At 65.2% G+C, this 113,868-nt stretch carries 109 protein-coding genes and 1 pseudogene (1 of these 110 only partly in view); 41 read left to right on the top strand and 69 right to left on the bottom strand.

Features of this window, described 5'->3' with window-relative positions; all coding sequences use genetic code 11:
- Positions 1-60: the start of an SMP-30/gluconolactonase/LRE family protein gene (locus ACFI9K_RS14700; protein WP_462664174.1), read on the bottom strand. Its footprint begins 885 nt before the window's first position; the window shows 60 of its 945 coding nt (coding positions 1-60); the start codon lies at positions 58-60; its stop codon lies off the left edge, out of view.
- A 45-nt stretch (positions 61-105) separates the two neighbouring features.
- Complete coding sequence (locus tag ACFI9K_RS14695; RefSeq protein WP_462664173.1) at positions 106-249, bottom strand: hypothetical protein; 144 nt, start codon at positions 247-249, stop codon at positions 106-108.
- Between the two features lie 182 nt (positions 250-431).
- Here ACFI9K_RS14695 and dapD point away from each other — a divergent pair, with 182 nt between their 5' ends.
- Complete coding sequence (gene dapD / locus ACFI9K_RS14690) at positions 432-1,385, top strand: 2,3,4,5-tetrahydropyridine-2,6-dicarboxylate N-succinyltransferase (RefSeq protein WP_462664172.1); 954 nt, start codon at positions 432-434, stop codon at positions 1,383-1,385.
- An 83-nt stretch (positions 1,386-1,468) separates the two neighbouring features.
- Here the strand turns inward: dapD and ACFI9K_RS14685 are convergent, their stop codons facing one another.
- The 4 genes from ACFI9K_RS14685 to ACFI9K_RS14670 all read right to left on the bottom strand — a co-directional run bounded on the left by ACFI9K_RS14685 (position 1,469) and on the right by ACFI9K_RS14670 (position 4,282).
- Positions 1,469-2,788, bottom strand: a complete 1,320-nt coding sequence (locus ACFI9K_RS14685; protein ID WP_462664171.1) for an HNH endonuclease signature motif containing protein — start codon at positions 2,786-2,788, stop codon at positions 1,469-1,471.
- 129 nt (positions 2,789-2,917) lie between these two features.
- Positions 2,918-3,343 (bottom strand): nuclear transport factor 2 family protein, encoded by a 426-nt coding sequence (locus tag ACFI9K_RS14680; RefSeq protein WP_462664170.1) that lies wholly within the window; start codon positions 3,341-3,343, stop codon positions 2,918-2,920.
- Between the two features lie 18 nt (positions 3,344-3,361).
- Entirely contained in the window at positions 3,362-3,814 is a 453-nt protein-coding gene (locus tag ACFI9K_RS14675; protein WP_462664169.1) for a 6,7-dimethyl-8-ribityllumazine synthase, read from the bottom strand.
- A gap of 9 nt (positions 3,815-3,823) precedes the next feature.
- A complete protein-coding gene (locus ACFI9K_RS14670) occupies positions 3,824-4,282 on the bottom strand; it encodes a DUF1810 domain-containing protein (RefSeq protein WP_462664279.1) in 459 nt (152 codons plus the stop codon).
- A 79-nt stretch (positions 4,283-4,361) separates the two neighbouring features.
- Here ACFI9K_RS14670 and ACFI9K_RS14665 point away from each other — a divergent pair, with 79 nt between their 5' ends.
- Positions 4,362-5,123, top strand: coding sequence for an SDR family NAD(P)-dependent oxidoreductase (locus ACFI9K_RS14665; RefSeq protein ID WP_462664168.1), 762 nt, complete (start codon positions 4,362-4,364; stop codon positions 5,121-5,123).
- On the opposite strand, the gene ACFI9K_RS14660 is transcribed toward ACFI9K_RS14665, so the two are convergent.
- Positions 5,098-5,538, bottom strand: coding sequence for a MarR family winged helix-turn-helix transcriptional regulator (locus tag ACFI9K_RS14660; RefSeq protein WP_462664167.1), 441 nt, complete (start codon positions 5,536-5,538; stop codon positions 5,098-5,100). The two genes, ACFI9K_RS14665 and ACFI9K_RS14660, sit on opposite strands and share 26 nt — an antisense overlap.
- 60 nt (positions 5,539-5,598) lie before the next feature.
- Here ACFI9K_RS14660 and ACFI9K_RS14655 point away from each other — a divergent pair, with 60 nt between their 5' ends.
- Positions 5,599-6,300, top strand: a complete 702-nt coding sequence (locus ACFI9K_RS14655) for an SDR family oxidoreductase (RefSeq protein ID WP_462664166.1) — start codon at positions 5,599-5,601, stop codon at positions 6,298-6,300.
- A gap of 7 nt (positions 6,301-6,307) precedes the next feature.
- On the opposite strand, the gene ACFI9K_RS14650 is transcribed toward ACFI9K_RS14655, so the two are convergent.
- From ACFI9K_RS14650 to ACFI9K_RS14630, 5 genes are all read right to left on the bottom strand, one after another.
- Positions 6,308-6,793 carry a CoA-binding protein gene (locus tag ACFI9K_RS14650; RefSeq protein ID WP_462664165.1) on the bottom strand — a complete coding sequence of 162 codons (486 nt, stop codon included), beginning with the start codon at positions 6,791-6,793 and terminating at the stop codon, positions 6,308-6,310.
- Entirely contained in the window at positions 6,790-8,088 is a 1,299-nt protein-coding gene (locus ACFI9K_RS14645; protein ID WP_462664164.1) for an O-acetylhomoserine aminocarboxypropyltransferase/cysteine synthase family protein, read from the bottom strand. Before ACFI9K_RS14645 ends, ACFI9K_RS14650 begins: the two co-directional genes overlap by 4 nt.
- Before the next feature lie 4 nt (positions 8,089-8,092).
- Positions 8,093-8,605, bottom strand: a complete 513-nt coding sequence (locus tag ACFI9K_RS14640; protein ID WP_462664163.1) for an OsmC family protein — start codon at positions 8,603-8,605, stop codon at positions 8,093-8,095.
- A gap of 189 nt (positions 8,606-8,794) precedes the next feature.
- Entirely contained in the window at positions 8,795-9,457 is a 663-nt protein-coding gene (locus ACFI9K_RS14635; protein WP_462664162.1) for an SDR family NAD(P)-dependent oxidoreductase, read from the bottom strand.
- A gap of 39 nt (positions 9,458-9,496) precedes the next feature.
- Positions 9,497-10,912, bottom strand: coding sequence for an acyl-CoA synthetase (locus ACFI9K_RS14630; RefSeq protein WP_462664161.1), 1,416 nt, complete (start codon positions 10,910-10,912; stop codon positions 9,497-9,499).
- A 2-nt stretch (positions 10,913-10,914) separates the two neighbouring features.
- Here ACFI9K_RS14630 and ACFI9K_RS14625 point away from each other — a divergent pair, with 2 nt between their 5' ends.
- Positions 10,915-11,334 carry a hypothetical protein gene (locus ACFI9K_RS14625; RefSeq protein ID WP_462664160.1) on the top strand — a complete coding sequence of 140 codons (420 nt, stop codon included), beginning with the start codon at positions 10,915-10,917 and terminating at the stop codon, positions 11,332-11,334.
- A gap of 4 nt (positions 11,335-11,338) precedes the next feature.
- On the opposite strand, the gene ACFI9K_RS14620 is transcribed toward ACFI9K_RS14625, so the two are convergent.
- From ACFI9K_RS14620 to ACFI9K_RS14565, 12 genes are all read right to left on the bottom strand, one after another.
- Positions 11,339-11,956: a LysE family translocator gene (locus ACFI9K_RS14620; protein WP_222093658.1), complete on the bottom strand. Its 618-nt coding sequence runs from the start codon at positions 11,954-11,956 to the stop codon at positions 11,339-11,341.
- Positions 11,957-12,234: 278 nt separating this feature from the next.
- On the bottom strand, positions 12,235-13,323 hold the full coding sequence (gene dapC, locus ACFI9K_RS14615) for a succinyldiaminopimelate transaminase (protein ID WP_462664278.1): 1,089 nt from the start codon (positions 13,321-13,323) through the stop codon (positions 12,235-12,237).
- 19 nt (positions 13,324-13,342) lie between these two features.
- Positions 13,343-13,666, bottom strand: coding sequence for a ferredoxin (gene fdxA / locus ACFI9K_RS14610; RefSeq protein WP_008714223.1), 324 nt, complete (start codon positions 13,664-13,666; stop codon positions 13,343-13,345).
- Between the two features lie 114 nt (positions 13,667-13,780).
- Positions 13,781-14,539 (bottom strand): hypothetical protein, encoded by a 759-nt coding sequence (locus tag ACFI9K_RS14605; protein WP_462664159.1) that lies wholly within the window; start codon positions 14,537-14,539, stop codon positions 13,781-13,783.
- Between the two features lie 38 nt (positions 14,540-14,577).
- Positions 14,578-17,118 carry a bifunctional FO biosynthesis protein CofGH gene (locus ACFI9K_RS14600; protein ID WP_462664158.1) on the bottom strand — a complete coding sequence of 847 codons (2,541 nt, stop codon included), beginning with the start codon at positions 17,116-17,118 and terminating at the stop codon, positions 14,578-14,580.
- 112 nt (positions 17,119-17,230) lie between these two features.
- On the bottom strand, positions 17,231-18,532 hold the full coding sequence (locus tag ACFI9K_RS14595) for a C-glycoside deglycosidase beta subunit domain-containing protein (protein WP_462664157.1): 1,302 nt from the start codon (positions 18,530-18,532) through the stop codon (positions 17,231-17,233).
- A 2-nt stretch (positions 18,533-18,534) separates the two neighbouring features.
- On the bottom strand, positions 18,535-20,091 hold the full coding sequence (locus tag ACFI9K_RS14590) for a GMC oxidoreductase (RefSeq protein WP_462664156.1): 1,557 nt from the start codon (positions 20,089-20,091) through the stop codon (positions 18,535-18,537).
- Positions 20,092-20,158: 67 nt separating this feature from the next.
- Positions 20,159-21,238, bottom strand: coding sequence for a Gfo/Idh/MocA family protein (locus ACFI9K_RS14585; protein WP_462664155.1), 1,080 nt, complete (start codon positions 21,236-21,238; stop codon positions 20,159-20,161).
- A complete protein-coding gene (locus ACFI9K_RS14580) occupies positions 21,238-22,158 on the bottom strand; it encodes an ATP-binding cassette domain-containing protein (protein ID WP_462664154.1) in 921 nt (306 codons plus the stop codon). Before ACFI9K_RS14580 ends, ACFI9K_RS14585 begins: the two co-directional genes overlap by 1 nt.
- Positions 22,155-24,011 (bottom strand): ATP-binding cassette domain-containing protein, encoded by a 1,857-nt coding sequence (locus ACFI9K_RS14575; RefSeq protein WP_462664153.1) that lies wholly within the window; start codon positions 24,009-24,011, stop codon positions 22,155-22,157. Before ACFI9K_RS14575 ends, ACFI9K_RS14580 begins: the two co-directional genes overlap by 4 nt.
- Complete coding sequence (locus ACFI9K_RS14570; RefSeq protein ID WP_462664152.1) at positions 24,008-25,042, bottom strand: ABC transporter permease; 1,035 nt, start codon at positions 25,040-25,042, stop codon at positions 24,008-24,010. Before ACFI9K_RS14570 ends, ACFI9K_RS14575 begins: the two co-directional genes overlap by 4 nt.
- Positions 25,043-25,060: 18 nt before the next feature.
- Positions 25,061-26,590 carry an ABC transporter substrate-binding protein gene (locus ACFI9K_RS14565; RefSeq protein ID WP_462664151.1) on the bottom strand — a complete coding sequence of 510 codons (1,530 nt, stop codon included), beginning with the start codon at positions 26,588-26,590 and terminating at the stop codon, positions 25,061-25,063.
- A 254-nt stretch (positions 26,591-26,844) separates the two neighbouring features.
- Between ACFI9K_RS14565 and ACFI9K_RS14560 the strand changes: the two genes are divergently transcribed.
- Positions 26,845-28,101, top strand: coding sequence for an ROK family protein (locus ACFI9K_RS14560; protein WP_462664150.1), 1,257 nt, complete (start codon positions 26,845-26,847; stop codon positions 28,099-28,101).
- A 51-nt stretch (positions 28,102-28,152) separates the two neighbouring features.
- Here ACFI9K_RS14560 and ACFI9K_RS14555 read toward each other — a convergent pair whose 3' ends face one another.
- From ACFI9K_RS14555 to ACFI9K_RS14540, 4 genes are all read right to left on the bottom strand, one after another.
- Positions 28,153-29,160, bottom strand: coding sequence for a sugar phosphate isomerase/epimerase family protein (locus tag ACFI9K_RS14555; RefSeq protein ID WP_462664149.1), 1,008 nt, complete (start codon positions 29,158-29,160; stop codon positions 28,153-28,155).
- 83 nt (positions 29,161-29,243) lie between these two features.
- Complete coding sequence (locus ACFI9K_RS14550) at positions 29,244-30,875, bottom strand: GH35 family beta-galactosidase (RefSeq protein WP_462664148.1); 1,632 nt, start codon at positions 30,873-30,875, stop codon at positions 29,244-29,246.
- Positions 30,876-30,917: 42 nt separating this feature from the next.
- On the bottom strand, positions 30,918-32,387 hold the full coding sequence (locus ACFI9K_RS14545; protein ID WP_462664147.1) for a glycoside hydrolase family 43 protein: 1,470 nt from the start codon (positions 32,385-32,387) through the stop codon (positions 30,918-30,920).
- Between the two features lie 67 nt (positions 32,388-32,454).
- On the bottom strand, positions 32,455-32,892 hold the full coding sequence (locus ACFI9K_RS14540) for a MarR family winged helix-turn-helix transcriptional regulator (protein ID WP_462664146.1): 438 nt from the start codon (positions 32,890-32,892) through the stop codon (positions 32,455-32,457).
- A gap of 98 nt (positions 32,893-32,990) precedes the next feature.
- Between ACFI9K_RS14540 and ACFI9K_RS14535 the strand changes: the two genes are divergently transcribed.
- The 4 genes from ACFI9K_RS14535 to ACFI9K_RS14520 are packed head-to-tail and all read left to right on the top strand — an operon-like array spanning position 32,991 to position 37,191.
- Positions 32,991-34,445, top strand: a complete 1,455-nt coding sequence (locus ACFI9K_RS14535; protein WP_462664145.1) for an MFS transporter — start codon at positions 32,991-32,993, stop codon at positions 34,443-34,445.
- Between the two features lie 54 nt (positions 34,446-34,499).
- Positions 34,500-34,979: a PH domain-containing protein gene (locus tag ACFI9K_RS14530; protein ID WP_462664277.1), complete on the top strand. Its 480-nt coding sequence runs from the start codon at positions 34,500-34,502 to the stop codon at positions 34,977-34,979.
- A complete protein-coding gene (locus ACFI9K_RS14525) occupies positions 34,976-36,493 on the top strand; it encodes a PH domain-containing protein (protein ID WP_462664144.1) in 1,518 nt (505 codons plus the stop codon). Before ACFI9K_RS14530 ends, ACFI9K_RS14525 begins: the two co-directional genes overlap by 4 nt.
- Entirely contained in the window at positions 36,490-37,191 is a 702-nt protein-coding gene (locus ACFI9K_RS14520; protein WP_462664143.1) for a uracil-DNA glycosylase, read from the top strand. The genes ACFI9K_RS14525 and ACFI9K_RS14520 overlap by 4 nt, the downstream gene beginning before the upstream one ends.
- Here the strand turns inward: ACFI9K_RS14520 and ACFI9K_RS14515 are convergent.
- The 7 genes from ACFI9K_RS14515 to ACFI9K_RS14485 form a co-directional block, all read right to left on the bottom strand.
- Entirely contained in the window at positions 37,118-37,570 is a 453-nt protein-coding gene (locus ACFI9K_RS14515) for a hypothetical protein (RefSeq protein ID WP_462664142.1), read from the bottom strand. The genes ACFI9K_RS14520 and ACFI9K_RS14515 overlap by 74 nt on opposite strands.
- Positions 37,571-37,636: 66 nt before the next feature.
- A complete protein-coding gene (locus ACFI9K_RS14510; protein WP_462664141.1) occupies positions 37,637-37,795 on the bottom strand; it encodes a hypothetical protein in 159 nt (52 codons plus the stop codon).
- A gap of 44 nt (positions 37,796-37,839) precedes the next feature.
- Complete coding sequence (gene mshB / locus ACFI9K_RS14505; protein WP_462664276.1) at positions 37,840-38,748, bottom strand: N-acetyl-1-D-myo-inositol-2-amino-2-deoxy-alpha-D-glucopyranoside deacetylase; 909 nt, start codon at positions 38,746-38,748, stop codon at positions 37,840-37,842.
- Between the two features lie 97 nt (positions 38,749-38,845).
- The gene (locus ACFI9K_RS14500) at positions 38,846-39,526 is read right to left on the bottom strand and encodes a haloacid dehalogenase type II (protein WP_462664140.1); all 681 of its coding nucleotides are present in this window, start codon (positions 39,524-39,526) and stop codon (positions 38,846-38,848) included.
- A complete protein-coding gene (locus tag ACFI9K_RS14495; protein WP_462664275.1) occupies positions 39,523-41,361 on the bottom strand; it encodes an ABC transporter family substrate-binding protein in 1,839 nt (612 codons plus the stop codon). Before ACFI9K_RS14495 ends, ACFI9K_RS14500 begins: the two co-directional genes overlap by 4 nt.
- 103 nt (positions 41,362-41,464) lie before the next feature.
- Positions 41,465-43,402 carry a translational GTPase TypA gene (gene typA, locus ACFI9K_RS14490; RefSeq protein WP_462664139.1) on the bottom strand — a complete coding sequence of 646 codons (1,938 nt, stop codon included), beginning with the start codon at positions 43,400-43,402 and terminating at the stop codon, positions 41,465-41,467.
- A gap of 316 nt (positions 43,403-43,718) precedes the next feature.
- Complete coding sequence (locus tag ACFI9K_RS14485) at positions 43,719-44,144, bottom strand: (deoxy)nucleoside triphosphate pyrophosphohydrolase (protein ID WP_462664138.1); 426 nt, start codon at positions 44,142-44,144, stop codon at positions 43,719-43,721.
- A 14-nt stretch (positions 44,145-44,158) separates the two neighbouring features.
- On the opposite strand from ACFI9K_RS14485, the gene ACFI9K_RS14480 reads away from it, so the two are divergent.
- Positions 44,159-44,440 (top strand): 4a-hydroxytetrahydrobiopterin dehydratase, encoded by a 282-nt coding sequence (locus tag ACFI9K_RS14480; protein ID WP_462664137.1) that lies wholly within the window; start codon positions 44,159-44,161, stop codon positions 44,438-44,440.
- On the opposite strand, the gene ACFI9K_RS14475 is transcribed toward ACFI9K_RS14480, so the two are convergent.
- Complete coding sequence (locus tag ACFI9K_RS14475) at positions 44,385-45,701, bottom strand: mannosyltransferase (protein ID WP_462664136.1); 1,317 nt, start codon at positions 45,699-45,701, stop codon at positions 44,385-44,387. The two genes, ACFI9K_RS14480 and ACFI9K_RS14475, sit on opposite strands and share 56 nt — an antisense overlap.
- A 201-nt stretch (positions 45,702-45,902) precedes the next feature.
- Here ACFI9K_RS14475 and ACFI9K_RS14470 point away from each other — a divergent pair, with 201 nt between their 5' ends.
- Positions 45,903-46,763 (top strand): Rv1157c family protein, encoded by an 861-nt coding sequence (locus ACFI9K_RS14470; RefSeq protein ID WP_462664274.1) that lies wholly within the window; start codon positions 45,903-45,905, stop codon positions 46,761-46,763.
- Between the two features lie 149 nt (positions 46,764-46,912).
- On the opposite strand, the gene ACFI9K_RS14465 is transcribed toward ACFI9K_RS14470, so the two are convergent.
- On the bottom strand, positions 46,913-47,650 hold the full coding sequence (locus tag ACFI9K_RS14465) for a DUF1906 domain-containing protein (protein ID WP_462664135.1): 738 nt from the start codon (positions 47,648-47,650) through the stop codon (positions 46,913-46,915).
- 229 nt (positions 47,651-47,879) lie between these two features.
- On the opposite strand from ACFI9K_RS14465, the gene ACFI9K_RS14460 reads away from it, so the two are divergent.
- Complete coding sequence (locus tag ACFI9K_RS14460; protein WP_222093669.1) at positions 47,880-48,458, top strand: TerD family protein; 579 nt, start codon at positions 47,880-47,882, stop codon at positions 48,456-48,458.
- A gap of 124 nt (positions 48,459-48,582) precedes the next feature.
- Positions 48,583-49,380, top strand: coding sequence for a hypothetical protein (locus ACFI9K_RS14455; RefSeq protein ID WP_462664134.1), 798 nt, complete (start codon positions 48,583-48,585; stop codon positions 49,378-49,380).
- Positions 49,381-49,433: 53 nt separating this feature from the next.
- Here ACFI9K_RS14455 and ACFI9K_RS14450 read toward each other — a convergent pair whose 3' ends face one another.
- Complete coding sequence (locus tag ACFI9K_RS14450; RefSeq protein WP_462664133.1) at positions 49,434-50,786, bottom strand: sialidase family protein; 1,353 nt, start codon at positions 50,784-50,786, stop codon at positions 49,434-49,436.
- 194 nt (positions 50,787-50,980) lie between these two features.
- Between ACFI9K_RS14450 and ACFI9K_RS14445 the strand changes: the two genes are divergently transcribed.
- Positions 50,981-52,348 carry a WS/DGAT domain-containing protein gene (locus ACFI9K_RS14445; RefSeq protein WP_462664132.1) on the top strand — a complete coding sequence of 456 codons (1,368 nt, stop codon included), beginning with the start codon at positions 50,981-50,983 and terminating at the stop codon, positions 52,346-52,348.
- A 75-nt stretch (positions 52,349-52,423) separates the two neighbouring features.
- Positions 52,424-53,305 (top strand): PE-PPE domain-containing protein, encoded by an 882-nt coding sequence (locus ACFI9K_RS14440; protein WP_462664131.1) that lies wholly within the window; start codon positions 52,424-52,426, stop codon positions 53,303-53,305.
- Between the two features lie 6 nt (positions 53,306-53,311).
- Here the strand turns inward: ACFI9K_RS14440 and ACFI9K_RS14435 are convergent, their stop codons facing one another.
- The gene (locus tag ACFI9K_RS14435) at positions 53,312-53,671 is read right to left on the bottom strand and encodes a VOC family protein (RefSeq protein ID WP_462664130.1); all 360 of its coding nucleotides are present in this window, start codon (positions 53,669-53,671) and stop codon (positions 53,312-53,314) included.
- Between ACFI9K_RS14435 and ACFI9K_RS14430 the strand changes: the two genes are divergently transcribed.
- Complete coding sequence (locus tag ACFI9K_RS14430) at positions 53,670-54,602, top strand: glycosyltransferase family 2 protein (protein ID WP_462664129.1); 933 nt, start codon at positions 53,670-53,672, stop codon at positions 54,600-54,602. The two genes, ACFI9K_RS14435 and ACFI9K_RS14430, sit on opposite strands and share 2 nt — an antisense overlap.
- Here ACFI9K_RS14430 and ACFI9K_RS14425 read toward each other — a convergent pair.
- Entirely contained in the window at positions 54,589-55,545 is a 957-nt protein-coding gene (locus tag ACFI9K_RS14425) for an alpha/beta hydrolase (RefSeq protein WP_462664273.1), read from the bottom strand. The genes ACFI9K_RS14430 and ACFI9K_RS14425 overlap by 14 nt on opposite strands.
- A gap of 75 nt (positions 55,546-55,620) precedes the next feature.
- A complete protein-coding gene (locus tag ACFI9K_RS14420; protein WP_462664128.1) occupies positions 55,621-57,534 on the bottom strand; it encodes an alpha-amylase family protein in 1,914 nt (637 codons plus the stop codon).
- A gap of 71 nt (positions 57,535-57,605) precedes the next feature.
- Between ACFI9K_RS14420 and ACFI9K_RS14415 the strand changes: the two genes are divergently transcribed.
- Entirely contained in the window at positions 57,606-58,565 is a 960-nt protein-coding gene (locus tag ACFI9K_RS14415; RefSeq protein WP_462664127.1) for an SDR family NAD(P)-dependent oxidoreductase, read from the top strand.
- Between the two features lie 7 nt (positions 58,566-58,572).
- On the opposite strand, the gene ACFI9K_RS14410 is transcribed toward ACFI9K_RS14415, so the two are convergent.
- Both ACFI9K_RS14410 and ACFI9K_RS14405 read right to left on the bottom strand, forming a co-directional pair.
- Positions 58,573-59,112, bottom strand: coding sequence for a hypothetical protein (locus tag ACFI9K_RS14410; RefSeq protein WP_462664126.1), 540 nt, complete (start codon positions 59,110-59,112; stop codon positions 58,573-58,575).
- A gap of 31 nt (positions 59,113-59,143) precedes the next feature.
- The gene (locus ACFI9K_RS14405) at positions 59,144-60,913 is read right to left on the bottom strand and encodes a helix-turn-helix domain-containing protein (protein ID WP_462664125.1); all 1,770 of its coding nucleotides are present in this window, start codon (positions 60,911-60,913) and stop codon (positions 59,144-59,146) included.
- A 49-nt stretch (positions 60,914-60,962) separates the two neighbouring features.
- Here ACFI9K_RS14405 and ACFI9K_RS14400 point away from each other — a divergent pair, with 49 nt between their 5' ends.
- Positions 60,963-62,336 (top strand): FAD-binding oxidoreductase, encoded by a 1,374-nt coding sequence (locus ACFI9K_RS14400; RefSeq protein WP_462664124.1) that lies wholly within the window; start codon positions 60,963-60,965, stop codon positions 62,334-62,336.
- A gap of 5 nt (positions 62,337-62,341) precedes the next feature.
- Here the strand turns inward: ACFI9K_RS14400 and ACFI9K_RS14395 are convergent, their stop codons facing one another.
- Positions 62,342-62,617 carry a hypothetical protein gene (locus ACFI9K_RS14395; RefSeq protein WP_462664123.1) on the bottom strand — a complete coding sequence of 92 codons (276 nt, stop codon included), beginning with the start codon at positions 62,615-62,617 and terminating at the stop codon, positions 62,342-62,344.
- A gap of 109 nt (positions 62,618-62,726) precedes the next feature.
- On the opposite strand from ACFI9K_RS14395, the gene ACFI9K_RS14390 reads away from it, so the two are divergent.
- Entirely contained in the window at positions 62,727-63,287 is a 561-nt protein-coding gene (locus ACFI9K_RS14390; RefSeq protein WP_462664122.1) for a DUF2716 domain-containing protein, read from the top strand.
- A 123-nt stretch (positions 63,288-63,410) separates the two neighbouring features.
- Here the strand turns inward: ACFI9K_RS14390 and ACFI9K_RS14385 are convergent, their stop codons facing one another.
- Positions 63,411-64,307, bottom strand: a complete 897-nt coding sequence (locus tag ACFI9K_RS14385) for a TolB family protein (protein ID WP_462664121.1) — start codon at positions 64,305-64,307, stop codon at positions 63,411-63,413.
- A 97-nt stretch (positions 64,308-64,404) separates the two neighbouring features.
- Between ACFI9K_RS14385 and ACFI9K_RS14380 the strand changes: the two genes are divergently transcribed.
- Positions 64,405-65,577: a winged helix DNA-binding domain-containing protein gene (locus ACFI9K_RS14380; protein ID WP_462664120.1), complete on the top strand. Its 1,173-nt coding sequence runs from the start codon at positions 64,405-64,407 to the stop codon at positions 65,575-65,577.
- Positions 65,578-65,655: 78 nt separating this feature from the next.
- On the opposite strand, the gene ACFI9K_RS14375 is transcribed toward ACFI9K_RS14380, so the two are convergent.
- From ACFI9K_RS14375 to ACFI9K_RS14355, 5 genes are all read right to left on the bottom strand, one after another.
- The gene (locus ACFI9K_RS14375; RefSeq protein WP_462664119.1) at positions 65,656-66,273 is read right to left on the bottom strand and encodes a class I SAM-dependent methyltransferase; all 618 of its coding nucleotides are present in this window, start codon (positions 66,271-66,273) and stop codon (positions 65,656-65,658) included.
- Between the two features lie 116 nt (positions 66,274-66,389).
- Positions 66,390-67,385, bottom strand: coding sequence for an alpha/beta hydrolase (locus ACFI9K_RS14370; RefSeq protein WP_462664118.1), 996 nt, complete (start codon positions 67,383-67,385; stop codon positions 66,390-66,392).
- Positions 67,386-67,554: 169 nt separating this feature from the next.
- The gene (gene ychF, locus ACFI9K_RS14365) at positions 67,555-68,634 is read right to left on the bottom strand and encodes a redox-regulated ATPase YchF (protein ID WP_094612399.1); all 1,080 of its coding nucleotides are present in this window, start codon (positions 68,632-68,634) and stop codon (positions 67,555-67,557) included.
- Positions 68,635-68,646: 12 nt separating this feature from the next.
- Complete coding sequence (locus ACFI9K_RS14360; protein WP_462664117.1) at positions 68,647-69,441, bottom strand: TIGR03620 family F420-dependent LLM class oxidoreductase; 795 nt, start codon at positions 69,439-69,441, stop codon at positions 68,647-68,649.
- A gap of 34 nt (positions 69,442-69,475) precedes the next feature.
- Positions 69,476-70,312, bottom strand: coding sequence for a helix-turn-helix transcriptional regulator (locus tag ACFI9K_RS14355; RefSeq protein ID WP_462664116.1), 837 nt, complete (start codon positions 70,310-70,312; stop codon positions 69,476-69,478).
- Positions 70,313-70,414: 102 nt separating this feature from the next.
- Here ACFI9K_RS14355 and ACFI9K_RS14350 point away from each other — a divergent pair, with 102 nt between their 5' ends.
- Positions 70,415-71,203 (top strand): SDR family NAD(P)-dependent oxidoreductase, encoded by a 789-nt coding sequence (locus ACFI9K_RS14350; protein WP_462664115.1) that lies wholly within the window; start codon positions 70,415-70,417, stop codon positions 71,201-71,203.
- 22 nt (positions 71,204-71,225) lie between these two features.
- On the opposite strand, the gene ACFI9K_RS14345 is transcribed toward ACFI9K_RS14350, so the two are convergent.
- Positions 71,226-71,528, bottom strand: a complete 303-nt coding sequence (locus ACFI9K_RS14345) for a CD225/dispanin family protein (protein WP_462664114.1) — start codon at positions 71,526-71,528, stop codon at positions 71,226-71,228.
- A gap of 196 nt (positions 71,529-71,724) precedes the next feature.
- On the opposite strand from ACFI9K_RS14345, the gene ACFI9K_RS14340 reads away from it, so the two are divergent.
- The 5 genes from ACFI9K_RS14340 (at position 71,725) to ACFI9K_RS14320 (ending at position 77,538) form a co-directional block, all read left to right on the top strand.
- Positions 71,725-73,998 (top strand): carbon starvation CstA family protein, encoded by a 2,274-nt coding sequence (locus ACFI9K_RS14340; protein WP_462664113.1) that lies wholly within the window; start codon positions 71,725-71,727, stop codon positions 73,996-73,998.
- On the top strand, positions 73,999-74,169 hold the full coding sequence (locus ACFI9K_RS14335; RefSeq protein WP_072692145.1) for a YbdD/YjiX family protein: 171 nt from the start codon (positions 73,999-74,001) through the stop codon (positions 74,167-74,169).
- A gap of 57 nt (positions 74,170-74,226) precedes the next feature.
- Positions 74,227-75,693, top strand: a complete 1,467-nt coding sequence (locus ACFI9K_RS14330; RefSeq protein WP_462664112.1) for a DNA-3-methyladenine glycosylase 2 family protein — start codon at positions 74,227-74,229, stop codon at positions 75,691-75,693.
- Positions 75,690-76,187 (top strand): methylated-DNA--[protein]-cysteine S-methyltransferase, encoded by a 498-nt coding sequence (locus ACFI9K_RS14325; RefSeq protein WP_462664111.1) that lies wholly within the window; start codon positions 75,690-75,692, stop codon positions 76,185-76,187. Before ACFI9K_RS14330 ends, ACFI9K_RS14325 begins: the two co-directional genes overlap by 4 nt.
- A 97-nt stretch (positions 76,188-76,284) precedes the next feature.
- Complete coding sequence (locus ACFI9K_RS14320) at positions 76,285-77,538, top strand: AI-2E family transporter (protein WP_462664110.1); 1,254 nt, start codon at positions 76,285-76,287, stop codon at positions 77,536-77,538.
- Here the strand turns inward: ACFI9K_RS14320 and ACFI9K_RS14315 are convergent.
- Positions 77,520-80,528: an AAA family ATPase gene (locus tag ACFI9K_RS14315; RefSeq protein ID WP_462664109.1), complete on the bottom strand. Its 3,009-nt coding sequence runs from the start codon at positions 80,526-80,528 to the stop codon at positions 77,520-77,522. The two genes, ACFI9K_RS14320 and ACFI9K_RS14315, sit on opposite strands and share 19 nt — an antisense overlap.
- Positions 80,525-81,709, bottom strand: coding sequence for an exonuclease SbcCD subunit D (locus ACFI9K_RS14310; protein WP_462664108.1), 1,185 nt, complete (start codon positions 81,707-81,709; stop codon positions 80,525-80,527). The genes ACFI9K_RS14315 and ACFI9K_RS14310 overlap by 4 nt, the downstream gene beginning before the upstream one ends.
- A 123-nt stretch (positions 81,710-81,832) precedes the next feature.
- On the opposite strand from ACFI9K_RS14310, the gene ACFI9K_RS14305 reads away from it, so the two are divergent.
- Both ACFI9K_RS14305 and ACFI9K_RS14300 read left to right on the top strand, forming a co-directional pair.
- Entirely contained in the window at positions 81,833-82,999 is a 1,167-nt protein-coding gene (locus tag ACFI9K_RS14305; protein ID WP_462664107.1) for a DNA recombination protein RmuC, read from the top strand.
- Between the two features lie 20 nt (positions 83,000-83,019).
- Complete coding sequence (locus ACFI9K_RS14300; protein ID WP_462664106.1) at positions 83,020-84,219, top strand: DUF6542 domain-containing protein; 1,200 nt, start codon at positions 83,020-83,022, stop codon at positions 84,217-84,219.
- 38 nt (positions 84,220-84,257) lie between these two features.
- Here the strand turns inward: ACFI9K_RS14300 and ACFI9K_RS14295 are convergent, their stop codons facing one another.
- Entirely contained in the window at positions 84,258-85,265 is a 1,008-nt protein-coding gene (locus tag ACFI9K_RS14295) for a 4-hydroxy-3-methylbut-2-enyl diphosphate reductase (protein WP_222093699.1), read from the bottom strand.
- A gap of 128 nt (positions 85,266-85,393) precedes the next feature.
- Between ACFI9K_RS14295 and ACFI9K_RS14290 the strand changes: the two genes are divergently transcribed.
- From ACFI9K_RS14290 to ACFI9K_RS14280, 3 genes are all read left to right on the top strand, one after another.
- A complete protein-coding gene (locus tag ACFI9K_RS14290; protein WP_462664105.1) occupies positions 85,394-85,987 on the top strand; it encodes a lipid droplet-associated protein in 594 nt (197 codons plus the stop codon).
- 95 nt (positions 85,988-86,082) lie between these two features.
- Positions 86,083-87,276, top strand: a complete 1,194-nt coding sequence (gene xseA, locus ACFI9K_RS14285) for an exodeoxyribonuclease VII large subunit (protein WP_462664272.1) — start codon at positions 86,083-86,085, stop codon at positions 87,274-87,276.
- A gap of 57 nt (positions 87,277-87,333) precedes the next feature.
- Complete coding sequence (locus tag ACFI9K_RS14280; protein ID WP_222093701.1) at positions 87,334-87,558, top strand: exodeoxyribonuclease VII small subunit; 225 nt, start codon at positions 87,334-87,336, stop codon at positions 87,556-87,558.
- Here ACFI9K_RS14280 and ACFI9K_RS14275 read toward each other — a convergent pair.
- Complete coding sequence (locus ACFI9K_RS14275; RefSeq protein ID WP_462664104.1) at positions 87,555-88,127, bottom strand: DUF4245 domain-containing protein; 573 nt, start codon at positions 88,125-88,127, stop codon at positions 87,555-87,557. The two genes, ACFI9K_RS14280 and ACFI9K_RS14275, sit on opposite strands and share 4 nt — an antisense overlap.
- A 135-nt stretch (positions 88,128-88,262) precedes the next feature.
- On the opposite strand from ACFI9K_RS14275, the gene glpX reads away from it, so the two are divergent.
- Positions 88,263-89,303 (top strand): class II fructose-bisphosphatase, encoded by a 1,041-nt coding sequence (gene glpX / locus ACFI9K_RS14270; protein ID WP_222093703.1) that lies wholly within the window; start codon positions 88,263-88,265, stop codon positions 89,301-89,303.
- A 32-nt stretch (positions 89,304-89,335) separates the two neighbouring features.
- Positions 89,336-90,739, top strand: a complete 1,404-nt coding sequence (locus tag ACFI9K_RS14265) for a class II fumarate hydratase (protein ID WP_222093704.1) — start codon at positions 89,336-89,338, stop codon at positions 90,737-90,739.
- Between the two features lie 139 nt (positions 90,740-90,878).
- Here the strand turns inward: ACFI9K_RS14265 and ACFI9K_RS14260 are convergent, their stop codons facing one another.
- The gene (locus tag ACFI9K_RS14260) at positions 90,879-91,736 is read right to left on the bottom strand and encodes an acyl-ACP desaturase (RefSeq protein WP_462664103.1); all 858 of its coding nucleotides are present in this window, start codon (positions 91,734-91,736) and stop codon (positions 90,879-90,881) included.
- A gap of 221 nt (positions 91,737-91,957) precedes the next feature.
- Between ACFI9K_RS14260 and ACFI9K_RS14255 the strand changes: the two genes are divergently transcribed.
- On the top strand, positions 91,958-92,365 hold the full coding sequence (locus tag ACFI9K_RS14255) for a limonene-1,2-epoxide hydrolase family protein (protein ID WP_462664102.1): 408 nt from the start codon (positions 91,958-91,960) through the stop codon (positions 92,363-92,365).
- A gap of 48 nt (positions 92,366-92,413) precedes the next feature.
- On the opposite strand, the gene ACFI9K_RS14250 is transcribed toward ACFI9K_RS14255, so the two are convergent.
- The 3 genes from ACFI9K_RS14250 to ACFI9K_RS14240 all read right to left on the bottom strand — a co-directional run bounded on the left by ACFI9K_RS14250 (position 92,414) and on the right by ACFI9K_RS14240 (position 96,573).
- Positions 92,414-93,739, bottom strand: a complete 1,326-nt coding sequence (locus tag ACFI9K_RS14250; protein ID WP_170945933.1) for a PhoH family protein — start codon at positions 93,737-93,739, stop codon at positions 92,414-92,416.
- A 306-nt stretch (positions 93,740-94,045) separates the two neighbouring features.
- Positions 94,046-95,329 carry a serine hydroxymethyltransferase gene (glyA, locus tag ACFI9K_RS14245; protein WP_462664101.1) on the bottom strand — a complete coding sequence of 428 codons (1,284 nt, stop codon included), beginning with the start codon at positions 95,327-95,329 and terminating at the stop codon, positions 94,046-94,048.
- A gap of 47 nt (positions 95,330-95,376) precedes the next feature.
- A complete protein-coding gene (locus tag ACFI9K_RS14240; RefSeq protein ID WP_462664100.1) occupies positions 95,377-96,573 on the bottom strand; it encodes a DUF885 domain-containing protein in 1,197 nt (398 codons plus the stop codon).
- A 120-nt stretch (positions 96,574-96,693) separates the two neighbouring features.
- On the opposite strand from ACFI9K_RS14240, the gene coaA reads away from it, so the two are divergent.
- Entirely contained in the window at positions 96,694-97,632 is a 939-nt protein-coding gene (gene coaA / locus ACFI9K_RS14235; RefSeq protein ID WP_222094100.1) for a type I pantothenate kinase, read from the top strand.
- A 12-nt stretch (positions 97,633-97,644) separates the two neighbouring features.
- On the opposite strand, the gene ACFI9K_RS14230 is transcribed toward coaA, so the two are convergent.
- A complete protein-coding gene (locus tag ACFI9K_RS14230; RefSeq protein WP_222093708.1) occupies positions 97,645-98,427 on the bottom strand; it encodes an isoprenyl transferase in 783 nt (260 codons plus the stop codon).
- A gap of 147 nt (positions 98,428-98,574) precedes the next feature.
- On the opposite strand from ACFI9K_RS14230, the gene trhA reads away from it, so the two are divergent.
- A complete protein-coding gene (gene trhA, locus ACFI9K_RS14225; RefSeq protein WP_462664099.1) occupies positions 98,575-99,240 on the top strand; it encodes a PAQR family membrane homeostasis protein TrhA in 666 nt (221 codons plus the stop codon).
- A 7-nt stretch (positions 99,241-99,247) separates the two neighbouring features.
- Here trhA and ACFI9K_RS14220 read toward each other — a convergent pair whose 3' ends face one another.
- The 4 genes from ACFI9K_RS14220 to mca all read right to left on the bottom strand — a co-directional run bounded on the left by ACFI9K_RS14220 (position 99,248) and on the right by mca (position 103,461).
- Positions 99,248-100,198 (bottom strand): sensor domain-containing diguanylate cyclase, encoded by a 951-nt coding sequence (locus ACFI9K_RS14220; protein ID WP_462664098.1) that lies wholly within the window; start codon positions 100,196-100,198, stop codon positions 99,248-99,250.
- A 97-nt stretch (positions 100,199-100,295) separates the two neighbouring features.
- Positions 100,296-102,320 (bottom strand): thioredoxin domain-containing protein, encoded by a 2,025-nt coding sequence (locus ACFI9K_RS14215; RefSeq protein WP_462664097.1) that lies wholly within the window; start codon positions 102,318-102,320, stop codon positions 100,296-100,298.
- Complete coding sequence (locus ACFI9K_RS14210; protein WP_462664096.1) at positions 102,320-102,589, bottom strand: hypothetical protein; 270 nt, start codon at positions 102,587-102,589, stop codon at positions 102,320-102,322. Before ACFI9K_RS14210 ends, ACFI9K_RS14215 begins: the two co-directional genes overlap by 1 nt.
- Positions 102,586-103,461: a mycothiol conjugate amidase Mca gene (gene mca, locus ACFI9K_RS14205; RefSeq protein WP_462664271.1), complete on the bottom strand. Its 876-nt coding sequence runs from the start codon at positions 103,459-103,461 to the stop codon at positions 102,586-102,588. Before mca ends, ACFI9K_RS14210 begins: the two co-directional genes overlap by 4 nt.
- Positions 103,462-103,564: 103 nt before the next feature.
- Between mca and ACFI9K_RS14200 the strand changes: the two genes are divergently transcribed.
- Positions 103,565-104,002 carry a DUF4307 domain-containing protein gene (locus ACFI9K_RS14200; protein ID WP_462664095.1) on the top strand — a complete coding sequence of 146 codons (438 nt, stop codon included), beginning with the start codon at positions 103,565-103,567 and terminating at the stop codon, positions 104,000-104,002.
- 223 nt (positions 104,003-104,225) lie between these two features.
- On the top strand, positions 104,226-104,720 hold the full coding sequence (gene greA / locus ACFI9K_RS14195; RefSeq protein ID WP_222093714.1) for a transcription elongation factor GreA: 495 nt from the start codon (positions 104,226-104,228) through the stop codon (positions 104,718-104,720).
- Between the two features lie 62 nt (positions 104,721-104,782).
- On the opposite strand, the pseudogene ACFI9K_RS14190 reads toward greA, so the two are convergent.
- The 5 genes and pseudogenes from ACFI9K_RS14190 to ilvA form a co-directional block, all read right to left on the bottom strand.
- A pseudogene (locus ACFI9K_RS14190) lies at positions 104,783-105,535 on the bottom strand (endo alpha-1,4 polygalactosaminidase); the annotation flags it as partial.
- On the bottom strand, positions 105,535-106,329 hold the full coding sequence (locus tag ACFI9K_RS14185) for an ABC transporter permease (protein WP_222093716.1): 795 nt from the start codon (positions 106,327-106,329) through the stop codon (positions 105,535-105,537). The pseudogene ACFI9K_RS14190 and the gene ACFI9K_RS14185, both read right to left, overlap by 1 nt.
- Positions 106,326-107,294, bottom strand: coding sequence for an ATP-binding cassette domain-containing protein (locus ACFI9K_RS14180; protein WP_462664094.1), 969 nt, complete (start codon positions 107,292-107,294; stop codon positions 106,326-106,328). Before ACFI9K_RS14180 ends, ACFI9K_RS14185 begins: the two co-directional genes overlap by 4 nt.
- Positions 107,295-107,349: 55 nt before the next feature.
- On the bottom strand, positions 107,350-110,481 hold the full coding sequence (locus tag ACFI9K_RS14175) for an arabinosyltransferase domain-containing protein (protein WP_462664093.1): 3,132 nt from the start codon (positions 110,479-110,481) through the stop codon (positions 107,350-107,352).
- Positions 110,482-110,555: 74 nt separating this feature from the next.
- Positions 110,556-111,719 carry a threonine ammonia-lyase gene (ilvA, locus tag ACFI9K_RS14170; protein WP_462664270.1) on the bottom strand — a complete coding sequence of 388 codons (1,164 nt, stop codon included), beginning with the start codon at positions 111,717-111,719 and terminating at the stop codon, positions 110,556-110,558.
- A gap of 182 nt (positions 111,720-111,901) precedes the next feature.
- Between ilvA and ACFI9K_RS14165 the strand changes: the two genes are divergently transcribed.
- From ACFI9K_RS14165 to ACFI9K_RS14155, 3 genes are read left to right on the top strand one after another with little or no spacing between them, the layout of a single operon-like run.
- Positions 111,902-112,879, top strand: a complete 978-nt coding sequence (locus ACFI9K_RS14165; RefSeq protein WP_462664092.1) for an Asp23/Gls24 family envelope stress response protein — start codon at positions 111,902-111,904, stop codon at positions 112,877-112,879.
- On the top strand, positions 112,879-113,430 hold the full coding sequence (locus ACFI9K_RS14160) for a hypothetical protein (RefSeq protein WP_462664091.1): 552 nt from the start codon (positions 112,879-112,881) through the stop codon (positions 113,428-113,430). Before ACFI9K_RS14165 ends, ACFI9K_RS14160 begins: the two co-directional genes overlap by 1 nt.
- 20 nt (positions 113,431-113,450) lie before the next feature.
- Positions 113,451-113,831: a hypothetical protein gene (locus tag ACFI9K_RS14155; RefSeq protein ID WP_462664090.1), complete on the top strand. Its 381-nt coding sequence runs from the start codon at positions 113,451-113,453 to the stop codon at positions 113,829-113,831.
- Positions 113,832-113,868: the final 37 nt, after the last annotated feature.

The following is a 113,868-nucleotide window of genomic DNA, read 5'->3' as shown; positions in this document are numbered from 1 at the left end:
CAACGCCGCGGCGATGGCGGTTATTGCCGAACGTGCGCGCGTGGACTTACTCGAACCCATGACGTCCCCCAGACTCGGCGACCCCCTGTCAGCCGATGGGCATGTCTACCACGCGCCCGCGACAACCAAACCCAAGGCGATGCCGAGGACGATCGTCGTGGCCAGCGTTGTCACCAATCCGGTGAACGAGACGCCGTCCGCCATCACCGTGGCGGCTCCACGGCTGCGCGCGCCGATGCGGGTGGTCATCGGGAAAACTCTGTCAGCTCCCCCGCCTTCTGCTCGTCCGTCCGCATCCCGATGCGGTCACACTCGACAGTCGAATCGGTAACGAACCGACCCGGCATCGGAAACCTGGTACCGGAAACAATCCGCTCACCCGCGATGACGGGCGAACCCACGCGCGAAACCCACCGCGTATTCTTCCTGCCGTGAGCGCACAGGGAGCATCAGCAGTAGGTCTTGCCAACATCACCACGTCGGGCGTCGTTCTCGACACCTGGTTTCCGAGCCCCGAGCTCGGGTCGGGCTTCGAGACCGGCACCACGCGACTGGAGGGATCCGATATCCCGGAGGAGTTCGCTTCTCTCGTCGGACCGGACGACGCGCGCGGTGTGGAGGTCGTTGCGGTCCGCACCGGCATCGCCTCTCTCGACGACGCCCCGATCGACGCGCACGATGCGTACCTGCGTTTGCACCTGCTTTCGCATCGGCTGGTTCAGCCGCACGGGCAGAACCTCGACGGAGTGTTCGGCTTGCTCGCCAATGTCGTATGGACCAACTTCGGCCCCGCGGCGGTCGACGGCTTCGAGACGGTGCGCGCCAAGCTCCGCGCCCGCGGGCACGTGACGGTGTACGGAGTCGACAAGTTCCCACGTCTGGTCGACTACGTCGTCCCCACCGGAGTTCGCATCGCCGACGCCGACCGTGTACGCCTCGGTGCCCATCTGGCCAGTGGAACGACGGTCATGCACGAGGGCTTCGTCAACTTCAACGCCGGCACGCTCGGCAACTCGATGGTGGAGGGCCGCATCTCGGCCGGCGTCGTGGTGGGTGACGGTTCCGACGTCGGCGGTGGCGCGTCGATCATGGGGACGTTGTCCGGCGGCGGCAAGAACGTCATCTCGGTCGGTAAGAGCTGCCTGCTCGGTGCCAACTCCGGACTCGGTATCTCTCTCGGTGACGACTGCATCGTCGAGGCAGGGCTGTACATCACTGCGGGCACGAAGGTCAGTGGACCGGACGGAACCGTGGTCAAGGCGGCGACGCTGACCGGTAAGTCCAACCTTCTGTTCCGTCGTAACTCGCTCTCGGGCGCGGTAGAGGTGGTGCCGTGGAAGGGCACCGGCGTGGAGCTGAACGCGGCGTTGCACGCCAACGACTGACGTTCTCGAAACGGCTGTACTGCCAACCTCTTCCAGCCCCGCACCGTGTTCTCGGTGCGGGGCTGGGTTGTTTTCGCGTGGGTTCAGGCGATGTGGGGGCCGGCTCGGGCGTGGGATTGTCTCGGTTGTCGGGTGGGGTCGACAGTGGCAGGTGGCACGAACCATGGGTGCTGATCGGCTGCGATGAAGACTTCCCAGTCGGAGTGGTGGATGAGTCGGTGGTGGAACCCGCAGAGCAGGACCAGGTTGTTCATGTCGGTGGGGCCGCCGTCGGTCCAGTGCCAGATGTGGTGCCCTTCGGTCCAGGCGGCGGGTTTGCCGCAACCGGGGAACGCGCAGCCGTGATCGCGGGCGGTGAGGGCGCGTTTCTGTTTGGCGGTGACGGTGCGGACGGTACGGGCGAGGTTCAGCGGGTTGCCGTTCTCGTCCATGACGATCGCGGTGAGAAGGCAGTCGCAGGCCAGTTGACGCGAGCTGTTGCGGGACAGTGGTCCCATCCAGGGCAGCCACCCTACGGTGGTGCCGTCGCCGAACAGGTCGCGATATGCGCCACGATCCGCAGTCACTGAACTGGCCTCGTTGCCGGATTCTGCTGCAGCGCGTGTGGTTTCGTCGTCGGTGATGTCGTCACTGCTCTGGCCGGCCAGGCTCTGGAGGTCCTGCAACCGGATGTGCAGGTTGACGTGCGGCTTCTCGCCGCCTTCGGTGGGGCGGTTACTGGAGGCGAGGTAGCGGTCGAGGATGTGCCCGAAGGCGTCGGCGCGTCGCCGTGCGGGACTGCGTTCGTCTGGGGTGCCGTCGGCGGCGGGCCGGGGTTCGGTCAACGGCGACAGCGCGGTGAGCAGCTTTTCTCCGGTGATCGCATCGAAATCCATCTTCGCTACGAGACGTCCGTTGAGGGTTTTCGAGGCGAAGAGTTCGTTGCGGTCGGTGTCTTCCGGTGGTGGCTTGTTGCCGCCGAATCTGTCGGTGAGGTTGGTGATGGCTTCGCGAATGCGGTCGGTGCGGGCTTCGGGTCCGGTGGCGGCGGTGATCATCGCGGTGCGGGCCATATCTCGACCGGCTGGAGGGAGGAGTTTGGGTGGGGTTTCGGCGAAGGTGAGGATGAGGGCGGCGTGGTCGACGGTCATGACGCCGGTGCTGACGGCGTCGGCGATGTCGGGGAAGTTCTTCAACCCGCGAGCGAGGGCCACGATCTTGTTCGCTTTGCTCGGGGTGAGGAGGGTGGTGGAGGTCAGCCACCCTGCGGGTCCGGGAAAGCCGAGCTTCTCGCGGCTCACGCGGGTGTCTATCTCGGCGACGAGGGCGATGCGGCGTGCTTCCAACAACTGAATCTGGTGGGAGACCGCGGCAGCATCGGCGAGCAGTTCTGCTTCGCTCAGTTGCCAGATCTCGGTGGTCATGGAAGAAGTGTATCGAACATGCGTTCGATACACAACGATAGTCGAATCCAAAACTACTGCTGCGCACAAGGATTCGTGAATCGGAACCTGTCGGTGGCCTGTGGTAGCGGCCGAGTCATTAGTCCCGCATCACGACTCTTGCTCCGCGACGACGGTTCCCTGGTGAAAAAGGATCTTCCAATTACCGTCTCGCCGCTGCCACAGGGTGGTCCTGCGGGTGAGCCTGTCGTCGAGCAGCAATGTGTATGTCAGCAGATATGTATCCGGGGAAATTTCCCGTAGCACGAATTCGCTGGTCTCCCACTCGGCGTCGAGGAGGCCGCTGGGATCGGATGAGTACCGGCCTTCGAGGACCGACCAGACATGTTCGCGACTGTAGCGACGACCCGACGCTCCAATTTCCCAGAAACCCGCATCGGTGAGGCGCTCGAAGTCTTTGCGCGTGATGCCGTACTCGCGGCGATGGAAGATCGGTTCTCGCCGTTGAAGTTCCGCGAGTACGGCGTGGAGCCGAGAAGAAGAGTCGCCGTCGGAGGCGCACCCAGAATCGGCCACTGCGTCAGGCCCCCAGCGTCAGCCGATAGTTCCCAGCGATGCCAGAGTCTTGACCACGGCCCGCGCCGCCTCGGCACCCTTGGTTTCGAGGTGCGCTGTGAAGAAGGCGTTGTGATCGGCGTGTTCGTGGAAATGGTGCGGAGTGAGCACCACCGAGAACACCGGTACGTCGGTGTCGAGCTGAACCCGCATGAGGCCGTCGATGACTGCTGTCTCGACGAAATCGTGTCGGTAAATTCCGCCGTCGACAACCAGTGCGGCGGCGACGATCGCCGCGTACTTTCCTGTTCGGGCGAGCCGCTGCGCGTGCAGCGGGATCTCGAACGCACCGGGCACCTCGAAGACGTCGACCGCGGCGTCGTGGCCGAGCTGCTCGAGCTCGGCGGCGAATCCCACTCGCGCGCGGTCGACGATGTCCAGGTGCCAGCTGGCGTGAACGAAGGCAATGGATCCGTCGAGTGGAGTCGTCATGATGCGATGCTAGCGGTATCGCTCGTCGAGCAAGTCGAGAGTTCCGCCATCGGATTCTCCGTCGAAATACTTCTGCAACACTTCGTCGAAAACGGACGTGCCGTTGGTAGCTTCGGCGAAAAGGGTCATGGACGAGTGCAGCTTCAAATTGTCCGGCTTCAAATTGTCCGGATAGCCGAAAATCTCGTCGACCGTCCGCCCCTCGACAGCAGCCACCAGCCGAGCGGCCTTCTTCAGTCGCGGGCCCAGCACTTCGTGCGACAAATACAGTTCCGCCTCGGTCAGGTCCGCGATGCCGAAGTGCTGAGCGGTCGAGCTGCGCCCCAGCCCCGCCAATTGCGGGAACACGAACCACATCCAGTGCGTTTGCTTGCGTCCCGCTTTCAGTTCCATCGTCACTGCATTCCAGACGGGGTCTTGGGCGTCGACGAAGCGTTGCAGGTCGTAGTCGCTCATGCCATTCAACATAGTCAGGAGTGGGCGCAACATCGGATCGAGGCCGGGTACTCCGTACACCGAGTCCATCAACACTGCATACATTGAACCCATGACCTCCACAGTGCTCATCACCGGAGCAAGCTCAGGCCTCGGCGAGGAATTCGCCACCCGATTCGCCGCTCGCGGCGAGAACGTCGTCCTCGTGGCGCGGCGGGCCGATCGGTTGGACGCTCTTGCGCGCCGCATCGAAGCCGCCCATGGCGTGACCGCCACCGTCGTGGCAATGGATCTGGGCGTGCCCGGCGTCGGCGCGACGCTGCGAACCACGTTGGCCAAGAAAGGGATAACCCCTACCTCGCTGGTCAACAACGCAGGCTTCGGAACTCACGGCCGGTTCGCCGACGAGGATCCGGAGCGCGTGGCATCTGAGATCGCCCTCAACGTCAGCGCACTGGTCGACCTCACCCACGCCTTCCTGCCGAACCTGACCGGAGCCCTGATCAACGTGGCAAGCACCGCCGCGTATCAGCCCACGCCGAACATGGCCGTGTACGGGGCGACGAAGGCCTTCGTATTGAACTTCACCGAAGCCCTGGCGTTCGAGTACCGCACCTCACCGCTGAAGGTACTTGCGCTCTCCCCCGGACCGACGCGCACCGAATTCTTCGACGTTGTGGGATCCAAAGACGCCGCGGTGGGCAACTTCCAAACATCCGAGCAGGTGGTCTCGACTGCATTGCGCGCGTTGGATTCTCGTCACACCCCCGCCAGTGTCGTATCGGGACTGTCCAACAAGATCAGCGCGGGCAGCGTCCGCCTCGCCCCGCGCGGTCTGGCAGCAGTGATCAGTGGTCGCCTGCTGAAAGCGTGAGGCCGTCGAGAATTCGCTCGAAGGCCGCTCGCTCGGATTCCGGAATCGCTTGGAGCAGATGCCGTCTCACTGCCTCGGCGTGAACGGGCCGAGCGCGCACGACGGCGTCACGGCCCCCCGCGGTGAGAACTACTTCCACGCCCCCGTCGACCGGACGTCGAGTAATGAGTCCGCGGTCGGCCATTCGGGTCAGATGATGCGAGAGCCGACTGCGATGCCACTCGAGCAAGGCCGCCAGCGCGCTTTGCCGCAGCACCCCCTGCCCTATCTCGTGAACCCGGGTCAGAACCGCGAAGTCCTGATCCGACAAGCCGGTTTCGTCCATGATCTCCGCGGTGACGCGAGTCCACACGCTCTCCTGCGCGCGCTTCCACGCGTGCCACAGGGCCATCTCGGACTCGTCCAACAACGTCATTGCATCAGCCTATCTGCCCGCCTGTTGACATGACAACACTGACGAGAGCATTGTGTTGACATGACAACACACACCGCACTCGTCACCGGTGCCAACCGCGGCATCGGCCTCGCCATTGTCCGCGGCCTCGCCGCCCAGGGCTTCGTCGTCTACTTGGGCTGCCGAGATGTTGCTGAGGGCACCGTCTCGGCTGCCGGCATCGACGGGGACGTTCGCCCGATTCGGCTCGACGTCACCTCGACGGACGACATCGACGAGGCCGTCCGATACATCGACACCGAAGTAGGCCACCTCGACGCACTCGTCAACAACGCCGGCGTCAACGTGGGGTATCACCGCCCTGCCGAAGAGAACTCGTCAGATATGCGAAAGGTGTACAACGTCAACGTCTTTGCCGTCGTCGATGTGACCAACGCATTCCTACCCCTGCTGAGAAGGTCCCCGGCCGGTCGGATCGTGAACGTCACCAGCAAGCGCGGTTCCATCGGCGAAGACGGCGCATGGGTGGGCACGCCGTCGATGGCGTATTCGAGCTCGAAGACCGCCCTGAACGCCCTCACCGTGCATTACGCCCGAGACCTTGCCGTCACCCCGATCAAGGTCAACGGAGCAGCCCCCGGGCACGTCGCCACCGAATTCAACGGATTCCGCGGAACGCGATCGCCGGACGAGGGTGCGGCCGTAGCACTTCGACTCGCCACACTCGATGCCGACGGACCCACTGGACTGGTGTTCGAGGACGACACAGTGTTGAAATGGTGAGGCGTGCCTACCCGCGTGTCCGACGCGAATCGATCACTCCCGTATCGAATCCGGCCAGATGCAGTCCACCGTGGAAACGGGCGTGCTCGATCTTGAGGCATCGATCCATGACGACGTTCAATCCGGCGGCTTCGGCGTCGTGAGCGACCTGCTCGTGCCACAGCCCCAGCTGCAGCCAGATGGTCTTCGCCTGCGCTGCAACAGTTTCGGTGAGTACCTCGGGAAGGTCGTCGTACTTGCGAAAGACGTCGACCAGATCGGGCGGTTTCGGCAGATCCGCGAGGGTCGGATAGACCGTCGTACCTTCGATCTCGGTGACCGTCGGATTGACGAGAAAAATCTCGTAATTGCTCGTCGACGACAGGTACCGGTTGACGAAATACGATGCCCGCGAGGGGTTCTTGGACGCACCGACGATCGCGACAGTCTTGGTTTCCCGCAGAATTCGCTGACGTTCTTGGGCGGACGGGCCCTGCCAGGTGCGTTCGGTCACGAGCGTGCCTTTCCGGTTGCCTGCGTCAGGGCCTGATCCAGATCCCACAGAATGTCCTCGACGTCTTCGAGTCCGACGCTGATGCGGATCAATTCCGGCCCGACGCCCGCTCCACGGAGTTGATCGTCGCTCAGCTGCCGGTGGGTGGTGCTGGCCGGGTGAATCACCAGGGTCCGGACATCACCGATGTTGGCCACGTGGCTCGCCACCTGAACGCTCTCGACGAACGTCTGCCCGGCACCGCGACCCCCGTCGATTCCGAACGCGAACACAGCGCCGGGTCCGGTGGGCAAGTACTTTTCGGACCGATCGTGATGGGGGTGACTCGACAGGCCGGCCCAACGCACGTAGTCGATGCGCGGGTCCTGTTCGAGCCATTCGGCAACGACACGAGCATTGGCGACGTGCGCGTCCATGCGCTGCGGCAGAGTTTCGACGCCCTGAATCAACGTGAAAGCCGACTGCGGCGCCAGTGCACCTCCGATGTCGCGCAGCTGCTCGCTGCGCAACTTGGTGAGAAAGCCGTACTCACCGAAATTCCCCCACCACGACAGGCCTCCGTACGAGGCCACCGGCTCGGTCATCTGCGGGAATTTGCCCGAGCCCCAGTCGAATCGACCGGATTCGACCACCACTCCCCCCAGCGTCGAACCGTGCCCACCGAGGAACTTGGTGGCCGAGTGGATGACGATGTCGGCACCGAACTCGATGGGCCGGCTGAGCCAGGGCGTGGCCATCGTCGCATCGATCACCAGCGGGATACCGTGCTCGTGCGCCACGGCGGCAAGGCCCTCGAGATCGGCGATCTCGCCGGACGGGTTGCCGATGACCTCGGCGTAGATCAATTTGGTCGAATCCGTCACCGCCGCCGCGTAATCCGCCGGATCCGTACCGGGAACAAAGGTGGTCTCGACGCCGAAGCGGCGCAACGTGACGTCGAGTTGCGTCACCGTACCGCCGTAGAGACCCGCCGCCGCAACGATGTGGTCGCCCGTCCCCGCAAGGGCTGCGAACACCGCGAACTCGGCCGCCAACCCACTCGCGAATGCGACTGCCCCGATGCCGCCTTCGAGGCTGGCGATGCGCTCCTCGAAGGCGGCAACGGTGGGGTTGCCGATGCGGCTGTAGACGTTGCCGTACTTCTGCAGAGCGAACAGATCCCCTGCGTCCGCTGAATTCTCGAACACGTAGCTCGCCGTCTGATAGATCGGCACAGCACGCGAACCGGTAGCGGGATCAGGCCTCGCTCCGGCGTGAATTGCTCTGGTACGCAGGCCGAATGTCCGTTCGCTCATCGGCTCAGACCGTCTCGAGAACGGTGTGGATCGGGGTGGGATTGCGCGTCAGATCCAGCACGGGGCAATGATCGTCGACGGCCTGCTGCAGTTCCTCGTACCGCTCCCGCGTCTCGGGCCCACTGACGGTGACGACGACGCGAACTTCACCGAATCCTGGACGCACATCTTCGTCGAAACCGAAGAATCCACGAACGTCGAGATCACCCTCGGCCTTGGCCTTGATGTCGTCGACGACGATGCCCAGCTTCTCTGCCCAGACGCGGTAGGTGACCACCTGGCAGGACAACAGCGATGCCAGGTAGTACTCGACGGGATTGGCTGCCGTGTTCTCGCCGCCGAGGGCCGGCGGCTCGTCGACCTCGACGCTGAATTTGCCGAGGGTGACCGTGCTGGCGACGGCGTCGTGTGCGGTCACGGAGGCACGAAAGACTGCCTTGGCGTTCTTCACGTCGGCCTGCACGGCATCGTCGGTGGCAGCAATGACACCGCCGAGATGGGACACAGATGTAGTCATGAGAGATTCCTGTTCGCTTCGAGGGTTGCCGGAACTACCCGAGTAGCGCGAAAGCTCGTCGGGGATGGGTTCGATCGACTGTTACGAACAGGAGGACGTGCAGACCAGACCGAAATCGATGGTGCGACGACGAACGAGCCTCCTGGCTGCGTCGGTCACGTGTGTCTCGGTCACGAAGCCGACAATAGCCTACGAGAACTGGTCCGCGCCGACGTCGGTCTCGTCGTCGGTGATGGACGCAACGATGCGGGCTGCCACGGACTCCGGCGTCAGGCCCTGTGGCAGTTTCGGTGCCTGCCCGGCGATCGGACGGGTCGCCAGGCCTGTCTCGGTGTGTGGTGGCCGCACGTCGACGATCCTGATCTTCGACTTGCGCGCCTCTGTGCGAACGCTTTTCAGCAGCGCGCTCGCCGCAGCCTTACTGGCGGAGTAGGCCCCCATGTTCGGCATCGGCTTGTCCGCCACCACCGCGCTGATGTTGACCACGAATCCGCCGGTCGCCACGGTCTTCAGCGCTTCGCGCAGAATGCGCAGAGGCGCGAGGTAGTTGAGCAACAGCAACTCGTCGACGGTGTCGTCGTCCACCTCGGTGACCGGTCCGAACGCCACCACACCGGCCGCGATCACGATGCCGTCCAGCCCGCCGTGGTGTTCGACGGCCTCTGCAACGACCGTTGCGGCCGAATCCGGCAGCGTCAGATCGGCGTTCACCGTGTGATACTCCGAGGACTCGATGCTCCGACCGCTGACGGTCAACTGCGCACCGGCTTTCGCGAGCTGTTCGGCGATCGGACCGCCGAGGCCGCCACTGGCACCGAAGACGAGAATGCGCGCACCATCGAGTGAGGTCATGGTCCGAACCTAATCGCCGTCACACGCCCGCGCTGACGACTACGACAACAGCTTCTTCTGTACCTTCCCCATAGCGTTACGAGGAAGTGAGTCGACGACGCGAATCTCGCGGGGCCGCTTGTGGATCGAGAGTTCGGTCGCCACCAGATCGATGAGCACCCGATCCTCGATGTCGGTGCCCACGACGAACGCCACGATGCGTTGGCCCAGATCCTCGTCCGGCACGCCGACGACGGCGACCTCGTCGACGCTCGGGTGACCCAACAGCACCGTCTCGATCTCCCCCGCGCCGACGCGATAGCCGCCCGTCTTGATCAGGTCGGTCGACGCCCGCCCGACGATGCGATGGAAGCCGTCCGGCTCGATGAGGGCGACATCGCCGGTATCGAACCAGCCGTCCTCGGTGAAGGTCTTCGCCGTCGCCTCGGGGTTGTTCAGGTAGCCGTCGAACAGCATGGGGCAACGGATCTGCAGTGCGCCGATGGATTCACCGTCGTGGGGAACCACTTCGCCGTGCTCACCGCGCAATCGCGTCTCGACGCCGTCGATCGGCAGTCCCACCGAGCCTGGTCGGCGCTCCCCGTCGGCGCGGGTACTGATGGTGATGAGGGTTTCGCTCATGCCGTACCGCTCGATGGGGGCCTGGCCGGTGAGTTCGCGCAGCTTCTCGAACACCGGCACCGGCAGCGGCGCACTGCCGGAGACCAGCAGACGGGCATGCGAGAGTGCCCGCGCCGAATCCTCGTCGGCGGCGATGCGCGACCACACCGTCGGCACCCCGAAGTACAGGGAACCGCGCGCCGCCGCATACGACTCCGGCGTCGGCTTACCGGTGTGGATCAGCGGGCTGCCCACCCGAAGCGGGCCGAGCATTCCCAGGATCAGTCCGTGCACGTGGAACAACGGAAGACCCTGCACCAGAGTGTCTTTCCACGTCCAGCTCCATGCTTGCGCCAACGCGTCGATACCGGCCGCGATGGCACCGCGAGAGATCAGCACGCCTTTCGGTGGGCCGGTGGTACCGGAGGTGTAGAGCACGAACGCGATCGACGACGGCTGCGGTTCGGCGTAGCTGTGCCAGGATCGGGCGTGTTGGCGCACCGGCAGAACCTCGAGTCCACTGGCGTCGGGCGGCGGCTCACCGAGCCACGCCTGCGCACCCGAATCTCGCAGGATGTGTTCGCGTTCGGCGACACCGGCGTCCGGCGGGACCGGCACCACGGTGACACCCGCGATCAGGGCACCGACGACCGCGAGCACCGTCTTCACCGACGGCGTCGCGGAGATCGCGAGCCGGTCGGCCCGGGCAATACGTTCGGCAACCGAGGTCGCCGCGCCCAGGATGTCGGCGCGGGACAGCGATACTCCGTCGATGGTGATGGCGTCGGGAATATCGTCTCCCCGCGCAACGGCGAGTGGATTCAGTGAACGAAGCAGCACATGGCTACCGTACATACATGGACGTGGACGGAATCGATACCGGCGACTACGCCGAGTACATGACGGTCGCCGCCGGTGACCTGCAGGCGGGTGTCTATCTGATCGGAACCGACGCCGAGCAGGACGACGATTCCGACGAGGATCTCGACCTGGACCTCGAGGACGAGGATTCCGACGACGACATCGAGATCGCCCACGTCACCGACGGCGCACCGCGGCTCGTCTACTCGGTGCAGTCCGACGATTTCTGGACCCGAGTGGAACTGGCAGATCTGCGCGCCACCCAGCTCTACGAGGAAGCCCACGCACGCAACCCCGAGGTCAACACCGAACCGAAGCGCTTCACCACCGTCGAAGCATTCGGCAGCAACGAGCTGGTCTACATCCTGCGCATCCGACGCGGCGGCTGGGACGTCGGCGAGCCCGATCTCGACTGACCCACTAGGCCGAGGACGCGACGGTTCCGATACCGAGGGCTACGAGGAATCCGGCGCTGATGCGGTCCAACCAGTCGGCCACCGCAGGCTTGCGCAGTAGCGCGACCGCGCGTGAGGCGACGACGGAGAACACCCCCATCACCAGGGCGGCCACCACCACCTCGACCAGTCCCAGCGTCATCGCACCGGTGAACGTGACCACGGTGAGGAACTGCGGCACCACGGCCAGGTAAAACAGTCCGACCTTGGGATTGAGCGCACACGAGAGAACTCCGGCACCGAACGACGACCATGCGGACGCTGCGACGGGTACCAGCGGTTCACCGGCGACCTTGTTCTTTCGGCGAGCCCGGAACGCTTTGACCCCCAGATACAGCAGATACAGGCCGCCGAGAACCTTGACCACGCGATACGCCGTCGCAGACTGCTCCACGATCGCCGCCAGCCCGACGGCCACCAGCACGGCCCAGAACAATCCGCCGATCGCGACGCCCATGGCTGCTGCGATCCCGGGCTTGAGGCCGCCGATGCTGTAGCGCAGCACCAGGAACGAATCGGGCCCGGGGAGAATGGCCAGCAGGAAGCACACGCCGGCGAAGCTGAGCAGCAGGCTGAGGGTCATGCGTACATGAGAACACCCGGGTCGGGCGGAAGCCAACTGATTTCGCTGTGAACCAACTCCGCTGAGTGTCCACTATTCGCATCGAGAAACTGGATCCCGTGCGCCGAACCGAATAGTGGACACTCAGCACACTGCAACTCACACCGGAGCCGGAATGCCGGTGGCCCCCAGCTGTCGACGGACCAACTGCAGCTGAGCGCCCACTGTTCGCATCGACAAACGGAATCCCGTACACCGAGCCGAATTGTGGACACTCAGCGCACTGGACACTCAGCTCACTAGCTACGCAGACGCGCGGCCGCCGCCTCGATTCGCTCGTCCGTCGCCGTCAGTGCGATGCGCACGTGCTGTCCACCATGCGGTCCGTAGAACTCTCCCGGTGCGGCGAGGATGCCGCGCTCGGCGAGCCAGTCGACGGTGTCGCGGCACGGTTCGCCCCGCGTGGCCCACAAGTACAGTCCGGCCTCGGAATGGTCGACGCGGAAGCCGGCTGCTTCGACGGCACCCTTCAACACTGTTCGGCGCGCTCGGTATCGCTCGCGTTGAACGTTCTCGTGCTCGTCGTCGGCCAGAGCCGCGGTCATCGCAGCCTGAATGGGCAACGGCACCATCATTCCTGCGTGTTTGCGAACCTCGAGCAATTCGGCGACGAGGGATGCATCGCCGGTGACGAAGCCGGCGCGGTAGCTGGCCAGATTCGAGGTCTTCGAAAGTGAATGCACCGCAAGCAGATTGGTGTGATCGCCGCCGCACACGCGCGAATCCAACACCGACACTGCGTCGGCGTCCCAGGTCAGACCCAGGTAGCACTCGTCGGAGACGACGATGGCGTCACGCTCGCGTGCCCAGTCGACGACCTTGCGGAGGTGGTCGACGCCGAGCACCTTGCCCGTCGGGTTGGACGGAGAGTTGACGAAGATCAGTGACGCCCGCTCCGGTCCGAGACGAGACAGGCCGTCGGCACGCAAGATCCTCGCGCCGGCAAGCAGAGCTCCCACTTCGTAAGTGGGATATGCCAATTCCGGTATGACCACTAAGTCGTCGGCTCCCAGACCCAACAGCGTCGGCAGCCAGGCGATCATTTCCTTGGTGCCGATCGCCGGCAGCACCGCATCGGCGGAGATGCCGGTGATCGAATAGCGGCGTTCGAGGGCCGCGACGGCCGCCTCGCGGAGCGCGACGGTGCCGACCGTCGTCGGATAGCCGGGTTCACCGGCAACCGAATTCAGTGCTGTCCGGATGACGTCGGCAACCGGATCCACCGGCGTACCGACCGACAGGTTGACGATGCCGTCCGGGTGCGCCGACGCCTTTTCCTTGGCAGCGGTCAGGGAATCCCATGGAAAATCGGGCAGCGCCGCTGCCACCGCTCTGCGTGCCAAGGTGTCAGTTCTCACCCATGGGAGGCAGAGCCTTGATGAACGGCGGGTCGTAATCGGTCTTGCCGAGTTTTGCGGCACCCCCGGGAGATCCCAGGTCGTCGAAGAAGTCGACGTTGGCACCGACGTACGCGCTCCACTGCTCGGGCACGTCGTCCTCGTAGAAGATGGCTTCGACGGGGCACACGGGCTCGCAGGCCCCGCAGTCGACGCATTCGTCGGGGTGGATGTACAGCATTCGATTACCCTCGTAGATGCAATCCACCGGGCACTCTTCGATGCACGCTTTGTCCAGTACATCTACGCACGGTTCTGCAATCGAGTAAGTCACTGCTGCTCTCCCCTCCTGTATAGATCGTGGGCGCTCACGCGCCCTGAGCATCCTAGTATCGCGGTCCGAACCTGAGGCAAAACGACCAGGGTGGCCTCACTTGCCCCCATCGAGCTATCTGCGTAGTTGCTTCGCAGTGGTTCCGCCGCCCTGAGCCGAAGCCTTCCGGTGAGCTGCCAGCCACTTTCGGCCCTGCTTGGCAGCGCGCGAGAGCGCCCCGCGCTCACCGAGGTAACCCGCGACGCCGCCGACGAGCGGGATGGCACCGAGTACGCGGTAGAACCCGCGGGGATGTGGACGCTTCTCCAGCTCGCCGGTGACGTCGCGCAGCACGTTCGCGATCTGCCACATTCCGCGCAGCAGCGCGAACGGGCCGGATTTCGGCGATTCTTCCTTCTTCACCGGTGCGCTGTCGGCCAGGGACGTCAGGTCCCGCTGGCACAGCACCGCTCCGAGCAGCGCCACGTGCGTCTCGCGGTCGTTCACCCCGGATTCGCGGGCCACGGCCACCAGGACCATCGCCTGGTTGGCGAAACCGAGCAGATCCTGGATCGGCAGCCGGTTGACCAGGATGCCGAACACCCCGGGGAACGCGACTGCAACCGTGTTGAGCGCGCCGATGCGGTTGACCCACCACTGCGAACGAGCATCGCTGTCGAGCTCTTCCCAGCCTGCGGTTCCCGGGAAATCGGTGGTGTCGAACGCCTTCGCCAGGAAATCGATGACGTTGTCGAGAGTCGAATCGTCCGCAGAGGACTTACGGAACGTCCGTCCCTTGAGGCCGATCGGGTCGCGGGTGGCGAGGATGTCGAGCACGGGATGAATGATGGCTACGGCACTGCTCAGTACCGCGGCGACTCGACGGTCGTCCATGTCAGGCAAGCTCCAATTCAGAAAATAAGGACCCAGGGTCAGATCAGGCCCGCGACCGACACCTCCGGTGCCGGGCCGTACGTGGTGGTGCGCTGACGAACCGGTCGTCCGATGCCGTCGGCGATCTCGTGCAGCTCCGCGACGGTCTTCTCCGAACCGTTCTGCGAACCCGCCATCCGCGAGATCGTCTCTTCCATCAGGGTCCCGCCCAGATCGTTCGCGCCTCCGTTCAGCATCGCCTGTGTACCCGTGATTCCCAATTTCACCCATGACGTCTGAATGTTGTCGATGCGGCCGTGCAGCATGATCCGCCCCAGGGCGTGCACAGCGCGGTTGTCCCGGTTGGTCGGTCCGGGACGCGAGGCACCGGCCAGGTAGAGCGGCGAGGACTGGTGCACGAACGGCAGCGGTACGAATTCGGTGAATCCGCCCGTCTTGTCCTGGATCTTCTTGAGCACGTTCAGGTGCCCGACCCAGTGCGACGGATTGTCGACGTGGCCGTACATCATCGTCGAGCTCGATCGCAGTCCCACCTCGTGCGCGGTGGTGATCACTTCGATCCACTCGGCAGCGGGCAACTTGCCCTTGGTCAGCACCCAGCGGACCTCGTCGTCCAGGATTTCCGCGGCAGTACCCGGAATCGAATCCAATCCGGCGGCCCGCAATTCGGTGAGCCATTCACGGATGGACTGTCCGCCGCGCGAGGCCCCGTTGACGATCTCCATCGGCGAGAACGCGTGCACGTGCATCGACGGCACCTTCGCCTTCACCGCACGGACCAGATCGGCATAACCGGTCACCGGCAGTTCCGGGTCGATGCCGCCCTGCATGCACACCTCGGTGGCCCCGACGACGTGCGCTTCCCACGCGCGTTCGGCGACCTCGGTGGTGGAGAGGGTGAACGCGTCGGCGTCGCCCTTGCGCTGGGCGAACGCGCAGAAACGGCACCCGGTGTAGCAGATGTTGGTGAAGTTGATGTTCCGGTTCACCACGTAGGTGACGGTGTCTCCGTTGACCTGCTTGCGCAGATCGTCGGCCAACGCGGCGACCGCGTCCATGCCCGGGCCTTCGGCCGTCGCGAGCGCGAGATACTGCTCGTCGGACAATCCGGCCGGGTCCTTCTCCGCGGCCGTCAATGCCGACACCAGGTCTCGATCGACCCGTTCGAGGCCGGCGAGATCGCGGACCTGTTCACGAATGGAATCCCAATCGCCGAACGCATTCGCCAGATCCGAGCGCGTCTCGGTGTTCCGGCCCTCGGTGTCGATCTCGGTGTTCAGATCCACCCGCCCCGAGGACTCCCACTCCTCGTCCGGCTCCTGCCACGGCAGACCCGTCGGATTCACGCCCTCGCGCGCCATTCCGGTCTCCAGATCCGCGACGGCCCGCACATGCGCCGAGATCCGCGGATCGATCCACGGCGCACCGGCGAGAACGTACTGCGGCTGCGCGGCAGTGCGCTCGACCAACCGATAACCGGCCGCCGCCGACAGCTCGGCGAGAGAGTCCAGATTCGGCCACGGCCGCTCCGGGTTGACGTGATCGGGCGTCAGCGGCGACACCCCACCCCAGTCGTCGACGCCGGCACCGAGCAACGCGGCGGTCTCCTCGGGTTCGACCAGATTCGGCGGAGCCTGAATCCGCATCGACGGCCCGACCACCATGCGCGTCACCGCGATCGTCGCCAGGAACTCTTCGAGGCCCGCATCGGGCACGGAGCGCATCGCGGTATCGGACTTGGCCAAGAAGTTCTGCACGATGATCTCTTGCACATGACCGAAAGACTTGTGCACCTTACGAATTGCCATGATCGACTCGGCGCGGTCACGCAACGTCTCGCCGATGCCGACGAGGATGCCCGTCGTGAACGGAATGTTCAGTCGACCTGCATCGGTCAGGGTGCGCAGCCGCACCTCCGGATCCTTGTCGGGGCTGCCGTAATGCGCCTGCCCCTTCTCCTCGAACAACCGACGCGAGGTGGTTTCGAGCATCATGCCCATCGACGGGGCGACCGGCTTGAGGCGCGAGAGTTCCTGCCACGACATCACACCCGGATTCAGATGCGGCAACAGGCCGGTCTCTTCGAGCACCCGAATGGACATGGCGCGCACGTAGTCCAGAGTCGAGTCGTAGCCGCGGGAATCCAGCCACGCCTTGGCCTCCGGCCAGCGCTCCTCCGGCCGATCCCCGAGAGTGAACAGAGCTTCCTTGCAGCCCAGCGCGGCACCCTTTCGAGCGACGTCGATGATCTCGTCGGGATCCATGAACATCCCGTGCCCGGCGGCATTGAGCTTGCCCGGCACCGTGACGAATGTGCAGTAGTGGCACTTGTCGCGGCACAGCCGCGTGATGGGTACGAACACCTTGCGCGAGTACGACACCGTCTTCGGTCGACCCGCGGATTCGAGCCCGGCGTCGCGCACTCGGGACGCCGACGCCATCAGATCGGTCAGATCCTCACCGCGAGCGTGCAACAGCACCGTGGCTTCGTCGACGTTGAGAGACACTCCGTCACGCGCGCGGCGTAGCACTCGTCGCATTGCAGAGGGGGCTGGTGCGGAATCCGGTAGAGAAGTCACTCGTCGATCATGCGCCTTCCTGGTACGCGCGTGCCACCCGGCTGCGCGACGGGCCCGTGCAAAGGTGTGGGCGAGACGAACGGGGGCCGGCACGCAGCCGACCCCCGGATCGTCAGCGCGCGCGATCCGCTACGAGAGACCGGAGCAGCGCGTGCTGGCGACGCACCTGATCGGGTCCGCGGTAAGGATCGCGCCGACCCTCGTACTCACTCGACAGCCAGCCCTTCCAGCCGGCGTCGAGGAGCGTGTCGACGATGGGTGCCCACGGCACGTGAAGGTCGTTGAGGTCGTCGTCGATCTCGAAGAACTTGGCCTGGATGAAGTGCACGTGCGGCAACACCTCGCGTAGGTCTTCCATCGGCACCGCGAGCGGGCGCAAGTGTTCCGGCACCTCGTTGCCGTCGCCGGAGTCGATCCCCTCGGGGTTGTCGAGCACCGGCGCGGTCTGGAAGATGCCGGTGTCGATCAGCAGCTTGAAGTGGTCACTGCCGCTCTCGGCGATGAAATCGAGGTAGCCCTGGGTGGCCCGGTGCTTGATCGGGGTCGGAGCGTGAATCTCGGGGCAGATGACGATGTTCAACTCGGCGGCGAGGTCGAGCGAACGGGTCACCGCCTCGCGCCAGACCGGGTGCGGGTCGAGCTCCCAGGACGTGACACCGATCTTCGGGCGCAGTGAGGTGAACCCGAGCCGATGAGCCAACCGCATGTCGAGCTGGAGCTGCTCGACGGCCTCCTCCACAGTGAGGTTCCGACCCGACCAGCGCGTCGTGTCGATCCACGATCCGTAGTTGGTCGGGGTGAGGCCGTGCTGCTGAATCAGGCTGTGCCAGGTGTCGGTCCACTCGCTCGTGGGGTTCGGGTAGCCGGAGACGTTGCCCTCCCCCAACAACTCGATCCCGGTGGCACCGAGGTCGGCGATGTCGGCGATGACGTCCGACAGGGTCATCGTCGTGTTCATCTCGCCGGCGTAGCTGTAGGTCGAGACGCAGAAACCGAGATCTCCTTCGGGTACCTCGGGCACGATGATGCCGCTGCCCGTGACGGCGAAGAAGGATCGCTCGATGGCGGGCGGGAAGTACGAGCGTCGGATGTAGATGTTCATCGAGAGCTCGTGGTGACCGGTCGCGAGCCCGCCCGGCATCGGCACGAAGAGGGTCACTGCCTCCTCGAGGCTCCAGCGCGCATCGGTCGAGCGTCGCAGCTCGTCGAGGGTGTAGCGCTTTCCCTGCACGATCCACTGCGCGACATGGTCCTCGATGCGGTGTCCGTCGACCACGATTTCCACGCCGTCGATGAGGCTCGCTGCAACCCCGCGGTAGTTGGGGTTACGCAACCGAACCTCGAATCCGGTCACCTGCCCGCCCTCGACCACGTTGCGGAAGCCTCGTCCTTGGATGACGCCTATGTCGAGCATGTTCAGTTCCCTTCGGTTTCGAGGCGCGCGGCGATGGCGCGCGCTCCGGCCACCGCGATGGCGACCGAGGTGAGAGTGGGGTTACAAGCCGTGGCTGTGGGAATGACGCCGTTCCCGGCGACGTAGAGGCCGTCGGTGCCCCACACTTCGGAGGACGGTGAGCAGACCGAGCGGCCGTCGTCGACCCGGCCCATCCGCACGGTTCCCTGCACGTGCAGCGACGCTCCCGGCGGGAACGTCATCGGATCCGAGTCGTCGAGCGGGTCACCGAGAGCAGCTGCGGCCCGCAGCATCGCCGTCCGGGAGGCGGCAATGGTCTCGTGGTCGGTCGGTGTCAAGCAGTAGTGGATCGTCATGGCCGGCATGCCGTACCTGTCGGTCTCGTCGTCGGAGAACTCGATCCGGTCGCTCTCCTGCAGATCCTTGGCACAGAACCACCCGAGTCCGACGATCGTGCCGGGGGCGGAGGTGTCTTCCTCGGCGAGCGGCACCGGGGACGCGTCGAGCTGCATGACCTGGCCGTGGAACGGCTCGGCGTCGGTGTAGGGCACCCAGCTGACGCCGCTCTCGGGCACGATTTCGGACTCCTCGCGGCCCGATGTCTCGACCCGGTCGGCGTCGACGTCACGGAGCCGGACGGCGTAGACGCTCTGCGGCTGGTCGTTGAGCCAGCGGCCCAGGGCGTTCGGGCGAACATCGGAAGCCCACAGCACCTGCGGGGTCCGCAAGCTGTCGGCCGCCACGACGACGAAGCGAGCTCGAACCTCGTGCTCCGAGCCGTCGGTCATGTCCGTGACCCGCACCCCGCGCACCACGCCGTCCTCGAGCAGGACACGGGTGACGAGCGCCTCGGGCACCAGGTGGTGACGGGGATTGTCGCGTGTGACGTCGCCGAACACGACGTCGGCACCGGACCAGTGGAGCCGGCCACGCTCGTCACGCTTGACGGCCAGGGGCATTGCGCCGACGTGGCGTCCGGGTGCGCGTCCCGGGTCGATCTCCTCGCCGAGACGCTTGCGCACGTCTGCGGTGTAGGGCGCATCGTCGAACGCGTGGGAGGTGACGGCAAGAAGGCGTTCGGCCTCGTCGAGGAGTCCATCGAGGTCGTCGAGAAACTCGATCCGCTCACCCTCGCCGGGACGGGGACAGGCACCGGTCCAGTGCGCGCCCATTCCGCCGACGTTGCTCGACATCGCAGCAGCCGGCAGGCCGTCCTCGCCGGGGACCTTGAAACCGCGCTCGAGCAGGAACGTTCCGGGGCGAACAAGCCGCGGCCTGCTGTCCGCGTAGCCGTCCATCGTGTCGGTGGACGACGTGTCGGGTGCCGGGGTCGGGCCCTCGGACTGCCGCTGAGCGCGGGCGCGAGCGGTGTCGTCTGCAATGTTCTTCACGTGCCCACCGGGAGGATCGGCCAGTAGCGGCCCCACCTCGAAGGTGACGACGTGCGCGTCCGGCGCGCTCTCGCTCAGAATGCGCGCGTAGGCCGCACCGCTGGGGCCGCTGCCGATGATCGCCACGTCGATGTCGGTGGGCAGCTGGTCGAAAAAGTTCCTGGTCATGTCGGGGGTTTCCTCGAGGGTCTGGGAATCGGTGGAAGGGTGCGGGAGGGAAGAGCCCGAGTGATCGTCAAGGCCGGATATCGACCCAGGTGTCGCGGGCGGCGGCGTCGAGCACAGCGGCGGTGATCCGCGCGGCCCGCAGCCCGTCGTCGAAGGTCGGCAGGCCGTCGGGGACCTCGCCGCCGATCGCACGGTAGGTATCGGAGACGAACCCGTCGAAGCAGTCCTGGTAGCCCTGCGGGTGCCCGGGTGGCAGCGCCGAGTAGTCGCCCGAAGCACCGGGTCGAGCCACACCTCGCATGAGTTCCTGGTTGACCTCGCGGCCACCCACCCACAGCCGGTCGGGTGACTCCTGGTCGAAGCCGAGGCTCTCGCGCTCGGCATCGACGGAGAACCACAGCCGGTTCTTACGGCCGTGGCTGACCTGGCTGACGGTCAGGTTGCCCACCGCGCCCAGGTCGGTCTCGAAGGTCAGCGCAGCGACGTCCTCGGTGACGACCGTCGCTCCGCCGCGGCGCGGAATCGCAATCGACGTGAGCGCCGCGAGCCGGGTGATGCGATGACCGGTGACGAACTCGAGCAGGTCGCACCAGTGCACGCCGATGTCCGCGAAGGCGCGCGAGCTACCTCCCGCAGAACCGTCGACACGCCAGTTGTCGTCGTCGGGGTCGGCCAGCCAATCCTGCAGATAGGACCCGTGGAACAGCCGTACCCGGCCGCTGGTGCCGTTCGCGAGCCGTTCCCGTGCTTCCCGCACCATCGGGTAGTACCGATAGACGAAAGGAATCGAGGCGACCACGCCGGCGTCGTGTGCCAGCGCGCGCAACTCCTCGGCCTCGGTCAGACCGCTGGCGAGCGGCTTCTCGCAGACCACGTGTTTTCCGGCCGCGAGCACTGCCCGCACCAGTGCCGCGTGCGTGCCGTTGGGCGTGCAGACGTGAACGACGTCGATGCTGTCGTCGTCCAGAAGGTCGTCGAGAGAGGTCGCGAAGCCGTCGGCCCGCAGCGCCGACATCGCCTCCCGGGACCGGGTCGGTGACGAACCGAGGACCCGGTGAACTCGACCGCCGGACCGCTGGATCGCACGGGCATGGACGCCGCCCATGAAACCGGTACCGATGATCGCGGCCCTGACTCCATCGGCCATCAGCCGGCCTGCACCGTCGACGGCACCGCTGCGGACTCCGAGGCGTCCAACATGCGACGTCGAGCGGCCCGTCGCTGCGCCTGGGCCGCCGGGTCCGCGATCGGAGAGGCCAGCAGCAGCCGCTGCGTGTACGGGTGGTCGGGCCGACGGGTCACCTTGTCGGCCGTTCCCGTTTCGACGATCTCGCCGCGATACATCACCGCGACCCGGTCCGAAATGTGGCGCACGACCGAGAGGTCGTGACTGACGAACAGGTAGGCAACCCCGGTGCGGGCCTGGATCTCGGTGAACAGGTCCAGCACCCGTGCCTGGGTGGACAGGTCCAGCGCGCTCACCGGCTCGTCGCACACGATCAACTTGGGTTCACGGCACAACGCTCGCGCGATCGCGATGCGCTGACGCTGCCCGCCGGAGAACTCGCGAGGCAAGCGCCCCCCGGCATCGGCGGGAAGGTGGACGTCGTCGAGCAGGGACCGGACCCGGGCGGCGGCCTCGGCGCTGGTGCTGCCGGTGGTGATGAGCGGTTCGGCGAGGATGTCGCTGACGGTCATCGCCGGGTTGAGCGAGGAGTAGGGGTCCTGGAACACGACCTGGATGTCCGCGCTCAGCGCCCGTCGCGCTTTCTTGTCCAGACCGGAGATGACCCGCCCCTCGAACCGGACCTCGCCGCCGGTGACGGGAGCCAGGCCCAGCACCGCTCGGCCGAGGGTGGTCTTGCCGGAGCCGGATTCCCCGACCAGACCGACGGTCTCGCCGGCACCGACATCGACGCTGACGCCGTGCAGCACCGGGATCGGTGCTGCCCGCCACCCGCGGACGGGGTATTCGACGACGACCTGATCGCAGGACAGCAGTGGGGTCTCTGCCACCGAGGAGACCGATTCGTCCTCGGTGGGAAGGGATGCGCGGAGCGTACTCATCGAAGGCTTCCGTTCGACTGCACCCGGGTCTCGGGTGGCGCGGTTGAAGTGTCGGGACGCGGCGGAAGTACGTCACCGTCGTTCGAGGACTGCGACCCGTCCTCGAGAATCGAGTCGAGCAGCATGCGGGTGTATTCGTGTTCCGGCGCGGAGAAAAGACGCTCGACGGGTCCGTGCTCGACGATCTCGCCTTGCCTCATCACTGCGACGTGGTCACAGACGTCGGCGACGACGCCGAAGTTGTGGGTGACCAGCAGCACGCCCATGTTGCGCTCGGCCTGCAGCTCGCGAATGAGGTCCAATACCTCGGCCTGGACCGTCACGTCGAGTGCTGTGGTCGGCTCGTCCGCAATCAGCAGGTCCGGTCCGCACGAGACGGCACCGGCGATCAGGACGCGCTGGGCCATACCTCCGGAGATCTGGTGTGGGTAGGAATCGAACACTCGTTGCGCGTTCTGGATCCCGACGCGTTCGAGCAGTCGGAGCGCTTCGGTAGCGGCCGCCGCCTTGGACAGTCCCAGGTGGTGGCGCATCGGTTCGACGAGCTGTGAGCCGATACGGGCGGACGGGTCGAGGTTCGACATCGGCTCCTGAGGGATGTAGCCGATTCGGCAGCCTCGCAGCTTGTTCCAGCTGCTCGCGTCCAGGCCGTTCAGATCCTGACCGTCGAACATCAGCCGGGAGGCGCTGGTCCGCGCGTTGCGCGGCAGCAGGCCCAGCACCGAGAACGCGGTTTGCGACTTCCCGGACCCCGATTCGCCGACCAGGCCGAGCACCTCACCGCGACGGAGCGAGAGCGAGATACCGCCGACGACCTGTTTCAGTTCTCCGCCGGCCGTCGGGTAGGCCACCGTCAGGCCGCTGATGGAGAGCAGCGCATCACCGTCCTCGGCTGCGCTGGGTTCGACGACGGATGCTCGGGGGGCGGGGGCGTTCGTCGCTCGGTCACGCTTGGAGGTGTTCACTCGACCGGCCGCGCCCAGCGCATCTCGCAGCGCGTTGCCCAACAGTCCGCACGCGGTGACGGTCAGTACGATCGCCACGCTCGGCCACAGCAGCAGCAGAGGTGCGGTGTAGATGTTCTTGAAGGCGTCGTTGAGCATCCCGCCCCAACTCGCCTGGTTGGCCGAGCCGAGTCCGAGGAACTCCAGGCCGGCCTGGACGACGATGGCGATACCGAGGATCTGCGACATCTGAATCACGGTGGGAGCCACGACGACCGGAAGAATGTGGCGTCGCACGATACGAAGGTCCTTCAGCCCGGAAACACGGGCAGCATCGACGAACAGCTCCTCGCGCACCGCGACGACAGACCCGCGCACCAGACGGTAGACGCCCGGCGCGATCAGGAACCCGAACACCAACATCGCCAGCGCAGTAGAACGACCGAACTGAGTCAGGACCACCAGCAGGATGATGATGGCCGGCTGCGCCATCAGAAGGTTCACGATCCAACTCGCCACTCCGTCGAGCCGGCCGCGGTAGAACCCGGCCAGCAGACCTGCGGGCAGGCCTATCGCGAGCGAGACCAGCACGACGATGACGGCACCGATGAGGCTGGTGCGAGCGCCGAAGAGGAGCTGGGCCCACACGTCACGCCCCACCCCGTCGGTGCCGAGCAGCTGCTGGGGACTCATGGGCGCCAGCGCGTCGGAGATCTGACTCGCGGTCGGGTCGGCCGACGTGAGTAGCGGAGCGAGGACGGCGATCATCACGACCAGCAGCAACCAGCTCAGGGCGAACACGGCAAGCGGGTCACGCACCAGCCGGCGCAGCAGACCCGCGCGGGCCGTAGCGTCGGTCGGCACGGGGCCGGGGACGTCGGTCGTCCGAATGTCGAGAGAGCTGCTCATGAGATGCGCACCTTTGGGTTGAGCCAGCCGAGCGCGATGTCGACGAGCAGGTTGACGACCACGACGATCAGCACGACCATCACGACGACGCCGAGGACGACCGGGACGTCGCCTTGACTGGCCGCCGAGGTGGCGAGCTGGCCGACGCCGTTGAGTCCGAAGACCTTCTCGATGACGACCGCGCCGCTGACGAGCGCGATGAACTGGAGCGACAGGACGGTGAGGGACGGCGGAGCCGCGTTGCGCAGAGCGTGCTTGAACAGGATGCTGCGCACCGGCAGCCCGCGGCTGCGAAGCGTGCGGATGTAGTCCTGCTCGAGAACATCGATCATGGACCCGCGGGTCTGGGTCGAGACGGTCGCGATCGCGCCTCCGGCCAGCGACAGAGCCGGCAGGGTGATGGACAGCAGCCACTGGCTGGGATTCTCCGAGAACGGTGTGTACCCGATCGCCGGGAACCAGCCGAGGTTGACCGCGAACACCAGAGCGAGCAGGAGTGCGACCAAGAAGTTGGGTACGGCGAACCCGACGATCGAGACCACTTGCACGACCCGGTCGAGCCAGCCGCCGCGAACAGCGGCCAGGACACCGATGGCGGCCGCGACGACGCCCGTCAGGACCACCGCAGCGATCACCAGCGAGAGCGTGATGGGCAGGGCGTCGGCGATCGACTTGCTCACGGACTGGTTGTTGAACCAGGAGGTCCCCAGGTCACCGCGGACGGCGCCGAGTATCCAGTCCCAGAATCGGACGAGGAGTGGGCGATCCAGACCCAGGTCCTGGTTCTTCGTCGCGACCGCGTCCAGGGTGGCGTTGTTTCCGAGAATGCGTCTTCCCGGGTCGGTGCCGGTCAGGCTGGTCAAGATGAACGTGACGGTGGCGGTCACGGCGATCAGAGCGACACCGGAGCCGATGCGGCGTAACAGGAACAGGACCACGATGTCCTCCTTGGTTCTTCGATGGGTCCGGCCGGTCTGGGCACGGAGGGTGGTGACCGGTGTCTGCGGCCCGTCGATGCGGATCGCAGACACCGGCGCTCGGTAGACCTGTCAGCCGGCGGGAGTGAACGAAGCGAGCGGCGGCACACCGACGCCCGGCACGGTGGCCACGGTGACGCTCTTGCTCGACACGATCGACGCTTCGGCCGCGTCCCAGGGAAGGAACCAGGCGTTGTCGACGAGCCAGGTGTTGAGCGCCTGAAGCGCTTCCGGCTGGTCGTCCGTCGATGCCGTGTATGCCGCGTCGACCAGCTTGGTCAGCTCGGGATCGGTGCTGTTGAACGGGTTGAACGGCGACTGCTCGGTCAACGCGAGGGCGATCATCTCGTACGGGGAGGACGCAGTGAGCATGAACTGGTTCAGCGGCCACTGGCCACCCATGATGCTGCCGATCGCCTGGTCGCCGGTGATGGGCTGGTAGCTGGCCCTGATGTTGAGCGACTTCAACATCTCGTCCATGGCGGCTTGCTCGTTGGGGAAGATGGGTGAGAAGTCCGGCAGCGAGAGGTCGAAGCCGTCGGCGTACCCGGCTTCGGCCATGAGCTGCTTGGCCTTGTCCAGATCGAAGGGGTAGGACTCGTTCAGCGACTCCACGTAAGCGTCCGAGCTGGGGCCGAAAATCTGTGTGGTAGCGGTTCCGAGCCCACCTCGGACCACGTCCACGATCGTCTTGCGGTCGGTGGCGTAGTTGAGCGCCTGGCGCACTCGGACGTCGGCGAGCTCAGGGGCGAGAGCACCGTTACGGTCCCAGAGAAACACGCCCTCGATGGCACCGTTGAAGTACTTCTCGACGTTGAGCCCACCGGATTCGGCCGCCGAGATGACGTCCTGGCTGCTCGTCACCGAAGCGTCGATGTTCCCCGAGCGCAGTCCGTTGACGATGGCGCTGTTGTCATCGAGGAACCGCAGCTCGAGCTTGTCGTAGGAGTAAGCGTCGGCATTCCAGTAGTCGGCATTGCGCTCGAAGACGTAGATGCTCCCGGTCGTCGACGCGGCCTGATCGAAGACGTACGGGCCGGACCCGACAGGGTTGGTGGCAAGGTCCGGCGAGCCCAGCGCAGCAGGGCTGGCCATGTAGCCCGAGCTACGGGCCAACACAGCGACCAGGCCCGGGTCGGGACGACCGAGCACGAGATCGGCGTGAGTGGCGTCGACCACGTCGACGGAAGTGACGGAGGTGAGCGCGGAGCCGGCTTCACCACTGGCCGCGCGGGCCGCTTCGATGTTCTTCTTCACAGCGTCGGCGTCGAAGGCGGTTCCGTCGGTGAACTTCACGTCGTCACGCAGCGTCAGGCTGAGCTTGGTGTTGCTCTCGTCGTACTTCCACTCGGTGACGAGCGACGGGACCGGCTGGCCCTCGCTGTCGAGCTCGAAGAGCTTGTCGTAAACCGCCTGGTAGTAGGTGTCCTCTGGACCGCTGGACGCCATCTCACCGACGGCGAAGGACGACGGCGGCGTGAATGTCGCGACGCTGAGTGTGCCGTCGGCGGACGAGCCTCCGCCACCGCCGGCGTTGGAACCGCAGGCAACGGTCAGCGCCATCAGCGCGGTGATACACGCTGCTCCGAGGGACTTCTTCATGACATCTCCACTGGTTGGTCGAGCGGCAGGGCCGCGGGGTGGTGTACCACACCGGACGAGCATGTTCGTGATGCTCATCACGTTGCTGCCCATCTTCTGTTTCTTTGGAACTTATGTCAACGATCGGCCCCCCCTTTGGGCTGATGCCCCTCATCACCATTCCGAATAGGCGGAGGTAGTGACCATCACTGTCGACGTCTGCCTGTTAGGTTCCCTGAGAACGCAAGTGATCGACCAAGCGAAAGAAGGCTTCGATGGTGCTGTCATCGCCACAGGAAGCATTCGTGCACGGTCAGCTGATCAACCTGGTGCGAACAGGTCGCGCGAGCACCCGACCAGCGCTCGAGCAGCGCACCGGCCTCGGCCGCAAACTCGTCGCACAGCGTGTTCAGCAGGCCATCGACGTCGGACTACTCGAAACGGGCGAAATGGCACCGTCCGCAGGCGGGCGGCCGTCGCGCATGCTGCGCCTCCGTTCGGATGCCGGGCATGTGTATGCCGGGATGATCGGTGCCACCGAGCTGTCCGCGGCCGTCTCGACTCTGGACGGCACCCTGATCGCCTCCGCACACGAAGACCGCGTCACCGGCGACGAACCACGAGGAACCCTCGAGTCACTGGACCGAATGTTCGGCCGGCTCGGCCGGCGAACGCGCACCGAGCCGTGGGCCTTCGGAATCGGAATCGCGGGTCCGGTCGACTTCCACACGGGCACCCTGGTGGCTCCGCCGATCATGCCGGCGTGGGAAGGGTTCAACATCCGCGCCTGGTTCCGCGAGCGCTACGACGCGTCGGTATGGGTCGACAACGACGTCAACATGATGGCGTTGGGCGAATGGCACCGGGGAGCTTCGCGGGACGGCCGCGACCTTCTCTACGTGCTGATGGACACCGGCATCGGAGCCGGGCTCGTCAGCGCAGGGACCGTCTTTCGCGGAGATCGAGGAGCTGCGGGCGACATCGGACACATCCGCATCACCGACGATCCCGACGTGCACTGCCGCTGCGGCCGGACCGGATGCCTCGAGGCGCTGGCCGGTGGTTGGGGGCTGGTCGACCGACTGACCCCACGTGCCCACGAGAGCCCACTCCTCGACATCGCGATGCGGACGAACGGTCGCATGAGCGCAGCCGACATCGGCAGAGCCGCAGCAGCAGGAGACGACCTGGCCCTGCCGACCGTGCTCGACGGCGCGCGCACTGTCGCGGCCACCGTGGCCAACCTGGTCAGCTTCGCCAACCCCGGAACAATCGTCCTCGGCGGCGGAGCCTTGCGGGTCGGGCCGAGCGTCGTCACCGCGTTCGAGGAGGTCATCCGCCGAAGAGTCAACGACTTGTCCGGCCGAAGTCTGACCGTGCGCCCGGCCTCGCTCGACTTCCGTGAAGGCGTGATCGGCGCTGCGCACCTCGCCATCGAGTGCCTTTTCGAGCCTGCATCACTGGGCACCTGGGTCGAGAACGGCTCACCGATCGGGCACGCAGCACAGCTTCACCGCACCGCCTCGGCCTGACCCGTCGGCTACGAGACGGGTCAGGCTGGGCAGCTCTAGGACTCGGCAGCTCTAGGACTTGGCCGTGAAAGCGGCGTCGAAGGCGGCGGCCGGGGCGTCGAACACCATCGACCGCACGAACTCGATGGCCGCCGGTGCTCCGATGAGACGGTCCATGCCTGCGTCCTCCCACTCGATCGAAATCGGTCCGTCGTATCCGATGGCACCGAGCATGCGGAAGCATTGTTCCCAGGGGACGTCGCCACGCCCGGTCGACACGAAATCCCAACCCCGTCGAGGATCGGCCCACGGAAGATGCGACCCCAGCCGGCCGTTGCGACCGTTGGTCATCTGCTTCTTCGTGTCCTTGCAGTCGACGTGATAGATCCGGTCCTTGAAGTCCCAGAGAAAGCTGACCGGGTCGACGTCCTGCCACACCATGTGGCTCGGATCCCAGTTCAGCCCGAACGCTTCGCGGTGCCCGATCGCCTCGAGCGTGGCAACGGTCGACCAGTAGTCATAGGCGATCTCGGAAGGGTGGACCTCATGGGCGAAGCGCACACCGCACTCGTCGAACACGTCGAGGATCGGGTTCCACCTGTTCGCGAAATCCTCGTATCCGCGAGCAATCATCTCCTCGGTGGCCGGAGGGAACATCGCGACGTACTTCCAGATGGAAGACCCGGTGAAGCCCACTACCGTCTTCACGCCGAGTCGCTCGGCGGCGCGGGCCGTCATCTTCAGCTCCTCGGCCGCACGCTGCCGAACGCCCTCCGGATCGCCGTCGCCCCAGATGCGGGGTTCCAGAATGGCCCGGTGCCGTTCGTCGATCGGGTCGTCGCACACCGCCTGGCCCTTGAGATGGTTGGAGATCGCGAACACCTTCAACCCGTGCTTGTCGAGGAGGGCAAGCTTGCCGTCGACATACGCGTCGTCCTCGGCCGCCCTCCACACGTCGAGATGATCGCCCCAACACGCGATCTCGAGGCCGTCGTACCCCCACTCACTTGCGAGTCGGACGACTTCCTCGAACGGAAGGTCGGCCCACTGGCCGGTGAACAGGGTGATCGGACGTGCCATGACTGGTCTCCTCGGGTGTAGTCGGACGGGTCGGGACGCTGTTCGGACGGGACGGTGTTCGGACGGGGCGGTGTTCGCCGCAATTACGGGGTCGTGAGCAAACGGATACGGGCGGCACCGATGGCGTCGAGCGGAACGAAGTAGAGCCGCTCGTCGCCGTTGAGCACGCGACCGGCCTGCCAGGTCCCGTCGGGGGAGAAACGACCTTCTTGCACGTGATCGAGTTCGACACGGCCGGTGGCCGCGGCAAAGTCGAGCGTCAGGCCTTGACCCACGAGGAGGAACTCGTCCTCGCTCTCCTGGATGAGCAGACCGAACGGGCGACCGTCCTCGGAGATCGGCTGAGGCGCAGTAGCGATGGTGGCCACCGGCGGAACGGGAGTGGGCGGCGGGGTGGGAATGCCCGCGTCGAGAAGGAGGGTCGCCAGCAGATCGCGACTGCCGCGGGCGGTCACCGTGATCTGCCCCATGGTCAGCGTCTCGAGCGGCGTCTCGTCGTCCAGCAAGATGCCGACGATGCGCCCCTCGGCCTGGGCCCGGGCGATCGTGGTCTGGATCGAGCCGAGAACGCGCAAGGCGTCGGCGAACTGTCCGTCGGGGCGGACGTCCTCGATACCGAAGGCCGAGTAGCCGAGCGCTGCGTGCCGTCCCAGCGCGTAGAAAAGTGATCCGGCGGAGAGCTGCGCCTCGGGAACGAACAGTGGGTTGTCATCACGGTGGTAGTCGGCCATGGGTGGCTTCGCATCGTTGACGTAGATGTCCGCACCGATGAAGTCGATGGACGGTGCGCACGCCTTCCACACGTCCAGGACGCCTGCGGTCGGACCCCCACTCGGGTAGTCGCCGGGCCTTGGCTGCCCGGGCTGAGGCCCCAGCCAGGCGTTGACGTACATGAGAATCGGGTATTCACGCTTGCCCGCCTCGGCGAGCGCCTCGGCGTAGGAGGCGAAGCCCCAGGCCATGAAGATCTCGTGCGCTCGCCGGTCGTCGCCGAAGACGGCGGCCCAGGTGCCCGCCGAGGGGCGTCCCTGACGCTCCCATGTCTCGGCCAGCTCGGGGCGCAGCAGATCGCCGCGCTTGTCGAGGTGGTCGAGCAGCGAGGTGGGGACGTCCGTTGCCCACGCCGCCTCGGCAGGCTCGCAGCGGTCACGACTGTCACCCAGGACGCCCATCTCGTTCTCGATCTGCACCATGGCCACTACCCGATTCACGTCGGCCGTGGCGATATGACGAACGAATGCGACGAATGCTCGCTGGTCGGCAGCCCGCAACTCGGCTCCGAAGACCGACAGGACGGGCTTCGCGGTTTGGCCGTCGTAGGTCCACACGACCGGCTTGCTGTGGAACTCCGCGCGAGGAAATCGCTCGGTGTCGCCGCGCACCCAGCGCGGCGTGTACGTCGACCCAGCGTTCTTGTACGCGCCGTACCAGATCAGGATGAGCTGGAGCCCGTGTGTCTTCGCCTCCGCAATCTGGGCGTCGACGGTGGAGAAGTCGAATTGCCCCTCCTCGGGCTCTACCTGCGACCACGCCGCGCTCCCGACGACGGTGTTGGCACCGAGCGCCGACACTGCCGCGAAGGCATCAGCGACGTGAGCCGGGCTCGATGGCACCGAGTTGTGAACCTGGCCACCGAGAAACAGGCGAGGCTCGTCGCCGACGAGAAGCGCGTGAGATCCGCCGCGTGTGGACAGTTGGGGCAGTGAAGACGTCATGGTCTTCCTTTCTATTGTGATGGAACCCGCGAGGGCCGATGATCAGAACAACGCTGTGGGTTCGTCGGAACCCTGGTATTCGAAGCTGTCGATGCAGACCGTGCCGTCGGCGCAGACGGCTCCGAACATTCGACCCGTCATGCCGCCTGCAACCTCGGTCGAGAGGTAGCGACCGTCGATGCGACCCAGCTCGACGAACGCTGCGTCCACGACCACGCCTGCGACGACCGAGTCCGGTCCACGCGCCGTGGAGAACTCGTGCCCGTCCGACGGCAGCAACCGGATCTCCAACGGCTCCCCCTGCCACGCTCGCTCGCCGAGCGTGGTGCGGATACCGCCCACCGCCCAGATCGCGCGCACGGTGCCGTCGGAAATGTCGAGTTCGACGCCGTGCTGCGCGTCGATACGCACGGCGATGCCGCCTCGACCACTGACACGGAGGCGGGCGCAGACACGCGCGTAGAGATGCTCCTGTCGCCGTCCGACGAAAACCGGGTCGGCATCCGCGGGTGCGGTCAGGCACCAGGCCTGCGACTCACGGGAGAGAACCTGCTCGGGGAAGCAGGCGGCCCCCACCCAGGACGGTGGCAACCGGCCGTCGAGTCGCTCGTGCACGACGGAGTCGACGGCGGACGTCGGAGCAAGGTGCTCACCCACCTTGGGCCACCCGTTCTCCCAGTTCAGCTCGTCGGCGAAGGTTTCGCGCCCCAGAACGTGCCACTCCGGGCTGGACCCACGTGCACGCACACCGTGGAAGACCATGCGCCAGCCGCCGTCGGCACCCTGGACCAGATCGGCATGGCCGGTGTTCTGCACCGGCAGGTCGGTGCCTCGGTGGGTCAGCACCGGGTTGCGAGGGTTCGACTCGAACGGCCCCTGCGGTGTGCGCGACCGAGCGACCGTGACGGCGTGCCCCCTCTCGGTGCCACCCTCCGCGACCAACAGGTAGTACCAGCCCTCGATCTTGTACAGATGCGGGCCTTCCGGGAACTTGCCACCGGTGCCCGACCACAGCCAGCGACGCTCGGTCAGTACCCGACCGGTCTCGGGATCGATCTCGGACTGCACGATTCCCTCTCCCCCGCCCGGACCGAACCCGGCATAGGTCATCAGGCACCGTCCGTCGTCGTCCCAGAACAGGTCGGGATCGATCCCGATCGCGCTCAGGATGCGGGCCGGCGTCGACCACGGCCCGGCAGGGTCCTCGGCCCACGTGATCAGCTGCCCGCCGTCGTCGGACCAGTTCGTCGTGATCATCCAGAAGCGGCCGTCGTGGTGACGCAGGGTCGGAGCGAAAATTCCGCCCGACGGCCCGGCGGCCGACACATCGAGCTGCTCGGGACGGGCGAGGGCATGCCCGATCAGCTCCCAGGAACGGAGGTCGGCCGAGCGAAATATCGGAACGCCCGGTGCGTACTCGAAGCTCGAGGTCGCCAGGTAGTAGGCATCGCCGACGCGGCAGACGGTCGGATCCGGGTGGAAGCCCGAGATGATCGGGCGCTGAACGGTCACGGGTGGTGCCCTTCGGTGGTGGGGTGGTCATCGTGTAGTCGGTTGGAGCGCGGGCGGCAACGCAGCCTCATGGCGGCGGGGTAATGCCCATCGCCAGGAGCAACCCCTTGAGTTCGAGCAGCTGATCGCCGTCCAGACGGCCGACCGGAGTGATCGCCCGCATGTCGGCCCAGACTTTCCGGACCAGGTCGGCTCCCGCTTCGGTCAGTTCGACCAGACGCACTCGGCGGTCACCCTCCTGGGCGACTCGGCGGACGAGCGTGTGCTTCTCGAGTTTGTCGACCGTGCCGGTGGCCAGCGACGGGTCGCAGCGCAGGAACTGAGCGATACCGGTCATCGAGTCGGGACCACGCGAGAGCAGGTGCCGTAGCAGCTTGACCTGCGTGGCAGTGAGGGTGGATTGCGCCAGCACGTCGGCCCAACCGTCGTTGATCTCGTTTACGACCTGCATGACGAGGGCACCGACCTCGCCGGCCAGCTCGTCGGTTTCGTGAGTGCGTGCCATCGACCCGATCCCCTCTCGTCTGCCTGGTCGCAGTTGCTTGATGTGTGTAGATTATTGATAAACCTCAAGAATGTCCACCCCCGACCTTCGGAGAACCCATGAGTCTCGGACCGCGAGAGACCGGCACCGCCACCGGCACGCCGACCATCGACCCACGCCGCTGGCACGCGCTCGCCGTGCTGGGACTCGTTCAGCTGATGCTGATCCTCGACACGACAGTGGTGAACGTCGCGCTCCCGTCGATCCGCGAGGGACTGGGTTTCAGCACCACCGGGCTGGCCTGGGTCGTGAACGGCTATGCCCTGGCGTCCGGAGGATTCTTGATCCTCGGCGGACGATTGGGTGACGCCTTCGGGCGACGGCTCGTTTTCCAGATCGGCGTCGGCATCTTCGCCCTGGCCAGTGCCGCGTGTGCCGCCTCGGCCGAGCCCTGGCAGCTGACGGCAGGCCGCTTCGGGCAGGGGTTCGGGGCCGCGCTCGCGACGCCGGCGGCGTTGGCCCTGGTGTCACTCCTCTTCCCGGACCAACCACATCGCACCCGTGCGCTCTCGGTGTGGGGCGGAATCGCCGGAGCCGGTGGAATGCTCGGCGTCCTGCTGTCCGGAGTGCTGACCGATCTGGCCAATTGGCGTTGGGTGTTCTTGATCAATCTCCCGATCGCTGCCGTCGCGCTGATCCTGGTGCCACGACTGGTGCCGGGGGACGCACCTGCCTCCACCCCGCGAGATCGGCTCGACCTCAAGGGCGCAGTACTGGTGACGGTCGGAATCACCCTCGTCATCGACGGGCTGCTCCGAGCCGGGGACACCGGCTGGGCGAGCACCTCGGTGCTCGTGCGGATCGCCGCAGGCGTGCTGTTGCTCGCTCTGTTCATCGGTGTCGAGGCCCGTACCGCGTCCCCACTGCTACCGCTGTCCTTTCTCCGTCATCGCACCCGAATCAGCGCGTACGTCGCCAACATGCTGTCGGCCGCAGCCATGGCCTCGCTGTTCTACCTCCTCACGCTCTACCTGCAGGAGGTGCTCGGCTGGACGCCGTTGCTCATCGGGGTGGCGTGGGTGCCGTTCGGAATCTTTCTTATCCTCGGCGTCTCGGCGACCGGCGCATCGGTTCGCCGGCTGGGACTTCGCGGAGTGATCATGGTCGGGTTCGGAATCTCGGCGATCGGCATGCTGCTGCTGGCGCAACTGCAGGAAACAGCTACCTACGGGCCCGACGTCCTCCCGGGCATGGCGCTGCTCGGCTTCGGACTGGGGTTGACCGCACCGGCGATCCAGGGCGCAGCCCTCACCGACACCACCACTGCCGACGCGGCCATCGCCAGCGGCGTGCACTCCTCGATCTCACAGCTCGGTGGAAGCACAGGACTGGCGATCTTCGTCTCGGTGGTCGTCGCCCGGCTCGGGTCCGCAGATGCCGGCGAGTCCCTCGCTACCGCGACCACGGCGGCGTACACGCTGGCCTTCGTCGTCGCCGCAGGGATCCTTTTGGCCGGCACCGCGCTGGGGTTGTTCATCCAGCGCGACCTCGGTCGGGTTCCGAAGACTCGGTGACGTCCAGGGTGGTGGATGTGAAAAGACACCTCTAGGTTTGTACCCGTGACAACGATGACCGATCCACAGTGGCAACCGTCTCCCCGTGCGCGTCTGCTCTGGACTCTCAGTGCCGGCCTGCTGTGGCTACCGGTGTTCATCGCTCAGATCGTCTGGTTCGCCGTCGACTCGAACCGGACGTCGTGGGGGCACATCACCGTCCTCGTCGCCACCGTCGTGCTGGCCGCACTGCACCTCGCGATCGTGCCGCAGTGGCGGTATCGAGTACATCGCTGGGAGATCAGCGACACCGCCGTCTACACCCGTACCGGTTGGCTCAGCCAGGAACGACGCATCGCGCCCATCTCGCGGGTGCAGACCGTCGATACCGAGCGCGGCCCACTCGATCGCCTGCTCGGATTGGCGACGGTCACCGTGACGACGGCGTCGTCGGCGGGCGCGGTGAAGATCACCGCACTCGATCAGAAGGTTGCCGACGACACCGTCACTCGGCTGACCGACATCGCCGGGCGCACCGTCGGGGACGCAACATGACCGATCAGGCGGAGCTCCTCGCGGTCGAGGAGGAGCAATCGTGGTTGCGGTTGGACAAGCGAATGTTGTTGGTGCATCCGGTGAACGAGGGCATCAAGATTCTGCCGGTGCTGTTGGTCTCGTTCTTCGTCGGCAGTCAGAGCGGTAATCACTACTGGAGTCTGGGCATCCTCGCGGTCGTCGTCGTGTTCGCGATTCTGCGGTGGTTCACCACCAGCTACCGAATCGGGCCGGTGCACGTACAACTGCGCACCGGAGTGTTGCAGAAAAAGGTACTGTCCATCCCGCGCAACAGGATTCGCTCGGTCGACGTCGAGGCGAACGTGCTGCACCGGGTGCTCGGGTTGTCCATTCTGCGCATCGGTACCGGCCAGCAAGCAGGCAAGGGCGAGTCCTTCGAGCTCAACGCCCTCGACACGTCACTGGTGCCCGAGCTCCGCGGCGAACTTCTTCAGCGCGTATCCGGACGCGTACCGTCGAGCGACGGAAATCCCACTGCGGCAGCCGATCCCGAGGTCGAGATTGCGCATTGGCGATTTTCCTGGGTGCGCTTCGCGCCGTTCTCCATCACCGGCATCGTCACCATCGCCGCAGCCGTGGGTGTGCTGTTCCAGTACGGCATCGGACAGACGCTGGCCGAGTCGTCGGTCGTCTCGAACAGTATCGACTCGGCGGAACAGTTCGGCATCGTGATGTTCGTCGTCATCGCTCTGGTCGCACTGCTCGTGGTGTCCAGCATCTTCGCCTGTGTCCGTTACCTGTTGGCCTACGGGAATCTGACCGTCACCGATCAGGGTCGCACCTTGCACGTCAGTCACGGGCTGCTTCGTACGCGCCAGTCGACCCTCGACCGCAAGAGGCTGCGCGGCACCTCCCTGTCGCAACCGCTGCTGTTGCGTTCGGTCAACGGCGCTCGCCTCGACGCGATCATGACCGGAGTCAGTGCCGAGAAGAAGGAATCGTCGCTGCTGCTCCCCCAGGCTCCGAAGGCCGAGGCGCTGCGGATGATGACGACGGTGCTCGGTGACGCCGGTCTGCACGGCGGTGCCGACCGACCGCTGCTGCAGCACGGACCTGCTGCGCGGCGACGCCGTTACACCCGGGCGTTGCTACCGTTGCTGGTCGTCGCGGCCGGACTGGGAATTGCGCAGTACGTCGGTGCACCGATCCCGATGCTCGCCTGGGTTGCGGTGGCCGTATTGTTCGTTGCCGCATTCGGACTCGCTCACGATCGGTACCGCGGCCTCGGACACGCCGTCCTGCCCGGCTGGCTGATCACTCAGCACGGTTCGCTGGACCGCACTCGGCACAGCCTCGAAGCGGGCGGGATCATCGGCTGGACGGTGCGGCAGACGTTCTTCCAGCGTCGAGCCGGGTTGGCGACCGTCGTCGCAGCGACCCCGGCAGGCGTCGGCCACTACGAGGTGGTCGACATACCCGTCGAGAACGCGTGGGCCATGATCGACGCCGTCACACCGGGGGCCGGAGACATCTGGCTTCGACACGACCGATGAGAACGGCACGGCCGCAGACCATCGCGCAGCTCGACCTCGCGGTGTCCCAGTGCCGCGCCTGCCCTCGGCTGGTGCAGTGGCGCGAGCAGGTGGCCACCGAGAAGCGCGCCGCCTTCGCGGACCAAACGTATTGGGGTAGAGCGGTTCCCAGCTTCGGCCCGGCCGACGCGTCCATGTTGATCGTCGGGCTCGCACCGGCGGCGCACGGCGCGAATCGAACGGGTCGGATGTTCACCGGGGACAGGAGCGGTGACGTGCTGTATCGGGCGATGCATGCGGTAGGGCTGGCCAGCCAACCCACCGCGACACACATCGGCGACGGGTTGACGCTCCACGGAGTTCGCATCGCGGCCCCGGTGCACTGTGCGCCGCCGCAGAACAAGCCGACTCCGGCCGAGCGTGATCGGTGCCGTCCATGGCTCGACGACGAATTGCGGTTGCTGCGTCCTCACCTGAAGTCGATCCTGGTACTCGGGGCGTTCGGGTGGCAGTCACTGCTGCCGATACTCGCTGCCAACGGCTGGGAAATACCACGGCCTGCACCGAAATTCGGCCACGGCATTCAACTCGACCTGGGCTCGATCACCGTGTTCGCCAGCTACCACGTCAGTCAGCGAAACACATTCACCGGACTGTTGACTCCGACGATGATCGAGGACGTACTCCGGAATGCGGGTCGGCATGCACGCTTGCTGTGATCGCCCTCATTCGGAACATGAACAGCAGCACTCCGGCCGGGCCTGCACCAGCGATGATCAGCAGCATGGTGCGCCAATCGGCGAGTAGAAGGACGTCGCCGCCAGGCCCGCCGAGCATGCACAGCACCACCGCGGCGAACCATCCGATCAGGGGGGACGCCACCCAGATCGACCGTTCGGCGACTTTGCGGGCGGCCAGGATCAGCGCGACGTTGGCGATGCCGCCCAGCAGCGCGCTGATGGGGAATTGCACCGAACCCAAGTAGGCCGGCAGGAAGAAGACGGACAGAATTCCGGAGAGGAAGCCGTCGAACACCAGCACTGCGACAGTCGCCCAGGACACCAGGGCGACAGTATTGGAGGCGGCCTTCGAGATCATGCGCCCAATACTGCCTTGACCCGGGTTGTTTCAGTGCACCGCATTCGAAAAATCGAGCACCGGCACTCAGGAAACCGGAGGGTAGCCCAGTGAAGTGAGCAAGTTACTCGCGCCCATGGCGATCTGACTCAGAACGTACTGGTACAGATCTGCCTGTGCGCCGAACTGCGGCTTGAGAGAATCGACGAACGCGACGATGGCGTCCTGCACTACCCAGTTGTACATGTAAGTTTCCGCCCCTGCTGTGATGAGATGAGTTCTGTTGCGAATCAGTGATGCGCAGCACAGCCTAGTACGCCGGCGAACAGGTCGGACTCCCTGCCCGTCGAATCGGCACCGAGTTCACCCCGAACCAGCACGTACTGCTCGTCGAGCAGGATCGGCTGGGCGATGTCGTTGGAGAGCGCGTACTCGCGTCCCGACGGTGCGACGGTGACCTGAGTGGCGTGTGCGCGCAGCGCATCGCGCTTGGCGTCCAGGACACCGCGGATGTCGATGCTGGTGGTGATCGCGTCCTCGGGCACGCTCGGCAGCTCGCCGTCGACGGGCATTCGCCACCCGGCCGGAATGTCGTCGATCGTCGCGAGTCCGGTCTGCAATTGGTCGTGGCCGGTGACGGTCCAGTAGAACTTGGACACCTCCCAGGGCGACCCGGCCCGCGGGTAGGACGCCGTCCCGCAGACCTCGACGGCCTCGGTCACGAGCGAGTGCACCTGCTGATGATCGGGATGTCCGTAGCCGCCCTCCGGGTCGTATCCGACGACTACCTGCGGCCGCAGTTCACGAATGACCGCGACCAGCGCTCCCAAGGCCTCGTCGCGGTCGGCGTTGACGAACGCGCGCGGCTTCCGGGCGGCAGAGGTTCCGGCCATCCCGGAATCCCGCCACCGGCCTGCTCCGCCGAGAAAACGGGGCGGGTTGCACCCCAGGGCAGCGAGCGCACGGTGCAGTTCCAGAATTCGATAGCCGCCCAGCTGATCGGCACGGTCGACGACGAGATCGGCCCAGGTATCGCCGATCACCTCACCCTCCTCGCCGAGCGAGCAGGTCAGCACCGTGACGTCGGCCCCGGCACGAACGTAATGGGCGATGGTGCCGCCGGTGGTGATGGTCTCGTCGTCCGGATGCGCATGCACCAGCAGCAATCGCTGCGGCTCCGTCATGGCCTGGTCCGTCATCGAGCTCTCTGTCACTGCCTGCCCCGTCATCGCGCGTTCGGTCACTGCATCGTCGTTCACTGCATCGTCGCTCACTGCATCTTCGGTCACTGCCTCGTCACTCTCCGAGCAGGCGCGCCAGTTGCGGCAGCGAGCCCGCCTGCACGTCGGGAGATGCGAAATACGCCGGGTACGGCCGGCTCTCGCGATCCAGCCACGCCGTTCTCAGACCCGCGCGGTGCGCGCCGTCGACGTCCCAGGGATGCACCGCCACGAGCATGGCGTCACCCGGCTCCACCCCGCACTGCTCGAGTGCATATCGATAGGAGTCGGCGTGCGGTTTCCACCGCCCGGGCGCCTCGACCGAGAGCAGCATCTCGAATCGGTTCCGTACGCCGGCCCCGTCGAGCAGATTCTGCGCCACGGACGCGGCCCCGTTACTGAGGGTGACGAGCCGAATGCCCAGTGCTGCAAGAGCGGTCACGCCCTCGACCACGTCGGAATGGACGGTCGGTTCGGCGAAACCGGCCATGATGTGGTCCACCGCATCGTCGAGGTCGCGGTTCAGCGGGGCGTCGAACAGCAAGGTACGCAGCAGACCGGACGCGACACCGGCGAAGGGCTCGGCACCGTCTGCGGCCGCCAACGCGAAACCGTCTCGGAGCACGCCTGCGAACCAGGTCGCGAACAGGTGGGGCGGAGCGCCGACGTCGCCGAATCGCGCCGGCATGGTGGACATGTCGGACAACGTCTCGTTCACGTCGAACACGATCACGGCCGGGCGCTCGATACCGGTCACGAGGGAGTTCGCATCCACTGCGCAGCGTCACCGAAGATGCCGACCTCGATCGGACCACTCAGCGAGACGCCGGTGATGCCGGGAACTGCCGCCACCACGGACGAGTCCTGCATGATCGGCAACGTCGACGCCAGCGACCACAGCTTGGGCTCGATGTCCTCGACGGCCGTCGTGGCATCGAGACCGTTCACGAGTCCACGCTCGATCGTCGGTTGAAGTTCGGGTACGCACAGTCCGGACAGATTGCGCGGAGCCTGTGCGCGGTCGCCGCTGTTTGCTGCGGGCTCGTCGACACAGCCGAATCGCGATGCCAGCACCGTCGCGGGGTCCACTCCCGCACCGTGCCAGCCGACCACCGCATCGATGGTGCCGTCGGTCAAGGCCGTCGAATACAGCTCGTCGGCGGGCAGTGGGGTCACGGTCGCATCGACCCCAGCACTCACCAGCTCATCCGCGGCCGTACCCGCCACGGCGAGCGCGATGTCGTCGTTCTCGACGGCACCGATCACGAAACGCAATGCCGTACCGGCGGAGTCGGCAAGACGGGGAACGCCCGGCACCGGAGCACTCGTCGTCGCCGGAGCGGCAGTCGGGGCACCCGCCGTCGGGGCACCGGTGGTCGGGGCACCGGTCGTCGGGGCATCGGTCGTCGGCGCGGTTGCAGTCGTCGGAGCTGCCGCGCCCGGTGTCGATGTGACCAGTGCATCGGGCGTCGGAACGAAGCCGGCGCGTTGCAGCAGATCGAGGGCTGCAGTCTTGCCGATGGGCGCGGGCGACGTCGCGGTGTAACCGGGATCGGAGGGCGAGAGAAGCTGCGCTGCGGCTCGACGATCCGTCGCGCCACCACCTGCTCCGACGACGGCCAGCAGGTTGGGATCCAGTAAGCCGAAAATACCTTGCCGCACAGCAGTATTCGACATATTGGGCGCTCGCCCGTTCACCGTCATGGACAGCACTCGGGATTGCCGGATGGTGTCGGTTCGGACGCCGGGGATCGCCGAGAGCTGAGCTCGCAGCGCCGCGTCGCCACGAACCTGGGCGATCTGAGCGTCGGCCGATCGCAGCGAATCGGCCAATTGTGCGGGGGTGCCGCCGCGCCGGATGAGGATTTGATCGGGTGCCGCGGGCTCGCCCCAGAAGCGATCGTTGCGTTCGAGCAGGATTTCGTCACGACCCTGGTCGACGGTCTTGATGTTGAACCGGGAACCGGAGACGGGCACGTTGTCGGTGAGACCACCCTGAAAACCGCCGGGCGAGTCCTTGAGTAGGTGGGAGGGCACCAGGTCGGTGAACAGTCGCTGCCAGGCCGGGTACGGAGACTCGAGAGTCACGTCGACCGTCTTGCCGCCCCCGGAGGACGCGACATCACTGATCAGCGCGTATCCGGCGGAGTCGACGACGCCGGGCTGGGTGATCATCTGCTGCCACAGATAGCGGAAGTCCTCAGCGGCGATCGGTGCGCTGTCCGACCACTGCGCCTCGTTGCGCAGCTGATAACGAATGGTGAACGGAGATTGTGAGGTGACCTCGGCCGAGATCATCAACGACAGGTCCGGCTCCCAGGTGGTCGATCCCGTGTCCGCATTCCGCACGGGCCGGAACGGGCTGGGCAGCACGAGCGAACTGACCGCAGCAGTGGCAGGAGACTGGTCTGCCAGCAAGTGAGGGTTGAATCCGATGCCGACGTCATCGATGGCGACGACCACCGGATCCCCGGTTTTCGATGGGACGGTCGTCGTGGTGACCGGTGTCTCCACGCTCTCGATCGGAGGTGGCGGATCCGCTGTGCACGCAGTGAGTACCAGAGCGATGGCAGAAACCAGAACCGCCGGCATCAGCACGTTGCGCAACGAGGATCTCCTTCGTGGTCGGCTACCGATACAGCAGAAGCGACGCCCCACGAAAGTGACACGTCGCTTCTGCTGCACGAGATGAGTCTTACAGAGCAGCCTTGTCGCGAGTCTTGCTACGCGAACGCTCGCGGGCCCGCTCGTTGGAATCGAGGTGGACCTTACGGACGCGGACGACCTCGGGGGTCACCTCGACGCACTCGTCGCCGGCACAGAACTCCATGGCCATCTCGAGGTCCAGCTTCTTCGGCTTGGCCAGGGTCTCCATGACGTCTGCGGAGGACTGACGCATGTTGGTCAGCTTCTTCTCACGAGTGACGTTGATGTCGAGGTCTTCCTGACGCGGGTTGATGCCCACGACCATGCCCTCGTAGGTGTCGGCACCCGGCTCGACGAAGAACGTGCCGCGATCGGCCAGCTGGATCATCGCGAACGGGGTGACGGTGCCGTGGCGGTCCGAGACGAGCGAACCGGTGTGGCGGGCGCGGATCTCGCCGGCCCACGGTGCGTAGCCGTGGAAGACGGCGTTGGCGATACCGGTACCGCGGGTGTCGGTGAGGAACTCCGTGCGGAAGCCGATCAGGCCACGCGAGGGAACGATGAATTCCATCCGAACCCAGCCTGCGCCGTGGTTCGTCATCTGGACCATCTTGCCCTTGCGTGCGGCCAGCAACTGAGTGACAGCACCGAGGTACTCCTCCGGTGTGTCGACCATGAGCTCCTCGAAGGGCTCGTGCAGCTTGCCGTCGACCTGCTGGGTGACCACCTGGGGCTTGCCGACGGTGAGCTCGAAGCCTTCACGACGCATCTGCTCGACAAGGATGGCGAGTGCGAGCTCGCCACGACCCTGGACCTCCCACGCATCGGGGCGACCGATGTCGAGGACCTTGAGCGAGACGTTACCGATGAGCTCCTGGTCGAGACGGCTCTTGACCATGCGCGAGGTGAGCTTGTGGCCGCTGACGCGCCCGACGAGCGGGCTCGTGTTGGTACCGATGGTGACCGAGATGGCGGGCTGGTCGACGGTGATGCGCGGGAGAGCAACCGGGTTCTCCAGATCCGCGAGCGTGTCGCCGATCATGATGTCCGGGAAGCCGGCGACGGCGACGATGTCGCCCGCCACACCGCGTTCACCGGGAACGCGCTCGACGCCGATGGTGTTCAGCAGTTCGGTGATCTTGGCCTTCTGGACGACCGGCTCGCCGTCGACCTCACGCATCCAGCTGACAGTCTGGCCCTTGGAGAGCTGGCCGTTGTGGATACGCACGAGCGCGAGGCGACCGAGGAAGGCCGACGCGTCGAGGTTGGTGACGTGAGCCTGCAGCGGCGCGTCGACGTTGCCCTTCGGTGCCGGGACGTAGCTGAGTAGAACCTCGAACAGCTCGTCGAGGTTCTCGGCGTCGGGAGCGTGTCCGTTCTCGGGCTGCACCTTCGAGGCCTTGCCCTCGCGGCCGGAGGCGTAGAGAACGGGGAGGTCGAGTGCGAGCTCGGCTGCCTCGGACGCTTCGTCGTCGAGATCGGATGCGAGGTCGAGAAGCAGGTCGTGGCTCTCCGAGACGACCTCTTCGATTCGCGCGTCGGGACGGTCGGTCTTGTTGACCACGAGGATGACCGGCAGCGACGCGGCGAGCGCCTTGCGCAGCACGAAGCGCGTCTGCGGCAGCGGGCCCTCGGATGCATCGACGAGAAGGACGACGCCGTCGACCATGGACAGGCCGCGCTCGACCTCTCCGCCGAAGTCGGCGTGGCCGGGGGTGTCGATCACGTTGATGACGGTCATGGTGCCGTCGGCGTTGCGTCGGTGAACGGCCGTGTTCTTGGCCAGAATCGTGATGCCTTTTTCTTTTTCGAGGTCACCCGAGTCCATGACGCGGTCGATCGCTTCGGCGCGTTCCTCGAACGCACCGGACTGCCGCAACATAGCGTCGACCAGGGTGGTCTTGCCATGGTCGACGTGTGCAACGATTGCTACGTTGCGAAAAGTTGTGGTGATATCGATGTTGTCTGCACTGCTTGGGGCACTCACGCGAAAAATTCTCCTGGGTCGAATGCGGGCTCTTGTTCGCTAGCGGGCTTATGTCGCTAGAGAAGCGCGCTGCACCGCGAGATTCTCGCGACTGATCGAGTTTACCCGTATACCGACGGTGCCCTGCGCCACCCTCAAGTCTGTGACCTGCGCCACCCACTAGTCTTGGTGCTCATGGGCAAGGTAAAGGCTGCAGATGTCTCGGGGATGAAGCCCAAGAAAAAATGCTGCCGCAAGAAGGTTCGGTGCATCAAATGCCCCGTCGTCATCATGCGAATGAAGAAGCTCGAGTCTGCGGGCGCAACCAAAAAAGATCTCAAGAAGGGCCTGAAGACCGCTCGGGCGAAGTGAGCAGGATGTCCAGCAGCTCGGGCAACCAGAGTCGGTCGGCATCGACCAGATCCATCGACGGCAGCGTCTCTGCGTTCACCCATCGGAGAGCCGAATGTTCCAGTGCGGCAGGGGTTCCCGACACCAGCGTTGCTCGGTAGGTGCGGAGCACCAGCCCGCCGGGGAGATCGACGTCGCCGCTCAGCGCCGCACCGATGACGCACTCGACTCCCAATTCCTCGCGAAGCTCGCGCTCGAGCGCTGCGTCCTCGGACTCCCCCGGCTCCACCTTGCCGCCGGGCAGTTCCCAGCGGCCGGCCAATTCCGGCGGACGGGTTCGCTGCGCGAGCAGCAGACGACCGCCGTCGATCAACGCGGCTGCGACAACCACAGCGGTGGGGGTACCGGACATGCCACCATCTTTCTATGACCGAACTGCTGACCGATCGCGACATCGAGGCCGCCCAGCTCGCCGACTGGACGGTGAGAGAGAAAACACTCACGCGAACCGTCGAACTGGCGTCTTTCCGAGCAGCGATCGAGGCGGTGAACCGGGTGGCCGAGGCCGCGGAAGAAGCGGACCATCATCCCGACATCGACATCCGATGGCGGACGCTCACGTTCACGCTCTCGACGCACTCTGCCGGTGGACTCACGCAGAAGGATGTGGATCTGGCGCGTCGGATCGATGCCCTGGTTTCGAACTGACACGCCCCGCGTAGACGACCCAGCCGAGGAACAGGGCAGAGCCGATCACGTCGACGGCACCGGCCCAGGCCTCCAGCCCAGGACGAGGGATCGTCCAGATCGATTCCTGGAAGAAGCTCAGCAGCCACGGGACACCTACCGTGACCGTCACCAGCCAGTATCCCGCGACGACCTTTGCGCCGGCGACGTCGCGCAGGGGGCCGTGCACCAGCCAGATCACCATGGGAATCACCCAGATCCAGTGGTGTGACCACGAGATAGGTGAAATCAACAGCCCGAGCAGCTGGACGATCACCAGTGTTCCCAAGTGGTCGCGGCGGTCGAGAGCGCGCCATGCCAGCACCGCGAGAATCACAGCGATCACAGCTGCGACGATCCACAGCGGCCCTTGGCCGACGTCCTCGCCCGCGATCCGGCTCATCGCCCCGCGAAGAGACTGATTCCACACCGAGCCGACGGGGCCGATGCGGTCCGCGTCGCCGAGCAACGTGGTGAAGTAGGTGGCTGCCTGATGCCCCAGCGCTGCGTAACTGATCGCGACCGTCAGCGCGAATGCCAACGCCGAGAAGGCCGCGGCCTTCCACCTGCGCGTCGCCAGGAAGTACAGGCCGGTGATGGCCGGGGTCAGCTTGATTCCCGCAGCGAAGCCGACGAGTCCCCCGGCGATCCACCATCGCGAGCTACGCACCGCGAGGAGCGCCAACAGCACCAGGAAGACATTGACCTGGCCGTAGTCGAGGGTCGTTCGTACGGGTTCGGACCACAGGCCCAGCGCGGTCCACAGCATCGCGATGCGTACCCAGCGTGGTTCGGCGGCGCGCTCGTCGCCCAGAACCATCGACAGCGCCAGCCGCACCACCGCGAACAACGCCGCCATGGTGGCGGCCTGCCAGGCGATGCCGACCACGGTGAAGGGCAGGTAGTGCAGGGGGAAGAACACCAGCGCCGCGAACGGTGGGTACGTGAACGGAAGCGGGAAGTCGGGGGTCTGTATCGAATACGTGTAGTCGTACAGATTGTCGCCCAACAGCGCTGCGGAGCCTTCGACATACACGTGCAGATCGACGAGGTTCATGCCGTTCGGCGTGAGGAAGGCCCAGGCGAACCGACTGATCACCGATATCGCCAAGAGAACGGGGGCCAGCCGAACGAGTCGGTTCACTGTGCGTGCGGTTCCGTTCGGTATCGGTGCGGTATATCGAGGACGAAGCTTATAGGTCGTCACAGTCCTTCCCCAATCACCTGGGCAGGTGAGTAACATTTGCATCACCTTTAACACTGACCACTCCAGTAACAGGTTATTGTTTGGCCCTGCGGAGAATTCGCAGTGTGGACCACTTAGACTTCCCTGGCACAGTTCCGACGGGGAGGGTTCGACGTCAACGGCTGTACATCGGGGATCGCGCTACATAGAGTGACCCCTCGGGCACCGGCTGTCGCCGGGGCCCGCGTCATGATCAGAATGGGGAATATCACCGTGCTTCGTACCCGCGGAACGCGTCGCGTCGTTACGGCATTTGCTGTTGCAGCTGCCGCCGCACTCGTCGTACCTACCAGCGCATCCGCGCAGCCACTGGTGCCCATGGCGCCCGCCGATCTGCCCGCCGCACCGGCAGATCCCGCCGCCTTGATCGCTCAGTTCCTCCCCGCACCCGGCGAGCCGATGCCCAATCTCAGCGACGTCGAGGCACTCGCATCGTTCGCTCCCGCCATCGTCGGCGCAGCCGCAGGCCCGGCCGACGTCGGAGCCGCTCCGGCTGCAGACCTGCTGACCCAGGCTCGGGCCCTGCTCGCCACGGCGCAGCTGCCCGAGCAGGTCAAATCCCTGCTCGAGTCCGTCATCACCTTCCTGGACGGATCAGGCGGAGGCGGTCCCGAACTGCCGGCCAACGGACCCGTCATCGCTCAGTTCCTCTACCCGACACTGGGTAAGGGATGCATCTCCGATACCGCAGACTCCGTCGGTACTGCGCTCGCCGTACCGGGCCCGGCCACGTTGCCTCCTCCCGGACCGGCTGCGGGCCAGGCAGGTTTCGTGTTCACCGCACTCGGCACCGCCCCCATCGCCGCCGTGCAGCCGGCTCCGCTCACCGTCACCTGGCTCAACATCGACAACCGTCGTTCGGGAACACAAGACCTGACCGGCGCGGCGAAGATCAACGTCGACGGGCCGGCAACGCTGTCCGCCATCGCCGACACCGGCCCCGGACGCGTGCTGTCGGTCGTCTCCGGCTCGATCACCACGCAGTCGAAGGAAGATCCCGCGGCCGCTCCCCGCAGCTGCACCTTCCTGCCCACCATCGGAACGGTCTACGTTCCGTAGTCGCCACAACACGACGTATTTCGCCCCCGGCCGTACATCAGCCGGGGGCGAAATACTTTTCGAAGGTCGATCAGAGAAGTCGAATTACCGATAGCGGAAACCGAACCTGCGAATTCCAGTGGTTTGTCGGTGAATTACATCGATGGAATTCAGACCACGTCGGCGGTTGATTTGGACCACTGCCCGTAATCGGCTTCGAGAATGTTGTTGATGTCCACTTTCACTCCGCCGACAGAATCCTTGTCGATGCGGATTTGATGAATATGCGCCGCCGGGTGAACGAACCCCTTGGGGCTCCCCCAATTGTGCTGCCAATACCACTGGCCCAGGCCCGCGACCGAGGCCAATTCGATGGTGGGCGAATTGGCGTAGATGCCGGTGTTCTCGGCTCCGATCACCGACTGCCAACCCAGGATGTACGGCGCGATCAGGGTGGCGAACTCGACAGCCGTGGGATTGTCGTCGATCGACACGTAGATCGGGCGGTCAGCGGGACCCCCAGCAGCCGTGTGCAGTTCGAGGCCGCGCGCGGCATGCTTCACGCCCGCTGCATATCCCCCGCGCCAATCCGACGTCTTCCCTTTGCCGAACTGGTAGTTCGAGACCACCTCGAGTCCGGCGGAGGTGAGCGAGTCGGCCTCGGACTTACGCATCGGCTTGCCGATCATCCAGTTCGCGTCGGGTCGACGGTCGGAGACGTACCGCACCGCCCCGCGGTGACCGGCCTGCTTGATCGCCGAGGCCGACGGCACCCCGCCCGAATAGTCGACGAGGGTCCCCAAGCCGGCGTCGGCATGCGCAGTCGCCGTTCCCAGGGCAACGAGCCCGACGGCAGCAGCGGACCCGGCAGCGGCGTACTTGAACAGTTCACGTCGCGAAACCTGCACAGAAATCTCCAGTGTTCGTTCGATTGCCGCGGCGCGCCTACTCGTAGAACTGCACTACCACTGCTAACTTGTGATCTTTTGTCGTATCCCACCACAATCCCATCGGTACCGCCAGCCCCACTGCTCACACAAGCCACCCGTCCCCCTGGAGCCACTCGGGCATCGCGGGCGCAGTTTCGAATAGGGTGGGTGGAACGATGCACGGCCGAACGCGAAGGAGTGGATGGGCATGGGCGTAACTCTTGCCAAAGGTGGAAATGTCTCACTGACCAAGGAGGCACCGAATCTGACCGCTGTCTCCATCGGGTTGGGCTGGGACGTCCGCGCCACCACCGGCGGCGACTTCGATCTCGATGCCAGCGCCATCGGTCTCGGCACCACCAAGAAGGCGCTGAGCGACCTCTACTTCGTCTTCTACAACAACTTGCGCTCCCCCGACGGTGCCATCGAGCACACCGGCGACAACCGGACCGGAGAAGGTGAGGGCGACGACGAAAGCATCGACGTGGATCTGGTGGCACTAGCGCCCGAGGTGGACTCCATCGTCTTTCCCGTCTCCATTCACAACGCAGACGCTCTGGGGCAGAACTTCGGTCAGGTCGTCAACGCCTTCATCCGTGTGGTCGACAAGTCCGACGGGCGCGAACTCGCTCGCTTCGACCTCAGCGAGGATGCCTCCACCGAAACTGCCATGGTGTTCGGTGAGCTGTACCGCCGCGGTGCCGAATGGAAGTTCCGCGCCATCGGCCAGGGGTACGCGTCGGGACTGGAAGGAATCGTTCGAGACTTCGGCATCGATGTGGGCTGACGTATTCATGAGCTGCACCGTCTCGATTGAACAACGGATTGCGGCAGAACTTGTGACGTCGAGATGATGTGTGGTGATATCAGCGCAACCGCAACATAAGCCACATCAGTCACAGGAGTCACACATGTCTCGACGCCTCAGCCGTCTGGCGGGCGCGCTCGCGCTCTCCTGCGCGGCATTGCTCGCAGTGCCCGCTACCGCGGCAGCAGAGCCCGCACCGGCAGATCCGCTGGCCCAGGCAATCGCCGCATTGCAAGGCCAAGGCGGCGCTTCGCTCGCCGCAGCGAATGCAATCGCGGACTCGCGCACCCCGGTCGCCGAGGACGCGACCGCCGATCCGTTCGCCGCGCTGAACGCAGCCAACAAGGCGCTGACCGACTTCGGCATCACCCCGTTCTTCTACCCGACTGCGGCCATCAACTGCGCAGCAACGGGAGCCTCGCCCCTCGGCATCGTCCCGGGTGTCGCGGGCGGAGCAGCGGGCCCGTGGCCGCAACTGAAGGCACCCATTCCGCTGCCGATTCCTGATCTCAACGCCGTCGACAAGGGCGAGACAATGTTCGCGTTCGTCCCGGCAGGCATCGTCAACGATTCGGCCGACAAGACCGGAATGCAGGTCGCCTGGTTCAACGTCAACACACTGAAGGGCGGCTTCGCGGACTTCGGTGGGCTGGTCACCACTCTCGCGGACTCGATCCTCGCCAATTCCGGCATCCCGGCTCAGTTCACAGATATTGCCCGGCCCTTCGTGGTCGACGCACTCAATGCGCTGCCCGCTGCCGGGGCCCGCGCCGTACCCGTCGAAACAGGATCGGGAACCGTCCTGGCCGCGGTGTTCGGCACGGTGAACCACAAGGCTCTCGACGGTAGCGACAAGAGCTGCTTCTTCTTCCCCACCGTCGGTCTGATCGACGTCGCCTGACCCCTCGAACCCGACAGGCCCTGCAGCGCGTGCGTTGCAGGGCCTGTCGTCGTTCACCCGCCGTCGATTCGGCCCAGACGCCCCAGCACTGCCTGCATCTCGCTGCGCTCGGAACGCGCAGCCCAGGGACGCTGCCGATTCCTGCCCCGCATCTGCATGACGGCCCCTGTCAGCAGGTCACCGTTGGGGGCGAAGCGCACTCGAACCATCTCGTCGAGTGATCGCCCCAACACGAAGTTCTCGACACCACCGCAGAAGCCGTGCGGAAACAGCGGCGCATCGGGTTCGTTGTACTTGCCGCCGACGAACACCGGTCGGTTGGTGCGGAAGTCACGGCATTGCGCGATGAACCCGTGGAAGGCGCGGCCGCGCTCACGCCCGTAGTAGGCGATACCCACTCGCCCGGCCCCGGTCGCGGTGATCGCGCCGTAGCGGGCATCACGCACTCCGGGCGCGGAGACGACGACGGGCCTCGACCAGGTCACCGCTCCGTCGGACGACCAGGCAGCATGAAGTACACCGTCCCGGTCCGGCCACACCACGTACAGGTTTCCGTCGTCGTCGACGGCTGTCGACTCCGGCAGCCGATAGCGCGAACCGAGCAACTGAAAATGCAGCGGATTGTGGTACCTCGCCAACGCCGACCCCGGGACCATCCGGACGTCCCAGGTCATACCCTCGTCTCGACTGACTGCCACGGCGAACCGTCGACCGTACCGACCGCCGATGTACACCGTCCCGTCGGGACCGACGACGCCCGTGCCGAAGGTGATGTACTCGCGACTGGGTAATCCAGGGATGTTCTTCGGATCGATGTCGAAGCCGCCGGCCACCTCCCACTTGACTCCTCCGTCGTAGGACCGCCAGATCACCTGCCGGGTGACGTTGATCAGCGGTCGAACACGCACCGAGAACGGTGTCGGAGCCGAGAGGTACGTGACTCGGCCACCGCTCGAAATGCTGGGTCCAGCAAATGTTTTCGCGTCCGTCCTGGCTTTGGACGCCACCTTCCGGATACGCCAGGTTTCACCTCGGTCGTCGCTGACTCCGAGAGTGAATCCGGACCGAAACAGGTGCGGTGGAATCGGGTCGAATCGACCGGTGTGCAGAAACAGTCGTTCCTCGACATCGTCGAAGTACAGGTACGGACGATGTCCGGAGTTCTGCATTCCCTCCGGAACCGATGCACGCCAGGATCTTCCGGAGTCGGACGACAGCAACACACCGACACCGTCGACGGTGAAGGCAGGAGCGAGAAACACGGTGTTGTCCGACGCCACCCCGAGGGTGCAAGCCGACGAGCCGTATTCGGTGTAGGAGACGTCGGTGACGTAGTCGGCCGAGGCGGCAGCAGTGGTCGATGAACGCAGGCCCGCCCGATACCCCGAGGCAACTCTGGGCGTCACGACACCGTCCGCGCGGTCTCGCGGCGTCGAATGCAGAGGGCGTGGCGATGCATTGATCCAGGTTATCGCCCATCCTGCGAGGAATCGCCGAGGCAATCGAAGAAGTCCTCGGCCGGTACTGGTGAGAATTCACAGAACCGAACCGGTCAGTCCGTGGACTGCCTCGCGCCGCCTCGCCGCTTAGGCTTCACCCTGTGCCCCGCGATCGTCCCGACAGCACTGACCCCGAGTCGACGCACCTGCACCCGGCCGACGCGCGGGCGTACTGGATGGCGTCGAAGATCCCCAGCGACCAATTCCTGCTGTACTGCTTCGACACCGGACCCGAGGAGATCGTTGCCGAAATAGAACGACTGCTCGAACGCAGCGCTCGTATCGACGTGCTGCGCCGGCACATCACGGAGGCACCTCTGCGCGTCGCCTATCCCCGGTGGACCGACGGGCATCCGGGCACCGACGCGGTCACCGTTCACCCGGCATCGCGAACGTGGGCGGAGTGCCTCGATGCGATTTCGCACTCCTTCGGCGCTCAGGTCGACCCCCGCGAATCCGTGTGGCGTCTGCACCTGCATCCGAAGGTAACCGGTGCGCCGGGTGGATCGGGACCGACTACCGTTGCCGTGCTTCAACTCTCACACGCAGCGGCCGACGGGGCGTTGGCATCGAAGACAGCCCGCGATCTGCTCGGCACACATTCGCTCTCACCCCGGTACCTGCCGCGGTCCACCTGGACGGAGCCGGCGGCTACGGTGCGCGCTGTCGCAACTCTTCCGCTACGCATCGCGCTCATGGTTCGCGGCGGCCTACGCGCTCGGCGCGACGCGCTGAACCTCGAGCGAGCGACCGACTCGGGTTCGATCCCGCCGCCCGCTCGGTCGCGGGCTCTGACGCCCCTCGACGTGCCGCCCACCGGCCGGACGTCGCTTCGCACGATCGTTCTCCCGAAAGCGTATGTGCGCGCCGAGGGCATCACCGTCACCACCTTCGTGCTCACCGCTATCTCGATTGCGCTGCAAAATTTCCTCGATACTTCGGCCGACCTGGGCGCAGAGGTGACCCTCGCCCGCCCCGAACGTGGTGGCGCCCGTAACCATTTCGGCAACGTCGGAGTCGGACTGTTTTCGTCGGAACCGAACATCCGCATGCGCATGCTGCTCATCTCGGAGGATCTGGCCGCACGCAGAGTGCGCGCGAGTCATCCGCTGGCCGAAGCTGCCCGCGCATCGCAGGACGACGTCGAAGTACACGTACCGGCGTTCCTGGCGCAATGGGGAGTCGCCCAGTTCGATCCGGCCGCGACGCCCCCGACGGTCACCGGCAACACCGTCGTGTCCAGCGTCTCGCGTGGTGCCGCAGACCTCACTCTCTGCGGAGGTTCGGTACGGTTCACCGCGGGCTTCCCCGCCCTCTCCCCCGCGATGAGCGTGACCCATGGCGTGCACGGCATCGGCGACACCGTCACCATCGGGATCACATCCAACAGCGCGGCCGTGCCCGATCCGGACCACTACGAGGCGCTCCTACGCAGCGCCCTCGAACAGGTACGCGCTGCCTTGACCTGATCGGGACCCGACTGCCAGACAGTTCTCAGCGTTTGTCGGGTATCGGGCTCAGGTTCACCGGCCAGACTCGAGGCCATGAACAAGGATCAGGTCACCGTCCTCGCCGTCGGGGGTACCGGGGAATCGCATCCATCCGACCATCGGACGCGCGTCACCGGATTGCTGTCCTGCGTCGTCCACGAACTCGACGACCGCTTCGTCGGTCGGTGGGTCGGCTACCCGGCGTCGTACGGTCCTGTTTCACTCGGCGGACTGTGTTTTCGACACAGTGCCGACATCGGCGTTCGACGCCTCCGCCGGGCCATCGACAGCACCACCGGGCCGATCGCACTGATCGGGTATTCGCAAGGGGCCACCGTGGTGCGCGAAGTGCTCGGACTCGTCGCCGACGGGACGATCGACGGCACCCGCATCGTCGCGGCCGGCTTGCTGTCCGATCCCCAGCAACCGGCCGGAGCGGTGAACGGGTGCAGTGGGCGCGGCGTCGCAGGCGCGGGTCCGGCGCTGCCCGCATCGCTTCCGGTTCGGTGGATCGGTCTCGAGACCGACATGATCTGTAACGCCAGCGACGACAGCCTGATTCGCGACATCGCCGACCTGACTCGATGGATGTCCTTTCGCACACCGAGAATCTGGATCCGCGAACTGTGGACGTTACTGCGCAGCAACAGTTTCCAGAATGCGACCCGAACTCGACTCCGACCCTCGCAGTGGCCGAAGGATGTTCGACGCCTCCGCACCGCGGCCACCGAGGTGGCCGGCTATCTGCCGCAGTCGATGCGCTGGCACCGATTCGAGTGGGCCAACCCCGGCGGCGGTCGCCACATTGCCTACGCGCGCGAACCGTACGAGGGCGAGCTCACCGGATGCCAAGCACTCGCGCGGTGGCTGGGCGAGCAGGAGGATCTGCGGCAAAACGCCGGCGGGAGGGCTTTTCCGACGGAACGGGTGGCCTAGAGAAGTTCAGCTGCGCTTGCACAGGCAGAAGATGTGCCCCACCGGGTCACGGAACACCCAGAACGAGGACTGCGTGTGGTCGATGAGTTCGGCACCCGCGTCGACGACAAAATCTCTGGATCGCTCCATGTCGTCCACTACGAGGTCGAGGTGAATCTTGATGCCCTCGCTCGGCCACGCGATCGGGGTGAAGTCCGGTGCCTGCTGAAACGCCAATCGCAGTTCACCGGGTCCGTGAATCACCACCCAGTCGCCGTCGTCGTCCACCGAACCCCAGCCGAGAATGGTGCTGTAGAAGCGAGCCAACTCAGCGGGTTCCGGGCAGTCCAGCACCGTGTAATCGACGGTGATTCTCGGGGTCGTCATGGCGATCAGAGTAACGGCAGGCCTGCAAGTACAATTGACAACCATGCCAGTCGGTTTTGTATCTGTCGTAATACCGTGCTATAACGGGCTACCTGATCTCGATGTTCAATTGTCTGCACTTGCGGCACAGGACTACGAAGGCGGTTTCGAGGTAATTCTCAGCGACAACGGTTCGACCGACGGACTTCGCGAACACGTTGCACAGCTAGACTCGCCGCTGGACATCCGTTGGATCGACAGTTCCGACGTCCGGGGCACCCCGCATGCGAGAAACGCCGGGATCGACGCAGCGCGGGGCGATTTTCTGGCCTTCACCGATCAGGACGATGCCGTGTATCCCAATTGGCTCACCGCCCTGACCCGAGCCGCAGAGAAGTACGACGCCGTCGGCGGTCCGATCGAAGTACGGACGCTCAACTCGCCACAAGTTGCATCCTGGCGAGTGGTTCCCGCACCTGATGAGCGGTTCGAGACGACGTACCTTCCCTACGCGCACGGTAACAATTTCGGGATGTGGGCACGCGTCGTCAAGCACGTGGGCAAGTTCGACGAGAGCTTTCTCGGTGGCGGCGAGGACGCAGACATCTCATGGCGGATTCAGGAGGCGGGCCTTTCCCTCGGCCACGCGCCCGACGCGCTCGTTGGATACCGCCTGAGGACAACGGTTCGCGCCGCGTTCCGTCAGGGCGTCGGCTACGGGCGCTCCGGCTGGGAGGTCACGCACAAGCACGAGCAGCACGGAGCCCAACAGCCTCGCATCCGCGAGGTCGCACTGTTCGCTTACGGGGTGATGCTGCACAGTCCATGGCTACCGAAATGCCTGTCACCGCTCCCCGAAGGCATGTGGGCGATGAGCATGGGAAGTCTGTACGGCTCGTTGTCGGCGAGGCTGCGTTACGCCCTGACGAATCTTCGACTCAGCCGCCGATAGCAGGGGCAATTGTCTCGAACCACGCCTCGTGCAGGTGCTGCTCCCAGTGGTTCCACCAGTGCACACCGGTTCCGGTGATCTTGACGTTGGGTCGACCGCCTGCGGCCTGCAGCAATGGAACGAATGCACGGCTGCTCATACCGGCGGCCGTTTCGAGCGGCACCATCTGCGCGAACTTGACGGGGTCGAAGCGGCTGCTGGCCGGGTTGAACACCGGATCGGTGGCCGGTGAGCCGCTTCCCGAGGACACGAAGACTGCCGTGTTGCGCAACGCGCCGACGTTCAGGGACGGATCGTTGCGGATCCAGTCCGCGGACGGCCAGGCACCCCACATGTTGCGAGCGTTGCCGCCCATCTCACCGACGGCCACCGAGATGCCCTGCGCGAATCCGGGGCTGCTCGCGGTCGGGTAGCCGCTGAACGACGCGACTGCCTTGAAGAAGTCGGGACGATGCGCGGCCAGGTTGAGCGCGGAGGTGCCGCTCATCGACAGTCCCGCGACGGCGTTGTTGACGTTGTCGCTGCCGAAGCGATCGGCCATGAACGGAGGAAGTTCCTGAGTGAGGAAGGTTTCCCACTTCACCCGGCCGAGCTTGGGGTCGTCGCGCTGCCAGTCGGAGTAGAACGTGCCGCCGCCGCCGAACGGAATGACCACGTTGACGTGCTTGTCGGCGAAGAACTGCTCGACGTCGGTTTCGATGAGCCAACCACTGTTGTCCTCGGGCGCACGCAGCCCGTCGAGGAGATACAGCGTGGGGGCAGGTCCGCCGCCGGCAGCGGTGAGCACCTTGATCGGGATGTTCTTGTCCATCGACGGCGAGTACACGTAGACGAGCTCGGAATCGGCCTTCGCCACACCGGTCCCCATCAGCACCGTGGCCATCGTGGCGACCAACACCGCCACTACAGCGAGCACCAGACTTCGTATCCGAGCATGCAGCATCGAGATTGTCCCCTTGTTCGTATCCAGCCCCACCGTCACGGGGAGGGTAACAGCTCGGTCACGATGATGCTTCTTTTACCGCGCAGGGCTGTCGACGACCCACCACGCCGCGTACGGCGGCAGCCACACCGATCCCGCATCGTCGACGGTCAGGTCGTGCTGCGAGAGCACCTCGGTCGGGGCCGGGATGCCCAGCTCGATCAACTGCGCATGAGGGAAGGGTCGATGGTCGGCCGTGACGTTGTAGAGGCCGACCAGGGTGCCGCTCGGATGACGCCTGCGCACGACGAGCAGACCGTCGTCCGATTCGGTCTGTACGTCCACCGGCGCCTCGGCGTGCAACATCGGTAGACCGCCGCGGACCTTCGCTATGCGCGCAATACCGTCGAACACCCGCTGCGCGTCGGTGCCGTCCAGGAACCGTCCGGCGCGGTCGGCATCGGTCACCCGGGGGCGGTGTACCCAACGATTGTCCTCGGCGTGAGCGGGTTCGTCGGCCCAGGTCGGGTCGCCCGGAGAGCCGAGCTCGTCGCCACTCCATACAACGGGGATTCCGCCCCAACCGGCAATGATGGCGTGGGCCAGGAAGATTCGGCCGAATGCACCGTCGGCGTCGAGGCGGGACGGACCGAGACCGGTGAGCGCCGCTGCAGTTCCGCTGATTCGACGATCGCCGGTGTCCGGATTGTGTTGAAAGACCAGGCCTTCGGCCCAGGAGCCGTCGAATTCCCCGGAGTACCAGTCGGCCAGAAAGTGGCGATGGCCTGCGCCGGAAAGTCCGAGTGACGCCGCGTCGCCGTCGTCGATGGCCCAGCCGATGTCGTCGTGACACCGAACGTAGGTGACCCAGGTGCCGCTCGGTGGGGTGGGCGGCAGCGATGACAGTGCATGGCGCGCCAAAGCCGTACTGCCCGTGGCCAACATCGACCAGACCTGCACCATCAGCGAGTTGTGGTACGCGATGTCCGATACTCGGCCGGTGTGCCGACCTTGCCCCAGGTAGGGCAGCAGGTCACGGGGTCCGACGATCGCCTCGGCCTTGAACAGGGTCGCCGGCGCAGCCAGCCGTGCGGTGGCGCGCAGGGCCTGAGTGACGGCGTGGACTTCGGGTTGATTCTGACAGTTGGTGCCGAGCCGCTTCCATAGGAATGCGATGGCGTCGAGGCGCAGCACCTCTACTCCCAAATTCGCAAGATGCAGCACGACGCTGGCGAACTCGTGCAGCACAGCCGGATTGGCCCAGTTCAGATCCCACTGCCATTCGTTGAACGTCGTCCACACCCATTCGCCGAGTTCGTCGTCGAACGTGAAGCTGCCCGGAGCGAAGTCCGGGAAAACCTCGGGGAGGGTGCGCTCGTACGAATCCGGAGTGGTGCGATCGGGATAGATCAGGAAGTAGTCACGGTACTTCGCATCACCGGCACGGGCCTTGTTCGCCCACTCGTGTTCACGGGCAACGTGATTGAGTACCAGATCGACCACCAGGCTGATTCCGCGTCCGCGCAGGGTGTGGGCGAGAGCGCGCAGATCCTCGTTGGTGCCCAGGTCTTCTCGAACCGCGCGGTAGTCCATCACTGCGTATCCACCGTCGTTGTCACCGGGCCTGGGTTGCAACAACGGCATCAGATGGAGGTAGGTCACACCGAGATCGGTGAGATGGTCCAGCCGCTCGCCCACTCCGCGCAACGTCTGCCCGTACCGGTCGACGTAACAGGCGTAACCGAACATGTCCGGCTGCTGAAACCAATCCGGTTCGAGCAGTCGACGCTGATCGAGCCGGTGCAGATCCTCGGAACGGGCGGCGTAGGCATGGGCGGCGATGTCCACCAGGCCGGACGCTACTGCGTCGGGATCGGGGTAGACGGCGGTGACCGCGTCGTGCAGATCGGGAAACCACTGCTCGAGACGCAACTCGAAGGTCTCGCGTCGATGATCGGGCAGGTCGGCGAGGATGTCGCGGGTGACGTCGGAGACCGTGATGTGCGCCATGGACTCATCATGGCATCGACCGGTCGGCGTCGACGCGCATACATACCGACTCCACGGGGTACTGGCGGAGCATGTCATTGCTGAGCCGCACGGTGGACACGATTCTCGACAGAGCAATCGTTCCCGGATACTCCCGAATCGGGTCCACGGTGCGTCGCCGGTTCTGGGCCGCCGATCCGACGCCGTTCGCCTCCCCCATCGACATGGTCGTCACCGGCGCGTCGTCCGGCCTTGGGGCCGCTACCGCGAAGGAACTGGCGCGACTCGGGGCACGGGTACACCTGGTCGGCAGGTCGGCCGAGCGGCTCGAGTCCGCCGCCGCAGCCATCCGAACAGAGGTGCCCGACGCCTCGCTGGTGGTGCGTGAATGCGACATCAGTGATCTCGATTCCGTGGCGGCCCTGGTCGAGACGCTGGCGTCGGAGCTCACGTCGGTACACGCTCTGGTGCACTGCGCAGGCGTGATGCCGGACGCGCGGCAACTCTCTGCGCAGGGACATGAATCCGCTTTCGCCACTCACGTCCTCGGACCGGTCGCATTGACGGTGGGGCTACGAGAGCTGTTCGACGCCGGATCGCGAGTCGTCTTCGTCTCCAGCGGGGGCATGTACGCGGTGCCGCTGCAGAACTCCGACTTCGAGTACGAGAACGGCAAGTACTCCGGAATGACTGCGTACGCGCGGACGAAGCGAATGCAGGTAGTGGTGGCCGAGCAACTGGCCGAACGCTTTTCGCTCGAAGACGATCCGGTGGTGCACAGCATGCACCCGGGCTGGGCGGCCACTCCGGGCGTCACGGGTTCGATGCCGCTGTTCGGTTCGGTGATGAAGCCGATTCTGCGCAGCGCCGACGACGGGGCCGACACCATCGTCTGGCTCGTGGCCGGCGATCCCGCATTGACCAGCACCGGCACGTTCTGGCACGACCGGGCACCGAGGCCGACTCACTACCCTTCCTGGCGTGGCGATTCCCCGCGGGTACGAGATGCGTTGTGGGCGAGTGTGGTCGACGCGACGGGCGTCCAGTTCTGAGGTGCCTCTAGGGCTGGACCGCCCGCCGCTTTCGCCCGATGATCGTGTTCCGCACGAGCATCAGCAGGGTCAGACTGATCCCCCAGCCGAGCATGCACAGAACCACCCCAACCCCCGATTGTCCGGTGACATCGGTGCTTGCCGAGATACAGAACGCAGCCGAGAAGCCGGCCGTGGTTCCCAGCGCAGCAACGTGTCCGCCGGACTGCGCCCACCGCGACAGGTGCGCTGCCAGCAGGCACAGCAACACCACCGTCGCCCCGCACGCGGCCACCTGCCAGGACGGGAACGCGTTCGGTGCCGGAAGTCCGGGTCCACGGAACTCGCCCCGTTCGTCGGCAGACCAGCTCAACCAGCCCCCACACGACACGAAACCCGCTACCAGAGCGATTGTTCCGGTAGCCCACAACCCCAGCGGGCCGGCTCCCGGGTTATCCCGCTTCTTCGCGAATCGAGCCCAGAGAAGAAGCGCCCACAACATCGACGGCACGCCGACGAAAACGAAGACTATCCACAGAAACTGGGACCACGAGAAGTCGACTGCCATATTTCGACGCTATCCGACGAAGTCGCCGCGATCACAGTCCCATCAGATCGGCCGAACGCCTCAATCGCATGAGCACTTGGAGATCGAGGGCGTCGTCCGGGTCGCGCCACGCGGTGCCGATCAGCCGGTCGATTGCCTCGAGTCGCTGATAGAGAGTGTTGACGTGCACACCCAGGCTCGACGCGGTGGCCGAATGATGGCGGCCGGTGGCCAGGTACATCGACAACGTCTCCATCAGCGGGACGCCCCGCTTGGTCTGCTCGGCAAGCAACGGACCGAGCGTGTCCTGCGTGAGTTCCTCCAAATGTTCACGCGCCAAGTGGCTGAGCAGAATTCGATAGATTCCCAGCCCTCGCGCCGAGGACACTTCTCCATCTCTGCCGAGAGTCGTCAGCACGTCGACGGTCTGTTGCGCCTCCCGAAATGCAGTTGCCAGCGCGTCGGCACCGCGCGCGGGTTCCGAAATTCCTACCGTCGCGCGGGTGGAAATCAGGCGACGAACATCGGCGGATTCTCGCGCGGGAACGACCAGCAAAATCCTCGATCCCTGCTCTGCCACTACCGATCCTGGTGGTAGCGAGATCGCCTCGAACGTAGCTCGGGCCACGTCTCCCTGCGCAACCGCGACGCAGTACGTCACGTCGGGTGCCAGTCCGGCGCGGTGGAACTGTTTGCGTTCGTTGTCGGGGTCAGAGGTGGGATGAAGCAGCAGATCCACCAGAAAGGCATCCTGTGCGCGGCGTGCAGATTCCGCTGCCGCGCGCTCTTCGGCCAGCGACAAGGCAATGGCCGGTGCCGCCCGATCGAGAAGCAACCGAATCTGACGGTCCTCGGGTCCGACGGAGATCAGCACTCCCAGAAACCGATTCGCTGCCACCACCCGCCGAGCAGTCATCGCGTCGTCGACGGCGGTTTCCGTGCCGGCCCTGCAGCGTTCGACGAGCGCGTCGACCGTTGCTGCCGTGTCCTCCAACGCAGCCGGTACGGACGCGGCGTCGGCCACGAAGTGCGCCAGGCGCGCCGTGGCTGCAGCCACCTCTCGGACCAGACTTCGCACACCACCTCCGCGAAGCACTACCTGAGTCAACGTCCGGTCCCATTGCAGGGTTTGTTCCAGTTCCGCTGTGCGAAGGGATAGCTCGGCGTTGAGCTTCTCAAGCCTGTCGATTGCCCGCACGTTCTCGATGGCAATGGCCGCGTGTGCGGCCAATGCCGACAGCAGAGCGATCTCACTGTCTGCGAAATCCCGCTCCTGCCGCTTGCACGCGAACAATGCGCCGATCACGCGCTCGCCCACCCGCAGCGGCACACCCAGCAATCCGCGCATGTTCTCCGACTGCGCGGCACTGTCGGCGCCGGTGATGTGCCGAAAGGCCGGTTCGCTCTGGTAGTCCGGAGTCCACGAGGGCGAGGCTCCGCGCACGATGAGTCCGACGAGGCCCTCGTCCTGCGCGAGTCGGATGCCCACGAGCTTCGGCGTCAGCGCCCCACTGGTGACCTCGATGACGAATTCCTCGCCGTACACCGAGCCCATGTAGGCCAGGTCCACCCCCAGAAGGCGGCGGGCCTGGTCCACCACTTCCTGCAGCAGAATTCGATTGTCCCGAACCGTAGGGAGTCGCGCCGCGATGTCGTTGAGTGCCGACAGCTCGTTGCTTCTCTGCTTGCGCTGATCGAGCAGGGTGCGAAGCCGCAGCGCCGCATGAGCCTCGGCACCGGGATGTGCTCGACGGTGCGCTTCCAACTGGTCGATCGACGCGTCGTCCAGCAGCAACTCCATCCATGATTGTGCGGAAGACATAGAGAAAACGTACATTGGCCGAGACTCAGGTCACAGCTAGAGTCGAGATATGTCGCTCGTCGAACAATTGTCGAAATCTCTCCCGGCGGACCGCGTCGTCGTCGATCCCGACGTCATCGCGTCGTACCAGCACGACGAGGCGGAATGGGCCCCGTACGCCGTTCCGATCGCGGTTGTGCGTCCCCGCACAGCGGAAGAGGTGCAGGCGGTGGTTCGGGCATGTCTGGCCCATGGCGCACCCGTCGTCACTCGCGGGGCGGGCACCGGATTGTCCGGTGGTGCGAATGCCACCGAGGGCTGCGTCGTTCTCGCCCTGGACGGCATGGACGCGATCAAGGAGATAGACCAACTCGAGCGGTACGCAGTCGTCGAGCCGGGAGTAGTCAACGATCACCTGCGCGCGGCCGTGGCCGAGCAGGGTCTGTGGTATCCCCCGGATCCGGCCAGTGCGCCGTGGTCGACCATCGGCGGCAACGTTGCCACCAACGCCGGCGGATTGTGCTGCGTGAAATACGGTGTCACCCGCGACTACGTGATGGGAATGCAGGTCGTCACCGGGACCGGCGATTTGGTGCGACTCGGACGTAAGACCGCGAAAGGTGTTGCCGGATACGATCTTGCAGGTCTGATGGTCGGATCGGAGGGCACGCTCGGCATCATCACCGAGGTGACTCTCAAGCTGCGCCCACTCCAGGATCCGCAACGAACCGTTGCCGGCTACTTCGACTCGATCGCCGACGCCGGCCGGGCCGTCGCCGCCGTTGCCGCAGCCGGTTTGACGCCATCGGCGTTGGAATTGATCGACAAGCAGTGTCTCATCGCCGTGGACGCGTGGAAGAACATGGGACTGTCTGTCGAAGCGAATGTGGTGCTGCTCGGACGGATCGACGACCCTGGACTGATCGGAGACCAGGAGGCCGAAAAGATGCTCACGTGCTTCGACGAAGCCGGGGCCACCTGGTCTGCAGTCTCCACCGACCAGGAAGAGGCGGACGCCCTGTTCGCAGCCCGACGATTGGCGTATCCGGCGATGGAGCGCCTCGGTCCGGTCCTGACCGAGGACGTGTGCGTCCCGAAGAAGCATGTGCCCGAGATGCTCTCGCGCATCGAGCAGATCGGACAGCGGTACGAGACCACGATCGCCAACATCGCGCACGCCGGTGACGGAAACCTGCATCCGCTGCTGATCACGCCGCACGACGACCGTCCGGCCCGCGAGCGCGCACAGGCTGCCTTTGCCGAGATCATCGACGCTGCTCTGGAACTCGGCGGCACGGTGACCGGCGAGCACGGGGTGGGGCTACTCAAGATGGACGGTCTGGTGCAGGAGCTCGATCCGGTGGTGTTGGAGATGCACCGCTTGGTGAAGAAGGCGCTGGATCCCCATGGAATCCTGAACCCGGGCAAGGTATTCGCGTCCTGACGGCCCTACTGTTGCGTTCGCAGAGTTCCGTTGTGCAGCGCGGTCACCAGCAGACTCGGGAGACCGTTGACCAGTAGGAGAACGGCCACCACGATGCCGATCGCCCACCACGGATCGGTCAGCCAGAAATGATTGCCGAGCCGTAGCGCACCGAAGATACTCAGTACCCAACCGGCCGCCTGGGCACGTCGAGCGCGTCGGGCAGGCCTGACCGGATACGAGCCGTTCGCGATCGGCAACCTGCGGCCGTAGTTCTCGCGAGCCGCGATCCGAGCTGCCATGACGTGCAGCAGAACAGCAAACGTGATGGCACACAACGCAAGCAACATATATCCATATCCCTTCCGCCCTGGTCCACACGCAGTCTCCCAGGCCTGGGACGATAGAGCGATGACGCCCAAGCCGACCATGGACTTCGGCTCCACGCTACCCACCGGGTGGACGGAGCTCGACCGAGCTGCCGACGACGTGCACTGGTCGGCGTTCGTCAGTAAGTTCGGATTCCGTCCCGGGACCACACCCGAGTCGTGGCCGGCCATTACCGAACCCGCACCCTCCATGACATTCGACCTGGACGCTCATACTGTTCGCACAACGGCCGCATGGTCTGCGCGAGCCGATGCGGTGAACGCGGAAGCTCTGCGCTGCTTCGTCACCGAATTTTCGGACGACCCCACGTTCGTGGTCATGGACTGGCAACACCCCGGTTACAGCTTCGATGCCGCAGCACACGCCGACGCGGCAGAGAAGGCCGAGTGGCGTGTCCCCGTCCACCCCAACGGCGATTATTACGTGTTCGCTCGCGACGGATTCACCGAAGGCACCTTCGGCCACCCGTGGGAACGCACGTTGTGTGTGTTCGGATCTCGAATGGTCGCCACACTCGGTCTCACTCTCGCGACGTGGCTCCCCACTGTCCGCGTCGACGGCCGACGAGTCGCGGATCGATAGTTCCGCACGTGCGGCGAAGTCAGTGCGCCACCGGCACTTCCGTATCGGTCTCCGAGCGGATGCCCATGCGGCTGCGCAGAGCGATCACCAGCACCACCGCGTTCCCCGTGCCATGGACATCCGTCATGGGTTCCCGCCGCCCACGCTCGGATCCTGCGAGGTGATCGATTGCGGAGTCAGCCGAATCTGATCGGTGCCGTCCACGTTCATCGTTGCAAGTTCGGACCGGTCGTAATCGACGATGTCGGTCACCAGCTCGCCCGTTCGTGTCGTCGCCCTGCTGTAGACGATTCGGGAACCATCGGAGGTGAACTGTGGATGCACTGCGTACGTCTCGGTCAACGCAGTGATCGGTCCCCCGGCGGCCGGAATCGAATACACCTCGGATCCGTTGTTGCCGCCCCGATTACTGGAGAAGACCATGGTGGAACCGTCCGGGGAAAACGTCGGGTCGGCGTTCCAGAACTGATCTCGTAGAAGGACCGACACCTCACCGCCGGCAGCAGGTACGGAAACGATATATCCGCCGATGTTGAACACGACCTGCGTCGCGTCGGGTGTGAAAGTCGCACCGAATGCACTCTCCTCGCGTGCCAGCAACCGGACGTCGCTACCGTCCGCATTCATCGCGCTGATCCCGTCGAGGCTCGTGAACGCGATGGTCGACCCGTCCGGCGAGAAAGCCGGCTGATATCCCCCCTCGTACACGGTCCGCGAATCACCGGACTCCAGATCCACGGATTCGATGAACCGACCGGCTCGGGTGTAGACGATCGTCGACCCATCGGGCGACATCGACGCGTAGTTCGCGTACCTCGTATCGGACATGTCACCGGTCACCGTGGGCGTGACCTGGCGTAGGCCGGTGCCGTCTTCGTTCATCACGAAGATTTGGCCGTAGCCGTCGTCGAAGGACACTCGCGCCTGAGGACGCTCGGCATCCGGGGCGGGAGTGCTCGTGCACCCGGTGAGGGACACAGCAACAGCGATGGACAGACAAACCAGCCGAGAGCGTCGCATGCGTCCTCATGCTAGGCGAGGGCCGCATGGAGCATCGCCGACGCTCGTCTCACCGATTCGGTCGGCCCTGCGCCTCGACAGCCGTCACACTGATCGCGTGAAGATCACCGATGCCCAGCGGCGACACCGGCTCGTCTCGCAGCACTTCTCGCGTGCCACGACCACCGACGACGTGGTGTCGTCTCTGCTCGCGTTGCATGCCACCGACCCGGCGACGGTGTATCTCTCGGTGTTGGCGCGGGCTCGTTCGCTGGGCCTGTCCGATGTGCGCGACTCGATGTACGAGCGCCGAAGCTTGGTTCGCCTGATGGCGATGCGGCGCACCATGTTTGTCGTCGCACACGATGACGTCCCGATGATTCATGCCGCTGCCAGCCTCGGGGTTGCACGCACCATGCGGGCCCGCTTGGTCAAACAAGTCTCGACGCTGCCCACCGAACCTGTGATCGACGACGTCGAAACCTGGCTTGCCGCAACAGAGCAGGAGACCGAGGCGGTGTTGCGGTCGATGGGAACCGCTACCGGAGCAGAACTGTCTGCTGCAGTTCCCGGCCTGAAGACGGCGTACTTACCGACCACCGACAAGGTGTACGACGTCAAGCGTTACGTCACCTCCGAGGTGTTGGTGATGATGGCCGCCGAGGGCCGTTTGGTGCGGGTCGAGCCGCGGGGAGCATGGACTTCCCGGCGGCATGCTTGGGCACCGATCGATCACTGGTGGCCGGACGGGATTCCCGAGCTCGGCGAAACCGAGGCTCGAGCTGAACTCGCCCGACGCTGGCTCGACGTGTTCGGACCTGCCAGTCTCGACGACCTGCAGTGGTGGACAGGCTGGAACAAGACCCAGACACGTGGGGCCGTCTCGGGCCTGAACACCGTAGCCGTCGAACTGACCGAGGGTGAAGGAATCATGTTGCCGGGCACTGCGTTCGACAAACCCACCGGCACGAGCATCATGCTGCTCCCCGCGCTCGATCCCACCCCGATGGGCTGGAAACACCGCACCTGGTATCTCGGCGAACACAAGGGACCGCTGTTCGACACCTTCGGCAACATCGGTCCGACCATCTGGTCCGGCGGACGGATCATCGGGGGCTGGGCTGTAACCGGAGCCGGAGAGGTGGTCACCGAAATACTGGAGGATGTCGGCTCGACGGTGTCGAAAGCCGTTGCAGCAGAGGCGGGGAGAATTACCGCCCTGCTCGACGGTACCGCGGTGGTCCCGTCGTTCCCCACGCCCTTGGAGAAGAAGCTGCGTGGCAAGAAATAGCCGGTATTCGCCTACGGTTTATTCATCTGCCCACCTTCACAGGTAGGTACCTGAACATTCTGTGGGCAAACGGCGGCGTCAGAACGGATAGCGTCCTTCTGCCCACGCGCGGGCGGCAGGAGGTGTCACCGCATCGACAGGTTCTCCGTCGCGGAAGTATTGCGTATGCAGAATCCGGCCCTCGTCGACTGCTTCCTGCCACGCCTGAGTCGGCCCCTCCCCGAACCAAAGCCACGGGGTGATGTCGTCCATGATCACGACCGTGTCCGGGGTGGCGAATGCGCGTAGGTCTTCGAGGTCCGCGCGAGCACCCTCGACGGAATGGTCGCCATCAACGAAGATGAGGTCGAATCGCGCGTTCGGGTGCTGCTTCGCATACGCCGCGATGGTGGAATGCGAATCACCCTGAATCAGGGTGTGCCGGCTCGGAAAGTGTTCGTCGATATGGGCTTTCGCGGCCGAACTGTAGTCGTACGCGGCCAAGTCGAAGGACACGACGGTCACGTCGGGTGACGCGGATAGAAATGCCCAACTCGAATAGCCGGCATTGAACCCGACCTCACAGATCAGCGTCGTACTCGGCCGTGCGGCAAGCGAGGACAGATATGCCTGCTCCGCCTCGTCGGCTCCACGCTCGAAAGGCTGACCGGCAGTTGCTGTTCGGTTCACCAACGCTTCGAGTTCCTGCAGACCCATCCATACTCTCCTATCGTCTGATTCGGAGCGTAGTCAACTTCGATCCGAGGTGCAGACGACGCCAATCACTGGCAGAACACGCCAGTACGATACCGATGTTGCTCAGCAGCGACAGCTCACGGCTCTAGCCCGGCGGCCAGGGTCGGCCAGCTCTTTGCAAGCTGGTCGGCCCAGTACGGCCACGAGTGCGTACCGGGGCTTCCCAGATCGAAGGTGGCCGGAATGTTCAGCTCGACGAGCCTGTCGCGTAGCAGGCCCGTACAGAAATCGGTGCCTGCTTCGATCGCTCCGCCGATCACCAGCGTGTCGAGGTCTTCGAGCGTCTCGTACCGCTCGTGCGGACCGGGGAGGCCGCTGGCGGAAAAGAGGTAGATGGACATCCCGCGCAGCGCTTCTGCGTTCACCAGCAGGTCGTGATCGGCCCAGCCCGCGTTCAGGGGCCCACCGAGCATATTGTTCGCGTTGCCGCCGTAACCGGCGACGATGCTTCGCATGACTGTCTGCCCCAGAATGCCCTCGGACAAGAAGCACCCGCTGTATGCCGCGACGGCCGAGTACTTGTCCGGGTTCCGGGCGGCCAGCATCATCGCCGACTGAGCGCCCATCGACAGGCCCGCCACACCGTCGCGGCCGTTGCCCTCGAACTCCGCGTCGATCAATGGCGGAAGCTCCTGCGTCAAAAAGGTTTCGAAGCGGTAGCGGCCGAGGCGGGGGTCATCGTTCTCCCAGTCGGTGTAGAAGCTCGCCGGACCGGCAAGCGGGAGAACCACGTTGACGTTCTTGTCGCGGAAGAACTCCGCCGCCTTACCCTTGCGAAGCCAGATGCTGCTCGACGGTTCGTTCTCCCCGGATCCGCTGAGCATGTACAGCGTCGGGCGCGGGCCTTTACGCTCCGCGGGAGTCAGAACCTGCACCTCGATGGCCCGATCCATGCTCGGCGAGTACACCGACAGCGACGTCAGCGTTGGGCTCGTATCGATTCGGTTCTCGATCCGCGCCAGCTGGCTCGGTGCAGGATTGCCGTTGTCGATGTCTTGAGCAGCGGCAGGCACGCCCGCTACGAAGGTGAGCAGAACTGCCATCGCCACCAGAACCGGCCGCACGTCGAACATTGAACCCCCACTGCCCGCGGCGCTGCGCGACCGCTGTTGTCGAGGCAGTCTTGCACGAAGAAGGGGCCAGAATCGGACTAATCGTCAGTGACTTGTAAAAAATCCGGGATTCGGCTTGTTTTGTGCCGCGCCGGTTGGACTGGTTCGGTACCTAACCGAGAGCGTGAGGCTAGACGTTGAAGCGGAACTCCACTACATCGCCGTCGGACATGACGTAGTCCTTGCCTTCGATGCGTACCTTGCCTGCGGCCTTGGCCGAGGCCATCGAACCCGCGGCAATCAAGTCTTCGTAGGACACGATCTCGGCCTTGATGAAGCCGCGCTCGAAGTCGGTGTGAATGACTCCGGCCGCCTGCGGCGCGGTGTCACCACGGTGAATTGTCCACGCGCGGGCCTCTTTCGGGCCTGCGGTGAGGTAGGTCTGCAAGCCCAGGGTGTGGAAGCCGGCGCGGGCCAACGCATCGAGACCGGGCTCGGTCTGTCCGACGGATTCGAGCAGTTCCGCTGCCGATTCCTTGTCGAGTTCGAGCAGTTCGGATTCGATCTTGGCGTCGAGGAACACGGCATCGGCGGGAGCGACCAGGCGGGCGAGTTCGCCGATCTTCGCGTCGTCGGTCAGCACCGACTCGTCGGCGTTGAAGACGTACAGGAAAGGCTTGGTGGTGAGCAGCTGGAATTCACCGAGCAGCTCGAAGTCCAGCTTCGCCTTCGCCGAGAACAACGTCTTGCCGTCGTTCAGCACGGCTTGCGCGGCCAGCGCCGCGTCGAGCGCGGGTTTGCGATCCTTCTTGATCCGCACCTCTTTCTCGAGGCGCGGGATGGCCTTCTCGAGGGTCTGCAGATCGGCGATCGCGAGTTCGGTCTCGATGACCTCGATGTCCGCGGTCGGGTCGACGCGGCCGTCGACGTGCACCACGTCGTCGTCGGCGAAGACACGGACGACCTGACAGATGGCATCGGCCTCACGGATGTTGGCGAGGAACTTGTTGCCCAGTCCTGCGCCCTCGGACGCACCCTTGACGATGCCGGCGATGTCGACGAAAGACACCAGAGCGGGTACGAGCTTCTCCGAACCGAACACCTCGGCCAGCTTCTCGAGCCGCGGATCCGGCAGCGCCACCACGCCGACGTTGGGCTCGATGGTCGCGAACGGATAGTTCGCGGCCAGCACATCGTTGTTGGTCAGTGCATTGAAGAGGGTGGACTTGCCGACGTTGGGCAGTCCGACGATTCCGAGGGTGAGGCTCACGGTCTATGGAGTCTACTTTGACGGCACCACCAGTTCGGACAGTGCCCGGCCAGCATCGACAGTCGATGCCCCGAGGGGTGCGAGAACCACGTGATCTGCGCCGGCGGCGTGGTGGGCGGCCACTCGATCGGAAATGGCGTCGATACTCCCCCACGCCACCAGGCCGTCGACCAGTCGGTCGCTGAGATCGTCGACATCGGCCTCCGTGAAGCCCATTCGGAGGACGTTCTGCCGATAGCCAGGGACTGTCGCGAGAAAGCTCAACGGCTCCCGAGCAGCGTCGCGTGCTCGACTCGAATCGGACTCGACAATCACGAATTGCTCTACCACCAACGTCGAACCACCGAGTGCGCTGCGAGCCTGCGCCGTCCAGTCCGGCGTCACGAGCAACCCGACTGCGCCGGCGGCACAGTCTCGCACGATCTCCAACTTTTTCGGACCGAGCGCCGCGATCAGAGTCCGATCCGAAGGCACTGCGAGCTCGTCGAGATATTTCCTCAACCCGGCCAAGGGTCGAGCAGTCTGCGGCCCACCGAGACCGAGGACGAAACGACCGGTGCCCGAGAGCTCATCGAACAATGCGCTGACCTGCGGAGGCGCATATACATCGACCGGCACGATGGCCGGAACGACGGTCGCCTTCTCGGTGGCGTGGACCAGATCGGCCAGCCTGCCGAGCCGATCGATCTGCCCGCCCGGCAGCCAGAACGTCGTGAATCCGAGTAATTCCAATTCACGTGCGTCGTCGAGATACGACGGTGACACGTCGATGGACATGCCGAGAGCGCCGAGACCGAGCGTGTCCATATCCACGACGCTAAAACCTCGACCACTGTTCAGGTCAAGAGGTGATCGCCGAACTCGGATCCCAGCTCGCCAGGATCGGAAGGACCTTCGCGGTGCTGGACCCTTCTTCCACGGTGTAGACGATCAGGCTTTGGTTCGGCGCAGTAGGCGAGGTGAGAAATTCGATTCCGAATTGGAGTGTGCCCGCCGCCGGGTGCTGAATGATCTTGGTGGCACCTGCAAATTCGGCGACCTCGTGATCGATCCACCATTGCTCGAAACTTGGCTCGGAAGAACGTAATTCGTCGATCAACGCGCTCAGGGTCGAGTCTGCAGGTCGACGAGCGAGATCACGACGCAACGCGGCAACCGAGGCCGCCGCGAACTGCGACCAGTTCACTATCCGTTCGCGCGCAACGGGATTGCGAAAGAGGTAGTCGAACAGCGATTCTCCGGCGGTCGGCGGCAGGCTCAAGACTGCGCGAACGAGAGCATTGCTCGCCAGAATGGTGCCAGAGCGCCCCAGTAGCAGCACCGGTACGTGGTCGAGAGCCTTCATCACCTGCAGCAATCCCGAATCGGGTCGCTCCGAGTCATCGCCGGCATGTAGTGCCGGAGACGCGAGATCGAGTAGATGAGCCCATTCCACCTCGTCCAACTTCAGCGCCCGAGCAATCGCTGCCAGCACCTCGTTCGACACGTTGGCCTGCCGACCCTGTTCGAGTTTGCTGTAGTAGTCCGGACTCACCCCGGCCAGCGCTGCCAGCTCTTCTCGCCGCAGCCCGGGCACGCGCCGGGTACCGGGATAGGTGGGCAGCCCGGCTTCGGTCGGCGTTATTCGGTCGCGCCGATCACGCAGAAACGCGCTGAGGGCGGACCTGTCTTTGCTCACGAAATCCACCCTAGCGACAGGAGCCATGGCCAACCTGGTCATGGCAGACCTAGGGAGAACGGCACCTGGTTCGCGGACGTCACCGACCGTAGACATGGCGTCATGACTTCCACTCCTTCTCCCCAGCTTTCTACTTCTATGCAGCTCCACGGACGCACCGCCGTCGTCACCGGATCGACCAGCGGGATCGGTGCAGCCATCGCGGTCACCCTCGCCGCCCAGGGGGCGTCGGTGGTCGTCAGCGGCCGCGACGCCGAGCGCGGCAAGGCGCTGGCAGCCCGAATTTCCGAGACCGGCGGCACTGCGGCCTTCGTCGACGTCGATCTCTCGGGCAGCTACGCCGAGCTCCGCGAATTCGCCGCCCGAGCCGCCGACGCTCTCGGTGGCCGCGTCGACATTCTCGTCAACAACGCCGGCATCTATCCGGCCACCGCGACTGCCGATCTTCCCGACGACCAGCTCGACGCGATGCTCGCCGTCAACATCCGGGCACCGCACGTGCTGGTCGGTGAGTTCGCCCCTGCGATGGCCGAGCGCGGTAGTGGAGTCGTCGTGAACATCGGGTCGTGGATGGCCACGATGGGCAGCCCGTTCGCTGCGATGTACTCCGCCACCAAAGCGGCCGACGAACAGCTCACCCGCAGCTGGGCAGCCGAGTTCGGGCCACGCGGGGTGCGAGTGAACGCTCTCGCACCCGGTGCGACTCTGACTCCGGGCAACGAGGACGCACGACCGATGCTCGACGCCATGACCGCCGGAACCCCCGCAGGCACCGTGCTCTCTCCGCAAGACATCGCCGACGGTGTGCTGTTCCTGGTCTCGGACAACGCCGCAATGGTGCACGGAACAACGCTCTACGTCGACGGCGGTATATCGGTCACCCGCGGGTGAACAGTGCGCCGCCCCCGAACCGTCACATGGTCGAGAAGACCAAGCCGATGAACACCAGGTAGAGAGCCATGAAGGCACCGAAGATGATCAGGGCCAGTTTGCCGAAGAAGGCTGCGCGCTGGGATGAATACTGCGCGCCCTGGACGTCACCCATCGACCACAGCGGAAAGACCTTCAGCGCGTGATTGAACGCGGGGATGGCCAGTGGCCAGAAGAAGATCACTGCCACCACTGCCCACCCCGCATTCGATGCCGGCAGCACGGGCGCGTAGGGCTGCGCCGCTGGATACGGCTGCTGATGAGTCTGCTCGTACGGTCCCGACATGTGTGTGTTCTCCCCGACTCGAAATTTGTGATGACACCCAGTACGACGCAGCCCCGGCCCATCCGGTTCCCACCCGCCGCCACTCGGCGCACGCGAGCGACCGCCGGGCGCACCGCGATGCGTCGATTCGAGGACGCGCAAGTGCGTCGCGCATAGGGTGATCGCAGTCACACCTGCGACCATGGAGACCCCACACATGTCACTGAAAGCGGCCGACGATCCACACGTCGAATTGCTGAAGACAGACCCCGACCTACCACCCGTCGGAGTCGTCGATTCCCATCCCATGACGCCGCTCAAGCGTCTGATGCTCGTCGTGATCGGCCTTCTCGGAGGCGTCGCCTGGACGATCATCGCCATCGTCCGCGGCGAGAATCCCAACGCGGTCTGGTTCGTCGTCGCCGCCGTCTGCACCTACATTTTCGCGTTTCGCTTCTACGCCAGGCTGATCGAACGCAAGATCGTCTTTCCTCGCGACGACCGGGCGACACCGGCCGAGATCCTGGAAAACGGCAAGGACTACATGCCGACGGACCGTCGGGTGCTGTTCGGCCACCACTTCGCCGCCATTGCCGGAGCAGGCCCCCTCGTCGGGCCGGTCCTTGCCGCCCAGATGGGCTACCTACCCGGCACCATGTGGATCATCATCGGCGTCGTGTTCGCCGGTGCCGTTCAGGACTTCCTGGTGCTGTGGATTTCGACGCGCCGCAACGGCCGCAGCCTGGGCCAGATGGCTCGTGACGAACTCGGCGTCGTCGGCGGAACCGCCGCCCTCGTCGCGGTATTCGTCATCATGATCATTCTCATCGCGGTTCTCGCTCTCGTCGTCGTCAACGCGCTCGCCGAAAGCCCGTGGGGTGTGTTCTCCATCGCGCTCACCATCCCCATCGCTCTGTTCATGGGCGTGTACCTGCGCTACCTGCGGCCGGGCAACGTCACCGAGGTCTCGCTCATCGGCGTGGTCCTGCTGCTGCTCGCCATCGTCGCCGGCGGCTGGGTCGCCGAAACCGACTGGGGCACAGACTGGTTCACCCTGTCCAAGGTCACCGTCGCCTGGTTGCTCATCGGCTACGGCCTGCTCGCCTGCATCCTGCCGGTCTGGCTGTTGCTCGCGCCGCGCGACTACCTGTCGACATTCATGAAGGTCGGCACCATCGCCCTGCTGGCCGTCGGAATTCTCATCGCCCGCCCCGAGATTCAGATGCCCGCCATGACCACCTTCGCCACCGAGGGCAACGGACCGGCATTCGCAGGATCACTATTCCCATTCCTGTTCATCACCATCGCCTGCGGCGCGCTCTCGGGTTTCCACGCTCTGATCTCCTCCGGCACCACGCCGAAGTTGCTCGAGAAGGAAAAGCAGATGCGCATGATCGGCTACGGCGGCATGCTCACCGAATCGTTCGTCGCCATCATGGCTCTCATCACCGCATGTGTTCTCGATCAGCACATCTACTTCGCGTTGAACGCACCGGCGACGTTGACCGGCGGCACTCCGGAAACCGCTGCGGAGTACGTCAACGGTCTGGGACTGAGCGGCGGGGACATCAACCCGGGCGAATTGAGCCAGGCCGCAACCGATGTGGGCGAGGAGTCGATCATTTCCCGTACCGGCGGCGCACCGACGCTCGCGTTCGGTATGTCCGAGGTACTGCACCAGGTCTTCGGCGGGGAATCGCTCAAGTCTTTCTGGTACCACTTCGCGATCATGTTCGAGGCACTGTTCATCCTCACCACGGTCGATGCCGGCACCCGCGTCGCGCGCTTCATGCTCTCCGACAGCATCGGCAACCTCCCCGGCGCCTCGGCCAAGAAGTTCAAGGATCCGTCCTGGCGTCCCGGCGCGTGGATCTGCTCGCTGATCGTCGTCGCAGCATGGGGCGCAATCCTTCTCATGGGCGTCACCGATCCCCTCGGCGGCATCAACACCTTGTTCCCGCTGTTCGGCATCGCCAACCAGTTGCTCGCGGCCATCGCGCTGACGGTGGTCATGGTCATCGTTGTCAAACGCGGCCTGTACAAGTGGGCCTGGATTCCCGGGGTTCCGCTGGCGTGGGACCTCATCGTCACGATGACGGCCTCGTACCAGAAGATCTTCTCCTCCACCCCGGCCATCGGTTACTGGACGCAGCATTCGCAGTTCCGCGACGCAAAGGCTCAGGGCCTGAGCAGCTTCGGCAGCGCAAAGACACCCGAGGCCATCGACGCCGTCATCCGCAACACGTTCATTCAGGGCACACTGTCGATCATCTTCGCGGTACTGGTCCTGGTCGTCGTGATCGCCGGAATCATCGTGTGTGTCAGGGCCGTACGCGGCGCAGACCTGCCGGACAACGAGGAACCGGAAGTACCGTCGAAGATCTTCGGTCCCGCCGGTTTCGTCCTCACTCCGGCCGAGAAGCAGATTCAGGCCGAGTGGGACGAACTGATCGACGCGGGCACCGTCCGACGCCCCGGATCGGCGCACTAGATGCGCGGGCTGTGGTGGTGGATCACCTCGGTGATGGGTGATCACGATTACGACCGCTACGTCGCGCACCTGGCCCGGCACCACCCGGGCCAGGAGCCACCGACCGTGCGGCAGTACTGGAAGGACAGGCACGCCGAGGCGGACCGGAATCCCGGGGCTCGCTGCTGTTGACACGGTGATGTCCGATTTCCGCTAGCGCCGACTCACCGGCACTGACACAGTGGACGCATGAGCAGCGAACGGCAGGTGCAAGAACTGGACTTCGATCGGTGTTATCGCGCGGTGTCCTCGCGTGACGCACGGTTCGATGGCCAGTTCTTCACCGCCGTCTCCACCACCGGCATCTACTGCCGGCCTTCCTGCCCGGCGCGTACCCCCAAGCCCGGCAACGTCTCGTTCCTGGCCACGGCGGCGGCAGCACAGCAATCCGGCTACCGCGCGTGCCGCCGCTGCCAGCCCGACGCCACCCCGGGCTCCCCACGATGGAACATTCACTCGGACCTCAGTTCTCGTGCCATGCGGCTGATCTCCGACGGAGCCGTCGAACGCGGGGGCGTCGACGGCCTCGCCGCAACGCTGGGCTATTCGAGCAGGCAACTGACTCGGGTATTGACGGCCGAGGTGGGTGCCGGCCCGCTCGCGCTGGCCCGGGCTCACCGGGCACACACCGCACGCACGTTGATTCAGACCACCGATATGTCGATGGCCGACATCGCCTTCGCTGCAGGCTTTTCCAGCGTCCGGCAATTCAACGACACCGTCAGGGAAGTATTCGCCGTCGATCCGACGACCCTGCGACGAGAGGCACACCGCTCGGCCGCACCGACCTCGGGCGGAACGGTCACCCTGCGGTTGCCGTATCGCCGGCCATTGGACCGCGGCTGGATCGAGTGGTTCCTTCGCGGCCACGTGGTCGGGGGCATCGAATCGTTCTCCGAAGACGGAGAGTACGTGCGCTCACTGCAGCTCCCGCACGCCGGCGGACTGGTGGCACTGCGCATCATGGACGGATTCGTCAGCGCCGCATTGACTCTGCAGGACATGCGCGATCTCGCTCCCGCCGTGGCCAGGATCCGACACCTACTCGACCTCGACGCCGATCCGCTGGCCGTCGACGAGGCCCTGCGCGCAGATCCACAATTGGCACCGAGTGTCGAGTCCCATCCAGGAATTCGGGCCCTCGGCGTGGTCGACGGCGCAGAGATGTTGCTGCGCACCGTGATCGGGCAACAGATCTCGCTCAAAGCTGCGGCCACCCACACCGCTCGGCTCGTGGATGCGCTCGGCGCACCACTCGACCTCGGCAACGATACGGTCACCAGGTTGTTCCCCGACGCAGCCGTCATCGCCGAACGCGGCCACGAAGTCCTCACCGGCCCGGCGGCTCGGGTGCAGACCGTGATCCGCGTCGCCGACGCCATCGCGTCGGGAGCCGTCGAATTGCACCCCGCGCGCGAAGGCCCCGATCTCGAACGAGAACTGTTGGCGCTCAAGGGCATCGGCCCGTGGACTGCTCGCTACGTTGTGATGCGGCTGCTCGGCGACCCCGACGTTCTGCTCGACACCGACCTGGTCGTCCGTCAAGGCGCAGCCGCGCTCGACGTTTCTCTGAAGGATTCCGCCCGCTGGGCTCCGTGGCGTTCCTATGTCTCGATGCACCTGTGGATCACCGCACTGGAAAGAAGGCAACCATGACCGCGACGTTCGCAACCCGGGACACCCCGATCGGACCCTTCACCACCATCGTGGACGACGACCAGCGCGTGCTCGCCTCGGGCTGGACCGCTGATGCCGAAGAACTGCGAATCCTGATTCACCCCACGATGCGCCCCGACGCCGTTCGCAGCGCCGCCGACCTCGGTCAGGTGACTGCTGCCGTCGACGCGTACCACCGCGGCGAGCTGACACGCATCGACGACGTTCCCGTCGCACAACGATCCGGTGAATTCCTGATGCACGCCTGGGACGTGCTGCGCACCGTCGAGCCGGGCACTCCGGTGACCTACTCGCAATTCGCGGAGCTCTCGGGCCGACCCGCTGCCATCCGCGGTGCAGCGTCGGCCTGTGCTCGCAATGCTGCCGCGCTGTTCGTCCCGTGTCACCGGGTGGTCCGCATCGGCGGCGCTCTCGGCGGGTTCCGTTGGGGGCTGCCCGCAAAGAAGTGGCTGTTGGCGCACGAAGCGACCTGACCACGACTGCGGCGGGTGGCGGTGACCCCACAGACGGACTCGGCCGGGCGATAGGGTTCTCCACGATGCGATATCCGCCGAATGTGAGGAAACCCCAGTGACCGAATCGGCAGTGCCAGGAAAATCCGCGGCATCCGCCACGTCCGGCAAGGACCGCGGAGACCTCATCGGGGTCGGCGGCCTGTGGCTCGCCAAGTGGTCGCTCATCCTGATCTCGATCGCGGCCGGTGCCTGGGTGTTCGGCTGGCTGATCGGTCATCTGTGGGTGATCCTGTTGCCGGTCCTGCTCGCGGTCATCGTCGCGACGGTGTTGTGGCCACCGGCGAAATTGATGATGCGGCTCGGCTTTCCTCCCGCGTTGGCCGCGTCGGTCTCGCTCGTGGTGTTCTTCGTCGTCATCGGCGGCGTCATCACCCTGATAATTCCGTCGGTGGCCGAGCAGGCTCCCGAACTGGTGGACCAGGCGTCGGGCGGAATCGCGCAGGTACAGGACTGGCTGAAGGGCCCGCCGCTCAACATCGGCGACGACCAGATCGACACGGCCGTCTCCGCCATCATCTCGCGGCTGCAGGACAGCGGTGACGTCATCGCCACCGGAGTGTTCAGTGGCGTATCGGCGGCCGGCTCGCTGTTGGTCACTCTGGCGCTGGTGCTGGTTCTGTCGTTCTTCTTCGTCAAGGACGGTCCGAAGTTCCTGCCGTGGCTGCACGGGTTCTCCGGTGGCCGCGCCGGACGGCATCTGGGCGAGGTGCTCTCGCGGATGTGGGCGACGCTCGGCGGGTTCATCCGAACTCAGGCCATCGTGAGCTTCATCGACGCCTTCTTCATCGGCCTCGGGCTCGTCATTCTCGGCGTTCCGCTGGCGCTGGTCCTCGCAACGTTGACGTTCCTCGGTGGGTTCATCCCCATCGTCGGTGCGTTCGTCGCGGGTGCGCTCGCAGTTCTCGTAGCGCTGGTGGCGAACGGGCTGACGACGGCGCTGATCGTGCTTGCCATCATCGTCGCGGTGCAGCAGTTGGAAGGCAATGTGTTGCAGCCGATTCTGCAGAGTCGCAGCATGAACTTGCATCCGGCGATCGTGCTGCTCGCCGTGGCCGGCGGCAGCTCGTTGTTCGGCATCATCGGTGCGTTCCTCGCCGTTCCGGCCGCTGCTGTTGCCGCGGTTCTGATCCGGTACCTGTCCGAACAGATCGACGAACGCTCGAACGAGCCGGACCAGGACGAACTCGAAGACGAGATCCCGCCGCCCAAGGGCTTGACCGACGAACAGGCCGGATTGGACGACGAGGACGAGGACGAGGACGAGTCGAAGTCCGACAAACCTGCATCAGGTCAGGACGCGACCACCTGAAGCGTCGAGCCGGTGCGCCCCCGTTGCACGTAGAGACGACTGGGGATCCGCTGGCGCATCTCGTCCACGTGACTGACGACGCCGACGACACGCCCACCCGCGCGTAGTTCGTCGAGCACGGCCATCACCTGCTCGAGCGTGTCGGCATCGAGTGTGCCGAAGCCTTCGTCGATGAACATGGTGTCCAGCACGACGCCACCGGATTCGGCAGCGACGACGTCGGCGAGCCCCAACGCAAGTGCCAGCGAGGCGAGAAACGCCTCCCCGCCGGAGAGGGTTTTCGCCGAGCGCACGACGCCGGTGTAATCGTCACGAATGTCGAGGCCGAGGCCACCACGCTTTCCGCGAGCCCCCGCCTCATCGGAGTGAACGAATTCGTATCGCTCCGACGACATCCGACGCAGGCGCGCGGAAGCAGACTCCGCTACGTCCTCGAGCCGAGACGCGAGAACGTAGGACCGCAGCGACATCTTTCGCGCATTCTGACCGCGCCCTGCCACCACGTCCGCCAGGTTGGCGAGCTCGTCGAATTCGGCTCGCTGGGGCGCGATGGCTTCGGCCGCAGTCGACAGTTCGGTGATCAGACGCTCCAGATCGTCTGCGCGCCTGCGGCATTCCGCTACCGCGGCTGCGGCTGTCCTGACCTGCCGGTCGAGTTCGGTACAGGCGTGTCGCAGCGGATCCAGGTCCACCGGCGCATGCCCGACGACGGCGACGATGGCAGGCTCGCGAAGAACGTGTTCGGCATGGGCCCGACGCTCGTCGGCGGCGCGGAGTTCGGCCTCTATTCGCTCGACGCGATCTGCGGTCAGGACGGCCCCCGCCGCGGCGTCGACGGACTCGAAATTCGATTCCGACACTCGTCTGTCCAGTTCGGCACGCCGAGCCTCGGATTGCGCGGTGGCATCGAGCCACGCGATTCGCGCCTCCTGGATGCGACGTGCACCGTCGATCAGCGCCTCACGCTCGGCAATACGATCAATCAGCTGCTCACCGTCGCCCACTTCCGCGGCCACCGACGCACGCATCTGCGACAGCGACTTCTCGGTGGCCGATATGCGCTCGTCCACGGCCACTCGCGAGGTGACGAGGGTATGGAGTGTGACCGTCGATTCGTCCGTCTCACGGCGCAGTCGGTTCAGTTCCGCTGTGGCAGGGCCGGCATCCGCGGCCGTCGTGCGCGCGTCCTGCACCGCACTCGTTGCGGCATCGAGGGCGTGAGTCAGCTCCGCGAGAGTCGCTCCTCCGGTGCGATCGTGCAGCAGGTCCACCGCGAGCCTGGCCTCGGCGACAGCCTCGGTTGCCCGATCGCGCGCACCGGCTGCCTTGCGTTCGGCGGTGGCTGCCTTGTCTTCCTGTGCTTTTGTCACTGTCGACGACGAGGCCGCAGCGGGATGTGGATGCGCGGCCGATCCACACACCTGGCACGGCTCGCCGGGTGTCAAGTGGGCCGCCAGCTCGGCTGCCATTCCGTCGATGCGACGCTCACGGAGATCGAGCAGGTGCTCCCATGCGGTGTTGTGGGCAGCAGCCGCGGTGTCTCTGGCTCGTTCGCTCTCGAGCAACGCGGCGCGCTTGCTCACCAGCTCGATGGCGGATTCGGCAGCCGCACGCGCCCGTTCGCAGTTCTCGTCGAGGCCGGGCAACTGCGTCGCGGCTGCCTGCGCTCGCGCCGTTCGGGACTCGGCGGCCGCGATCTTCTCGGGCATCGCGGCCTGCCGCTGCTCGATGCGCTCGATCTCTGCTGCAGTGCTGCGCCGTTGTGCCCGATAGTCAGCCAGGGCCCCGTCGAGCTTGTCTGCCTCGCGCACGACGCCGAGCAACGACTGCATTCTTGCGACGTCGGTGGTCCAGTCGCGAACGAACTGCGCGACGACGGTGCGCTCGTGCGCGGGATCTCCCGGCGCAGGTGGCCAGTGCAGTGCGTCGTGAAAGCGCCGGCCCTCCGGCGACGTCGGTAGCTCACGCTCGGCTGCTGCGAGCGCCGCGGTAGCCGCCGCGGCGGCAGCCCGCGCGACGGACAGGTCCGCGGCAGCGTCGGCGATCGGTCCCGCGGCCGCGGAGTCGGCCAGTTCGGTTCTGCGCGCCGCCCGTGCCGACTCCCCGTCGTGATGCTGTGCGAGTTGATGCTCGGCCAGTGCGCGTCTGCGCTGCAGGTCCAGTACCACTGTGGCCTGAGCCAGCGCCTCGGACGCCCGCCGAGCTGCCGCGTCGACCAACACCGCGCGGCCCTGTGCCAGCGTCCGATTCTGGCGGGCGTGCGCGAGGACGTCGGCCGCCCAGTCGAGCGGATCGGATGGTTCGGTGTCATCGGTGGCAGGCTCGGGAACTCCCGATGCCTGCGACACCCGCCCCAGCATGATGTCGATGTCGTGGTGAGCACCGGCGAGCTCGGCGGCCAATTCTCGGCGGCGTTGCGCGAACCACTCTTCGACATCACCGAATCGTCCTGTGTCGAAGAGTCTTTCGAGCAGACTGCCGCGCTCGTCACTATCGGCTCGCAGGAATCGAGCGAACTCACCCTGCGGCAGCAGCACCACCTGGAAGAACTGATCGGCGCTCATCCCCAGCAGCGCGTTGACGGCATCACCGATCTCGCTCAATCGGGTGAGGTTCTGTCCGCGACCATCGAGCCAGGTGAGACTCGCTTTGGCGTGCTGTTTGGTGGTTCCGGTGCTTCTGAGCTTGGGCCGCAGGAACTCCGGACTGCGCACTATTCGGATGCGCCGGCCGCCCAGGGTCGCTTCGAGGGTCACCTTCGGCACCGCTCCGACGGCCGCGTGGTCGGACAGCAGACGCTTGCCCTCACGACGTGCTCCGGGCACTGTTCCGTACAGCGCGAACGCCACGGCGTCGAGAACCGTCGTCTTACCGGCGCCGGTGTGGCCGTGCAAGAGAAACAGACCGTCGGCTCCGAGGGCATCGAAATCGACCGACTCGGTTCCCGCGAAAGGCCCGAAGGCGGTGATCTCCAGCGAGTGCAATCTCACGCTGCACCGCGGTCGGCGGTCTTACCGTCGGCGGTCTCGTCCTCGCGCTGCACGGACGCCAGCGCGCGGGCCAGCAGTGCGGACTCCGCCGCGGTGGGCTCGCTTCGCATGTCCGTCAGGAACGAGGTGGCGATGGCGAGATCACTGCGACCACGGACTCTGTCGCGGTAGCAAAGCTCTTCCGATCCTTCCGGTCGACGCCACTCGAGGTGGATCGCGTACGGAAACCTCTGCTGCAGCAATCGCATTGCGTCCAGCGGACGGACGTCGTCGGTGAGCACGGCGGAGACGTAGTGGTCCTCGACATCGCAATAGGTTGCGTCCGAGAGCAATTCCTCCACCGTGCCTTCTATGCGCGCGAGTCCGCGCACCACCGGCAGATCCACCCGCTCGACGCTTCCCAGCCCGCTCGCGTCGAGTTCGAGGATCCACACCGCCTTGCGGTGCGAACGCTCTCCGAACGAATACGGCAGTGGGGACCCGGAGTACCGCACCCGGTCGGTGAGGGTCTGCGGAGAATGCAGGTGCCCCAAGGCCACGTAGTCGACTCCGTCGAATGCCGATGCCGGCGCTGTTTCGATGCCTCCGGAGGAGATCGATCGCTCCGAACCGGTCGCCTCACCGCCGACGATGAACGCATGCGCAAGCACGACGGATCGAACATGCTGTCCTGCATCGGTTCTCGCCGCGAGATCGCCGCGAACGCGATCCATTGCGGCGTCGAGAACCTCGGCATGAGTTCGCGCGGCAGGGACATCGAGTTCCTGGCGCGTGGTCTCGGGCTCGAGGTACGGAATGCCGTAGAACGCAACGCCGCCGTGCTCGTCGTCGATGACGACCGGACTCGCGACACTGCCGACCTTCGTCATCAGGTGCAGTCCCCCGGCCGAGGCGAAGGCCGCTCCGGCACCCAACCGAGCCGGAGAATCGTGGTTGCCCGACGTCGCAACGATAACGGCTCCCGCAGCTCTGATCGCTTCGAGTCCGAAATTGCAGACCGTCACGGCGTCCGCGCTGGGCACGGCGCGATCATAGATGTCCCCCGGGACGACGACCACGTCGATCGACTGTGCAGCAACCAGTTCCGCGATGAACCCCAGCACTGCGCCCTGATCGGCCAACAGGTCGACACCGTGAAAGGTGCGACCTATGTGCCAGTCCGAGGTGTGCAGGATTCTCATGCGTTCGACGCTAACGGCAACCACCGACAAACTATTCGAGGCTCGTCGGCCTGTCGGAGACGAGCATCGCCCCACAGCGCCGTTCGCCCGAACTTGTCGGTGGCCTGCTGCATCATCGGCACCATGAACATTCTCACCGCGCTCGGCCTGCTCGTCGCCCTCGCCATCGGCGTGGTGGTCGGGTGGCTGCTGCATGCCTCGCGGGTGGGCGATCGCGCCGTGCGAGCGGAGGCCCAGCTGGCCGCTCTACGGCAGAACGAGGCGCTGCTTCGCCAGTCGCTGAGCGCGGTCAACGAGGATTCCGCGAGGCGACACTCCACCGTGATCGGCCAGCAGGTCTCGCACCTGGTGGAGCCGCTGCACGACGCCGTCGATGCGCTCTCCGAACACGTGCGGCAAGTCGAGCACAATCGGATCAGGGCGTACGCAGGCCTGTCCGAGCAGGTCACCGGCATGCACCGAGCCTCGATGCAGCTGTCCACCCAGACCGGTCAGCTCGTGACTGCGCTGCGTGCACCGCAGATCAGGGGTCGGTGGGGCGAGATTCAGCTCGAGCGGGTCGTCGAGCTCGCCGGGATGGTCAAGCATTGTGATTTCGACACCCAGGTGAGCAAGGACGGCATTCGACCCGACATGATCGTTCGCCTTGCCGGCGGTCGACAGATCGTCGTCGACGCCAAGGTGCCGTTCGCGGCATATCTCGATGCCGCTCACGACGACGACACCGGCGCGCGCGAGAAGAATCTGCGACGCCACGCCAAACAGCTGCGCACCCACATCGACCAATTGGCCGACAAGGCGTACTGGGCGGCATTCGAGCCGACGCCGGAATTCGTCGTGCTGTTCGTTCCCGGCGACCCGTTCCTAGATGCTGCCCTGACCTCCGATACCGGCCTGCTCGAATACGCCTTCGGGCGGAACGTGATACTTGCCACCCCCACCACCCTCGTCGCACTGTTGCGGACGGTGGCATACACCTGGAAGCAGGAGTCGGTGGCCGAGGACGCGGCGCGCATTCAACAGCTGGGGCGTGAGCTCTACAACCGAATCGGTGTGGTGTCGACACATCTGGACAAGCTCGGGGCCAACCTGGGCAAGGCTGTGGACTCCTTCAACTCCACCGTGGGATCGGTCGATTCGAGGGTGAGCGTGACGGCAAGAAAACTACACGAACTCGAGCTGTTCGACGCCGAGCCGGTAAAGATCGGCCGGGTGGACGCCCGCCCGACCCTGTCCGATTCGTCACGCTACCGGCACGACTTCGGTCATGTCGACGATGCAGTCGGCTGAACTACGGCTAACCTCGAGGGGTGTCTACCTCCCAACGTGCCCGATCCGGGGTACCGCTGGATCACCGATCCATCCTCGCGACCCTGCCCGGCGTACCTGCGTGGGGTGCCGTGGCGATCGCCGCCGGGCTGACTTTTCTCGGGTTCCTGATCGACGCCGCCCGCGGCACCGAACTGACAGGCGCGTTCGCCTTTCTGTACATACTCGGCTGCATCGCTGCCGTGGTGCTGGTTCGCTACCGCGGACTGTTCACCGCGATGGTGCAGGCCCCGCTGATCCTGTTCGTGGCCGTACCGCTGTCGTATCAGTACTTCACCGACGACGCGGGAACCAGCCTCAAGGACATCATCCTCAACGTCGCGATTCCTCTGGTCAACCGGTTTCCGCTGATGCTGCTGGGCACCCTCGTCGCCGTAGGACTCGGGGCGCTGCGCATCGTGCTCAAGCGTCAGAACACGCATGCCCCTGCCGTTCGACGAAGCTCGAAGTCCGCAAGCGCGAAGGCCGCAAGCTCCTCGAAGGTAGAGGGTGCCGTTCGCCGCAACGCCAAGCCCGGTGACGACAAGCTCACCCGCGCGCAGCGTCGGGCCCAGGAAGAAGGTCCCGAGCGCAGCCGCCGGCGAACCACCCCTTCGGTCGACCGCAGCACCGACTCCGCTGCAGAAGCCACCGATATCGTGCCCGGACCGTATGTGGGCCGCAGAGGAACAGACCCTCGCCCCAGTCCGGCTCCTCGATCGGCGCGCACCGGCACGGATCCGAGCGCTCGCCGCGCGTCTGCACCCACACCGTCGCCGCGAAGCCGGTATGCACCGGACTCGCCCAGGGGGGATTACTCCCGGCCGGACCATCAGAAGCCCGAAAAACCCGATTACCAGCGTCCCCAGTATCCGCAGTCGCCGCCGCAGGCTCAGCAGCCACAAGCTCAGCAACCACAGTCTCGGCAAGTACGTCGGCCACAGGCCGCTGAGCCTCGGTACTCCGCGGACGCTCGTTACTCCACCGAGTCTTCTCGTCAGCGGTCTACCCGCGCGCAACCTCCTCGCGAGGTAGCCGATCCGTACACCACCGGATCTCGGCCCGTGGTGACTCCTCCGAGCGCGTCGTCCACCGACGCTGATCGGACCCCTGGCAGTCACTCCCTGCCGTCCGCGCACCGAGACGACATCCCGCCGCACCCGGTTCCGCAGGTTCGCTACCGGGATCGCCGCGGAGACTGAAACGTCCTGCGCGGACCCGGAACCTTACGAAAGCGGGACTATCGGGCTGGGCGCAGTTCGCGAGGCAGTGAGAACACCAGGGTCTCGTTGGCCGTGGTGACGGGCTGGACGTCGGCGTATCCGTGCTCGGCGAACAGTTCGATGACGCCTTGGACCAGGATCTCCGGCACCGAGGCACCCGACGTGATGCCGATGGTCTCGACACCGTCGAGCCAGGCCAGGTCGATTTCTTTCGCGTAGTCGACGAGGTAGCTCGCGCGCGCACCGGCGTTCAGCGCGACCTCGACCAGTCGAACCGAGTTCGACGAGTTCTTCGAGCCGACGACGATCACCAGATCGCATTCTGGAGCCATCGCCTTGACCGCAACCTGACGGTTCTGGGTGGCGTAGCAGATGTCGTCACTCGGCGGGTCCTGCAGCGTCGGGAAGCGCTCACGCAGCTTGGCGACCGTCAACATCGTCTCGTCGACGCTCAGCGTGGTCTGCGACAGCCAGATCACCTTGTTCTCGTCGCGCACTGTGACGCTGTCCACGGACTCCGGACCGTCCACCAGCTGAATGTGCTCGGGTGCCTCACCTGCGGTGCCCTCGACCTCTTCGTGGCCTTCGTGGCCGATGAGGAGAATGTCGAAATCGTCGCGGGCGAACCGCTTCGCTTCCTGATGCACCTTGGTCACCAACGGGCAGGTGGCGTCGATGGTCCGCAGGTTCCGCTCGGCGGCCGAGGTGTGCACCGCCGGTGAGACACCGTGCGCCGAGAACACCAACAACGAGCCCTCGGGCACCTCGTCGGTCTCTTCGACGAACACTGCTCCACGATCGGACAGCGTCTCGACGACGTGCTTGTTGTGGACGATCTCCTTACGCACGTAGACCGGCGCGCCGTGCTGTTCCAACGCCTTCTCTACGGTCTCGACCGCGCGATCGACACCCGCGCAGTAGCCGCGAGGCTCGGCGAGAAGCACTCGCTTGCCCCCGGCGTATGCGGACTTACCCGCGCCGGCGGAGTGTGCGATACCAAGATTCAAAGGAACAGCCGAAGACATACCGTCAAGGATACGTGTCGCGCCGCAACCGGGTGATTCCGCAGGCTCTTCGCAGCCGCCGGGTCGTTCCGCCGCGTCTCCAGCCTGTCAACTACCCAAAGTTCACGAATTCGGGCAGTCTGGTGGGCATGACTCGAGTCCCCTTTGCAGCTCGCGTGGCCGCTGGCGTTGCAGTGACCGTCGTGGAAGAGGCTCGCAAGCTTCCCGGATCCGCCCTGATGTTGCCGATGACGGTCGTCAGCGAGGCGCTGGCGCGCGGTATGCGATTCCAGCAGCAGGTGACGGCGCTCGCCATCAAGGGCGATGTGGCGATCTCGGCGCTGCCGGTGATCGGAACTCCGCGCGAGGAGCAGCCCGCGTGGGCGTCGTTCGACGAAGACGATGACCAAGACAACGTCCCCGACGGCCCGCTCATCACCGACGATGTCGATGTACCCGACGTCCCGGTTGCCGCCAACGGCCGGTTCGCGCTGTATTCGACGCCTCCGCTGGACGAACCGGTTCAGGACACCACGGCCAAGCGCGCCCGCACCGCGGACAAGCCCGAGATCGTCGAGATGATCGATTTCGACACCCTGGCCCTCGCTCAGCTTCGCGCCCGGCTGCGCTCTCTCTCGGTCGAGGAACTCGAAACTCTGCTCGACTACGAGAACGACACTCTCGCCCGCGCGCCGTTCCAGACCATGCTGACCAACCGCATCACCACCGCCAAGGCCAAGTGAGCACTCCCCCAACCCAGTCCGGTCCCACCCAGTCCGGTCCAGCCCAGTCCGGTTCAGCCCAACCGGGCGCGAGTTCCGCAGAACAACCGTGGCCGGTGCGTACCGTCGCGATGAAGGTCGCCGGTTGGATCGATCGACTGGGCAGCATCTGGGTCGAGGGACAGCTGACCCAGATCAACGCTCGCCCCGGCACCCGTACGGCATTTCTGACTCTGCGTGACCCGTCGGCGGACATGTCGTTGTCGGTGACGTGCTCACCGCAGCTGCTGGATCGTTCGCCCGTGCCGCTGACCGAGGGCGCCCGGGTCATTCTCTACGGCAAGTTGTCGTTCTTCACCGGCCGCGGCACCATTTCCCTGCGCGCCACCGACATTCGCGCGGTGGGTGTGGGCGAACTCCTGGCCCGGATCGAACGGCTCCGGGCCCTGCTGGCGGCCGAGGGGTTGTTCGACCCACGCCTCAAGCGCCCCCTGCCCTTTCTGCCCGGCACCATCGGACTGATCACCGCCCGAGCCAGCGCCGCCGAGAAGGACGTCCTCACGGTCGCTCAGAGACGTTGGCCTGCAGTGCGATTCGAGGTTCGAAACACTCCGGTCCAAGGACCGCAAGCGGTGCCGGCGATCCTGGACGCGCTGAAGGATCTGAACGACGACCCACGCGTCGACGTCATCATTCTCGCGCGCGGCGGCGGTAGCGTCGAGGATCTGCTGCCGTTCTCGGACGAGGCACTGTGTCGCGCCGTCTCTCGGGCCACCACTCCGATCGTCAGCGCCATCGGACACGAACCCGACAGTCCCCTGAGTGACCACGTCGCAGACCTGCGCGCCGCGACCCCCACCGATGCCGCCAAGCTGGTGGTTCCCGACGCCGTCGCGGAGCAAGCGCTGGTTGCCGAGCTCAAAGCGAGAAGCGCTGCTGCTCTGCGCAACTGGGTCGAACGCGAGGCGCGCGGCCTGGACATGCTCCGGCACCGACCGGTATTGGCGGACCCACTGGCCTCGCTCGAACACCGCCGCGACGAGGTTCGGCGACTTGCCGATGCGGCGCGGCGCGACGTGCAGCGCGAACTCACCACCCAGGACACCCTCGTCGAGCACCTTCGGGCGCGGCTGTCGACGCTGGGACCGGCTGCCACACTTGCCCGGGGCTATGCCGTCGTACAGCGAGTGGTGGCGGGCTCCGATCCCGAGGTGCTGCGTTCGGTGGAGGACGCGCCGCCGGGTACGCAGATCAGAGTGCGGGTGGCCGACGGTGCCGTCACCGCCGCAGTGATGGGCCGTGTGAAATGACGCCGAGTGCAATAACGCCGAGTGAAATAACGCCAAGTGAACGACAGAGGAGATTCGATGAGTGACAACGAAGACAAGCCGGTATCCGAGCTGGGCTACGAGGAAGCACGTGACGAGCTGGTGGGCGTGGTGAAGATTCTCGAGCAGGGCGGGCTCGATCTCGATGCGTCTCTGGCCCTGTGGGAGCGCGGCGAGCAACTGGCAGCGCGCTGCGAGGAACAGCTCGCCGGTGCCCGCAAGCGGATCGAGACCGCGCTCGCGAGCACCGAGAAGGACGATTAGGGAACGAGCGGTTCGGTGACCTCGAGGATCGCCGCGAGAGTGGTGAAGTCCTCGGTGGTTGCGGTGCCGCCCAACAGGATTCGGACATCGCCGAAATCGGAGACCCAGTAGGTTCGCGAACCCTCTTCGCCGTAGACCACCCAATCGCGGCCCGATACGTTCTGCGTACCGGACGCGTAGACCGTGTCGCTTCCGGACACGAACGGAACCAACTGTTCCTCCGATGCCGAAGTCTGGGTCAGTTGCATGTAGGCACCGGTGCCCGTGATGTATCCGACAGTCGACACCGCTCCGCCGTTGTCGCCGGAGATGGTCGCGCCACTTCCGGAGTTGGGCGTCCATCCCTCCGGAACAGCTGGATTACGCACCGGGAAGCCGATTTCCGACGCGTCGTACTGCAACGCGGTGTTCACGTCGAAGTTGGGGATGGGCCCCTGCTGGGGGCCGCCCGGGCTCAGCGAACACTGGCTGGCCACGCCTGCGATCAGCAAACAAGCAATGACCAGCGGAATGAGCGACCAGACCATGTCGCGGTTGTTGTTGAGAATCCGGGGTTTGCTGTTTGCCACACCACCAGTATCCCCTCTGCGCGGCAGTGCTCGGTCGGCGCGTACCTCACAGTCGACCCGACCCCACTGCAGACATCACAGAAGTGAGATAATCCTGCCTGGGTAACACCCCACCAACCAGGAGGCTACAAACCGATGACGGCCAGCACCGAGTCCACTCGCGCCATGGCGCCAGATCGCAACCTCGCACTCGAACTCGTCCGCGTCACCGAGGCCGGTGCGCTCGCCTCGGGTCGCTGGGTCGGTCGGGGCGACAAGGAAGGCGGCGACGGAGCGGCAGTCGACGCGATGCGTCAGTTGGTCAGCTCGGTCTCCATGCGCGGCGTCGTCGTCATCGGCGAAGGCGAGAAGGACGAAGCGCCGATGCTCTACAACGGCGAGCAGGTCGGCAACGGCAACGGACCCGAGGTGGACTTCGCCGTCGACCCCGTCGACGGAACCACGCTGATGGCCAAGGGCATGCCCAACGCCATCTCGGTTCTCGCGGTCGCCGAGCGCGGCGCGATGTTCGATCCCTCCGCCGTGTTCTACATGGAGAAGATCGCCGTCGGACCCGATTACGCCGACGTCATCGACATCACCGCCCCCGTCGCCGAGAACATTGCCCGCATCGCCAAGATCAAGAAGGGTTCCGCCTCCGACGTGACGGTGTGCATCCTCGATCGTCCCCGGCATGCCGAACTGATCCAGCAGGTGCGCGACGCCGGATCCCGCATCCGGTTGATCTCCGACGGCGACGTCGCCGGCGCCATCGCCGCAGCCCGTCCCGATTCCGGCACCGACATGCTCATCGGCACCGGCGGAACGCCCGAGGGCATCATCGCGGCCGCTGCGATGCGCTGCATGGACGGCGCGATCCTGGGGCGTCTGGCACCCACGGACGACACCGAGAAGCAGAAGGCCATCGACGCCGGCCACGATCTCGATCGCGTCCTCGACACCAAGGACCTCGTCTCGGGTGAGAACGTCTTCTTCACTGCCACCGGCGTCACCGACGGCGACCTGCTGCGCGGCGTTCGCTACGCGGGCGGCGGTGCGCACACGCAGTCCATCGTCATGCGTTCGAAGTCCGGCACCGTGCGCATGATCGACGCCTACCACCGCCTCGAGAAGCTGCGCGAGTACTCCTCGGTGGACTTCGACGCCGACGAATCCGGCCAGGCACCGTCCTTCTGATCCCCGAAACCACGACTGGCAAAGTAAGGCTCATGACGCAGACAGACGAACAGCAGTTCCGGATCGAACACGACACCATGGGAGAGGTTCGCGTCCCCATCGACGCGCTCTGGCGCGCTCAGACGCAGCGTGCGGTGGAGAACTTCCCCATCTCGGGCCGCCCGCTCGAGCGCACCCAGATCCGCGCGATGGGCCTGCTCAAGGCAGCCTGCGCGCAGGTCAACAAGGACCTCGGTCTGCTCGACGGCGCACTGGCCGACGCGATCATCGCCGCCGCCAACGAGATCGCCGAGGGCAAGCACGACGATCAGTTCCCGATCGACGTCTTCCAGACCGGCTCGGGCACCAGCTCCAACATGAACGCCAACGAGGTCATCGCGTCGATCGCCAAGGCGAACGGCGTCGAGGTGCACCCCAACGATCACGTGAACATGTCGCAGTCCTCCAACGACACGTTCCCGACGGCTACACACGTCGCCGCCACCGAAGCAGCCGTCACCTCCCTCGTGCCCGCACTGCGGCACCTGCACGAGGCTCTGGTGACCAAGGCCACCGAGTGGAAGCACGTCGTCAAGTCCGGTCGCACCCACCTGATGGATGCCGTCCCGGTCACCCTGGGCCAGGAGTTCGGCGGCTACGCCCGTCAGATCGAAGCCGGCATCGAGCGCGTCGAAGCCACACTGCCGCGTCTCGGTGAACTGCCCATCGGCGGTACCGCCGTCGGCACCGGCCTCAACGCACCCGACGGCTTCGGCCCGAAAGTTGTTGCAGCACTGGTCGAATCCACCGGAATCGATGCGCTCACCGCAGCCAAGGATTCGTTCGAGGCACAGGCCGCGCGCGACGGACTCGTCGAGGCATCGGGCGCTCTGCGCACCATCGCGGTGTCACTGACCAAGATTGCCAACGACATTCGCTGGATGGGATCGGGGCCGCTCACCGGACTGGGCGAAATTGCACTCCCCGACCTGCAGCCCGGCAGCTCCATCATGCCCGGCAAGGTCAATCCGGTTCTGCCCGAGGCTGTTACGCAGGTCGCGGCCCAGGTCATCGGCAACGACGCGGCAGTGGCATTCGGCGGCGCATCGGGTGCCTTCGAGCTCAACGTCTACATCCCGATGATGGCCCGCAACGTCCTCGAGTCCTTCAAGTTGCTCGCCAACGTCTCGGTACTGTTCGCAGACAAGTGCGTCGTCGGCCTCGAAGCCAATGTCGAGCACCTCAAGACCCTCGCCGAGTCCTCGCCGTCCATCGTGACGCCGCTGAACTCCGCGATCGGCTACGAGGAAGCGGCCGCAGTCGCCAAGCAAGCACTGAAGGAAAAGAAGACGATCCGTCAGACCGTCATCGACCGCGGACTGATCGGCGACAAGCTCAGCGAAGCAGAGCTCGACAAGCGCCTCGACGTCCTCGCCATGGCGAAGGTCAAGGACTAGCTCGCCGGCTCGCTCTTTTCGAGAGCAACCGCCCCGAAACAGTCCGCCCCCGGTCGGATCAATGTGGCTTTCAGTCAGTTGGACTGCAACGAAGTCGCATTGATCCGCCGGGGCGGGTTCGTTCGAAGGGGGCCGAACCTCAGGCCAGGTGAGCGAGTTCCTCGCGTGCCTTCAGTCCGTCCTCACCCAGGTCGGTGCGATCGAAGATTTTCCAACCCGCGAGCAGCGGCTTGAACACCTTCTCGCGTTCCTGATCGGCGTCGTAGATGCCGGCTTCGGCGAGGGCGACGGTGCTGCTGCCACGGTCGGGCAGGTTCACGACGGGGATTGCGAATCCGTTCACGCGGTCTGCGATTGCGCGCGCGGCTTGATCCGGCACCACAGCGAAGGCCTCGTCGAGGATGTTGGCGTAGAACCTCGACTGCAGTTCGTCGTCGTCGGCGATCTTGCCGAGGATGGTGGCCAGTACCGGGTCCTTGCTGAGCGCAACGGTGTTCCGGTGCCTCAACGCGGCCGCAGCTTCCTCGATGGCGAAATGAGCCAGGATATCGAGCAGATGAAGGCTCGGCGCGTCGTAGCCGAGTGTCATGTGCTCCATCCGGACGCGCTCGAGCGCCACTGGATCGACGGCGCGAGTGAGTACCAGGTAGTTGCGCAGCACGATCGACTGACGGTTCTCCTCCGACGTCCACCGGCCGGTCCACTTCCACCAAGCTCCGAGCCCGGTGAGCGCGTGCGCCAATTCGCGGTGGTACGCGGGCAGGTTGTCGGCCACCAGCACCGCGACCGTCGCGGCCAGAATTTCGACATCACTGAGGTGTGACTGCTCGGGCGACCAGTCCTCGCCGCCGAGGAAGGCGAAGTTCTTGCCGTCGTCGAACGGCGCGAGGTCGTGGGGATGCCACTCGTTCGCAGCCTCGATGTGGCGTTTCAGATTCTCTTCGACCGCGGGCTCCAAACGGACCAGCAGATCACCGTCGGACAGGTTCGTAGACATGTGATAACCGTAGCGCCTGCGCCCCGGGCCCCGACGTCGCGCCCCTGACCTCTGTGATTTCTCCTAACGCCAGGTCGACGCGGGTCCGGTCACCGAAGGACGAACGCGTCGGTGGCAGCGTGAACGAGAACCGCCGGGCCGAACCGGTCTCCGGCGACATTCGAGGCGAACACGATCACACTGGAGTTCTCCGACGACAAGAGATTGGGACGGTCAACCGAGTGACGACAACGCAGCAGGCAACCGACATCGTGGAAAATCTGTTCGACGCGCTGAAATCTCGCGACATCGATCGCGCAATGGCCGTTCTCGACGAGCGGGTCGTCTGGCACAACGTGGGGCTACCGAAAGTGCGCGGTAGCTCGAACGTCGGACGGTTCCTGGCGGTGCTCGCCAAGCCTACGTTCGGCTTCGATGTCATAGTCCACAACATCGCGTCGACGGGGGATACCGTCCTGACCGAACGCACCGACGTCCTGATCTGGCGGCGGCTCCGAATCGAGTTCTGGGTGTGCGGAACATTCGAGGTGCGCGACGGCAGAGTAGCCGTCTGGCGCGATTACTTCGACACTACCGACTTCCTCAAAGGTGTTGCACGAGGAGTGTTTCGAGCGTTGACCGGACGGTGACGGAGTGGAGCCTGCGGAAAGACCCGCAGGCTCCACTCTGGTACGCCGTCAGGCTCCGGACGGGCCGAACTCTTCGAGCATCTCCGTCACCAGTGCGGCAATCGGTGAACGCTCACTGCGGGTGAGGGTGATGTGCGCGAAAAGCGGGTGACCCTTGAGCTTTTCGATGACGGCAGCGACGCCGTCATGTCGTCCGACCCGCAGGTTGTCTCGTTGCGCGACGTCGTGAGTGAGCACGACGCGTGAGCCCGACCCCAGTCGTGACAGGACCGTGAGCAGCACATTGCGCTCGAGTGACTGCGCCTCGTCGACGATCACGAACGAATCGTGGAGCGAGCGACCACGAATGTGCGTCAGTGGCAACACTTCCAGCATTCCGCGGGCGATGACCTCCTCCATCACCTCAGGACTAGCGAGACCTTCGAGTGTGTCGAAGACCGCCTGGCCCCACGGCCCCATCTTTTCACTCTCACTACCGGGCAGGTAGCCGAGCTCTTGGCCGCCGACGGCGTACAGAGGCCGGAACACAACGACTTTCCGGTGCGAGCGACGTTCGAGGACGGCCTCGAGACCGGCCGTCAGCGCCAGAGCCGACTTGCCGGTGCCGGCCTTTCCACCGAGCGAGACGATGCCGATGCTTTCGTCGAGCAGCAGATCGAGTGCCACTCGTTGTTCCGCAGAACGGCCGTGCAGACCGAACGCCTCACGCTCACCGCGCACCAACTGGATCTGCTTGTCGGGCGTGACGCGCCCCAGCGCACTCTGCCGTCCGGCAAGCAGTCGAACACCGGTGTGACACGGTAGATCTCGCGCCTCGGCCAAGTCGATGACACCGTCGTTGAACAGTGTGTCGACCGCGTCGGACGGCACGTCGAGCTCGGTCATGCCGGTCCAGCCGGACGGCACCACGTCATGAGCGTGGTACTCGTCGGCGGGAAGACCGACAGCACCGGCCTTGACGCGCAGCGGGATGTCCTTGCTGACGAGCACGACGTCCTTGCCCTCGGCCGCAAGGTTCAGGGCGCAGGCCAGGATTCGAGAATCGTTGGAGTCGGTACGGAATCCGACGGGAAGCACCGAAGGATCGGTGTGATTGAGCTCGACTTGCAGTGTGCCACCGGATGTTCCGATGGGAACCGGCTGGTCGAGTCGGCCGAATTCGACGCGCAGATCGTCGAGCATGCGCAATGATTCCCGCGCGAACCACCCGAGTTCGTGATGGTGGCGTTTGCCCTCCAGTTCGCTGATCACGATCAACGGGAGTACCACATTGTGCTCTGCGAATCGGATGACTGCCCACGGATCCGAGAGCAGGACCGAGGTATCGAGCACGAATGTCCGGAGAGGGGCGGAAACGGAGCGTGAAGTGGTCACGTGGGGCTCCTACGTCTGCGCGGTACCGCGCAAACTCTGTCGCTCGGCCGGTCGGGTCCGATGTGTCAGGTGACACGAGGACCGGGTACCGGCCCTCTCGCGCTCACTAGCTCAGTCACGTATCAGAACCTCCCGCACAGGCAGCTTCCCCGCTGCCTGTTACTGCCGACGGTACCGCCGAAATCCGGGTTCGGCTCGCTGGAAGTCTGGCGTGTCGGTGAACAACGCGTTACGTCGACATCGCCCCAGGTCGCCGGCAGACCGGTGCCGAAATTGCCCTCCCCCGGACGCGTGAGCGAGCCGGGATCAGCCCAGCAATCCCCAGTTTTCGAGACCCTCGTACAGCGGCTTGCTTTGTGCAAGCTCGACGACGCGTGTCTTCAAGGAATGGCTGGCCTCACCGGTGGCCAGGGCGGTAGCGATGATGTCGGCGACCTCGGTGAATTCGGCCTCACCGAATCCGCGGGTGGCCAGTGCACCGGTGCCGATGCGCAGGCCGGAGGTGACCATGGGCGGGCGTGGGTCGAAGGGCACGGCGTTGCGGTTGACGGTGATGCCGACCTCGTGCAGGAGGTCTTCGGCCTGCTGGCCGTCGAGCTCGGAGTTGCGCAGGTCGACGAGCACGAGGTGGACGTCGGTGCCGCCGGTGAGCACCGAGACACCCTTGTCGGCGACGTCGGCACCGGTGAGGCGTTCGGCGAGCAGCGACGCACCGAGCAGGGTGCGTTCCTGGCGCTCCTTGAACTCCGGCGTCGCGGCGATCTTGAAGGCGACGGCCTTCGCGGCGATGGCGTGCATCAGTGGCCCGCCCTGCTGGCCGGGGAACACGGCGGAGTTGAGCTTCTTGGCCCATTCCTTCTTGGCCAGGATGATGCCGGAACGCGGTCCGCCGAGGGTCTTGTGCACGGTGGAGGACACCACGTCCGCGTAAGGCACGGGCGAGGGGTGCACACCGGCGGCGACGAGTCCGGCGAAGTGCGCCATGTCGACCCAGAGCAGCGCGCCCACCTCGTCGGCGATGGACCGGAAGGCGGCGAAGTCCTGGTGGCGGGGGTATGCCGACCAACCGGCGATCAGCACCTGCGGCTTAGCGGCGATGGCCTGCTTGCGCACCTCGTCCATGTCGATGCGGTGATCTTCTTTGCTGACGCCGTAGGACTCGACCTCGTAGAGCTTGCCGGAGAAGTTGAGCTTCATGCCGTGCGTGAGGTGGCCACCGTGCGCGAGATCGAGTCCCATGATCTTGTCGCCCGGGTTGATCAGCGCCATCAGCACCGCGGCGTTGGCCTGCGCGCCGGCGTGCGGCTGGACGTTCGCGAACTCGGCACCGAAGAGTTCCTTGGCGCGGTTGCGCGCAAGATCCTCGACGATGTCGACGTGCTCGCAACCGCCGTAGTAGCGGCGGCCCGGGTAACCCTCGGCGTACTTGTTGGTCAGAACGCTGCCCTGAGCCTGCAGAACCGCGCGGGGAACGAAGTTCTCCGACGCGATCATTTCGAGGGTGTCGCGCTGACGTCCCAGTTCACCGGCCATCGCCTCGGCGACCTCGGGATCGAGTTCGGCCAGTGACAGGTTGTTGACGTCAGTCATAACAGGGGTCTCCCAGGGGACAGCAGAGTAAGAGGGCGAGTGCCAGTTTACGAGACGCGCAGTGCGCCCGGTGTCAGTGGCTCGTCGAGGAGCCTGCCGAACAGCTGTGCCCGGTCGCTGACGGTCTCCCCTCGGTCCAGCCAGCCGGCGAGAAGCTTGTATCCCTCGACGTAGGTACTGATGTAGGCCCGCCACAGCGGCGAGGACAGAAAGCGCAGGCTGTGCCGGGCGCGCTGCGGCGACGCCAGCGACCAACGCTCGAGGTAGGCGGCCACATCGTCCTCGCTCTTGTGCTGATCGTGCAGCAACAGTGCAGCGTCCTGACGCACGCCCAACAGCTGGCTCGACGCGGCCGAGAGGCGCTCGGCCTTGTCCCCGTCGAATCGCAGTCCGAGGTCGGCGTAGATCTCCTGCGCCCACGCACCCCAACCGTCACCGACGATCGCGCCGAGAGCGTGATCGGCCAGCCCCTCGGCCATCAGACACTGTGGCGTGTTGACCACGAACAACGTCTGCTCGAGCTGCCCGGCACCCACGAGCCCGGTCTCCTTGCGGCAGTGCTCGGTGTGGTGGCCGGGGTACGACTCGTGCGCGATGAGGTGCGGCAGATTGGCCATCTGCTGCTCGATGTCGGAGTTGATCGCGACGGTGGACTGGAAGTCGCCGAGGTAGTAGTTGAATCCCGACCAGGGCTTGTCTCCGACGACCTCGTAGGTGACCTTCTCGGTGTCGGGCAGGGTGTATTCGGCTCGGACGCGGTCGCGCAGCGCGGACGAGAACGCCTCGACGCAGTCCTGCAGCCGGTCGGCGGGAATGACGTCGGCGCGGCGATGGGCGATCAGCCGCTCGCTCAGCGAGCCGGGACCGGAGAGAACCTCGTCCATCTTGCGGTGAGCCTGCAGGTACTGGTCCTGATCACCGGGGGCGATGCGGACATCGAAGTAGGCGTCCACCTCGTCGACGAATCCGATGTCCTCGCCGGCGAACTTGCGCGCGGAACACTCCAACGCCCGCAGGTGCACGTCGAGGAACGTGCTGCGCTCGGGCGTCAGATCGACGTTCCCGAGCTCGGCGCGCAGCGTCTGCGCTCGACGGACGAGCTCGCGAGGCTCCGGTGCGGGGGCGTTCTCGGTGATTCTGCGCAACTCCGGATCGCCGGTGTATGCGTCGACAAAACCGTCTTCGAGGCGGTCGAAACTGAGGCCGAGCAGCAGGTATTCGCGTACCAGGGAAGCAGCATCCATACCCGAACCCTAGTACGGCGAACGACCCCGCCCGTGCGCGATCCACCGGCACCGAGCACAATCGGAAACCATGCGACTCGCGCTCCACGGGAGCTCAGCCAGACCCTGCGCAGCTCCGAAGTGTCGGAGCCGTGTGTGAGCGAGTCCAGCCCGTACGTCGAGTTCGACCGTGTGCAGTGGCGCACGCTGCGCCAATCCACGCCTTTGGTGCTCACCGAGGAAGAACTGATCGGCCTTCGCGGTCTCGGTGAACAGATAGACCTGGACGAGGTGGCCGAGGTCTACCTGCCCCTCGCGCGTCTGATCCACCTCCAGGTCGCGGCCCGGCAGCGGCTTTTCGCGGCGACGGCCACGTTCCTCGGTGAAAAGCACCCCGATCGTCAGGTCCCCTTCGTCATCGGTGTCGCCGGTAGCGTCGCCGTCGGCAAGTCGACCACTGCCCGTGTGCTGCAGGCACTCCTGGCTCGTTGGGACCACCATCCGCGAGTCGACCTGGTCACGACCGACGGATTCCTGTATCCGACGGCCGAGCTCATGCGTCGAGGCATTCTGCACCGCAAGGGTTTTCCGGAAAGTTACGACCGGCGCAAGCTGCTCAGATTCGTCACCGAGGTCAAGTCCGGGACCGAAGAGGTGGGCGCGCCGGTCTATTCGCACGTCTCCTACGACATCGTCAAGGGCCAGTATCACATGGTCCGGCAGCCCGACATCCTGATTGTGGAGGGCCTCAACGTATTACAGACCGGACCGCGGTTGATGGTCTCGGATCTGTTCGACTTCTCCATCTACGTCGACGCCCGCATCGAGGACATCGAGAGCTGGTACGTCAAGCGCTTCCTCGCGTTGCGCAAGACGTCGTTCACCGATCCGTCCTCGCATTTTCATCACTACGCCGGCCTGTCCGACGACCACGCGCAGATTGCCGCCGAGGATCTGTGGCATTCGATCAACCTGCCGAATCTGGTGGAGAACATCCTGCCGACGCGGCCGCGCGCGACCATGGTGTTGCGCAAGGACAACGATCACGCGATCAATCGGCTGCGTCTGCGCAAGCTGTAGCGCCGGGCCCCGTCAGATACCGAAGCGTCGGTGTCTGGCGGCGAAGTCACGCAGCGCACGCAGGAAGTCGACGCGTCGGAATTCGGGCCAGTAGGCCTCGGTGAACCATATCTCGGAATATGCGCTCTGCCACAGCAGGAAGCCGGAGAGGCGCTGTTCGCCCGAGGTACGGATGACGAGATCGGGATCGGGCTGGCCGGAGGTGTAGAGGTGACTGTCGATGCCGTCGACGTTGATGGAGGCGATGAGGTCGTCTCCCGAGACGCCCTCGGCGATCTTCTCGGTCACCAGGGACTGCACGGCGTCGGCGATTTCCTGACGACCGCCGTAGCCGACGGCGACGTTGACGTGCGTTCCGGTTCGCCCCTCGGTCAGAGCAGCCGCCTCCTTCAGCCGACGCGCGGTCGATGCGGGCAGCAGATCGAGGGTGCCCACGATCTTGACGCCCCAGTTCATCTCCGGACCGCAGATCTCCTCGACGACATCGGTGATGATGTCGAGCAGAGAATCGAGCTCGTCGGCTTCGCGCCTGAGGTTCTCGGTCGACAGCAGGTAGATGGTTGCCATCTCGATTCCGGCGGCATCGCACCAGCCGAGCATCTCGGCGATCTTCAACGCCCCCATGCGGTGGCCGTGTGCGACGTCGGTGAACCCGTTCTCTCGCGCCCAACGCCGGTTGCCGTCGCACATCACGGCCACGTGTCGCGGATGCTGCACTCCCTCGAGCTGGCTCAGCAGCCGCCGCTCGTAGACGTTGTAGAGAACGCCGCGCACCTTCTGCGGAATGATCACCACGTTGTCGTCACCACTGCTCCCGTCACCACTGCTCCTTCGGCACTGCGGGATCACCTTACGCCGACACCGACGAGCCGGGCGCCGGTACAGTAGCGTCCGAACCTACGGTGGCGTAGCTTTGGCCCGCGGTACGGAAAGGTCTTCGACATGACGATGTTCGGGCTGGACGAGATACCCGTCAAACCACGCATGCGCGGGTGGATTCACCTGTACGCGTTCTGCGTGGCGGTGGTCTGCGCGATCACGCTCGTCACGCTTGCCTTCAGCATGGTCTCGGTCAGCGCGGGGATCGCGACGGGCGTCTATGCCGTCACCGTCTGTGGGGTCTTCGGAGTCAGTGCCACGTACCACCGCGTGAATTGGAAGACCGCGGCGTCGCAGATCTGGATGAAGCGCGCCGATCATTCGATGATCTTTCTGTTCATCGCCGGCAGCTACACCCCGTTCGCCGTGCTGGGTCTACCCGCGTCGACCGGACGCACGCTGCTGATCATCGTGTGGCTCGGCGCCCTCGGCGGGGTGGCCCTGAAGATGTTGTGGCCCACCGCTCCCCGCTGGGTCGGCGTGCCGCTGTATCTGATCCTCGGCTGGGCGATCGTACCGGTTGCCCCCACCCTGATCGACCAGGTCGGCTACGCACCGTTCGTACTGCTGCTGGTGGGCGGAGTCTTCTACAGCGTGGGCGGCGTGCTGTACGCCACCAAGTGGCCGAACCCGTGGCCCACGACATTCGGACATCACGAATTCTTCCACGCTGCAACGGTATTGGCGGCGATCTGCCACCTCGTCGCCGTCTGGCTAGTCTTGTTCTGAGCACCCGTCAGGCGGGCCCGGATGCCTTGTCCCGGTACATCAGTTCGTCGGCCCGCTGGATGAGCCGTTCGCTCGATTCATTCGGTTCTCGAACCGCCACACCCACGCTCACCGACACCACGAGCAGTCGAGATCCGAACGGCACCGGTTCACTGGAAATCGCATCACGCACCGATTCGGCCAGCCGCGCGCCGTCGAGTGAGCTACCACCGACACCGTCCGTCACGGCGAACACGAACTCGTCTCCCGCGTAGCGCCCGACGACGCTGCCCCGCGGTGACCACTGTTGCAGTCGACGGCCCGCCGCCTCGAGTACCGCATCCCCGGCAGCATGACCGTGTGCATCGTTGATCGACTTGAGCCGATCGACATCGACGAAGGCCAAGGCAATCGGACGATCGGCCACAGCCCATTCGTCGACATGAGCCAGCAGCGGGCCTCGCCGCAGCAGGCCGGTCAGATCGTCACGCTCGGCGCGATCGCGCCAGTGCACGGTGTCGTCGACGACGGGATTGACCAGGTCCAGCAGCGCGACGATGAACCGCCGACCGCAGAAGACGGAAATCCCCACATGCATCCAGCACGAGACGACCTCACCGTCGCTGCGCCGAACCCGACGTAATGCTCCGATCGGCCTACCTGTCCCGGGCGAGCCGGACACGGGGTATCGACGATCGAGCTGCAACGCCAGCTTCTTGGCCGACGCACGATCGCCGAGTGGTACGAAATCTCCCACTGGGCGACCCACCATGTTCGCCGCCGGGCAATCGAGCACGTCCTCGCACAGCGCGTTGGCAGCGACCACCTCGTACTGCATCGAGTGGACCATCGCCGCCATCGGGACCGACGCTACGAAATTCGCCACGGCCGCCCGTTGCTCGTCGGTCACCGCTTCGTCGAGGGTGCCGTCGAGGGACTCGTCGCCCACGACACTGTCAGCGGTGACGCCTTCGCTCATGACACGCACCATCGATCCACTGATAGAAGTTTCCGCCCCGGGCCGAACAAGTTCCCGCAACGATACTGTTCACGAGCAGTAGCATCGCCGAGCTTGGTCATCTCTGCAGTGCGAGCGACAATTGTTCGGCTTCGGTCACAGGACGGTCGCAGACGAAGCCACGACACACGTACGCCGTCTCGAGTCCGTCGACGGGCGGACGGTCATTCAGTAGAACGGACGAATCGGTCTCGCCCACAACGACGATCGAACCCCCGGGTGCCAACCTTCGGGCGGCGGCCACCAGGGAGCCTCCCGGCGCGGTCGACACCGCGATCTGGATCGGGCCGCGTACGGATGCTTCTGCGACCGCCAGCCAGTGCCCGCCGGACCTCGGAGCGCGCTCGAGTATCAACGCTGCCCGCGCCAGCGACGCCGCCGCCAGTTCGCCGTAGCGAGCCGAGGACGTGTGATCGACCAGAGCAGCAACTGTGAGCAACGCCTCTGCCATCGTCGATGCTCCCGACGGGGTGGCCCCGTCGATGGGATCTCGTGGCCGGGTCACGAGCGTCTCGGCGTCATCGGCGGTATCGAACCAACTGCCTGCGTCGTCGGGATCGGCGAAGTGCTCGATCGCTGCATCGAGAAGCGAGGTCGCACGCTCTGTCCACACCGAGCCTCCGGTGGCTTGGAACAGTGCTGCGGCGGCAACGGCGAGACACGCGTAGTCCTCGAGCACGCCGGTGGCGTCCCCGACCGCGCTACCGAGAGATGCGCGGCGCACACGCCCCGATTCGACATGCGTCGCGAAGAGCTGCTCGCCGCATTCGACGGCCGCGTCGACCCAGGTGGACCGGTCCAATCCGATCCCCGCCTCGACGAGCGCGGTGATGTCCAGCCCGTTCCACGCGGTGACCACCTTGTCGTCGCGACCGGGCTGCGGCCGAGTGGCGCGAGCGTCCGACAGAGCACTACGCACCCGATCGAAACGGTCGTAGTCCTCCGGTTCGGCGGGGAGCTGCAACACCGACATGCCGGCCTCGAATGTGCCTGCCGAGTTCACCGCGAACAATCCGGCAGCCCACACGCCGTCCTCGAAGCCGAGGGTTTCGATCAATTGCTCCGGCGTCCAGGCGTAGGTCAGGCCCTCCACGCCCTCGGTATCGGCATCGAGCGCCGACGCGAAACAGCCATTGGCCGTGCGTAATTCACGAAGCATGAACTCCGCAGTGTCCGACGCCACCCGACGAAGAAGGGGATCGTCGTGGATCCGGGCTACATGCGCGTAGAACCGGAGCAGCAGGGCGTTGTCGTAGAGCATCTTCTCGAAATGCGGGACGATCCACTCGGCGTCGACGGAGTAGCGCGCGAACCCGCCGCCGAGTTGGTCGTAGATACCTCCCCGCCCCATCGCCGATGCGGTCCGCCGAACGACGTCGAGAACCTCACCGTTACCGGTGCGCTCGTAGTGGCGCAGCAGACCTTCGAGCAGTGCGCCCGGTGGAAACTTCGGGGCCTGGCCGAAGCCGCCGAAGGTGGTGTCCTCGTCGGCACAGACCGCTGCGACGGACACGGCCAGAGAATCGGCGTCGATCGGCGGTCCGCCTGCCGGAATCCCGGCGCTCTGCTTGCGCAGTTCCGTCACGATCGCGGCGGAGGCATCGAACACGTCCTGCCTGCGCGTCGACCACGTGTCGGCAATCGCGGTGAGCAGCTGCTCGAACGAGGGCATGCCCTGCTGCGGACTCGGCGGGTAATAGGTGCCGCAGTAGAACGGTTCCGTCTCGGGGGTGAGGAAGCAGGTCATCGGCCACCCGCCCTGGCCGGTCATCGCGACGGTGGCGTTCATGTACACCGAATCGAGATCGGGCCTTTCCTCACGGTCGACCTTGATGCACACGAAATTCTCGTTCATCAGCGCCGCAGTGGCCTCGTCCTCGAACGACTCGTGGGCCATGACGTGGCACCAATGGCACGCGGAGTACCCGATCGACAGCAGGATCGGAACGTCGCGGTCGCGGGCGGACTGCAGAGCTCGGGGACCCCACTGCTGCCAGTGCACCGGGTTGTCCGCGTGTTGACGCAGATACGGACTGGTGGATTCACCCAACGCATTGGCGTCGAGACTCCCGCCGTCGAGCATCAGGCCTCGTCGATGGTGCCGGGTTTCGGACGGACGGCGTCCGGTGGGCTGGTGTCGATTCCGCCGCGGTCGGTGCCCTCGTCGAGAGCCTGATCCAGCGTCGGATCGTCCTTCTCGAACGAGGCGGGCAAACGCTTGATCTTCTTGTTCATCGACCAGATCAACAGCGCGGTCCCGACCAAAAGCGCGACAAGAATCACCAACCCGATCGGCGAGGACTTCCCGAACTCGGGACCGGTGGGCTGCTGGGCGAGAATCGAGACGATCACTTGTCGGTCTCTTCGATTCCGGCGAACAAGTCCGTCTCGGGCAGGGAGGTTTTGACCCGGGTGCGGGCCAACTCGAATTCCTCGGTGGGCCACAACTTGCGCTGGACGTCCAGCGGCACCGCGAAGAAGGACCCGTTCGGATCGATCTGCGTCGCGTGCGCCCGGAGTGCGTCGTCCCGTTGATCGAAGTAATCACCGACGGAAACCTGGGTGGTGATCCGGCCGATGATCTCGTCGCGCTGGCCGTCCCATCGCTTCAACCAATCGACGAACGGGCTCTCCTCACCGCGGTCGATGAACCAGTCGTGGAAGAGCTGCATGCGCTTACGAATGAAACCGTGCGAGTAGTACAGCTTGAGCGGAGTCCAGGGCTCGCCCGCATCGGGGAAACGTTCCGGATCGCCGGCGGCCTCCCAGGCTGCCATCGAGACCTCGTGGCAACGGATGTGGTCGGGGTGCGGGTACCCACCACGCTCGTCGTAGGTGGTGATGACGTGCGGCTTGAACTCGCGAACCACCTTGACCAGCGCCTCGGTGGACACCTCCAACGGGACCAGCGCGAAACAGCCGTCGGGAAGCGGAGGAAGCGGATCGCCCTCGGGCAACCCGGAATCCTCGAATCCGAGCCAGGTCTGCTGCACACCGAGGATGCGCGCGGCTTCCGCCATCTCCTCGCGCCGAACCTCGCGGATGCGATCGTGCACTCCCGGAATGTCCATCGCGGGATTGAGGATGTCGCCCCGCTCACCGCCGGTGAGAGTGACGACCAGTACGTCGTGGCCTTCGGCCGCGTAGCGAGCCGTCGTCGCAGCACCTTTGCTCGACTCGTCGTCGGGATGGGCATGTACTGCCATGAGCCGCAGTCCGGACACGTTCTTCCTCACCTCGGATTCGCCTGATTCTTGCCTGCCCTATAGTTCCATCTGATGCCGACAGGCCCCCAGCGGCACCCCCCGAATCGACCCGAGAGTGGCCATGACCAACGCACTTCCCGCAGGTAGGTACCCGACGGGTTCCGGTCCCAGCGGAGTTCGGAAGGCCCCGAAACGTGCGACGAAAATCGCACTGGTTGCCCTGGTCGTGCTGGTCGGGCTGGGTGTCGCCTACTACGCTTACTCGAAGTTCTCGGTCAAACCCATCGAAGGAAGTCAGCTCTCCTTCGACATCGTCGACGACTCCACGATGTCCATCCGGTTCAGTGTCACCCGGCAGGATCCCGAGCAACCGGCCGTGTGCATCGTTCGCGCCCGTTCGCGAGACGGTTCCGAGACCGGCAGGCGCGAGATCTACATCCCGCAGTCTGCATCGGGCTCCGTGGAGCTGACCACCGAGGTGAAGACGTCGTCCCCGCCTGCGGTCGGTGACGTCTACGGCTGCAGCCTCGATGTTCCCCAATATTTACGAGGTCGATAGGCGAACTACCTGTTCGTGGTAAGCTCGGGTCGTACACGGCCGCCGAACAGGTGCCGTGTATTGCTGCATTGCGGGCAGGGTTCAACTGCGAACGATGACGAAGGCTCCAGGATGCGGGCCGACCAAGGGGATCCAACCATTGGAGTCCCCTGTTCGTTGCGTGGCCTACCTGTTGAGAAACCGGAATCGATATCGAGGTTCCGACTACGAGGGAGTGATCGAGATGACCGAGACCCAGGTGACCTGGTTGACCCAGGAATCACACGACAGGCTCAAGAACGAACTCGACCAACTCATTTCCAATCGCCCCATCATCGCCGCCGAAATCAACGAGCGTCGCGAAGAGGGCGATCTGAAGGAGAACGGCGGCTACCACGCCGCGCGCGAGGAGCAGGGCCAGCAGGAAGCACGTATCCGCCAGCTTCAGGAACTGCTCAACAACGCGAAGGTCGGCGAAGCGCCCACCCAGTCCGGTGTCGCGCTGCCCGGTTCTGTAGTCAAGGTCTACTACGACGGAGACGAGTCCGATACCGAGACATTCCTCATCGCCACCCGCGAAGAGGGCGCTCGCGACAACAAGCTCGAGGTGTACTCCCCCGCGTCGCCGCTGGGCGGATCGCTCATCGACGCCAAGGTCGGCGATACCCGTGAGTACACGCTGCCCAACGGCAAGACCATGAAGGTCACGCTCGTGAGCGCGGAGCCGTACCACACATAAGCCTGCTCACCGCACTGTTCGTACTCGTATGCCGGATCGGACGGAGACACCAGGCCGCGATCACGCAGAATCGTGACGGCCGGCCGATCGTCGCGGGCGCACAACCGATCGAACGGCTCGGCGAGGTTGTCGGTGTACTCGATGTCGTACACCCGAGCTCCGTATGCCGAAGTGTACGAGCCACATTCGTCGTAGGCGAGGCACTCCTCGGCGACGGCGAAATCGAATCCGACGTCGTCCCTCATCCGAACCGCTCCGTCCGGGGTGTTCTTCTGCGCGATCTCGATGCCCGACGCGTGAGCACGGTCTGCGTACAGGCGTGCCAGTGCGACTACCGAATCCTCGTCGATCGACTCCGGGAAGCGGGTCCAGGTGTCGAGGTTGTCGATTTCGACGGCGCCGAATCCCCGTGCGGCGCAACCGTCGATGATCGGCCCGATCACCGCGTCGATCTCCGCGCGCTTCCCGGGTGTACTCGGGTCGAGGATGTACTCGTCGGGCCACTCCGGATCGACCACCGGCGCGCCGCCGGCGTCGCGTAGCAGCAGTTCCGGGTTCCACTCGGCACCGGGCTGAGTCTGCAAGCCGTTGACGTAGCAGATCGACAGCGCGCCAGGTAACGGCTCCGCGGTGGAATCACGTACGACGGTGTCGAGACCGCCGGGTGCGTCGTACGCCGCACCGAGTTGGTAGTCGAATCGCTCGGTCTGTGCTGGATCGGTCTGTGTTGAATCGGATTGTGCTGGGTCGGAACTGCATCCCCCGATCGCTACCGCGGCGGCCAGAAAGCATGCTCCCGCCGCCGCGGTGCGCATCAGGAGGTCATCGTTTTCTGGTACTTGCGTACCGACAGCGGCACGAACACCACGAGCATCACCACAACCCAGATCAGGGTGTAGAGCACCGGATTCTGCAGCGGCCACACCTCCGGCGGCGGTGCCATCGGATTGGTGTTGCCGAATTGCTCACGTACCGCCAAGGTCACCGACGAGATCGGATTCCATTCCGCGATGGTCTTGAGCACGCTCGGGAAGTTGTCGATCGGCACGAAGGTGTTGGCGATGAACGTCAACGGGAAGACCACGATGAACGACGCGTTGTTGAATATCTCCGGCGAACGTACGGTCAGGCCCACCAAGGCCATCACCCACGAGATCGAGTACGCGAACAACAGCAGCAATACGTACCCCAGCAGGGCGTCGAAGAACGACGATGTGATCCGCCAGCCCACGATGAGCCCGGTGATCGACATGATCGTGATGGTGACGATGTTGTTGCCGACGTCTGCTGCGGTGCGCCCGATGACCACTGCCGATCGCGCCATGGGCAACGACCGGAACCGGTCCATCACGCCCTTCTGCAGATCCTCGGCGAGCGAGGACCCGGTCAGTGAGGACCCGAAGATCATCGTCTGTACGAAGATGCCGCCCATCAGGAAACTCTTGTAGTCGATTCCCGGGACGTCGATCGCACTGCCGAAGACGTACGCGAACAGCAGAACGAACATGATCGGTGACAGCGCTGCGAAGAACAGCAGATCGGGAACTCGCTTGAGCTTGATCAGATTTCGCTTGGTGATGATCGCGGAATCCAGGAGAACGTTGCTCATTTCTCTTCCTCCGCCGCTTCGGGCTCACCGGTGGACTGGCCGGTCAGACTCAGGAACACATCGTCGAGGTTCGGCCGTCGCAGACCGACGTCGACGACCCCGATCCCCGCCGCTTCGAGTTGGCTCAGCGCCGCGGACAGATCCTTGGATCCACCGTTGACCGGCATGACGATCCGACCCACCTGCTCGTCCAGGGTGGGCGGCTCGACGCCGATCGGGGTCAGGATCTCCTTCGCACGATCGGCCTGCGAGCGATCGGTGAGCACGAATTCGACTCGCTCGCCGCCAGTTTGGGCCTTGAGCTCGTTTGCCGTGCCGCGGGCGATGATCTTGCCCTTGTTCAGCACGATGATCGAATCCGCCAGCCGATCGGCTTCTTCGAGGTACTGCGTGGTCAACAGAATGGTCGTACCGTCGCGCACGAGGTCTGCGATGAACTCCCACATGGTGATTCGGCTGCGCGGATCGAGGCCGGTGGTGGGTTCGTCGAGGAACACCACCCGTGGTCGTCCGATCAGACTGGCCGCGATGTCGAGTCGACGACGCATGCCGCCCGAGTACTGCTTCGCGGTGCGATCACGCGCGTACTCCAGGTCGAACCGTTCGAGTAGCTCGCCCGCGCGGTTCTTCGCTTCGGCCTTGCGCAGACCGAACAGGCGGCCGACCATCTCGAGGTTCTCGTATCCGGTCAGGTACTCGTCCACGGCCGCGAACTGGCCGGTCAATCCGATCGTGCCGCGTACCTCGTTCGCCTGCTTCAGCACATCGAGACCGAAGATTGTCGCCGACCCCGACGTTGCTTTGAGCAGCGTGGCGAGAATGCGGACAGCCGTCGTCTTGCCGGCACCGTTGGGACCGAGCACACCCAGCACCGTGCCCTCAGGAACGGTGAAGTCGATCCCGTCGAGAGCGACGTTCTTCCCGTACCGGAGTACCAGGTTCTCTACTTCTATAGCGTTCGCCATGGCCCTCTCCCCGTTTCTTCCACTGTCGGTATAAGGACTTCCGAACGCGTAGAGATTAATCGGTCTTGATCGGACCGGGCGTCCACAGGCCCGAACGCTGGACCTCGGTGGTGTCTATCCGAGCCGGCTCCGCCGTCTCGTCGTACGGGGTGTACTGCTCAATCGATCCCCAGTCACGGTCCCAGTCGTCCTTCAGATACGACGGAATGGTGCGGGCCGAGGACACGATGTCGATCCATCCGAGCGGGCCGCCGCCGTAGTGGTCCTGCCACGCATTGGTGATGACGGCACCGCTACGGTCCGGCAGCACCCGGTACTGCGGCACCTCGGCGACACCGACCCGATGGTCGAACGGGTGCTGGCACGGAAAGTTGAAACCCACTTCCCAGTCGAGCAACACCGGATTCTCCCGGCCGACGATCTCGTTCAGGGTCTGCGTGCGTGGCACTCGCGGCGGGGTGACCGCAAGCCACTGATCGGAATCGCGATCGTTGTCGGAGAGCACCAGGCGAATCGTGTTGGTACCAGCGGGAATCTGGTCCATCGGGACGCGCAGGTCGCGCCACGACGGCGTCGGGCCGATGTCGATGGGCGTCACCCGCCCCTGCGCGCGACCGTCGACTCCGTACTCGAGCTCGAGGCTCTGGCCGTAGGTGACGATGCCGTCGGAGTTCACCGAGCGGATGCGTCCGGCAGCGGCGATGGTGATCAGGTCTCCCGGATCTGCGGGCAGCGTGTACCAGCCGGTCGTCAACGTCGCGGGAGTGTCGGATCCAAACGAACCGAGTACCGGCACCTGCGCCGGGTCCAGGCCGAACGGCAGTGCGCTGCCCCCGGTTCCGGCCCCGGTGGTCGACGTCGGCTGTTGCTGCTCCTCGGTATCGACGGTGTTCGAGGTGCCCGACGCCGAGGCCTCCTTGTCTGCGGTGAGATCGCGAGCGACTCCGTCCGAGGTGAAGCCGTCGTTCTCGGCCCCGAGCGCGGCAAAGGCGTCACCGGTGACCGGTTGCAGCACATCGGCATTGGGGTTCATCTCGAGCAGTACGTCGTTGGCGAGTCCACACGTGTTCCCGGTCAGCGCCGAGAGGTTCGACTTCGCGACGGAGTACGACGGCCATTGCGCCACAGCACCCTTGGCCATCGATGCCACGGCCAGCAGTACCATCAGGGCGGCGGCGACGGCGATGGGCGGCACCGACCACCACCGCGCCAAGGGCTTGTCGACGCGAACGTACGGCGCACGGAGATGGAACCACACGGCCGCCAGTAAGAGCAGCAGCGTCGCCCCGAGGAACATCGTCGAGATACCGAGGCCCGCGACGAGAATCGGCTTGTCCCAGAACGGAACTCCCCAGGCCGAGACGTACCAGTAGCCGTTGGTTCCGGTGAAGGCGACCGCCAGCAGGAAAGACACAGCAGCGGCGAACAGCAGGCGGTTGCGGCGCGAGCGAAGCACCGCGGCACCGGTGGCCACCGCTGCGAGAACCGCGACCGATGCCGCGAGCCCGGCGAAGACTCCGAAGTGGTGTGTCCACTTGGTCGGGGTGATCATCATCAACGCCATTGCGCCGACGGTGATACCGACTATCCGACGCGCGGGACCGGTTGCGGTGCCCGGGATCTTGCCGCCCTTGCGCAGCATCGCGATCACCACCGTGATCAGCGAGACGATCATGACGAAGACTCCGAAGCGGCGCGCGAGCGAGCCGTCGATGTCGATGTTCATCAGCCACTGGTACCGCAGATACTCCTCGAACCACGCCTGGCTGGGTCCGGCCGCGTTGTGTACCCGCTGCATTTCGAGCATCCCGGCCACGGTTTGGTTGCCGAAGGCGAACACCAACACCACCGTGCCCGACGCCACCAACGGGGTCAGCAACGTTGCCGCGCCGAGTGCGGTACTGCTGAACTGCCGGGCCCGGGCGACGACGATCTGCAGAACCGGTCGAGCTCCTGCGATCAGCGGCGCGAAGCAGATGAAGCCGGACGGGGCACACGTGACGGTCAGTGCGGCGATCAGAATTGCCGCTGCTGCGGGCAGCAATCTTCGGGTCGCGATCGACCGCTCCACCGAACACCACGTCAACAGCACACCGAGCGCCACGAACGGCTCCGGGCGCAAGCCGTTGTTGTAGGGCAGCCAGAACGCGAGCATCACGAGCCCGCCGGTCCACAGGGCAGTCTTCGACGCACGAGCGGCGGCACCGAACCGCGGGATCACCTCGCGACTGATGACGAGCCACGCGACGACGGCGCAAAGCAGCGTGGGCAACCGCATCCAGACACTGGCGGTCGACACGTGGGAGAGAAGAGTGAACATGTCGTACAACGGTGTGCCGAACGGAGTCTCGGGCACACCGAAGTAGCGGAAGTAATTGGCCATGTACCCGGCATGATCGGCCGTTCGGGCCATTCCGAGCTGATAGCCGTCGTCGGAGGTGTTCGCGCCGATGACGTGCCACACCAGCAGCGTTCCGATCACCACCGCGTCGGCCAACCCGAAAGTCCACCAGCGACGCGGAAGGAACCGACGGGCACGGCGGCCGTCGGACAGGTCCAGGCGGTGCAGCGCCACCAACGAGACGATGGTGGCGAGCACACCGACGATCATCGCGAACCACTTGAGCACGCTCGGAGTCGAGGAGAAGCGGCTGTCCAGCTCGGCCTGCAACTGCAGACCGGGAACGCTTCCCTGCAGATCACTGAAGACGCCGACCAATTGCGGCCGGACGTCGCCGTCACGCGTCACGGGGTCTTCGCCGGTCAGTCCGACGGTGGTCGCAGTACCGTTCGAGGTAATGGTGAGCGAGCAGTCGCCCGCAGTCGATGGGTTCAGTTCCGCGACCGGCTTCTCCAGCAGAACCGAATCTCGCAGCGTCACCTTCAGCTGCGGCGCGTCCCCGTCCGTGATCTCCGCAACGAGACCGTAGCGATACGCGTCGGGGGATCCCTTCGGCGAGGTGGACAGCAACAGCCCACCGCCCGGGAGCCGATTCGCGGCGTCACACGGGATGGTCGCGTCGACGCCGATCGGGGTGTATCCGACGAGCGGGGCTTCGACATTGGAGACTGTCTCGCTCTGCGGCCAGGTCAACGACGACTGCTGTTGTTCGATCGGCAACAGAGGTATCGCGATCGTCAGCAGAATTCCCAGGACGGCGGAAACGATCGCGACGAGCCGAGCCATGCAAATATCTCCCACCGATGTCCTGGTTCAGGTCGCTGATCAAGGTACCAGTGCGACCTGAGTGAACCGGGCCCTCAGTTCTCGACCTGCACCGCATATCCCGCCGCGCCCAGAGCGTCGAGCACCGAGCCGCGGTGATCGGGTCCACGGGTCTCGACGGTCAACATCACATCGACTTCCTCGAGGCCGAGCCGGCCACCGGTGCGGGAGTGCACGACGTCGACCACACTGGCTCCCGCGTCGCGCACCACGCCCAGGACCCCGGTCAGCCCACCCGGCTTGTCCGAAATCGTCACGCGGACCGCAAGATACCGTCCACCTGCGCGAAGTCCATGAGTGATGACGTGGGTGAGCAGCAGCGGGTCGATGTTTCCGCCGGAGAGAATCGCGCACACCGAGCCGGTCAAACCGAGCTCCTCGGCCGAGTGCGTCATCAACGCCGCCACCGCAGCCGCGCCCGCCGGTTCGACGATGAGCTTGGCTCGCTCGATACACAGCACCAGAGCACGGGAGAGGGCGTCCTCGCTGACGGTGACGACGTCGTCCACCCAGCCCTGCACATGATCGAACGGCACCGATCCGGGCAGGCCGATCGCGATACCGTCGGCCATCGTCGACATCGATGTCAGGGCGATCGGGTGTCCCGCTTTCAGCGACGCGGGCCACGCGGCAGCGCCCTCGGCCTGCACTCCTACGATTCTGACATCGGGCTTCGTCAGTTTCACCGCTGCGGCGACTCCGGCCAGCAGGCCCCCGCCACCGGTGGGGATCACGATGGTCCCGACGTCCGGCATCTGCTGCAGCAGCTCGGTACCGAGCGTTGCCTGCCCGGCGACGATGTCGAGATGATCGAACGGATGGATGAGGGTGGCACCGGTCGTCTCGGCGAATTCGCGCGCCGACTTCAATGCCTCGTCCACGGTGTTACCCACCAGATGTACCGTCGCGCCGTATGCCTTGGTGGCCACCAGCTTCGGCAGTGATACGCCCACCGGCATGAAGACCGTCGAGGTGATCCCCACTTGCGACGCGGCCCACGCGACACCCTGCGCGTGGTTGCCGGCGCTGGCCGCCACCACACCGCGGGCGCGCTGGTCGGCGTCGAGCCTGGCGATGCGGTTGTACGCTCCACGCGGCTTGAACGACCCCGTTCGCTGCAGGTTCTCGCATTTGAGGCGCACCTCGTGGCCCGTCAGATCCGACAGAATCCGCGACGCCACCACCGGGGTCCGGCGCATCACCGGGGCCAGTAGCTCCTCCGCAGAGGCAATATCCGACGCGGTCACCCGCACAATTTCCGACACGGTCGCAGTATGCCAGGAACTATTACTCCCATGACGGCACCCGTCGCTGGTCGTCACTACAGTTGTGGAGCGCGAGCCGCACCAGAGCGAGCCGCGACCGGCGCAAAGGATTCTCGGTGACGACGCAGGCTGAATCCGACGAGGTCAGCGACGATCCCGGTTCGCGCGGCAACCTCGACATGCGCGGCAGTCTCGATGTGCGGGGCAGTCTCGAGATCAAGGACCGGGCCATCTCCCGGACTGCTATCGCGGCGGCACTGAAGGATTCACGGGTCACCCGCACCACCGGTGGCTTCTCGCGGCTGACCGGGCGCGAACTCCCCCGCGCCGACGTCACCCTCGGCGAGGACACCATCGCCGTCAACCTCTACATCGGTGTCCGATGGCCGTCGCAGATCACCGAGGTCACCGAGGCGGTGCACGAGGCCGTCGAAGCCGCGCTAGCGACGATGACCGGCCTGCACGTGCATCGGGTCAACGTCTTGGTATCCGAGACCAGCCTCGACCCGCGCGCTGTCTCCACCGGTGATTCACTGGCGGCACCCATCGTCGCGCCTCGTCCACCCACCGCAGGTCCGGCCGCGATGCCGGTGGCACTGTTGTTCGGATTCATGTTGCTGGCCGTGGCGTTCGTCGCCGGTCGAGAATTCCTCATCACGAACGGGAGCCTCGGCGGCAGTCCGTGGATCGCCGACGCGATCGACTGGGTCGCCCGAGCGCACTGGCAACAATGGATGATTGCCGCCGCGATCGCTGCTGCCGTCATCGGACTGCTGCTCGTCTTCATCGGCGTCAAACCACGAACGAGAACTCATTCCGGGGTGGGCGGCGCGGCACCGACCGTGTGGGCAACAGCTACCGACATCGCCCGATTGTGCAGTGCAGCAGCGCAGTCCACCCGCGGAGTCGTGGACGCGCATACCGTCGTGACGCGCAGGAAGATCGTCGTGCGGGTAGCACGAGATTCGGCTTTCGATGTCGACACCGTCGAAGCTGCTGTGCGCGATGCCCTTGCGCCAGTGCTGTCCGTTGCCGGCGGCGGACGGCGCCTGACACTGCAGCAGTCGGTCGCGCAACCGGCGAAGGTTTCCTGATGAAGACGTTCGTCGCCGGGGTGGACCGGCTTCTCGCCGTCCTTGCCGGGCTCGCGCTACTGGCCGGCGGGAGCTTCGCCCTTGCGTGGCACTACGACGTTCAGTGGGCGCGAGAGTCGTTGTCTCGCTTCGACCGTGCCCGAATTGCCGAATTGCCGCAACAGGGCTGGTGGGTCCCGATGCTGGCGATCGTCGCGGCAGTAGCCGTCGTGGTGGCTCTGCTGTTGCTGGTCGGCAACTTCTCCCCGCGTCGGACCGGAACGGCAAGTGTCATCGAGGAACCGCACTTCTCGGCACACGTGGATCTGAGCGCCATCGCATCCGGCGTGGCCGCCGAGTTGGCCGAATTTCACGGTGTTCGACGAGCCAGAGGAACGGCGATCGACGACCGAGGTACGCCCACGATCGCCGTATCGGTCTATGCTGCAGCTGATTTCGATGTCGTGGCGTTCACAGCCGAAGCCGAGTCCCGTGCAGCATTCGTTGCACGGTCGCTGGGCGGCGCGGATGTCGCGACACGCGTTCAAGTGCACGTCGACAAGCGGAGATGACACCGCGTTACGGTGGATTCATGACGGCATCGACGCGCAGTAGGTTCGAGCGATGGTCCGGCGGAATGCCCCTCGCGGTTCCGGTGGCCTTCGGAGCTGTGCTGATCGTTGCCGCCTTTGCCTCGAAACTCGGCTCCAGTTCCGTCTACTTCTACGTTCCCCTGGTCTTCACCGCAACCGGAACGATGATCTGGCTGAAGGGACGTCATACCCGCGAGCTGGCACACGCCGCTGTGGGATCAGTACTCCTGTGTGGTTGCGCCACCGTCGTCGCGGTCTGCGGCCTCGCCGGCGGTCTGATGCTGAACTCTCCGACCTTCTGGGCAGCGATTGCGGTAACTGCTGCTATCGCCGCACCCATCGGTGCTGGCATCAGTCCACTCTCGTCACCGAACGGCTAGAACCGCACTCCCCCGCCGGATCAATGCGCCATTGTTG

This window comes from Rhodococcus sp. PSi06 (genome assembly GCF_054960675.1).
Note: the sequence above shows the minus strand (reverse complement) of the source record. Positions and strands in the feature narration are given on the sequence as shown.

Coding starts and splice junctions, on each gene's coding strand:
- ilvA (WP_462664270.1), bottom strand. CDS start 111,719: ATGCGCCGGACCCCGGTGGTGGCGTCGCGGATTCTGTCGGATCTGACG.
- ACFI9K_RS14280 (WP_222093701.1), top strand. CDS start 87,334: ATGAGTGACAACGAAGACAAGCCGGTATCCGAGCTGGGCTACGAGGAA.
- ACFI9K_RS14265 (WP_222093704.1), top strand. CDS start 89,336: ATGACGCAGACAGACGAACAGCAGTTCCGGATCGAACACGACACCATG.
- ACFI9K_RS14525 (WP_462664144.1), top strand. CDS start 34,976: ATGACCGATCAGGCGGAGCTCCTCGCGGTCGAGGAGGAGCAATCGTGG.
- ACFI9K_RS14640 (WP_462664163.1), bottom strand. CDS start 8,605: ATGACTACATCTGTGTCCCATCTCGGCGGTGTCATTGCTGCCACCGAC.
- ACFI9K_RS14620 (WP_222093658.1), bottom strand. CDS start 11,956: ATGACCCTCAGCCTGCTGCTCAGCTTCGCCGGCGTGTGCTTCCTGCTG.
- ACFI9K_RS14415 (WP_462664127.1), top strand. CDS start 57,606: ATGTCATTGCTGAGCCGCACGGTGGACACGATTCTCGACAGAGCAATC.
- ACFI9K_RS14660 (WP_462664167.1), bottom strand. CDS start 5,538: ATGACGTTGTTGGACGAGTCCGAGATGGCCCTGTGGCACGCGTGGAAG.
- ACFI9K_RS14665 (WP_462664168.1), top strand. CDS start 4,362: ATGACCTCCACAGTGCTCATCACCGGAGCAAGCTCAGGCCTCGGCGAG.
- ACFI9K_RS14425 (WP_462664273.1), bottom strand. CDS start 55,545: ATGCTGCATGCTCGGATACGAAGTCTGGTGCTCGCTGTAGTGGCGGTG.
- ACFI9K_RS14295 (WP_222093699.1), bottom strand. CDS start 85,265: ATGTCTTCGGCTGTTCCTTTGAATCTTGGTATCGCACACTCCGCCGGC.
- ACFI9K_RS14310 (WP_462664108.1), bottom strand. CDS start 81,709: ATGAGAATCCTGCACACCTCGGACTGGCACATAGGTCGCACCTTTCAC.
- glyA (WP_462664101.1), bottom strand. CDS start 95,329: ATGACTGACGTCAACAACCTGTCACTGGCCGAACTCGATCCCGAGGTC.
- ACFI9K_RS14420 (WP_462664128.1), bottom strand. CDS start 57,534: ATGGCGCACATCACGGTCTCCGACGTCACCCGCGACATCCTCGCCGAC.
- ACFI9K_RS14455 (WP_462664134.1), top strand. CDS start 48,583: ATGTCTCGACGCCTCAGCCGTCTGGCGGGCGCGCTCGCGCTCTCCTGC.
- ACFI9K_RS14180 (WP_462664094.1), bottom strand. CDS start 107,294: ATGGCGAACGCTATAGAAGTAGAGAACCTGGTACTCCGGTACGGGAAG.
- ACFI9K_RS14635 (WP_462664162.1), bottom strand. CDS start 9,457: ATGACCTCACTCGATGGTGCGCGCATTCTCGTCTTCGGTGCCAGTGGC.
- ACFI9K_RS14220 (WP_462664098.1), bottom strand. CDS start 100,198: ATGAGCGAAGGCGTCACCGCTGACAGTGTCGTGGGCGACGAGTCCCTC.
- ACFI9K_RS14515 (WP_462664142.1), bottom strand. CDS start 37,570: ATGATCTCGAAGGCCGCCTCCAATACTGTCGCCCTGGTGTCCTGGGCG.
- ACFI9K_RS14695 (WP_462664173.1), bottom strand. CDS start 249: ATGACCACCCGCATCGGCGCGCGCAGCCGTGGAGCCGCCACGGTGATG.
- ACFI9K_RS14560 (WP_462664150.1), top strand. CDS start 26,845: ATGGTGCTGTCATCGCCACAGGAAGCATTCGTGCACGGTCAGCTGATC.
- ACFI9K_RS14585 (WP_462664155.1), bottom strand. CDS start 21,238: ATGGCCGATGGAGTCAGGGCCGCGATCATCGGTACCGGTTTCATGGGC.
- ACFI9K_RS14390 (WP_462664122.1), top strand. CDS start 62,727: ATGACGCCCAAGCCGACCATGGACTTCGGCTCCACGCTACCCACCGGG.
- ACFI9K_RS14685 (WP_462664171.1), bottom strand. CDS start 2,788: ATGACCACCGAGATCTGGCAACTGAGCGAAGCAGAACTGCTCGCCGAT.
- ACFI9K_RS14590 (WP_462664156.1), bottom strand. CDS start 20,091: ATGACCAGGAACTTTTTCGACCAGCTGCCCACCGACATCGACGTGGCG.
- ACFI9K_RS14370 (WP_462664118.1), bottom strand. CDS start 67,385: ATGTTCGACGTGCGGCCGGTTCTGGTGGCGATGGCAGTTCTGCTCACC.
- ACFI9K_RS14395 (WP_462664123.1), bottom strand. CDS start 62,617: ATGGCAGCTCGGATCGCGGCTCGCGAGAACTACGGCCGCAGGTTGCCG.
- glpX (WP_222093703.1), top strand. CDS start 88,263: ATGACGGCCAGCACCGAGTCCACTCGCGCCATGGCGCCAGATCGCAAC.
- ACFI9K_RS14375 (WP_462664119.1), bottom strand. CDS start 66,273: ATGGGTCTGCAGGAACTCGAAGCGTTGGTGAACCGAACAGCAACTGCC.
- ACFI9K_RS14475 (WP_462664136.1), bottom strand. CDS start 45,701: ATGTTACTCACCTGCCCAGGTGATTGGGGAAGGACTGTGACGACCTAT.
- greA (WP_222093714.1), top strand. CDS start 104,226: ATGACCGAGACCCAGGTGACCTGGTTGACCCAGGAATCACACGACAGG.
- ACFI9K_RS14520 (WP_462664143.1), top strand. CDS start 36,490: ATGAGAACGGCACGGCCGCAGACCATCGCGCAGCTCGACCTCGCGGTG.
- ACFI9K_RS14630 (WP_462664161.1), bottom strand. CDS start 10,912: ATGTACGGTAGCCATGTGCTGCTTCGTTCACTGAATCCACTCGCCGTT.
- ACFI9K_RS14595 (WP_462664157.1), bottom strand. CDS start 18,532: ATGCTCGACATAGGCGTCATCCAAGGACGAGGCTTCCGCAACGTGGTC.
- ACFI9K_RS14360 (WP_462664117.1), bottom strand. CDS start 69,441: ATGGACACGCTCGGTCTCGGCGCTCTCGGCATGTCCATCGACGTGTCA.
- ACFI9K_RS14385 (WP_462664121.1), bottom strand. CDS start 64,307: ATGCGACGCTCTCGGCTGGTTTGTCTGTCCATCGCTGTTGCTGTGTCC.
- ACFI9K_RS14410 (WP_462664126.1), bottom strand. CDS start 59,112: ATGGCAGTCGACTTCTCGTGGTCCCAGTTTCTGTGGATAGTCTTCGTT.
- mshB (WP_462664276.1), bottom strand. CDS start 38,748: ATGACGGACCAGGCCATGACGGAGCCGCAGCGATTGCTGCTGGTGCAT.
- ACFI9K_RS14510 (WP_462664141.1), bottom strand. CDS start 37,795: ATGTACAACTGGGTAGTGCAGGACGCCATCGTCGCGTTCGTCGATTCT.
- ACFI9K_RS14430 (WP_462664129.1), top strand. CDS start 53,670: ATGGCGATCAGAGTAACGGCAGGCCTGCAAGTACAATTGACAACCATG.
- ACFI9K_RS14405 (WP_462664125.1), bottom strand. CDS start 60,913: ATGTCTTCCGCACAATCATGGATGGAGTTGCTGCTGGACGACGCGTCG.
- ACFI9K_RS14530 (WP_462664277.1), top strand. CDS start 34,500: ATGACCGATCCACAGTGGCAACCGTCTCCCCGTGCGCGTCTGCTCTGG.
- ACFI9K_RS14540 (WP_462664146.1), bottom strand. CDS start 32,892: ATGGCACGCACTCACGAAACCGACGAGCTGGCCGGCGAGGTCGGTGCC.
- ACFI9K_RS14260 (WP_462664103.1), bottom strand. CDS start 91,736: ATGTCTACGAACCTGTCCGACGGTGATCTGCTGGTCCGTTTGGAGCCC.
- ACFI9K_RS14345 (WP_462664114.1), bottom strand. CDS start 71,528: ATGTCGGGACCGTACGAGCAGACTCATCAGCAGCCGTATCCAGCGGCG.
- ACFI9K_RS14330 (WP_462664112.1), top strand. CDS start 74,227: ATGAGCAGCGAACGGCAGGTGCAAGAACTGGACTTCGATCGGTGTTAT.
- ACFI9K_RS14625 (WP_462664160.1), top strand. CDS start 10,915: ATGGACGTGGACGGAATCGATACCGGCGACTACGCCGAGTACATGACG.
- ACFI9K_RS14435 (WP_462664130.1), bottom strand. CDS start 53,671: ATGACGACCCCGAGAATCACCGTCGATTACACGGTGCTGGACTGCCCG.
- ACFI9K_RS14335 (WP_072692145.1), top strand. CDS start 73,999: ATGCGCGGGCTGTGGTGGTGGATCACCTCGGTGATGGGTGATCACGAT.
- ACFI9K_RS14240 (WP_462664100.1), bottom strand. CDS start 96,573: ATGGATGCTGCTTCCCTGGTACGCGAATACCTGCTGCTCGGCCTCAGT.
- ACFI9K_RS14325 (WP_462664111.1), top strand. CDS start 75,690: ATGACCGCGACGTTCGCAACCCGGGACACCCCGATCGGACCCTTCACC.
- ACFI9K_RS14175 (WP_462664093.1), bottom strand. CDS start 110,481: ATGGCTCGGCTCGTCGCGATCGTTTCCGCCGTCCTGGGAATTCTGCTG.
- ACFI9K_RS14550 (WP_462664148.1), bottom strand. CDS start 30,875: ATGACGTCTTCACTGCCCCAACTGTCCACACGCGGCGGATCTCACGCG.
- ACFI9K_RS14160 (WP_462664091.1), top strand. CDS start 112,879: ATGAAGACGTTCGTCGCCGGGGTGGACCGGCTTCTCGCCGTCCTTGCC.
- ACFI9K_RS14215 (WP_462664097.1), bottom strand. CDS start 102,320: ATGCTCGACGGCGGGAGTCTCGACGCCAATGCGTTGGGTGAATCCACC.
- ACFI9K_RS14485 (WP_462664138.1), bottom strand. CDS start 44,144: ATGTCCGGTACCCCCACCGCTGTGGTTGTCGCAGCCGCGTTGATCGAC.
- ACFI9K_RS14605 (WP_462664159.1), bottom strand. CDS start 14,539: ATGGACGACCGTCGAGTCGCCGCGGTACTGAGCAGTGCCGTAGCCATC.
- ACFI9K_RS14305 (WP_462664107.1), top strand. CDS start 81,833: ATGAACATTCTCACCGCGCTCGGCCTGCTCGTCGCCCTCGCCATCGGC.
- ACFI9K_RS14535 (WP_462664145.1), top strand. CDS start 32,991: ATGAGTCTCGGACCGCGAGAGACCGGCACCGCCACCGGCACGCCGACC.
- ACFI9K_RS14350 (WP_462664115.1), top strand. CDS start 70,415: ATGACTTCCACTCCTTCTCCCCAGCTTTCTACTTCTATGCAGCTCCAC.
- ACFI9K_RS14440 (WP_462664131.1), top strand. CDS start 52,424: ATGAACAAGGATCAGGTCACCGTCCTCGCCGTCGGGGGTACCGGGGAA.
- ACFI9K_RS14290 (WP_462664105.1), top strand. CDS start 85,394: ATGACTCGAGTCCCCTTTGCAGCTCGCGTGGCCGCTGGCGTTGCAGTG.
- ACFI9K_RS14460 (WP_222093669.1), top strand. CDS start 47,880: ATGGGCGTAACTCTTGCCAAAGGTGGAAATGTCTCACTGACCAAGGAG.
- ACFI9K_RS14670 (WP_462664279.1), bottom strand. CDS start 4,282: ATGTTGAATGGCATGAGCGACTACGACCTGCAACGCTTCGTCGACGCC.
- ACFI9K_RS14655 (WP_462664166.1), top strand. CDS start 5,599: ATGACAACACACACCGCACTCGTCACCGGTGCCAACCGCGGCATCGGC.
- ACFI9K_RS14200 (WP_462664095.1), top strand. CDS start 103,565: ATGACCAACGCACTTCCCGCAGGTAGGTACCCGACGGGTTCCGGTCCC.
- ACFI9K_RS14675 (WP_462664169.1), bottom strand. CDS start 3,814: ATGACGACTCCACTCGACGGATCCATTGCCTTCGTTCACGCCAGCTGG.
- ACFI9K_RS14185 (WP_222093716.1), bottom strand. CDS start 106,329: ATGAGCAACGTTCTCCTGGATTCCGCGATCATCACCAAGCGAAATCTG.
- ACFI9K_RS14470 (WP_462664274.1), top strand. CDS start 45,903: ATGGGGAATATCACCGTGCTTCGTACCCGCGGAACGCGTCGCGTCGTT.
- ACFI9K_RS14645 (WP_462664164.1), bottom strand. CDS start 8,088: ATGAGCGAACGGACATTCGGCCTGCGTACCAGAGCAATTCACGCCGGA.
- ACFI9K_RS14495 (WP_462664275.1), bottom strand. CDS start 41,361: ATGCCGGCGGTTCTGGTTTCTGCCATCGCTCTGGTACTCACTGCGTGC.
- ACFI9K_RS14565 (WP_462664151.1), bottom strand. CDS start 26,590: ATGAAGAAGTCCCTCGGAGCAGCGTGTATCACCGCGCTGATGGCGCTG.
- ACFI9K_RS14580 (WP_462664154.1), bottom strand. CDS start 22,158: ATGAGTACGCTCCGCGCATCCCTTCCCACCGAGGACGAATCGGTCTCC.
- ACFI9K_RS14340 (WP_462664113.1), top strand. CDS start 71,725: ATGTCACTGAAAGCGGCCGACGATCCACACGTCGAATTGCTGAAGACA.
- ACFI9K_RS14155 (WP_462664090.1), top strand. CDS start 113,451: ATGACGGCATCGACGCGCAGTAGGTTCGAGCGATGGTCCGGCGGAATG.
- ACFI9K_RS14480 (WP_462664137.1), top strand. CDS start 44,159: ATGACCGAACTGCTGACCGATCGCGACATCGAGGCCGCCCAGCTCGCC.
- trhA (WP_462664099.1), top strand. CDS start 98,575: ATGACGATGTTCGGGCTGGACGAGATACCCGTCAAACCACGCATGCGC.
- ACFI9K_RS14555 (WP_462664149.1), bottom strand. CDS start 29,160: ATGGCACGTCCGATCACCCTGTTCACCGGCCAGTGGGCCGACCTTCCG.
- ACFI9K_RS14400 (WP_462664124.1), top strand. CDS start 60,963: ATGTCGCTCGTCGAACAATTGTCGAAATCTCTCCCGGCGGACCGCGTC.
- ACFI9K_RS14575 (WP_462664153.1), bottom strand. CDS start 24,011: ATGAGCAGCTCTCTCGACATTCGGACGACCGACGTCCCCGGCCCCGTG.